Annotated in this window: 87 protein-coding genes and 1 pseudogene (1 of these 88 only partly in view); 41 read left to right on the top strand and 47 right to left on the bottom strand. The window is 59.8% G+C overall.

Annotated elements, in window-relative coordinates; translation table 11 throughout:
• Together ACZ5C7_RS01685 and ACZ5C7_RS01690 are read right to left on the bottom strand one after the other, a co-directional pair.
• Positions 1 to 657: the 5' portion of a hypothetical protein gene (locus tag ACZ5C7_RS01685; RefSeq protein ID WP_464374661.1), read on the bottom strand. It extends 1,233 nt beyond the left edge of the window; 657 of the gene's 1,890 nt are visible here — the first part of the coding sequence; its start codon is at positions 655 to 657; the stop codon falls past the left edge of the window.
• 1,049 nt (positions 658 to 1,706) lie between these two features.
• Positions 1,707 to 2,357, bottom strand: a complete 651-nt coding sequence (locus tag ACZ5C7_RS01690; RefSeq protein ID WP_464374662.1) for a hypothetical protein — start codon at positions 2,355 to 2,357, stop codon at positions 1,707 to 1,709.
• Between the two features lie 324 nt (positions 2,358 to 2,681).
• Here ACZ5C7_RS01690 and ACZ5C7_RS01695 point away from each other — a divergent pair, with 324 nt between their 5' ends.
• Positions 2,682 to 3,809: a DUF4352 domain-containing protein gene (locus ACZ5C7_RS01695; protein ID WP_464374663.1), complete on the top strand. Its 1,128-nt coding sequence runs from the start codon at positions 2,682 to 2,684 to the stop codon at positions 3,807 to 3,809.
• 15 nt (positions 3,810 to 3,824) lie between these two features.
• Here ACZ5C7_RS01695 and ACZ5C7_RS01700 read toward each other — a convergent pair whose 3' ends face one another.
• Together ACZ5C7_RS01700 and ACZ5C7_RS01705 are read right to left on the bottom strand one after the other, a co-directional pair.
• Positions 3,825 to 3,944, bottom strand: coding sequence for a DUF7563 family protein (locus tag ACZ5C7_RS01700; RefSeq protein ID WP_464374664.1), 120 nt, complete (start codon positions 3,942 to 3,944; stop codon positions 3,825 to 3,827).
• The gene (locus tag ACZ5C7_RS01705; RefSeq protein WP_464374665.1) at positions 3,931 to 4,179 is read right to left on the bottom strand and encodes a hypothetical protein; all 249 of its coding nucleotides are present in this window, start codon (positions 4,177 to 4,179) and stop codon (positions 3,931 to 3,933) included. The genes ACZ5C7_RS01700 and ACZ5C7_RS01705 overlap by 14 nt, the downstream gene beginning before the upstream one ends.
• A 647-nt stretch (positions 4,180 to 4,826) precedes the next feature.
• Here ACZ5C7_RS01705 and ACZ5C7_RS01710 point away from each other — a divergent pair.
• Positions 4,827 to 5,528 (top strand): phosphoadenosine phosphosulfate reductase family protein, encoded by a 702-nt coding sequence (locus tag ACZ5C7_RS01710; protein WP_464374666.1) that lies wholly within the window; start codon positions 4,827 to 4,829, stop codon positions 5,526 to 5,528.
• A 69-nt stretch (positions 5,529 to 5,597) separates the two neighbouring features.
• Complete coding sequence (locus ACZ5C7_RS01715) at positions 5,598 to 5,999, top strand: hypothetical protein (RefSeq protein ID WP_464374667.1); 402 nt, start codon at positions 5,598 to 5,600, stop codon at positions 5,997 to 5,999.
• A gap of 129 nt (positions 6,000 to 6,128) precedes the next feature.
• Here ACZ5C7_RS01715 and ACZ5C7_RS01720 read toward each other — a convergent pair whose 3' ends face one another.
• The 4 genes from ACZ5C7_RS01720 to ACZ5C7_RS01735 all read right to left on the bottom strand — a co-directional run bounded on the left by ACZ5C7_RS01720 (position 6,129) and on the right by ACZ5C7_RS01735 (position 12,130).
• A complete protein-coding gene (locus ACZ5C7_RS01720; RefSeq protein ID WP_464374668.1) occupies positions 6,129 to 7,625 on the bottom strand; it encodes a tripartite tricarboxylate transporter permease in 1,497 nt (498 codons plus the stop codon).
• The gene (locus ACZ5C7_RS01725; protein ID WP_464374669.1) at positions 7,622 to 8,161 is read right to left on the bottom strand and encodes a tripartite tricarboxylate transporter TctB family protein; all 540 of its coding nucleotides are present in this window, start codon (positions 8,159 to 8,161) and stop codon (positions 7,622 to 7,624) included. Before ACZ5C7_RS01725 ends, ACZ5C7_RS01720 begins: the two co-directional genes overlap by 4 nt.
• 2 nt (positions 8,162 to 8,163) lie before the next feature.
• On the bottom strand, positions 8,164 to 9,192 hold the full coding sequence (locus ACZ5C7_RS01730) for a tripartite tricarboxylate transporter substrate-binding protein (RefSeq protein WP_464374670.1): 1,029 nt from the start codon (positions 9,190 to 9,192) through the stop codon (positions 8,164 to 8,166).
• A 397-nt stretch (positions 9,193 to 9,589) separates the two neighbouring features.
• A complete protein-coding gene (locus ACZ5C7_RS01735; RefSeq protein ID WP_464374671.1) occupies positions 9,590 to 12,130 on the bottom strand; it encodes a bacterio-opsin activator domain-containing protein in 2,541 nt (846 codons plus the stop codon).
• A gap of 657 nt (positions 12,131 to 12,787) precedes the next feature.
• Between ACZ5C7_RS01735 and ACZ5C7_RS01740 the strand changes: the two genes are divergently transcribed.
• Positions 12,788 to 15,298, top strand: a complete 2,511-nt coding sequence (locus tag ACZ5C7_RS01740; RefSeq protein ID WP_464374672.1) for a S8 family peptidase — start codon at positions 12,788 to 12,790, stop codon at positions 15,296 to 15,298.
• A gap of 191 nt (positions 15,299 to 15,489) precedes the next feature.
• On the opposite strand, the gene ACZ5C7_RS01745 is transcribed toward ACZ5C7_RS01740, so the two are convergent.
• The 4 genes from ACZ5C7_RS01745 to ACZ5C7_RS01760 form a co-directional block, all read right to left on the bottom strand.
• On the bottom strand, positions 15,490 to 15,657 hold the full coding sequence (locus ACZ5C7_RS01745; protein ID WP_464374673.1) for a hypothetical protein: 168 nt from the start codon (positions 15,655 to 15,657) through the stop codon (positions 15,490 to 15,492).
• Between the two features lie 394 nt (positions 15,658 to 16,051).
• The gene (locus ACZ5C7_RS01750; protein ID WP_464374674.1) at positions 16,052 to 16,231 is read right to left on the bottom strand and encodes a DUF7331 family protein; all 180 of its coding nucleotides are present in this window, start codon (positions 16,229 to 16,231) and stop codon (positions 16,052 to 16,054) included.
• 201 nt (positions 16,232 to 16,432) lie between these two features.
• Positions 16,433 to 19,336: a bacterio-opsin activator domain-containing protein gene (locus ACZ5C7_RS01755; RefSeq protein ID WP_464374675.1), complete on the bottom strand. Its 2,904-nt coding sequence runs from the start codon at positions 19,334 to 19,336 to the stop codon at positions 16,433 to 16,435.
• Positions 19,337 to 19,540: 204 nt separating this feature from the next.
• Positions 19,541 to 20,638, bottom strand: a complete 1,098-nt coding sequence (locus ACZ5C7_RS01760; RefSeq protein WP_464374676.1) for a glutamate-cysteine ligase family protein — start codon at positions 20,636 to 20,638, stop codon at positions 19,541 to 19,543.
• A 384-nt stretch (positions 20,639 to 21,022) separates the two neighbouring features.
• On the opposite strand from ACZ5C7_RS01760, the gene ACZ5C7_RS01765 reads away from it, so the two are divergent.
• Together ACZ5C7_RS01765 and ACZ5C7_RS01770 are read left to right on the top strand one after the other, a co-directional pair.
• Positions 21,023 to 21,379, top strand: a complete 357-nt coding sequence (locus tag ACZ5C7_RS01765; protein ID WP_464374677.1) for a hypothetical protein — start codon at positions 21,023 to 21,025, stop codon at positions 21,377 to 21,379.
• Between the two features lie 184 nt (positions 21,380 to 21,563).
• Positions 21,564 to 22,988, top strand: a complete 1,425-nt coding sequence (locus tag ACZ5C7_RS01770; RefSeq protein WP_464374678.1) for an FAD-binding oxidoreductase — start codon at positions 21,564 to 21,566, stop codon at positions 22,986 to 22,988.
• 99 nt (positions 22,989 to 23,087) lie between these two features.
• On the opposite strand, the gene ACZ5C7_RS01775 is transcribed toward ACZ5C7_RS01770, so the two are convergent.
• The 5 genes from ACZ5C7_RS01775 to ACZ5C7_RS01795 form a co-directional block, all read right to left on the bottom strand.
• Positions 23,088 to 24,212 carry a succinylglutamate desuccinylase/aspartoacylase family protein gene (locus ACZ5C7_RS01775; protein WP_464374783.1) on the bottom strand — a complete coding sequence of 375 codons (1,125 nt, stop codon included), beginning with the start codon at positions 24,210 to 24,212 and terminating at the stop codon, positions 23,088 to 23,090.
• Between the two features lie 261 nt (positions 24,213 to 24,473).
• Positions 24,474 to 25,748 (bottom strand): IS4 family transposase, encoded by a 1,275-nt coding sequence (locus tag ACZ5C7_RS01780; RefSeq protein WP_464374780.1) that lies wholly within the window; start codon positions 25,746 to 25,748, stop codon positions 24,474 to 24,476.
• A 98-nt stretch (positions 25,749 to 25,846) separates the two neighbouring features.
• Positions 25,847 to 26,542, bottom strand: coding sequence for a sulfite exporter TauE/SafE family protein (locus ACZ5C7_RS01785; protein ID WP_464374679.1), 696 nt, complete (start codon positions 26,540 to 26,542; stop codon positions 25,847 to 25,849).
• 117 nt (positions 26,543 to 26,659) lie between these two features.
• Positions 26,660 to 27,922 (bottom strand): NRAMP family divalent metal transporter, encoded by a 1,263-nt coding sequence (locus ACZ5C7_RS01790; RefSeq protein ID WP_464374680.1) that lies wholly within the window; start codon positions 27,920 to 27,922, stop codon positions 26,660 to 26,662.
• A 186-nt stretch (positions 27,923 to 28,108) separates the two neighbouring features.
• Positions 28,109 to 29,587 carry a sodium:solute symporter family protein gene (locus ACZ5C7_RS01795; RefSeq protein ID WP_464374681.1) on the bottom strand — a complete coding sequence of 493 codons (1,479 nt, stop codon included), beginning with the start codon at positions 29,585 to 29,587 and terminating at the stop codon, positions 28,109 to 28,111.
• Between the two features lie 289 nt (positions 29,588 to 29,876).
• Here ACZ5C7_RS01795 and ACZ5C7_RS01800 point away from each other — a divergent pair, with 289 nt between their 5' ends.
• The 7 genes from ACZ5C7_RS01800 (at position 29,877) to ACZ5C7_RS01830 (ending at position 40,322) form a co-directional block, all read left to right on the top strand.
• Positions 29,877 to 31,388, top strand: coding sequence for an amidase (locus tag ACZ5C7_RS01800; protein ID WP_464374682.1), 1,512 nt, complete (start codon positions 29,877 to 29,879; stop codon positions 31,386 to 31,388).
• 113 nt (positions 31,389 to 31,501) lie between these two features.
• Positions 31,502 to 32,401, top strand: a complete 900-nt coding sequence (locus ACZ5C7_RS01805; RefSeq protein WP_464374683.1) for a bile acid:sodium symporter — start codon at positions 31,502 to 31,504, stop codon at positions 32,399 to 32,401.
• A gap of 121 nt (positions 32,402 to 32,522) precedes the next feature.
• The gene (locus ACZ5C7_RS01810) at positions 32,523 to 34,019 is read left to right on the top strand and encodes an amidase (RefSeq protein WP_464374684.1); all 1,497 of its coding nucleotides are present in this window, start codon (positions 32,523 to 32,525) and stop codon (positions 34,017 to 34,019) included.
• 235 nt (positions 34,020 to 34,254) lie between these two features.
• Positions 34,255 to 36,168 carry a glycoside hydrolase family 15 protein gene (locus ACZ5C7_RS01815; RefSeq protein WP_464374685.1) on the top strand — a complete coding sequence of 638 codons (1,914 nt, stop codon included), beginning with the start codon at positions 34,255 to 34,257 and terminating at the stop codon, positions 36,166 to 36,168.
• A gap of 270 nt (positions 36,169 to 36,438) precedes the next feature.
• Positions 36,439 to 37,671 carry a hydroxyacid-oxoacid transhydrogenase gene (locus ACZ5C7_RS01820; protein WP_464374686.1) on the top strand — a complete coding sequence of 411 codons (1,233 nt, stop codon included), beginning with the start codon at positions 36,439 to 36,441 and terminating at the stop codon, positions 37,669 to 37,671.
• An 859-nt stretch (positions 37,672 to 38,530) separates the two neighbouring features.
• Positions 38,531 to 39,340: an aldo/keto reductase gene (locus tag ACZ5C7_RS01825; RefSeq protein WP_464374687.1), complete on the top strand. Its 810-nt coding sequence runs from the start codon at positions 38,531 to 38,533 to the stop codon at positions 39,338 to 39,340.
• 181 nt (positions 39,341 to 39,521) lie between these two features.
• Positions 39,522 to 40,322, top strand: a complete 801-nt coding sequence (locus tag ACZ5C7_RS01830) for a sugar phosphate isomerase/epimerase family protein (protein ID WP_464374688.1) — start codon at positions 39,522 to 39,524, stop codon at positions 40,320 to 40,322.
• A gap of 219 nt (positions 40,323 to 40,541) precedes the next feature.
• On the opposite strand, the gene ACZ5C7_RS01835 is transcribed toward ACZ5C7_RS01830, so the two are convergent.
• The 11 genes and pseudogenes from ACZ5C7_RS01835 to ACZ5C7_RS01885 all read right to left on the bottom strand — a co-directional run bounded on the left by ACZ5C7_RS01835 (position 40,542) and on the right by ACZ5C7_RS01885 (position 52,629).
• Positions 40,542 to 41,684, bottom strand: a complete 1,143-nt coding sequence (locus ACZ5C7_RS01835) for an ABC transporter ATP-binding protein (RefSeq protein ID WP_464374689.1) — start codon at positions 41,682 to 41,684, stop codon at positions 40,542 to 40,544.
• A gap of 79 nt (positions 41,685 to 41,763) precedes the next feature.
• The gene (locus ACZ5C7_RS01840; RefSeq protein WP_464374690.1) at positions 41,764 to 42,672 is read right to left on the bottom strand and encodes a carbohydrate ABC transporter permease; all 909 of its coding nucleotides are present in this window, start codon (positions 42,670 to 42,672) and stop codon (positions 41,764 to 41,766) included.
• 2 nt (positions 42,673 to 42,674) lie between these two features.
• Positions 42,675 to 43,607: a carbohydrate ABC transporter permease gene (locus tag ACZ5C7_RS01845; RefSeq protein WP_464374691.1), complete on the bottom strand. Its 933-nt coding sequence runs from the start codon at positions 43,605 to 43,607 to the stop codon at positions 42,675 to 42,677.
• A gap of 79 nt (positions 43,608 to 43,686) precedes the next feature.
• Positions 43,687 to 45,024 (bottom strand): extracellular solute-binding protein, encoded by a 1,338-nt coding sequence (locus ACZ5C7_RS01850; RefSeq protein WP_464374692.1) that lies wholly within the window; start codon positions 45,022 to 45,024, stop codon positions 43,687 to 43,689.
• A gap of 265 nt (positions 45,025 to 45,289) precedes the next feature.
• A complete protein-coding gene (locus tag ACZ5C7_RS01855) occupies positions 45,290 to 46,381 on the bottom strand; it encodes a Gfo/Idh/MocA family protein (protein ID WP_464374693.1) in 1,092 nt (363 codons plus the stop codon).
• A gap of 108 nt (positions 46,382 to 46,489) precedes the next feature.
• Positions 46,490 to 47,644: a scyllo-inosose 3-dehydrogenase gene (iolM, locus tag ACZ5C7_RS01860; RefSeq protein WP_464374694.1), complete on the bottom strand. Its 1,155-nt coding sequence runs from the start codon at positions 47,642 to 47,644 to the stop codon at positions 46,490 to 46,492.
• A 111-nt stretch (positions 47,645 to 47,755) separates the two neighbouring features.
• Entirely contained in the window at positions 47,756 to 49,498 is a 1,743-nt protein-coding gene (locus ACZ5C7_RS01865) for a thiamine pyrophosphate-binding protein (RefSeq protein WP_464374695.1), read from the bottom strand.
• A gap of 151 nt (positions 49,499 to 49,649) precedes the next feature.
• Positions 49,650 to 49,931: pseudogene (locus tag ACZ5C7_RS01870) on the bottom strand (universal stress protein); the annotation flags it as partial.
• 33 nt (positions 49,932 to 49,964) lie between these two features.
• The gene (locus ACZ5C7_RS01875) at positions 49,965 to 50,150 is read right to left on the bottom strand and encodes a hypothetical protein (RefSeq protein ID WP_464374696.1); all 186 of its coding nucleotides are present in this window, start codon (positions 50,148 to 50,150) and stop codon (positions 49,965 to 49,967) included.
• A gap of 59 nt (positions 50,151 to 50,209) precedes the next feature.
• A complete protein-coding gene (locus ACZ5C7_RS01880) occupies positions 50,210 to 51,229 on the bottom strand; it encodes an LLM class flavin-dependent oxidoreductase (protein WP_464374697.1) in 1,020 nt (339 codons plus the stop codon).
• 170 nt (positions 51,230 to 51,399) lie between these two features.
• Positions 51,400 to 52,629 carry a mandelate racemase/muconate lactonizing enzyme family protein gene (locus ACZ5C7_RS01885; RefSeq protein WP_464374698.1) on the bottom strand — a complete coding sequence of 410 codons (1,230 nt, stop codon included), beginning with the start codon at positions 52,627 to 52,629 and terminating at the stop codon, positions 51,400 to 51,402.
• A 540-nt stretch (positions 52,630 to 53,169) separates the two neighbouring features.
• On the opposite strand from ACZ5C7_RS01885, the gene ACZ5C7_RS01890 reads away from it, so the two are divergent.
• Positions 53,170 to 53,970 carry an HpcH/HpaI aldolase family protein gene (locus ACZ5C7_RS01890; protein WP_464374699.1) on the top strand — a complete coding sequence of 267 codons (801 nt, stop codon included), beginning with the start codon at positions 53,170 to 53,172 and terminating at the stop codon, positions 53,968 to 53,970.
• Between the two features lie 87 nt (positions 53,971 to 54,057).
• Here ACZ5C7_RS01890 and ACZ5C7_RS01895 read toward each other — a convergent pair whose 3' ends face one another.
• Entirely contained in the window at positions 54,058 to 55,560 is a 1,503-nt protein-coding gene (locus tag ACZ5C7_RS01895) for a CoA-acylating methylmalonate-semialdehyde dehydrogenase (RefSeq protein ID WP_464374700.1), read from the bottom strand.
• A 209-nt stretch (positions 55,561 to 55,769) separates the two neighbouring features.
• Here ACZ5C7_RS01895 and ACZ5C7_RS01900 point away from each other — a divergent pair, with 209 nt between their 5' ends.
• The 3 genes from ACZ5C7_RS01900 (at position 55,770) to ACZ5C7_RS01910 (ending at position 59,811) form a co-directional block, all read left to right on the top strand.
• Positions 55,770 to 56,537, top strand: a complete 768-nt coding sequence (locus ACZ5C7_RS01900; protein WP_464374701.1) for an IclR family transcriptional regulator — start codon at positions 55,770 to 55,772, stop codon at positions 56,535 to 56,537.
• A gap of 559 nt (positions 56,538 to 57,096) precedes the next feature.
• Positions 57,097 to 57,735, top strand: coding sequence for a rod-determining factor RdfA (gene rdfA, locus ACZ5C7_RS01905; protein ID WP_464374702.1), 639 nt, complete (start codon positions 57,097 to 57,099; stop codon positions 57,733 to 57,735).
• Between the two features lie 102 nt (positions 57,736 to 57,837).
• Positions 57,838 to 59,811, top strand: a complete 1,974-nt coding sequence (locus tag ACZ5C7_RS01910; RefSeq protein WP_464374703.1) for an archaea-specific SMC-related protein — start codon at positions 57,838 to 57,840, stop codon at positions 59,809 to 59,811.
• Between the two features lie 254 nt (positions 59,812 to 60,065).
• On the opposite strand, the gene ACZ5C7_RS01915 is transcribed toward ACZ5C7_RS01910, so the two are convergent.
• Positions 60,066 to 60,830 (bottom strand): IclR family transcriptional regulator, encoded by a 765-nt coding sequence (locus ACZ5C7_RS01915; RefSeq protein ID WP_464374704.1) that lies wholly within the window; start codon positions 60,828 to 60,830, stop codon positions 60,066 to 60,068.
• A 374-nt stretch (positions 60,831 to 61,204) separates the two neighbouring features.
• Here ACZ5C7_RS01915 and ACZ5C7_RS01920 point away from each other — a divergent pair, with 374 nt between their 5' ends.
• The 5 genes from ACZ5C7_RS01920 to ACZ5C7_RS01940 all read left to right on the top strand — a co-directional run bounded on the left by ACZ5C7_RS01920 (position 61,205) and on the right by ACZ5C7_RS01940 (position 65,973).
• On the top strand, positions 61,205 to 62,656 hold the full coding sequence (locus tag ACZ5C7_RS01920; protein ID WP_464374705.1) for an extracellular solute-binding protein: 1,452 nt from the start codon (positions 61,205 to 61,207) through the stop codon (positions 62,654 to 62,656).
• Positions 62,657 to 62,725: 69 nt separating this feature from the next.
• Positions 62,726 to 63,685 carry a carbohydrate ABC transporter permease gene (locus ACZ5C7_RS01925; RefSeq protein ID WP_464374706.1) on the top strand — a complete coding sequence of 320 codons (960 nt, stop codon included), beginning with the start codon at positions 62,726 to 62,728 and terminating at the stop codon, positions 63,683 to 63,685.
• Positions 63,678 to 64,595, top strand: coding sequence for a carbohydrate ABC transporter permease (locus ACZ5C7_RS01930; protein WP_464374707.1), 918 nt, complete (start codon positions 63,678 to 63,680; stop codon positions 64,593 to 64,595). Before ACZ5C7_RS01925 ends, ACZ5C7_RS01930 begins: the two co-directional genes overlap by 8 nt.
• Positions 64,596 to 64,599: 4 nt before the next feature.
• Positions 64,600 to 65,784 carry an ABC transporter ATP-binding protein gene (locus ACZ5C7_RS01935; RefSeq protein WP_464374708.1) on the top strand — a complete coding sequence of 395 codons (1,185 nt, stop codon included), beginning with the start codon at positions 64,600 to 64,602 and terminating at the stop codon, positions 65,782 to 65,784.
• A gap of 3 nt (positions 65,785 to 65,787) precedes the next feature.
• Positions 65,788 to 65,973, top strand: a complete 186-nt coding sequence (locus tag ACZ5C7_RS01940) for a hypothetical protein (RefSeq protein WP_464374709.1) — start codon at positions 65,788 to 65,790, stop codon at positions 65,971 to 65,973.
• Between the two features lie 265 nt (positions 65,974 to 66,238).
• Here ACZ5C7_RS01940 and ACZ5C7_RS01945 read toward each other — a convergent pair whose 3' ends face one another.
• Positions 66,239 to 68,317 (bottom strand): RICIN domain-containing protein, encoded by a 2,079-nt coding sequence (locus ACZ5C7_RS01945; protein WP_464374710.1) that lies wholly within the window; start codon positions 68,315 to 68,317, stop codon positions 66,239 to 66,241.
• 228 nt (positions 68,318 to 68,545) lie between these two features.
• Here ACZ5C7_RS01945 and xacF point away from each other — a divergent pair, with 228 nt between their 5' ends.
• The 5 genes from xacF to ACZ5C7_RS01970 all read left to right on the top strand — a co-directional run bounded on the left by xacF (position 68,546) and on the right by ACZ5C7_RS01970 (position 75,735).
• Positions 68,546 to 69,985: a 2,5-dioxovalerate dehydrogenase gene (xacF, locus tag ACZ5C7_RS01950; RefSeq protein ID WP_464374711.1), complete on the top strand. Its 1,440-nt coding sequence runs from the start codon at positions 68,546 to 68,548 to the stop codon at positions 69,983 to 69,985.
• Positions 69,986 to 70,114: 129 nt separating this feature from the next.
• Entirely contained in the window at positions 70,115 to 70,618 is a 504-nt protein-coding gene (locus ACZ5C7_RS01955; RefSeq protein ID WP_464374712.1) for a LutC/YkgG family protein, read from the top strand.
• Positions 70,618 to 72,834 (top strand): LUD domain-containing protein, encoded by a 2,217-nt coding sequence (locus ACZ5C7_RS01960; protein ID WP_464374713.1) that lies wholly within the window; start codon positions 70,618 to 70,620, stop codon positions 72,832 to 72,834. The genes ACZ5C7_RS01955 and ACZ5C7_RS01960 overlap by 1 nt, the downstream gene beginning before the upstream one ends.
• A gap of 141 nt (positions 72,835 to 72,975) precedes the next feature.
• Entirely contained in the window at positions 72,976 to 74,688 is a 1,713-nt protein-coding gene (locus tag ACZ5C7_RS01965; RefSeq protein ID WP_464374714.1) for a right-handed parallel beta-helix repeat-containing protein, read from the top strand.
• 210 nt (positions 74,689 to 74,898) lie between these two features.
• The gene (locus ACZ5C7_RS01970) at positions 74,899 to 75,735 is read left to right on the top strand and encodes a fumarylacetoacetate hydrolase family protein (RefSeq protein ID WP_464374715.1); all 837 of its coding nucleotides are present in this window, start codon (positions 74,899 to 74,901) and stop codon (positions 75,733 to 75,735) included.
• A 20-nt stretch (positions 75,736 to 75,755) separates the two neighbouring features.
• On the opposite strand, the gene ACZ5C7_RS01975 is transcribed toward ACZ5C7_RS01970, so the two are convergent.
• The 3 genes from ACZ5C7_RS01975 to ACZ5C7_RS01985 form a co-directional block, all read right to left on the bottom strand.
• The gene (locus ACZ5C7_RS01975) at positions 75,756 to 76,628 is read right to left on the bottom strand and encodes an amidohydrolase family protein (protein WP_464374784.1); all 873 of its coding nucleotides are present in this window, start codon (positions 76,626 to 76,628) and stop codon (positions 75,756 to 75,758) included.
• A 171-nt stretch (positions 76,629 to 76,799) separates the two neighbouring features.
• Positions 76,800 to 77,834 (bottom strand): zinc-dependent alcohol dehydrogenase, encoded by a 1,035-nt coding sequence (locus ACZ5C7_RS01980; RefSeq protein ID WP_464374716.1) that lies wholly within the window; start codon positions 77,832 to 77,834, stop codon positions 76,800 to 76,802.
• Positions 77,835 to 77,985: 151 nt separating this feature from the next.
• Complete coding sequence (locus ACZ5C7_RS01985) at positions 77,986 to 79,239, bottom strand: right-handed parallel beta-helix repeat-containing protein (protein WP_464374717.1); 1,254 nt, start codon at positions 79,237 to 79,239, stop codon at positions 77,986 to 77,988.
• A gap of 392 nt (positions 79,240 to 79,631) precedes the next feature.
• Between ACZ5C7_RS01985 and ACZ5C7_RS01990 the strand changes: the two genes are divergently transcribed.
• The 3 genes from ACZ5C7_RS01990 (at position 79,632) to ACZ5C7_RS02000 (ending at position 82,284) form a co-directional block, all read left to right on the top strand.
• Complete coding sequence (locus ACZ5C7_RS01990) at positions 79,632 to 80,837, top strand: enolase C-terminal domain-like protein (RefSeq protein ID WP_464374718.1); 1,206 nt, start codon at positions 79,632 to 79,634, stop codon at positions 80,835 to 80,837.
• Between the two features lies 1 nt (position 80,838).
• Positions 80,839 to 81,876, top strand: a complete 1,038-nt coding sequence (locus tag ACZ5C7_RS01995) for an LLM class flavin-dependent oxidoreductase (protein ID WP_464374719.1) — start codon at positions 80,839 to 80,841, stop codon at positions 81,874 to 81,876.
• A 102-nt stretch (positions 81,877 to 81,978) separates the two neighbouring features.
• Positions 81,979 to 82,284 carry an L-rhamnose mutarotase gene (locus ACZ5C7_RS02000; protein WP_464374720.1) on the top strand — a complete coding sequence of 102 codons (306 nt, stop codon included), beginning with the start codon at positions 81,979 to 81,981 and terminating at the stop codon, positions 82,282 to 82,284.
• Between the two features lie 564 nt (positions 82,285 to 82,848).
• Here the strand turns inward: ACZ5C7_RS02000 and ACZ5C7_RS02005 are convergent.
• A complete protein-coding gene (locus ACZ5C7_RS02005; RefSeq protein WP_464374721.1) occupies positions 82,849 to 83,778 on the bottom strand; it encodes a dihydrodipicolinate synthase family protein in 930 nt (309 codons plus the stop codon).
• 167 nt (positions 83,779 to 83,945) lie between these two features.
• Here ACZ5C7_RS02005 and ACZ5C7_RS02010 point away from each other — a divergent pair, with 167 nt between their 5' ends.
• The 3 genes from ACZ5C7_RS02010 to ACZ5C7_RS02020 all read left to right on the top strand — a co-directional run bounded on the left by ACZ5C7_RS02010 (position 83,946) and on the right by ACZ5C7_RS02020 (position 86,601).
• Positions 83,946 to 85,010, top strand: a complete 1,065-nt coding sequence (locus ACZ5C7_RS02010; protein WP_464374722.1) for a glycoside hydrolase family 88/105 protein — start codon at positions 83,946 to 83,948, stop codon at positions 85,008 to 85,010.
• 406 nt (positions 85,011 to 85,416) lie between these two features.
• On the top strand, positions 85,417 to 86,259 hold the full coding sequence (locus ACZ5C7_RS02015; RefSeq protein ID WP_464374723.1) for an NAD-dependent epimerase/dehydratase family protein: 843 nt from the start codon (positions 85,417 to 85,419) through the stop codon (positions 86,257 to 86,259).
• 60 nt (positions 86,260 to 86,319) lie between these two features.
• A complete protein-coding gene (locus tag ACZ5C7_RS02020) occupies positions 86,320 to 86,601 on the top strand; it encodes a ubiquitin-like small modifier protein 1 (RefSeq protein WP_464374724.1) in 282 nt (93 codons plus the stop codon).
• A gap of 63 nt (positions 86,602 to 86,664) precedes the next feature.
• On the opposite strand, the gene ACZ5C7_RS02025 is transcribed toward ACZ5C7_RS02020, so the two are convergent.
• The 4 genes from ACZ5C7_RS02025 to ACZ5C7_RS02040 form a co-directional block, all read right to left on the bottom strand.
• Complete coding sequence (locus ACZ5C7_RS02025; RefSeq protein ID WP_464374725.1) at positions 86,665 to 88,335, bottom strand: aldehyde ferredoxin oxidoreductase C-terminal domain-containing protein; 1,671 nt, start codon at positions 88,333 to 88,335, stop codon at positions 86,665 to 86,667.
• Between the two features lie 117 nt (positions 88,336 to 88,452).
• On the bottom strand, positions 88,453 to 89,343 hold the full coding sequence (locus tag ACZ5C7_RS02030; RefSeq protein ID WP_464374726.1) for a carbohydrate ABC transporter permease: 891 nt from the start codon (positions 89,341 to 89,343) through the stop codon (positions 88,453 to 88,455).
• Between the two features lies 1 nt (position 89,344).
• Positions 89,345 to 90,274: a carbohydrate ABC transporter permease gene (locus tag ACZ5C7_RS02035; protein WP_464374727.1), complete on the bottom strand. Its 930-nt coding sequence runs from the start codon at positions 90,272 to 90,274 to the stop codon at positions 89,345 to 89,347.
• A 22-nt stretch (positions 90,275 to 90,296) separates the two neighbouring features.
• Positions 90,297 to 91,823 carry an extracellular solute-binding protein gene (locus ACZ5C7_RS02040; protein WP_464374728.1) on the bottom strand — a complete coding sequence of 509 codons (1,527 nt, stop codon included), beginning with the start codon at positions 91,821 to 91,823 and terminating at the stop codon, positions 90,297 to 90,299.
• A gap of 239 nt (positions 91,824 to 92,062) precedes the next feature.
• Between ACZ5C7_RS02040 and ACZ5C7_RS02045 the strand changes: the two genes are divergently transcribed.
• On the top strand, positions 92,063 to 93,268 hold the full coding sequence (locus ACZ5C7_RS02045) for an ABC transporter ATP-binding protein (protein WP_464374729.1): 1,206 nt from the start codon (positions 92,063 to 92,065) through the stop codon (positions 93,266 to 93,268).
• Positions 93,269 to 93,335: 67 nt separating this feature from the next.
• Entirely contained in the window at positions 93,336 to 94,007 is a 672-nt protein-coding gene (locus tag ACZ5C7_RS02050; RefSeq protein WP_464374730.1) for a hypothetical protein, read from the top strand.
• A gap of 128 nt (positions 94,008 to 94,135) precedes the next feature.
• Here the strand turns inward: ACZ5C7_RS02050 and ACZ5C7_RS02055 are convergent, their stop codons facing one another.
• Positions 94,136 to 95,764 (bottom strand): TCP-1/cpn60 chaperonin family protein, encoded by a 1,629-nt coding sequence (locus tag ACZ5C7_RS02055; RefSeq protein ID WP_464374731.1) that lies wholly within the window; start codon positions 95,762 to 95,764, stop codon positions 94,136 to 94,138.
• A 128-nt stretch (positions 95,765 to 95,892) separates the two neighbouring features.
• Positions 95,893 to 96,084, bottom strand: coding sequence for a hypothetical protein (locus ACZ5C7_RS02060; RefSeq protein ID WP_464374732.1), 192 nt, complete (start codon positions 96,082 to 96,084; stop codon positions 95,893 to 95,895).
• Between the two features lie 108 nt (positions 96,085 to 96,192).
• Between ACZ5C7_RS02060 and ACZ5C7_RS02065 the strand changes: the two genes are divergently transcribed.
• Both ACZ5C7_RS02065 and ACZ5C7_RS02070 read left to right on the top strand, forming a co-directional pair.
• Entirely contained in the window at positions 96,193 to 98,193 is a 2,001-nt protein-coding gene (locus ACZ5C7_RS02065; protein WP_464374733.1) for a beta-galactosidase, read from the top strand.
• A gap of 626 nt (positions 98,194 to 98,819) precedes the next feature.
• The gene (locus tag ACZ5C7_RS02070; RefSeq protein ID WP_464374734.1) at positions 98,820 to 99,242 is read left to right on the top strand and encodes a GlcG/HbpS family heme-binding protein; all 423 of its coding nucleotides are present in this window, start codon (positions 98,820 to 98,822) and stop codon (positions 99,240 to 99,242) included.
• Between the two features lie 547 nt (positions 99,243 to 99,789).
• Here ACZ5C7_RS02070 and ACZ5C7_RS02075 read toward each other — a convergent pair.
• Together ACZ5C7_RS02075 and ACZ5C7_RS02080 are read right to left on the bottom strand one after the other, a co-directional pair.
• Positions 99,790 to 100,065 (bottom strand): DUF7513 family protein, encoded by a 276-nt coding sequence (locus ACZ5C7_RS02075; protein ID WP_464374735.1) that lies wholly within the window; start codon positions 100,063 to 100,065, stop codon positions 99,790 to 99,792.
• Positions 100,062 to 101,633, bottom strand: coding sequence for a Na+/H+ antiporter NhaC family protein (locus ACZ5C7_RS02080; protein ID WP_464374736.1), 1,572 nt, complete (start codon positions 101,631 to 101,633; stop codon positions 100,062 to 100,064). The genes ACZ5C7_RS02075 and ACZ5C7_RS02080 overlap by 4 nt, the downstream gene beginning before the upstream one ends.
• A 170-nt stretch (positions 101,634 to 101,803) precedes the next feature.
• On the opposite strand from ACZ5C7_RS02080, the gene ACZ5C7_RS02085 reads away from it, so the two are divergent.
• From ACZ5C7_RS02085 to ACZ5C7_RS02095, 3 genes are all read left to right on the top strand, one after another.
• Positions 101,804 to 102,868: a pyridoxal-phosphate-dependent aminotransferase family protein gene (locus ACZ5C7_RS02085; protein ID WP_464374737.1), complete on the top strand. Its 1,065-nt coding sequence runs from the start codon at positions 101,804 to 101,806 to the stop codon at positions 102,866 to 102,868.
• 591 nt (positions 102,869 to 103,459) lie between these two features.
• A complete protein-coding gene (locus ACZ5C7_RS02090) occupies positions 103,460 to 103,729 on the top strand; it encodes a hypothetical protein (protein ID WP_464374738.1) in 270 nt (89 codons plus the stop codon).
• Positions 103,730 to 104,171: 442 nt separating this feature from the next.
• Positions 104,172 to 105,383 (top strand): glycoside hydrolase family 88 protein, encoded by a 1,212-nt coding sequence (locus tag ACZ5C7_RS02095; RefSeq protein WP_464374739.1) that lies wholly within the window; start codon positions 104,172 to 104,174, stop codon positions 105,381 to 105,383.
• Positions 105,384 to 105,544: 161 nt separating this feature from the next.
• On the opposite strand, the gene ACZ5C7_RS02100 is transcribed toward ACZ5C7_RS02095, so the two are convergent.
• Together ACZ5C7_RS02100 and ACZ5C7_RS02105 are read right to left on the bottom strand one after the other, a co-directional pair.
• Positions 105,545 to 107,371 carry a DUF2264 domain-containing protein gene (locus tag ACZ5C7_RS02100; RefSeq protein WP_464374740.1) on the bottom strand — a complete coding sequence of 609 codons (1,827 nt, stop codon included), beginning with the start codon at positions 107,369 to 107,371 and terminating at the stop codon, positions 105,545 to 105,547.
• A gap of 100 nt (positions 107,372 to 107,471) precedes the next feature.
• Positions 107,472 to 110,222, bottom strand: a complete 2,751-nt coding sequence (locus ACZ5C7_RS02105) for a family 78 glycoside hydrolase catalytic domain (RefSeq protein ID WP_464374741.1) — start codon at positions 110,220 to 110,222, stop codon at positions 107,472 to 107,474.
• A gap of 334 nt (positions 110,223 to 110,556) precedes the next feature.
• On the opposite strand from ACZ5C7_RS02105, the gene ACZ5C7_RS02110 reads away from it, so the two are divergent.
• A complete protein-coding gene (locus tag ACZ5C7_RS02110) occupies positions 110,557 to 112,728 on the top strand; it encodes an RICIN domain-containing protein (protein WP_464374742.1) in 2,172 nt (723 codons plus the stop codon).
• A gap of 63 nt (positions 112,729 to 112,791) precedes the next feature.
• On the opposite strand, the gene ACZ5C7_RS02115 is transcribed toward ACZ5C7_RS02110, so the two are convergent.
• On the bottom strand, positions 112,792 to 113,769 hold the full coding sequence (locus ACZ5C7_RS02115) for a family 43 glycosylhydrolase (RefSeq protein ID WP_464374743.1): 978 nt from the start codon (positions 113,767 to 113,769) through the stop codon (positions 112,792 to 112,794).
• Between the two features lie 206 nt (positions 113,770 to 113,975).
• Positions 113,976 to 114,758: an SDR family NAD(P)-dependent oxidoreductase gene (locus ACZ5C7_RS02120; protein ID WP_464374744.1), complete on the bottom strand. Its 783-nt coding sequence runs from the start codon at positions 114,756 to 114,758 to the stop codon at positions 113,976 to 113,978.
• Positions 114,759 to 115,343 lie beyond the last annotated feature (585 nt).

Below are 115,343 nucleotides of genomic sequence, written 5' to 3' on the forward strand. Positions count from 1 at the left end.
CTCGTCGCGCTCGTCGGTCTCGAGGTCGCTCTCGCTCGCGTCCTGTTCGCTTTCCTCGGAGGCGCGTTCGCTGGCACCAGAATCGCTCTCGCTGTGGGTGCTGTCGGCGCTCGAGTCGGTCGCGTCGCTCTCGCTGACGTCGTGATCGCTCTCGCTCTCAGCTTCGTCGATCTCGACGTCGGTGTCGTCGACCTCGCTCTCGCTGACGTCGCGTTCGCTTTCGTCGAGATCGCTGACGTCGCGCTCGCTGCTGGCGTCACGGTGTTCGTCGCGGTCGTTCACTTCGGACTCGCTTTCGTCGCGGTCGTACTCGCCGTCGTGACTGCTGTCGCGCTCGGAAACGTCGCGTTCGCTTTCGTCGAGATCGCTCGAGCTGTCACGCTCGTTCGCACTTTCGCTCAGCTCTCGTTCGTGTTCGTTCTCCCTGTGATCGTTGTTCGACCGATCGCGGTCGCTTTCACTCTCACTCTCGCTCTCGTCGATCTCGCTCGTGGTATCGACGGCTTCGTCCAGGTGTTCGCTCACGTCACATCGCTCGTCGTCCATGGTGTAGACGACAGTCTGGTCGTCACCTGTCGGGACGGCACCGCTTGCGGCGATGACGCCACCGACGACCAGAAGGGCGGCTAACGCGAGGACACCAAGTTGATCTATCATGTTCCGGTTCTCCCATCTAGCCGACCCGTCGGTTACGATTCGGATAGGTCTCTAGACAACGGGCTCTTCGCCACAGTTACCCAAAAGGAGACGACGAAGGGTGTGGAAGAATCGCGGGGAACGCCGCCGGTTGGGGTCGTCTCCGCGGAGTATCGGACAGTCGCACTGATCGTCGGCCAGCCGGTGGCCTCGGCCCACTCCGCTACCCGTCGCACTCGATTTTCCAAGACCGAGCTGTTCGTCCCGGCCCCTACCCTTTTTTGGGTCCGAGGTGAAGAGCCCGTGTGAGACCGTCGACGATAGCGATCGTAATTGGACTCCTCCTGATCGTGATTCCGATCCCCGTTCTGCCGCCCTTGGTCGGCACGGTTAGCGGTGTATTCTTCCTCCTCGGCGGCGTGCTCCTCAGACTTCTCGGCGTCTAGGGGCCGCGGAAGCCGAGGAGACGTTGCGACCTCGAGCGGGTGTGAAGTTCCTTGCAGGCGTCCCCGAGCGTCGGTCCCCGCTCCAGTCGGAAACTCGGTGTCGAGCGTGAGTTGTCGTTCTCAGCACCAGTCGTCGCTCGTCTCGAGAACGGTGTCAGTCGGACCATCCGCGGACGAACCGTTCGATCTGCGGCCGCACGAACCGTTTAATCGGCGGCCCGGGTTTAGTCGCCAGTTCGGGGTTCGATCGACAGCCCTACACGCATCACGCGTGATCGATTTCGGTATCGGTCCGCACCTAACTGCGCTGTTCGCCGCGCTCGAGGCGGCAGTCGCCACAGTAATACCCGTGGTACGAATCGTCTAACTCGAAGATACTGCCACAGCCGATACACGTCGGATCCGGTATTCGAATCATTTTGTCCACCCCGAGCAAGCGTTGCTAGTGCTAAGGGTCTATTCGTCGTCGAGGACGGGCGGCTTCGTATAAGGACGGTGAAAAACCGCGTCGATCCGGGGTCGCCTTCGGAAGGAGGGGGTTACGCTCGCCTCGTGCTTGTTCGAGTCACGTCGGTTAGTGATTGCTCGAGCCGCGACGGTCTCTTGATCGAACTCGAGAAGCCGTCAGTCACCCGACTCAGCGACGATTTCGACGCGGTCACCGGCTCCGTCTTTCGCGTCGTCGACGGGTCCGACGCCCTCAAGCACGTACGTTTGCGGATCGACTTCCTCGCCGTTGACGGTGACGGAGACGCTGTCTCCGTCGTCTTCGGCGAACGTCTCGCCGCCGACGGCGAAGCGGTCCGCCGTCACGTCCATTCCGAGCGTCTCGAGGGCGTACTCGATCGTCACGTCCTCGCAGTGGGCGTGCCAAACCTCGGCGTCGTCGGAGCCGTGGAAGTGGAAACAGCCGTCGCGCTCGAGGTGCTCCGGATCGTCGAACGCGACGGCGGTGTCATCGTACACGACGGAGATCGTGCCGTGTTCGTGGATTTCGCTCGAGGCGTCCGGTTGTACCGCGGCCGAACTCACGGCCGATCCGGAGTTGAAAAACACCGTCATGTACCCCAGGACGAACAGGACGAGGACGGCGGTCACACCCGCGTAAAGAGCCAGCCTTCTCCGGCTCGTTTTTCTCCCACCCGAATCCGCGGATGAGACGTTCAAACGACGGCTGTCGATGTTCGTCAGTTCGTCGGCGTGCGCTCGTCTGAGGTGGCCGTCGTACTCCTCGTCCGGAAGCGATTCGCCGCAGTAGGTGCAGTTGGCTGTCATCGGCGTGGATACCACGAACAGGCTTCGGCGGGCTATGAAGGGTGGTCGAAGAAACGGGTCGTTTCCGTCCGCCGGTCGGAGCGCTCGCGTGAGTTATACTGTCGGACAGAAGTCAATACGAAGTCGGTCGCGAATTCGCGGCCGTCTCTACCGGCGACGGCCGCAACGGAGCGACCGATCTTCACGTAGTTCTGTCTGATAGTATTAGAGGAAGGTTGAATGTTCCGCGCGTGGCGTGGGTTGGCCGACACCTGCAGCCGTTTCTTCCCGGTTCGGCGGTAGTTTTCACCCACCGTACTTGCTGGCCCGTCACCGGGTTCGATTATGGAACGGATCGATCGGCGAACATATCTCTCCGTAGTTGCCGGTGGAACCCTCGTCCTCGCCGGCTGTGCCGGTGACGAGAACGACGAATCCGACGAACCGGACGTCGAGCCCACGGACCTGGAGGAAGGCGATGCCACGGCTTCTGCGGATGAATCCGAGCCGACCGACGAGACGGACGAAACGGACGAGTCCGGCGACTCGGAGGTGCCGACCACCGTCGAGGTCGGCGAACGCCTCGAGGTGGACGACCTCCACCTCATCGTTTCGGCTTTCGATCGCGCGGATGACGTGGTGATTGGACAGAGCGGTAATGCGATGGACGCGAACGGTGGGATGGCGAAAGCGAGCGGGGCTGTCGCGGGGCCGAATACCGAAGTGCGCGAGGCGGACGAGGGATCGGCGTTTGCGGTCGTCGATCTCGCCCTGCAGTACGCCGGAGACGAACCCGTTGCAACGATCGACGATCACCTCGCGATTTCACTCGCCGACGACGGGGAGGAACCGACCGGCAACGTCGAAGCTCCGTCCGAAAACGACGACGAGGCGGCCGGTGTCGCCGAGGTGCGACTCGCGCCCGGCGAAGTCGCTCGAGGGGATCTCGTCTACGAAATCGACGACGACGCCGAGGAGTTGGTACTCCTCCTCGAGTTCGGCGAGGCGGACGAGGAGTACGCCGTCGACCTCGAGTCGGAAGCCGAACCGGCCGAGACGATCGAACAAGACCTATCCACCGACGCGCTCGAGTTTTCCCAGGGAGTCGAAACGGGTGGATTCGAAGTGACGGTAACGGGTCTCGAGCACGGAAACAACCTGGGCGGGTTCATGCAATCCGACGAGGGGTACGAAATCGTCGCGGTGGGGGTTCGGTTCGAGAACGCAAGCGGGCGCGAACACACCCTCTCGGCGGGCCAGGCCCAGCTTAAGGACGAGTTCGGCCGCAGTTACGAGGAAGCGGCTGGCGCCGTCGGGGCGCTCGAGGATTTCGACGGAGACGTTCTGGAAGACGGCGAGGAGTCCGACCGAAAGATCGCCTACCAGCTCGAAGAGGGAGTTTCCGAACTGTACTGGGTCTTCGACTTCGAAGATGGAGGCGAGGATCGCCGAGTGTTCTGGAAACTTCGCTGAGCGGCGTCAGTATCGCTATTCCCATCGCCTCGATCGCAGACAGTGAAGGCATTCGTACACGCCGTTTCGGTTGTCTCCCATCACGCGAACGTACGCTCGAGAGAGGGGGCTCCCGCAGGTCTCACAGGAGTGCATTGTCGACCTGAAGCGCGTTGTTCTCCTCGGTTTCGTACGCGGCCATGATGAGCCCGACGACTTCGGGGTTCGACGGCTCGTAACCGAGTTGTTGTTCCATACTCGTTTTGATCTCTTCGAACCGGTTGCTTTTGGATCCGTACAGTTTGATGTGTGAGGTCATTGGTGGTGTTGTAATTGTGTCCGTTGCTGTCGTGTAGCGTTCGTTGCTGTCGTGTAGCGTTCGTTGTGGCATGCGGCGTCCATCGCAGCATACCCCATCTACTGCAAGCGCGTAGTCATCTTCGATCCATGGCGAACGAAAACCGCGTTCGCCGGTGACCGGTCGATGTCGTTGCTCGAGCCCCCTTGTCCGTTGAATCCCATGTGGGCGACGAGGTCGGCAGTATTCCAGAGACGAGTCGGTATCATCCGGGAGGTGAGTCCGTATCACCAGGGGGCGAAGGCACGGAGTCGTCCGTCACCGGTATAGTACCGATCGAGCGTCATCGAATTCGCTTCCGGGTGCGAGTGGGCAAACGACGCTGAATGGGTACTATGCGTTTACAAACGACACGCATTGTCGAGAGTTGTCTGCCTATGTGGTTGGATGCGGTGCAGCCTATGTCCGTTGGCCGACCCGTAGTCGTCGCCGAACGGCGGTTTCAGTGATCGACCGATCCGGATCACCTGCGGAAAAATCGAGCCGAGATAGTCGTCTCGAGAGAAACGGCGGTGAGCTTATCACGCGGTCGATTTCGATCGCTCTCGAGACCCGAATACGCAGGCAGAAGAGCCATCCCTCTCTTGCTGACTACCCTATACTGTCCGGGCGTGGCTGAGATCCGAAAATTCGACCGCTGTGGTGCACTAATCAGCCACGAACCCGCCCACTACACAACAATGTCAACCGATATCCCTATCGAATCAACCCCTCTCGACGAAACGGTCGAAAAATCCCTCGACGTACTCGAAGAAACGTGGGATCGATTCGATTCGCCGGTGTTCACCTGTAGTTTCGGAAAGGACTCGAACGCCGTCCTCGACCTCATCGACAGGACGAGCGCCGACCTCGAGGAACGAACGGCGCTCTCCTTTCTCGACCACGGTAATCACTTCGAGGCGACCTGGGAGATGAAAGACGAGCTCGAGGACTACTACGGCGTTACGTTCGAGACCTACGAGCCCGACTCGAGTTACGAAGAACTCGTCGCAGAGCACGGGCCGCGGGTGAACCAACGGAAGCCAGACCTGTGCTGTACGACGCTCAAGTCGAATCCGATGGAGGAGATGATCGACGGACACGACAGCTGGATCACGGGATACCGGATCGACGAGGGTCTCGGCGACGGCGATAAAAGCTACGAATGGCGGAAGAATCTCGACTTCTTCGAAGAGAAGTCCGAGGTCGTCCGAGTCAACCCGATCGTCCACTGGACGACGGAGGACGTCTGGGAGTACCACGAGCGCCGAGACATACCGTACAATAACCTCTACGACGAGGGTTTCGAGTGTCTCGGATGCAAGCAGTGTACGCTCGACGGTGACGAGCTCTTCGCGTACGACAGCATTCGACGAGTCGGCGACGGAGAAGCCGACGATTGAAAACCGCTTCGTCGGCAACTCGCTCGTCGCAACCGATGCGGAACTACCGACGGCACCATCTCGAACACAATGACAACGGATAAACAAGATCCGAACGAGATCGCAGAACAGTTGCTCACCAAGACCGACGGCGAAGAACTCGTCCTGTACGTCGACGAAGACACGAAGTTACCCACCTCGATTATCAGGCCGCTTCACCTCCCGAGGTCGGCGGACGACGACGTTGACGGCGGCAGTCTTCGGTACGCCGTACGGGCCAGCGAGCGAACGGTCGAGGAGTTCGATCTTCCCGGCCGAGAAGGGCTCGTCGCTGCGGAGGAAGTCGAATCGGGGTCGTGGAACCGGTCACGGGTCGAATTTTACGAAGAAATGGTCAAAACGGACGACGACGGGAACGAATACACGGATTTCGGTGACTTGGTCAGATCCGACGAAATCGTCGCGGTCGACGATGGATCCGCTAGCAACTAACTACGATAGCCCGTTCCGTTGCTGGCGAGTCGAGTCCTGGTCGCCTCGTATCACGTTTCCGGCGAGTCAAGTCCGGGTCGCTTCGTACGACGTCGAGATCAGTAGTGTCAGTTCCTGATCGATAGTCACTCAGTTTTTGAGGACGGTGACGATCAACGAGAGGAGGGTGAGGACCAGTAATCCGACGGCGATGTAACTGTTAAAGAGGAAGGCCGTGACGCTCTCGCCGGTCAACAGCCAGCCGGTAACGAAGCCAGATTCGGCGATATCGCCGAGAATAACCCCTAACACGAGACTGACCAGCGGATAGTCGTACTTGACGAACAGTAACCCGATCAGTCCGAACAGTAACACGATGTACAGATCCACGGTGGCGTTCCGGACCGCGAACGCGCCGACGATCGCAAGTACCGTCACCGTCGGGATAATGTATCGAACCGGAATGTACGCGAGTTTCCCGAAATATTGCGATCCCGAGATTCCGTAGATCAGAATGAGAACGTTTCCGATGAACAACGAGAGGATCATCGCGTAGACGATGTCGCCGGAGGATTCGAACAGCCCGGGGCCGGGATTAAGGCCGTGGAGAGCGATCGCGCCCAACAGCGCCGCCGTCGCGCCGCTGCCCGGGATCCCGAGTGTGAGCGTCGGGATTAACGCGCCGCCCTGGGTTGCGTTGTTACTCGAGTCGGCGGCGATGACTCCCTCGATGGCCCCGCCCCCGAACCGTTCGGCGAGTTCTTCGTTGGCCCATCGCTTGGCCTCGTTGTACGAGACGAAGTTCGCCACGTCCGCGCCCGCACCCGGCAACGATCCGATGAAGGCACCGATGAACATTCCTCGAGCGGACCCGATCGGACGCGAAGCTACCGCTCGGGCTGCTTCGTACACCTCAGCCGACCCGCCTCTGGTGTGCTCGTCGTCGGTGACGACGGTTCCGCGAAAGGCCAACCGAAACAGCTCCGTGAGGACGAACAGCCCGATTAGCACGACGATGAAGTCGACGCCGGCGAGGAGCGTCGTCTGGTCGAACGTCGCTCGCGATTGGGAGAGTTGTGGGTCGTTTCCGACCGTTCCGATTAGCAGCCCGAACGCGCCGGCCAGAAGCGCCTTCGAGAGTGAGGATCCCTTTGCGGCGGGGATAATCGAGAGCGCGAACACCGCGAGCAGGAACATCTCCGGCGCTCCGAAGTTGAGCGCGAACGAGGAAATCGGCGGCGCGAAAACGAGGAGAACGACTGCCGCGAACAGCCCCGCGATTCCCGACACGATCGCCGAGACGGCGAGCGCGTAGACGGCCCGTCCCTGTTTCGTGAGTTCGTACCCGTCCCAACAGGTGACGACAGAACCCGGTGCGCCGGGCGTGTTGATGAGGATCGCCGGGATCGATCCCCCGTACACCGCGCCGCCGTAGGCCGCTACCAGGAAGATTAACGCGGTTGTCGGCTCGAACGCGATCGTGACCGGTGTAAAGAGGACGATGGTCATCGTCGCGGAAAAGCCGGGGACTGCGCCGAAGATGACGCCGATTGCGGTCCCGACGAGGATTGCGAGGAGGATGTACGGATCCGTGAGTATGCCGATTCCACCCTCTATCGTCGCGGGGGTAAACAGCGGGTCGATCATAGTGGGACCATCAGCCACTGGATAAACACTAGCCAGACGACGAACGCTACTCCGACCGAATAAAGCGCGATTTTGGCCGGATCGCGCTCGCCGAACAGGAACAGCGTGAGCGCGAGGAAGACGACGGTCGTCACGAGGAATCCGACCGGATCGAGGGCGACGATGTAGGCGGCCGTCAACCCGACCAATAGCACCGCATTACGGACGGTGAAAAACGGATCGTCCGCTGGCGTCTCGGTGCTCGTTTCGGCGGACGCTAACTCGGGCGGGGGCCCGTCCGAAGGCCGTTCGCGACCGTCTACGTGACCGTCGATCGAGACGGCCTGCCCGACGATGGTAACGACGGCGAGGGCGGCGGTCGCGTACAAAAGCGGACCCGCGTACAGCATCGAGAGGTCCGGTAAGTTGCGCGTGTCCCAGTAGTAAAATAGACAAAACGCTAATACTATCCCCGGAAACAGCAGTTCACCGGTGTCGACGCGGGCGGTTCGTGATCCGATTGAGACGGTGACGACCGGCGGCGTGATCCGTGTCATGACTACTCTCGATCGTAGATGAAGTCTTCGATCACGTCGGCGTACTCCTCCATGAACCGAGCGTTTTCCGCGACTTCTTCCTCCGTCTCTTCGGGGCCCTGATAGTCCGTGATCTCGTCTAACCCGCCCTGTTCTTCGATCCGGGTTTGAAACTCCTCGTCTTCGAACACCGCGGCGTAGCTTTCCGCCAACTCTTCGAAGCGGTCGGGATGGCGCTCGCGAACGCCGCCGGGCGCGACGATCAGTTTCCACTGGCCGAGACCTTCTTCGACCAACGGCACCTCGTCCAATCCAAGTTCGCCGAACGACGGGGCGGTCGGCCACACCTCCTGTTGCTCTGCGGTGTGGGTTCCGAGTGCAGTCACGTCGTCGACGTGATCGGGATTGAACGACCAGGGTTGGTTGACACCCGCGTCGATGTCCCCGGCGAGGATGCCCTGTCGGAGCCCCGACCCGCCCTCCATATTGACGATCGTCAGATCGAGGTCGTAAGCGTCATCGACGAGTAGCGCCGAAAGCGCTGTGTTTCCGATCGACGCAGTGATTCCGACGGTCGCCCCTTCTTCGCGGGCGTACTCGACGAACTCCTCGAGATCACCGTACGGTCGATCGGGCGGTGCGAACCACATGGTCGGGTCCCAGTGGTGAGTCCCGAGGTAATCGAAGTCGTTCTTCCTGTACGGCGCATCCTGGAACAACCACGTCGCCTGCATTTGCGGCATGTTCCACATCGCGATCGTAAACCCGTCCGGGTCTGCGTTGTACACCTGCTCGCCACCGATCTGCGTGGATCCGCCGGGATAGTTTTCGACGACGAACTCCACGTCTAGAAGTTCGGACCACGTTGGTGTGGTAACGCGCATCGCCCGGTCGGTGCCGCCGCCCTGCGACCACGGAACGATCGTCGTGATTTGCGTTTGGTCGAACGCCGTCGTCACACCGAGCGTGGTGGCACCGTACGCTGCCGTTGCCGAAATCCCGGCGACTCCTGCCGCGATGAATTCCCGTCGACCGATGTTTTCGAGGGTCATTGTTGGTATCGTGTGATCGATTTGCCGAGTGCCGACTTGGGGCGCCGGTGGGGGCCACCGACGAGAGTTCCCAGGCGGGTTGTCGTTCGGCGATTATCGCCGTACATATATTTCTCTGACATCATTAACGATGATTACTGACTCAAGATTTCCCAACCACCGAACCAACCGTTCCATCACCCGTATAGGGATCGAAGTGTGTATTTAATTACGTGTATCACTAAGGATCTATCCGCGGTTTCGTATTTTGCTTGCCCATGCCAGCACTCGTTTCGACACGTACCGATAGATCGGATTCAAATAATCTCCTATTCCTGAGCAATTGCTAACACAGTACGCTCGTCCGACGGCTGTACGGCGCGTGTACGAATTCGATTCTCGACGACACGTCGATCCGTTATCGTTCGTCTGAGCCGTTTTCTCGCTCGGACAATATCATCGAGAGCAGCTTTCGCTGGGCGGCGCGAAGATGATGATTGAACGTCGGTTGGCTAATGCCGATTCCCTCCGCGACCGCCGCTCCGGTCGCGGCTCGAGGGACGTCGAAGTAGCCGTCGACGAACGCCACCTCGAGCGCCTCGAACTGCTTTTCGGTCAACTCGTCTTCGAGATCGGCGAGAAAACCGTCCTTCGTTCGCGCGACGTACTCGTGATCCTGCCGGCGGACCAGCGTCGAATCCGGGTACATGCGGTCGAACACGTCGTTAAACTCGCGAACGTCTGCGTGCTCGGGGAGGACGACGACTAGACGACCAATCCCGTCTGCCGCGGTGATCGTTTTCGGGACGGCTCCGTACTCGAGCAGGCGCGCGACGAGACTTGCTTCGGTAAGCGTACACTCGAACACGTGGTCGTCGCCCCGTTCGGTGACGAGTCGAGTCGCCGTGACTGCCGGCGACCGACTCGCCAGCTCGAGAATCGTCTCGACGGAACCACCGCCGACGGTGAATAAGCCACGAATCGAGCCGTCGGACCGCGGCGTGACCGACTCGAACTCGTACGTCGACTCCGCCGTTCGCGTCCACTCGAGGAACTCGATCTCGCGGTCGCGAACGCGAAATTCGAGTTCGACGCCGTCCCGACCGACGAGGGCGGTTTTCAGCTCGATCGTGTGGAGGGCGTGGCCGAGCCACCGTCCGATCTCCTCGAACTGCTCGCGTTCCACTCGATCGAACGCGTTGGGGCGCTCGCTGTACACCGCCAGAGCGCCGTAGGACCGCTCTTTGAAGACGAGCGGAACGCTGAGAACGGATCGAAACCCACTCGCGATCGCACCCTGTCGCCACCGCTCGCCGACAGCGTCCGTCACGAGATGACGCTCGACCTGCGCCTCGAGGGTGTGGATCGCGCGTGCCGTCGGTTCGCTCTCTTCGAGGAGTATTTCGCCGTCGCGTTCGACTCCTTCGAGGTATCGACTTTCGGGGCCGGCGGACGCTCGATCGCGTATCTCCTCGCTCACCCTGTCACGGTCGGCAATTATGGCGAACGCGTACCGATCTCTCGCGACGATCCGCTCACAGACCCGTGCCTCGAGTTCGTCTCGCGTCCACGCCGTCCGAATCGCTCGGCCGGTTCGCTGGAGGAGTTCGTGCGTTTCGACGAGTCGGTCGGCCGTCTTCGTCGTCGCCTCGAGTTGCTGATTACACATTTTCAGCCGGCGTTCGTCGTCGATGCGGTCCAACGCGGTCCCTGCGATAGCTCCCGCGAGGCGTGCGAGAGAGTGGTCGTTCGACGTCAGTCGAGCACCCTCGATAGCGCCGGCGCAGAGAATTCCTCGAGTACCGACCGGAACGACGATACCTCGCGCTTGGTCGGGATCGTACACCGGGTTCGCCGGTCTGGGTAGCAATGTCGTGACGAACACGGACTCGTGATCGATTAGCGCGCTCCATTCGGGTGTAGACTCGTCTTCGAGCGGGATTTCGGTGGCACCGTCCTCGAAGCGCCGGCTCGCAGCCTGTCGACGGAGCGCGTCTTCGCCCTCGTCGTACAGGTAGACGCTTGCGAATGCGCCGTTTCGAAGCGCTTCTATCGCTTCGACGACGGCGGTGCAGACGTCTTCCTGACGGACCGGGTCTCGCACACCGCTCGATCTAACGAGCGGTCCGAGGACGGCGAGGTGGTGCGCGACGCGGTCGCTGGTACGCTCCTCGATATCGGCGATCGAACCGCCGCGCTCGGAGAGGGCGGTCGCTGTACACACGTACTTGTCTCCCTCGCCCCGACCGATCGACACTCGAACCGGGAACCGCCGTCCGTCGGCGCGAATAGCGGTCGGCTCGTCCGTCGCCCCTCCGTACGATCGGACGCGTTTCGCGATGTGTTCGAAGCGGTCTCGCTCGTCGGTCGGAAAGACCGTCGACCACGACTTGCCGAGCAATTCCTCGGGAGCGTATCCGTGTAAATCGGCGTAGCTCTCGCCGATGCTTTCGAACGCCAACGACTCGTCTAGCAGGCAGCTTCCTTCGACGACCGCGCCGGGGCTGACGGAACCGACGGATTTCGAACGAACGCCGTCGGTCGCGCGTCGTCGTGCGACGGCGTCGGCTACTCTCGAGGCCAGCCATCGGAACCCGCGGTCGCTGGATCCCTTCCACAGGTAGTCCGTCGCCCCTTCCGAGAGGGCCTTCTCGACGAGGTTGTCAGCACGGGCCTCCGCGAAGAAAATGTACGGCAGGTCCGGGTCGATTCGGCGCACCGATCGAAGGAGATCCAGACCGCTCGTCTCCCGCAAACGAACCTCGCTGACGACGCAGTCGACCGACTCGAGCGAGCGAGAGACGTCCGCGTCGGTCGAGGCGACGGTCACGCTGATACCGAACTCGTCTTCGAACACGGCCGTCGCGGCTCCGATGGAGTCCTCGTTCGTATCGACGAAGAGAACCCGTATCGGGTCGCCGACGTCTCGGCCGTCGCGCGTTGGTGTAGTGCTGCTCATCGGTGTTCACGGACCGTCGTATTTGCGTCCGAAGGCGATGAGGGCGTTTCGACCGACGCGACAGGTACGTCGTCGACCACCCATCGGATCGCCGGATACAGTCTGCTTTGAGTTCCCGAGGCGGTGGAAGTCTCGAGGAGAGTGCGTATCGCTAGCGCTTAAAGGCGACACGAACGAGAAAAGCGAGCGCCTATGTCGTGAACGTCCGCCAACCGATGTACGTTGAAGGCCAGGTGTTCGCCGCGTACCCCCACTGTCGACAATCGAGCGGACCGTCGCCGGTTCCGCGATCGGGCGCTTCCCCGTCTCGTCACCGGCCGACTCGAGCAGCGGAACCGTCTTCGAAAGCTGAACGAATCGAATTGCGTCGCTACTGCGACCTCGCGAGACGGCCGATCACGTCCGACCTTCCTCTCGTCGAGTGATTCACCGAAGGTGGATGTCACGCGTATATGAATCCGACCGCTATTCGAATCGACTCGAGGATCGGTGGAGGCTATCCACGTAGCGCGTGCGGCTTAGTCGATAGCCGAGTGAAGCATCGTGAAGAAGAATATGACCGAACGGGGAAACACCCACTCGAACGGCGGCGAATCTCCGCGGACGAATCAACGAAATCGCGATATTTTAGACTGGATTTCACTTTGGAGCAGATCGATGAAACGGAGTCTCGTGCTTTCGGTCGCTCCATCTCTCGTGTGTCTCGTCTCGATAGCCCGGTTAGGAGTCTCGCGACGAAACGCACTCGGGATGATTGGTGGCGGTCTCGCGGTCGCTCTCGGAATCGCTCCTGCAACGGGCGAGGAGACGGAGAACGGGGACGACCTCGACCGGTACGTCGTCGGTCTCGAGGAGGGGACCTCGAGCGCCAGCGTCTCGCGGCAGGCGACACGAGTGCACCGATCGCTGGATCTCGCTTCGACCGGCGGCGTCGTCGTCGCCAGCATCGACGACCAAGCACGGGAAGAGTTCGAGGCGAGATCGGACGTCAGGTACGTCGAACGAGATCACGTCCGTCGACCCTTGGTTCGCAACGACATCGAACCGGCCGACGCCGTCGACCTGGGAGCGGAGCAAAAACTGCCCTGGGGCGTCGAACGTATCGGCGCGATCGACTTCCACGACAGTACGGAGGGCAGCGACGGCGGGTCCGTCGCCGTCCTCGACTCCGGAATCGACCCCGAACACGAGACCCTCGAGGTGGCCGGTGGCGAGGCGTTCACCGAGTGTGACGGTTCCGCTTGCGAGTCCGAGTGGGACGACGAAAGCGGGCACGGGACCCACTGTGCGGGCACTATCGGGGCGCTCGACAACGGAGCCGGCGTCGTCGGCGTCGTTCCCGGTGCGGACATCTACGCGCTCAAAGTCCTTGCGGGCGACGGCTCCGGATACGATTCGGATATCGCCGCCGCCATCGAGTGGTGTGCGGACAACGACATCGACGTCATCAACCTGAGCCTCGGGGGAAGCGAGGAGGCGCAGGTGCTCGAGGACGCCCTGGGATACGCCTACGAACGCGGGGTACTCGTCGTCGCTGCGGCGGGCAACGACGGCTCTTTGGGCGGGATCGACTACCCGGCGGCGTACGACGAGTGCATCGCCGTCGGCGCGACGGACGACCACGACGAGGTGCCGGACTGGTCGGCCCGCGGCGAGACCATCGAACTCGTCGCTCCGGGAGCGGACGTGCTATCGACCCAACCCGGGGACGAGTACGTCTACCTGAGCGGGACGTCCATGTCGACGCCGCACATCGCCGGTATCGGCGCCCAACTGATGGGACAGGGACTTCCGCACGCCGAAGACGCGAAAGACTTCGACGATCCCGGCGGCGTCCGCGGAATACTGCGAGAGACCGCCGAGGACGTCGGTTTCGACGACGACGAGCAGGGATACGGCCTGCTCAACGCGTTCGACGCCCTCGACGAACTCGAGCCCGTCACTACCGAAGACGTCACCGACGTGCGGACGACCTCAGCGACGTTCAACGCGTCGATCAGATCGCTCGAGAACGCCGACACCGACGCCGATGCTGTCGAGATCTCCTTCCAGTGGCGCGAGTACGACGGCTCCGAGTGGAACGAGACCGAATCGGAACCGCTCGAGGAAGACGACGAGTTCGACACGGCGGTCGACGACCTCGAGCCGGATACCGAGTACGACGTTCGTGCAATTCTCGACGACGGCGACGAGACGACGACCGGAAACGTCGTGACGTTCGCGACCGGACTCGACGACCTCGCCGTCGAAACGGATGACGTCGACGTCACCGATCACCGAACGGTACGGGTCGCCGGGGAGATAACGGGCCTGGGTGATAACGGAACCGTCGATGCGGCTTTCAGAACTCGTCCGGTCGGCGACGACGAGTGGGAACCCACCGAGTCCGACTCGCTCGAGGCGATCGGCGCCTTCGAGGACGATATTTCGGGCCTCGAGCCCGAAACGGAGTACGAAGTCGAAGCGACTCTCGAGGGGGACGGGGAGCAAACGACCGGCGAGACCGTGACGGTCGAGACCGATCCGGAACCGGGGCTGCCGACGATCGAGCGGTTCGAACTCACCGACGACAGCACGGACCAGTTCGTTCGGTGTAACGTCCACTGGGACGTTTCGGATCAGGACGACGCACTCGAGTTCGTCGCAACCGAACTCCGCTACGCCGACGACGAGGACGTTATCCACCGAACCGAATCCGAGATCGACGGTGGCGAGGAGAGCGGCATCCACACGGTCCGAAACAGCGACCGACTCGAAGGGGCCGGCGAGGAGTACGACGTGACGCTTTCGGTCACCGACGGCGAGGGCAACGTGACCGAGGAGACGGAACGACTCTCGCTCGACGAACGGTCTCCCGCCCCCAGCATCGATCGATTCGAGATCACCGCCGACGACTTCCTCGGCTCGCCCGAGGCCGTCGTCGAGTGGAAAATCTCTGACGAGGGAGCAGACCTCGACGGCGTTGAACTCGAGATGCGTCTCGCCGATGACTCCGCGGTCGTCGATTCCTCGAGTTCGATGGCGCGCGACGACGAAGCGTCTGGTACCGATTCGCTCGCGGATCGAGACAGTAACGGCGACGAGGCCGAGTACGACGTCACGATCCTGGCGACCGATTACTTCGAACAGACGACCGAAGAAACTACGCGGGTTACGCTTGGCGAGTGAGCGCGGAACCACCCTCTTTCGAATCACGATAGCGAGACTAGATGCTCGAACGACGTGTTGTATCGTGTGGCCTGTAGCGTGTGGCTTCTAGCGTACGGGCTCTGCAGCGTGCGGCCTGCAGCGTATTGCTTCCAGTGCGCGATTGAAACCGTGCGTCAACACCGAACGAGCGGAGTCGTCGCGAACCCGATTCAGTGTCGGAACTCCCCGATCTTTGGATCGTCCGAATCGAGCCCTGCCATCAGGAGTCCGAGCACTTCCGGATTGCTGAGTTCGTAACCCATTCGGTTACTCAACTCGAGTTTTACCTCTTCGAATCGTTCCGCCTTCGTTCCGTGGAGTTTGATGTGTGTCGTCATGCGGGTATGTTTCGCAAGTGTTCTCGCGCGGTCGTCACAGCGGGGAACCCGGAACCGGTATCGCTAGACGCTCTCTGCTTCCCTCGAACCCCGTGGGGGTCTCGGTGACGGTTGTTCCCGTTCCGTTCGAGCGACGGTTCGATCCGTTCGGCCGAAGATGAACGCAGGTCGGTTGGTCCGACCGTCGCACCAGGATTGTGCTGGTCCAACAGAGAAAGCGAACAGGACGCTCGTAAACCCCGGTCGAAGCCGCGGTGCGTGTCGGGGCGATTGGCAAACAGTTGGCCCTACCCGATACCCGAACGCACTTCTCGTCGTTCAATGGCCCCTCGATTTCTCGCTCGAGAGTCCGTCGAGGACGACCGTCGCGGAGAACGGCACTAGTTCGTCCGGTTCACATCGCGTTCTGGAGCGGAACCGCGCACGTCGAACTGATCCAGCCCGCTCGATGTCGTTTGTCGTAGATGATGACGCGACCGTCACTGACGCCGTAGGCGACGACGGTCGGCGGAACGGCCGAACGGTCGGGCTCGAGATCGATGTGTGGGCTGTCGTAGCTGTCGTATGATGGCATAGTTTTTGGTTCGATGTGCGCTGGTGATTCTCGAAACGAGTCGGTTTGTCCCCGCGTTGTACCCACTGTTACGACAGCCGTCAGCAACGCTTTCGCGCCGAACTACGTTAGTGCAGACGACCGACACACGTTAGCAACCCCGTCTCACTGTTCCGAGTTTCCTCGTGGTCAATGGCTTCCAGCGCTTTCACAAAAACAGCTTCACTCGCGTTGTTCCTCGAGAAACGCCGATAAGAGGTTCCACAACCCCTTCCGTAGGTGCTGGTGAAGCGTCGACGAGGAGACGTCCATCGAGTCAGCGAGTTCCTCCGCGGTGATGGCCCGCGGCCAGTCGTAGTATCCCGATGCGTACGCGGATTCGATCGCGGACCGTTGTTTTTCCGTCAGCGCGCTATCGACTGTCTGGCGAAATTCGTCAGCCGTCTCGATCGATCGATTGTGCTCTCGCTTTGCCTTCAGGTCGACGTGAGCGAACGTCTCCTCGATCAGCGCGACTATTTCGCGGACGTTAGTCGTCACGGGTACCTCGAGAACGATCCGTGCCTCGCCGTCGATCGCGGTCGCGGATTGGAGCGTTGCGCCGCCCTGAAGTGCGACGTGGGAGACCGACTCCGAGGTGAGCGTCTGGAGAACGAAGCTATCGTCCCGTTCGGTGAGCACCTGCGCGTCTTCGATCTGCTCGGCATCGGCCGCGAACTCGAGAACCGATTCCGGATCGGTGCCCGCCACCGTGTGGTAGTCGAGGATCCGCTTCGATTCGATCGGTACCGATCGCTCGAGCGTACACTCACAGCCGAGCCCGGCGGTCAGATCGAGGAAGAACGGTTGCGTATCGGACACCACGAACTCGAGTTCGATCACCGAGTCCGACAGCAACAGCGTTCGGTGCCTGATCGCGTTGATCGCGAATCCGATCACTTCGCCGAGCGATTCGAACCCGCTCACCGCTTCCTCGCCGAAGATTTCCGTCCCCACTCCGTTCACCACCAACACGCCCAACAGCCTATCACCGTACGTGAGGGGGATCGCCCCCGTGGAGTGCACTTCCTCGGCGGAATCGCGTTCCGAAGGCTGCCCGTCGATCTGGTAGTGTCTGACGACCTCCACAGAGTCCGTTTCGATCATTCGTTTGACGGACCCGTTTCCGATGCTCGAGAGAGACATTTCGTTGATCGCCTCGAGATCGCCGTCCGCGATTCCCGATCCGGTCCGGGTCGTGACGTGATCGGTGCTCGCCTCGATGTCGCCGATCCACGCGCTGTGATAGAGATCGGAGTTCACCAGATGGTCACAGACCGTTCGCTCGATCTCTTCGCGCGTCGTCGCTTCGATGAGTCGTCGGCCGATCTCTTGAACAAGCGTGTTGATTCGGTACAACGTCTCGAGTTGATCGCGCTGGTTGCGGGCCTCGCGCTCGGTGGTTTTGAGCAACTGAGATCGCTCCGCCCGTTCGATCGCCGTCCGGACGTTGACCGACAGCATCTCCACCAGATGGACGTCACGGTCGTCGATATCGATATCGTTTTGCAAAATGATGCTAATCACGCCGTATTGTCCTACCGGCACGTGGAAACTCGGGAATCCGGTTTCTAGCTGGTCGGCCGGGAAATCCGATGGTGGGGGGTTGACGATCGGCTGTTCGTTTCGGAAGGCGTGACCGGCGAGCGTCGCCTCGAGATCGTACGCCACGTGGGATTCGAGCAACGCTTCGGCCCCCGCCGTCATGACGGCACACTGGAGCCGGTTCGCGTCGGTATCGAACAGGCGAAGACAGGCGTTCTCGAAACCGAGAACGCTCTCGACGACCTCGATACCGATCTCTCCGATTTCCTCGACGTCGTCCGCCCGTATCAGGCTCTGGGCGACATCGTTGAGCGCCTCGAGTTGACGTTCCTGTCGCTTTTGCTCGGTGATGTCACGAATGATACACACGAGCCCGCCGTCGGCGAGGGTTGAGAGGGTTATTTCGAGAGGCACTCGAGTGCCGTCCGTTCGTCGTCCGGACGCCTCCCCTCGCCACGAACCCCGCTCATCCAAAGCGGGGATCACTTCGGCCTTGTAGCGGGCGACCTCGGTCGCGTCGAAGAGTTGTTCCCACGTCGTTCCGATGAGCGATTCGGGATCGTCGCGTCCGAACAATTTGGCGTGAACGTCGTTCATGTACGTGTAAACGCCGTCTTCGTCGGTGATCGCCATGCCATCGATCGCCGCGTCGATAGCCCCTGACCGCTGGTAGACAACTCGCTCGTTCTCGACCCGATCGAACGCCGCCCGGGTGTTCTTCGAGAGAATATCGATGAGTTCCCGCAAGGACCCGTTCAAATCGTCCCTTGTCGTCGATTCGACGGTGAGTAATCCGTGTTCACCGAGTGGAACGACGAGTCGCGCCTCGAGGCCCATCTCCGGATGGGCCACGTTCTCGATCGAATCGTATTCCTCAAGGAGGGTTACGTCGTTGTTCCTGTAACTCGCCATTTCGACCGTTCCGTCCGTGATCGGATCTATCCTCTCAGATGCGCTCGTGTTCGGGTCACTGGTCGGTTCGTCACTCGCGACGACCGCACGAAGTTCGTCGTTTCCGTCGTCACTAAGCCATAGGGTCGTCCGCTGCCGATCGAGAACCGTTTGGACGACATCGACGGTAATCCGCGCGATTTCTCGACGCGTTTGGGCGGCCATAAGCTCTCGACTCGCATCGTTGAGTGCCGCGAGTCGAAGTTCGTACTCGCTTCGTCCGTCAAGGTCCGGACGTTCGTGAAAAGCGGCGATAAACCGCTGCTGCTCGTCGGCGTTCGTTCCTTTGAGTGTTAGTCTAACAGGAACAGTTCGACCGTTCGCGTGACGGAGTAACAGGTCGCTCGTCACGGCCGCTTCTCCCGTTGTCCGTCGCTGCAGTCGATCGAATGGTGTCGACTTCTCGTCCGGGAGCAGCCCGTCGACCGTTTGTCCGAGCAACTCACCGGGGCCGTATCCCAGCAACTCCGTTGCAGCTTGATTTGCGTAGACGATGTGACCGCTCTCCTCGAAGCTGATGACGCATTCGGTGATGACCGTCGTCACTTCCTCGAAGAACGTATCGTCGACTCGAGGTGAAGTAACTCCCATTAGTAGTATAGAGGGTTGCCTAGCTACATAAACATATCAAACACCAACCAAAAAGTACTGTCTTTAGAATCGCAGGGAATTCGAGTAATTACTTCGCTCGTCGCTCTTTGGAACTGACTGTCCGGATTGTTCACGACGTTACCGAACCGATGGAAGAAAGCCCACTTTTCGTGTCGAAGTCCGGATGCGGGCGGGGAACTGTCACTACCGTTCGTCGCCAGCGTTGCCGGCTTTCAGGGATTTGACGTCTCGTTTCAATCGCTCGGCGTTTCGGAGTCGTAACTCTCGAGCGGTTTCGAGGGAGACGTACTCCGTCGTCTCGAAACGGTTTGTGAGCGGATCGTACGCGTCGACGTCGAAGCCCATCCGCTCGAGGTAGTCGACCACATCGGGCGATTCGAGGCCGTCGACCATGGCCGTTCTGGCGTACCCGTCGACGCGTTCGAACTCGGGGAGGACGATTTCGTCGTCCGATCGCTTCCCGTTGTCACCGCTGTCGCCGATACGAACGTTAGTGTTGTGAACCGCTTCCAAGATCGAATCTAGCTCTTCGACGAGGCGAAGCAATTGGCTCGGGAGGGTCGCATCGGGAGACCGCCACTCGACCGTCGGCATCTCTTCGCGGAGCCTGATCGGGGTCCACACGGCGTCGTCGGACGAAAAGTGCGCGTCGACTTTCGCCTCGGAAATTCCTTGCTCGACGGCACTCGCTTTGAATCCCTCGAGCCGTCGATCGAGGCGTCGGTGCCATTCCGCGACAGTGTCGACGTAGTTCCAGAGTTGGCCGTGCTTCGGGAACTGCTCGTAGCACCCCTTTCGGTAGAGGGAGGCTCGAGCGCTGCTCGCAATCCGATCGCCCTGGTAGTACGGCGAGGAGTTACAGAGTGCGAGCGCAGGGTCGAGCGCGATGAGCGCGTTGAGTTGATCGACGACGTTTCGCTGTTCGAAGTGAACGTGCGTCCCGGCGCAGTACTTCGCGTACTCGAAGCCCGATCCGATAACTTGCTCCTGTATTTTCCCCCGTTCGTCGGACTTCATATCGATCGATTCGCAGTTGATCGGGGTGCCGAGCGGGACGAGCAATTTCTCGAGCTCCGACGCTCGCTCGAGAACGGTATCGAGTTGGTCGATAACCGTCGTTCGGAGTTCCTCGACCGTCTCGCAGGGCGGTGTTTTCAGTTCGAACAGGCAATCGACGAACTCCTCTTCCGCGTAGGCTGAAACGTCTGTGAGTTCGCCGGGCTCCGTGAGTGTCCCGTCCCTATCAACCACCCAGTACTCGACTTCGATGCTCTTTTGCATTGTATGTTGTTTCTAATCGGGAGACGTCGTCGAGTTATTCCGATGTGGACTTGCTCCGGTCAATCGGGGAGAGTACCCACATCGTGTGAAATCATCGTTCGCTGTTACGAAGACGAGTGATAGTTAGGATGGAGGTGCGGAAACCTCACTGCTTGACTATGCAACCTACCGGTACCCCCAGCACCACCAGTACCTCGGTCACCATTGGCGCGTGAGTCGGACGGCCGAACGCGTTAGATTGACTATCGCAGCAGCAGTGTCGAACCACTCGCGGAATTCCACCAAACGGTACGGCGAAACAGCTGGCCAGTTTCCCGGTCCCTTCTCGACGATGGGTGCCCCACCAACAGACTCTTAACTCAAACTCGAGTAAGTAATTATATGATGATGTGGCAAGATTTAATCTTTATGATCGGTAGCGCGCTCTCGGTGCTCTTTCTCGCACCGACGATTCGCGACGTGAGTGCTCGCGTGCCGCTAGGGACGAGTATCCCGAGTATGACCGTCGGCGGCGTCTACGCGTTCACGTTCAGCACGATGGGAATGACACTCTCTGCGGTCGGAGCGATGGCGACTGCGATAATGTGGACCGCGATCGCGACGCTGCGCTCGCCGAGGCGGGACTCGGCGATGCAGACCCGGCGGGATGAGATCATCCTGTTTTCGGACGACGTCAAGCGGTTCATGGACGGAATCCTCGGCGAGAAAGATCACGAGGCACAGTACGTATCGTCGAATTAAGATCCCTTCTTCGACGAGCGCTCCCTTTGTTGACGAGCGTTCAGCGCAAGTCGATATAGAAGCGATAGCTGTCGCGTCGATATGGGAGAGCCGATGACGACTCGACCGGCCGAACTCCTGTAAGTACTGACTGTCCTATAAAAATGCCTACAGGTATATCTCCGCCGAAAGCCTACCGAACGCTATGGCAACGAAACGTTTGACACCGGGAACGGAAGCTCTCGAACGTCTCCCAACCGAAGCGATTCGATTATTCACCCGGGACTTCCGCGGCACCGTATTGCTTCCCTCCGACGATGCCTACGAGGATAGTCGCCGAGTTTGGAACGGAATGATCGATCGATACCCGGCGCTCATCGCCCGCTGTAACGGTGTCGCCGACGTCGTTGCGTCGGTTACGTTTGCGGGAGATCACGATCTGGATATCGCGGTCCGAGGCGGCGGTCACAACGTGGCCGGGACGTCTGTCTGCGACGGCGGAATCGTCGTGGATCTCGCGGAGATGAACGGCGTTCACGTCGACCGCGAGGAACGGACGGTTCGCGCGGAAGGTGGTGCGACGCTGGGCGACATCGATAATGAAACGCAACTGTTCGGTCTCGCGACGGCACTCGGCGCCGTCTCGGACACGGGCGCCGCCGGGTTGACGCTCAACGGCGGCTACGGTCATCTGAGTCGCCAGTACGGGCTCGCACTGGACAATCTGGTCGGCGTGGATATCGTGACGGCGGACGGTCGGGTTCGTACCGCGAACGCCGAACGGAACGAGAACCTGTTCTGGGCGGTTCGGGGCGGCGGCGGCAATTTCGGGATCGTCACGTCGTTCGAGTACGCCCTTCACGAGGTCGATCCCGAAGTGTACACGCTCTTCACGTGGTTCCACGGCGACGACGCGGCCGCCGTGATGACCGGGATACGGGAGTGGACCGACGACGCCCCTCGAGACGCCAGCGTACTCACCTTCACCGCACACGTCCCCGAATTGGCGGAGTACCCGGAGGAAGCGTGGGGCGAGCCGGCGCTGGCGCTCCTCGGTTGCTACCGTGGCGACGTGAACGATGCGGACGAGGTTTTCGGACCGTTGCGCGAGCACGCAACTCCCATCGCCGATCTGAGTGGTCCGATGGAATTCGTCGAGCTGCAGTCGATGCTCGACGAGGATTACCCGAACGGATTGCGCTACTACTGGAAGTCGGTCTATCTCGCGGAACTCACCGACGAAGTCGTCGAGTTGATGGTTCGGTACAACGAATCTGCGCCGTCGTCGCTGTCGACGGTCGACCTCTGGCACCTCGGCGGTGCGGTCGGCGAGATCCCGCAGGACGAGACGGCGTTCTGGCATCGCGATAAGCCCTACATGCTCAACTTCGAAGCGAACTGGGAGGACGCGAGCGCCGACGACGCGAACGTCAACTGGGCTCGCGAGGGAATCGCCGAAACACAGGAATTGTCGGTTGCATCGGGTCGGTACGGGAACTTCCCAGGGCTGAACGAGGTCCCCGCGAAATCGCTCTACGGAGAGAACTACGAACGCCTCGTCGAGGTAAAAAAGGCGTACGATCCGACGAACCGCTTCCGCGGTAACCTGAACGTGAAACCCACCGAGTAAGTGGGTTCTCTCGCTATCGGAATCACCGCTTTTGTGACAAACACGCTACGCACGACTATAGGATACGACTATCGGGAACGTCTTTCTCCCGGAACTCTCTTACTCGAGCTCCCCCTGGTCCGCGTCTTCGGTGTCGTTGAGGGCCGTTTCGGTGATATCGTCACCCGTTTCTCCCATCCAGTGGAACGTTCGCTGGGCCTGAAACCCGATCTCCTCGAACGCCGATTCGGCCGCCTCGCGTTCGTCCTCGGATAGTTCGACGAGGTGGAACAATGGCCGACCGGGAAGGGCTCGAGGATTCGCCAGAATACCGATTAACAGGCCGGTGTAGGGCGCTTCGACGACGCGCTTTTCTTGCGTGAAGTGATCCGAGATGACACAGACTGTCTCTCCCTCGGAGACAATCGGGTGAGGGCCCCACTTCATATCCACCAATCCGCCGGTATCCGCGCGAAGCCACTGCTTTTCGCCGTCGCTCTCGAGAACCTTCACAAATTCGGAGGACTCCGGATCGCTATCCGGAAGGATCCCGTGGGCCGCCATGACGTTCTCGACACCGTTCACCGCTCTCTCGATCAGCACGGGCTGGAACCGATCCTCTTCGCCCATCTCGATCGTGGCCGTCGGGATTCCATCTTCGGTCGCTTCCCGCCGCAACGACCCTTCGGACCCTTCCCCGGAGAGTACCAGTTCGGAACCGAATGCGTCGACGAGATGAGCGACGCCGTCGTCGTCCATATCCGCTCGTGCGTGCATCAGTGCCAATTTGTTCCGCGTCGACGAGTGAAAGTCGAGGCCGATATCGCACGGAGCGACGAACTGGTCGTAGATCGTCTTCGCCATCCGCGACGCCTCAGAACCACTTGATAAGCCCGGAAACGCCCGGTTCAGGTCGCGATCGTAGATCGGAAGGTATCGCTCTTCGGCCTCGTAGCCCGGCACGTTGGCGACGTGGAGACAGACGAGCGTTCCGTGGATATCGGCAGGCTCGTACCGATTCGCCACCCGTTGGAGGACTTTCACTCCGTTTATCTCGTTGCCGTGAACGGCGGCGCTCAAGAAGAGCCGTGGGCCAGACTGTTCGCCGTTGACGATCGTCACCGGCATCTCGATTGACTGGCTCAGGTAATTCTCTCCGACGTCGTACTCGAGGTTACGTTTCTCCCCGGGTCCGATCTCCACGGACCCGTCCGTAGAATCCATCGAAAACGTCTCTTGGTCGATCTTATTCGGTGACACGGTTCGTTCAGTCTCTCGAGAGGGGCGATTGAAAAGCGGTTCTGCTTGCAGACCCAATACGCCGCTGTGAACACGCACACGGTCCGTTGCTCGCTCCGTGAGAATACCCCTCGAAACCGGACTTAAATAGCGAGAGAGATCCCCACGAAGATCAACACACCGCCGAGAGCGGTCTTCAGACGCTCGGGATCGATCCGGTGAGCGATCCGCCACCCGACGATGACGCCCACGAGTATTCGTCTTTAGCTAAGACTCACACCTCGGTTGCGTAGCGGTAGCGAGCGTCTCTTGTAACACTGGGCGTTGCTGGTGGATCTTCTGTGCGTCGTCGATCAGTCGGTCGAGCAGCGGTGGCGGCGAATAGCCGAGATATTCGCCAAGTTCGTGGAGGATGAGCTGGGCGTGCGACCGGAAGGTCGCCGCCCAGCGTTCCGGCGGAAACACGATCTCATCGTCCGCCTGTTCGGTGACCAGATCGAGCAATTCACGACTCACGAGCAGTGACAACAACGCTGCGTACAGCAGAATTTCGACAATATGCTTCTTTGTCGTGTCGAACTCGTCCAGTTCGTACTGCGTCTTCAACTCACGGAATAGCAACTCCACCTCCCACCGACACCGATAGACCGTCCCTAGATCCGACGGCAGGAACTCTTCTCTCGGGAGATTCGTGATGTACAGGTGGTAGTCGTCGGCGTCCTCTTTGCGGACGCCGACGACGCGAAACCGCTTCGTATCGCGTGACTGCGTTCCTCCGTACGGTCTTCGGTCGAACTCGGCTTCGACTTCCACGTCGATGTACTCGCGGTGCAGATCATCCACAACATCGTGGATCTGCTCACCTTCCAAGGGAATGGCGCGGCCGCGCCATTCCCGTAATTCCTCCGTTACGACCGGATTTGCGCTCTCTTTCAGCCGACTCACGAAGTAGCCGTCGTTCTCATCGATCAACGCGAAGCGGCGGTACTTGAAGTAGGCTCGGTCGAACAGAACGAGCCGATCTTCGAGCCACGATCCTGTGTTAAACAACGTGCTGTCGTGCGTTTTCTCGTCAGTCACGTCGAGACGTTCTATCGTCTGCTCAGTGGCATTGTGGAGCAGGTGGAGCTTCGCTCCAGCCTGCTCCTCCTTGCGAGCTTCGTACTCATCGGCAAGGAACTCGTGCAACCGCAGGACGGTTCCATCAGCGATCATCACGTCCCTGAATCGGTCGATATCGGCGTCAACAGTGTCAGGGACAGCGACCTCGTCGAGGCCACGCTCGACGAGGTCGCGGAAGTACTCTGCGAGAGACGGCGTCAACCGGTGATAGAAGCCGCCGGGAGAGATCGTCTCGTCGCCTGTCGAGTTGTAGCTGCGTCTGAAGCCAGCGAGTGTTCGGCTTTCGCCTGCGGCGAAGCCGAACACGAATGCCCAGACGAAGGCGGGAATCTGGAGCTTGCGGTCACGTTCGACCACGCCGAGTTCCTCGGCGTGCTCTTCGAGGAACTCGGAGGGAAACAATGTAGTGAGCCGACGCATAATCCGAGATGAGGAGGCTTCGTTGTGCACACTCGTCGCCTCCTCATTCCTCTCGAAAAGATGCCTCGATAAGCCGCCGCTGTCACGTGGTTTCTCGCTTAGCTAAAGACGGATACGCCCACGAGTTGCGGGACGCCAACGAGGACGACGAACGGCAGCGAGACGGCTCCGTAGGAGAGGTAGCCCGAGGTCGCGAACACGGCGATAAAGATCGACTGGACCTGCGCAACACCGACAGCCAGCAACATCGGCACCCCGATCACGACGAGCGCCGGAACGGCGAGAACCGGGCCGCCGACGCCGACGAGCCCGCTCGAGACGCCCAGTCCGACGCCGAGAACGCCCAACTCGAGTTGGCTCGTCGGCGTGTACTCCTCGATGGTCTCGGTCCGGCCGAGCGATCGACGCTGGCGGTAGAGCAGTACCGCCCCGACGAGCGCGGCGAACCCACCGAGGAGGAGCCCAAAGAGTTCTCGAGAGACGTACGCGTTCAGGTAGGCCCCGGCGAGGGCACCGACGACGCTCGTCACGCTCAGGACGGCGGCCATCCGCCGCCCGTCGTGGCCCACGAGTTCTCCGGACCGAACGTAGGCGAGCGAGCCGACGATTCCCGTCGCGATGAACGTCGCGTGGGCGGTGCCGGCGACGGTCGACGAGGGGAGCGGCGTGAGCACATAGAGGGCGATCGTGACGAAGATACCGCCCGGTCCGATCGTCGTGATTCCGACCCCGGCGAACAGGGCGATGACCACGAGCGCGACCAGTACCGTAACCGACAGCGATGTGAGTACCATGAGTAGGTGAGTTCGATCAACGAGGATTCGATCGATTCCTCGAGCGTCGCATGCCGCCGAACTGTTCGATTAGGTCCTCGGCTGGGTTGGGGATAATTCGTGTGATCGTCAACACGGTCAGAACCCCCCCGTTGTGATGAGTTCGACGAAATCCTGCACGGTGAAGACCGCCAGAACGATAGCCAGGATGACCAATAGCGCATTGATCGCGTTCAGTCGGCGCGTGTTGCGGTGTTCGCCCATGGTCTCGCGATCGTTGACGGCCCAGAAGAGGAGAACCGTCGCGAGCGGCAGCGCGAAGATCCCGTTGTACGTCGGGAAGAGAATGACCATGTCCACGACCGCCAGATCGAGTGCCGAACTGATCAGCGGCGAGAAGACGCCGACACCGGTCAACAGAATAAAGACCGCCTGAAACAGCCGATCATCTTTCGTTACGTCGTAGCCGGCCGCCTGCGGAATGAGGTACGCAGGCGTCCACATGATCGGCACGATACTGTTGAACGCCGCGGCGGTGACGCCGCCGACGAAAAGCACCATCGCCCAGGTCCCGACGACTTCGACCAGGGCTTCCCCGGGGGTGATGAACGACTCGAGTTCGGTGAATCCCATGGGGCGCAATACCGCAGCGGCCACGATCAGGATCGCGATCGTCGTGATTCCGCCGACAGCGTAGCCCATCGCGAGGTCCTGTCTGGCGTCAACGACGTCGCTCTCTTCGCTCCATCCTTTCTGGCGGACGAGGATCGACTCGAGGAAGAAGTTCGGCCAAAGTGCCGTCGTGCCGAGCACGCCCGCCGCCACCACGAGCGCGTCGACGGACGCCGTCGTCGGCACGAACCCGAGCGCGATGTCGGCAGGATCGGCACCGCTCGGAAGCGCGACGGCGACGTAAACCACGAGCAACGAAAGCATCATCGCGATCATGAGGTTCTCGACGATGTCGTAATCGAGGAGGCCGACCACGATCACGCACACCGTGGTGACGACCGCGATGGGCTGCCACGCAATCGCCCCGCCCGTGAGAAACGAGACGCCGGCACCGACGGCGGCGACAAGTCCGACGGTCCAGGCGAGACACCCGATCGACAGGAAGAGCGCGATCGCGGTCGCCGCCGGTCCGCCGAGTTTCCCTCTGACGAAAATCATCAGCGGCTTCCCGTGAATGCCGAGGCGAGCGCTCATGTCCTGTGCCATGAATCCAAGGAGGGCCGCGCCGACGACCGCCCACAACAACGTGTAGCCGTGCATCACCCCGGCCTGGCTGGCGATGAACACCGATCCCGAGCCGAAGTAACTCGCGACCATGACAAACGCGAGACCGTACTTCCGTGCGAACGCTGCCGGATCGTTTGCGTAAATTTCTCGAATATTTTTCATGAATGTCTGCGTGACTGACGGCTATTCGAGCGAGAATTCGCGACGATGCGATCACCCTACGAAGGGGGAGTCGAAGTAGTATATCGATTACATCTCGGGAGAAATGAAGCTTGGGCGTTCACAGGCAAGTCGCATTCCGGACGTCCGGGTCGTTTTTCGGTGGGTCGAAACGAGACAGTCGTTCGATCAATCGTCGTCCTCGGTCATCAGCTCCTCTCCGGTGAGTCTATCCATATCTTCGCTCGCTAGTTCGCGAACAGTGTCGGTGTCGAACCGTTCGCCGCCGTAGAAGACGCTGACGAGCCAGATCGTTACGATCGCGGCCAACGTTGCGGGGACTGCGGGCTCTACTTGCCCCTCTCCGAACAGTTCGGGGGAACCGAGGTAGAACTCCCAGATGGTGAACACGACTCCGCCGACGATGAAGGCCGGGAGACCGGCTTCGCGGACGGTCCCGTTCCAGAGCATCATCACCAGTCCGGCGAACAGCACCGACATGATTCCCATGCCGAGCGTGTTGATCACGATGATCTGGATGCCGCTGAGCGCGATCAATGCGGCACCGACTCCGAAGACGATGATCGTCAGGCGCATGACGAGCACGAGGTGAGCGTCTGACAGCCCTTCGCGCCCGCCGCGGAACGGGATGTAGAGGTCGTTGATGAAACTCGTCGAACCGGCGAGCAGGAACGAGTCCGCGCCCGTGATGACCGACGAGACAGCGGCTGCGAGCAGCAGACCGGCGAACACGTCCGGGAGCGTGTTCGTGATGGTCCACGCGAACGCCATCTCTGAGTCGATCTGTGCGCCCTGCGAGCTCGCGATCATGCCGGCCGCCGCGGTGAGGATGCCATAGCCCGTGATCACGGACCCGGCGAGAAAGGTCCCCATCATCGCGATCTTTCGGCTTCCCGCCGACCAGGTTCGCTGGAGCATCTGCTGTTGTGCGCCGGCGACGGTGATGTACATCAGGTACCACGTGCCGATCTGGACGAGCCCGACGCCGAACCAGTTCATGTGGCCCTCCGGAACGTCGGCTGCGATAGCGTCGACGCCTCCGACGTTCGAGACGGCGATTGGAATCGCGATGATCGTCCCCAAAATGATAACGACCCCGTGGAGCGTGTCGGTGTAGGCGACCGTGCTCATCCCGCCGTAGGCGGTGAGGCCGATGAATACGGCCACGCTGATCCAGAAGGCGACCGACAGGTCGACGCCGGTGACGACCGCCAGCACCGACCCCATCCCGATCGCCTGCCCGGCGGTCAGTGCGATCTGGCCCATGATGGTAAACGCCGCCGCGAAGTACTTCGTGTAGTCGCCGTACACTCGTCCTAGGAGTTCGGGGACGCTCACCACGTCGAACGTGTAAATGTAGCCGATGAACAGCGTCATCGTTATCCAGGCGAGCCCCTGCGTCATCGCGTACCACTGCGCGCTGATGCCCTGAAGGAACGCATCTTGAGCGATCCCCATCGTAAGCCCGCTGCCGGCGAAGGTCGCGAAGTACGTCATCATGTACACCGGAAGGCTCAGATCTCGTCCGGCCAGCGTAAATTCAACGTATCCTTCGCCGGCTCCGCGGCCGAACCAGATTCCGACGATGAGGGTTACCAGAAAGTACCCGACCATCGTCAGAAGCACCGGGTTCAAGAGGTCAACCATCGGCGATCATGCGTTCGTACCGTCTTCGTTCACCCAGGCTCCGGTTCTCCCCCGTTCCACACCACCGCATAAGCGCAGAGTCGTCTCCCATCGTAGATACCGCAATACCACCGCATCATCGAACAAAAAACTCAGTTGAATATTCAGTGAAAGTATACAAAAAGACAGTAATATGATTTCTTCACGGACGGTCGATAACTAAATAGTGTCCTGGTGGAGAACCCGCGATTAAGGGACTTACTACTGGCTCAAACCAAGGTTTTTATCGGGACCTAGTGAGGATGGGAACATGCCAGTCCACCCGCCGACGAAAGAGGATCTTCGAGAACTGGGATCGGAGCTGTTTCTCGACCTTCGCCCCGAAGAACTCGAGTTTTTCATGGAAATGATCGACGAGAAACTCGATTCCTACGAGTCTGTTCGTTCGTTCCAACCGAAATCGAGACTCGGCGGAGTCGAACCTCGCCTTCGCAGTTCGGGCAGCAGAGCGACCGACGACCCGCATAACGCGTGGGTCACCCGCTGTTTCGTCGAGGGCGACGAGAACGGGGATCTCGAGGAGTGGGACGTCGCCATTAAGGACAACGTCTGCGTCGCCGGCGTCGAGATGACCTGCGGATCCAACGTCGTCGAGGGCTACGTCCCGAATGTCGACGCGACGGTCGTCACCCGCCTGCTCGAGGCTGGGACGGACGTGGTCGGAAAAACGAACATGGACGATATGGCGGTCTCGAGAACCGGCCACAGCGCCTTCGGAACCATCACGAACCCGCACGACGACGATCACCTCGCGGGCGGCTCGAGCGGCGGGAGCGCGGTCGCAGTGGTGGAAGACGAAGTTGACGTCGCCATCGGGTCAGATCAGGGCGGCAGCGTTCGCATCCCTGCATCCCTTTGTGGTATCGTCGGGCACAAGCCGACCTACGGTCTCGTTCCGTACACGGGCTGTGTCGGACTCGAGCACACCATCGACCACCCGGGACCGATGGCCTCGGACGTCGAGACCGCCGCGCGAACCCTTTCGGCGATCGCCGGTAGCAACGAACGACACCTCCGTCGACCGTTCCCCGTTCCGACCGAACGGTACGAGGAATCACTCGAGGGCGATCCGTCGGAACTGTCCATCGGCGTTCTCGAGGAGGGATTCGGACCGTCCGACGGCGATCCGGCGGTCGACGAACGAGTGCGCGAGGCAATCGACCGACTCGAAAGTGAGGGTGCGACAGTCGACGACGTCTCGGTCCCGCTACACGTGAACGCATCCGATGTTCACTCAGTTTGTACGAACGAAGGGCTGGTCGGCGCGATAAGCGGGCAAGGAGTCGGACACGGCTGGAAAGCCTGGTACAACACGCCGTGGGTGGAGTCGTTCGGGAAATTTAGACAGGCCCAGAGCGACGACTTCTCGGCGATGTTCAAACTGTCGCTGCTCATCGGCGCGTACACGGCCGAGCGGTACCACTCGCGGTACTACGCGGCCGGGATGAACCTGCTGGTCGAATTGGCGATGCGGTACGACGAAGCCCTCGAGGACTACGACGTGCTCGCGATGCCGACGACGAGCGTGACCGCACCCGAACACGATCCGGACAGAGACGAGTTCGACCGACTCCGAGAGGTGACGATTCCCGCCAATACGGCGCCGTTTAACAGGACCGGTCACCCCGCCTTGTCCGTCCCGGCAGGAACGGTCGATGGGCTGCCGATCGGGCTCATGCTGGTCGGCTCGCGTTTCGACGACTCGACGGTCCTCGACGCGGGATACGCTCTCGAGCGGGTGCGGGCGGATGCCGATCAATAATCCGACCGAAACGCGCTTGAAAAGGCCTATAAGATTCGTTTCGATAATTCACCGATATCGTCCGACACACAGGCAGCATTCGAAACATCGCCCAATCGCAACGGTCACTTCTCGTGGTCGTTACCGCAACGCTCGCCGGGATAGCTTCCCCCGAGTTCGCAGGGCCTCTTCAACCGATAATTCCCGTTCTGGTGGCGGGTCTGGTCTTCACGGCGTTTTACGGGTTCCGTTTCGGCGACGTATCGGCTCGAGAAATTTCGACCCCGCTCGTGGTTTCGCTCGTCTGTCTCTACCTGGTCGTCCCGGCCTCGTTGTATCCGGTCGCCGCCGTCGTTCTGTCCGGCGATCTGCTTCTCGGCGTTCTCATCGCACTCTCCGCCCCGTTGGCCGCCGGCAGTTCGATCATCTGGACGCGTCTGGGCGGCGGAAATACGCTGTTGGCGACGGTTACCGTTCTCGTTTCCATGCTCCTCGCGCCTCTCGCGATGCCGGCTCTCATCACGGTCTTCGCCGGGTCGGCGGTCGACATCTCCGCGACAGAGATGGTCGTCGAACTCGCGGTTATCATCGCGGGCGGCGGAGTCCTCGCGTTTCTCGTTCCGGACGGGTCCGTTTCTGACGAGCAACTGGACGCGTTCTCGTTGGCGACGATCGGAGCGCTGATTTACGTCGGCGTCGGCGGCTCTCCCCTCTCGATCGATGCGCTCCAGATCGCCTTCGTCGGTGCGATCGCGGTTGCAACACTCGGGCTCAGTGCGGGATTCGCTTACGGGCTCTACGCTCGAGGAATGAGAAGCGACGATTGCGTCACCGTCCTTTTCGCCAGTTCGATGAAGAACCTGAGCGTGTCGGTGATGGTCGGTGCGGTGTTCGGTGGCGGAGTTGTCGTCGCCGGAATAACCGCGTTTCACGTCGCACAGCAACTCGTCTGTAGTTCTCTCGTTCAGCGTCTGAACTCGACCACCGCCACGAAGTCGTCGGAGGCGGTCCCACCGGGACAGTTCGGAGACTGATCGGATCGTTCTTCGAAGACTGATCGGATCGGTCACCCGGTGGTTCGACGACCCATTCTTGAGAGACGAATTACAAACGATCTGAATCAAAGCATTTAGCGCGCGGTAATGATCGGCCAGTATGCCGGTTCATCCGCCGACAGCGGACGACCTCCAAGAACTAGGAGAAGAGCTGTTTCTCGACCTTCGACCCGAAGAACTCGAGGTATTTCGGGAACTGATCCTCGAGCAACTCGATTCCTACGAGACGATACGGTCGTACGATCCCGAACCGCGGCCCGATCGATCGATGCCCCGTCTCCGAAATTCGGGGAGCAGGGCGACCGACGATCCGCATAACGCGTGGGTCACCCGCTGTTTCGTCGAGGGCGACGAGAACGGCGATCTCGAGGAGTGGGACGTCGCCATTAAGGACAACGTCTGCGTTGCCGGCGTCGAGATGACCTGCGGGTCGAACGTCGTCGAGGGCTACGTGCCGAACGTCGACGCGACGGTCGTTACCCGTTTGCTCGAGGCCGGTGCAGACATCGTTGGGAAGACGAACATGGACGACATGGCGATAACGGAAACGGGCCATAGCGCCTTCGGCACGATCACGAACCCGCACGACGACGACTACCTCGCCGGCGGTTCGAGCGGGGGGAGCGCCGTCACCGTTCTCGAGGGCGAGGTGGACGCCGCCATCGGAACCGATCAGGGTGGAAGCGTTCGGTTGCCGGCCGCGCTCTGTGGAATCGTCGGGCACAAGCCGACGTACGGACTCGTGCCCTACACCGGATGCGTCGGGCTCGAGCACACGATAGACCATCCGGGGCCGATGGCCGAGGACGTCGAAAAAGCTGCACGGATGCTTTCCGTGATCGCCGGCAGCAACGATGCGCACCTCCGGTGGCCGAGTACCGTCCCCGTCGAACAGTACGAGGAGGCGCTCGAGGGCGATCCGTCGGAGCTGTCCGTCGGCGTGCTCGAGGAAGGATTCGGGAAACCCGGAGGCGATTCGGCGGTCGACGAACAGGTTCGCGATGCGCTCGAAGAACTCGAGGACGCCGGTGCCACGGTCGAACCCGTTTCGGTTCCGCTGCACGAGCACGCGCCGAACATTCACTCCGTTTGTACGAACGAAGGACTCGTCGCCGCAATGCGGGGACAAGGGATGGGCCACGGCTGGAAAGCCTGGTACAACACGTCCTGGGTCGAGTCCTTTGGCAAGTTCCGGCAAGCACAGAGCGACGATTTCCCGGCGATGCTCAAGTTATCGCTGCTCATGGGCGCGTACACGGCCGAGCGGTACCACTCGAGGTTCTACGCGGCCGGAATGAACCTCATGGTGGAGCTAACCGAACGCTACGATGAGGTACTCGAGGGCCACGACGTGCTCGCGATGCCGACGGTGAACGTAACCGCTCCTGAGCACGACCCGGATATGGACGAATTCGAGCGGATTCGCGACCTCGAGATTCCCGGAAACACCTCGCCGTTCAACCGAACGGGACACCCGGCGGTGAGCGTTCCGGCGGGAACGGTCGACGGGCTTCCGGTCGGACTCATGCTGGTCGGCTCGCGCTTCGACGACTCGACGGTTCTGGACGCCGCACATGCGCTCGAGAAGGCGCGTTAATGGATAAGGCGCGGTAACCGACGACGGATACTGCAGGATTTCTCAACGCCATCGATCGCCTGGGTGAATCGATACGATCCCTGCTCGGTTGCGGTTTCCGGGCGTAGGCTTATCCCGCAGTCCGTGTGATCAACACACGACTGGACGATGATCGTTGTGTCTCGATGTCCATCAGTATCGTTGTACAGTAGTCAGTTCACTTCGCGGAATCAGCAACTCTCTTCACGAAGCTACCATGGGATATCGACCGATCAGTGAGTACGCTATTATCGGGAACGACGACCGCAACGCGCTCGTCAATCAGAACGGATCGATCGACTGGTGTTGCTTTCCACACGGTGCCGGCCCGAGCGTGTTCGCTCGGTTGCTCGACGACGAGGACGGCGGTCACTTTGCGATTCGGCCGACCGACAGCTACGACATCGAACGAAACTACCTCGAGCGAACGAACGTCCTCGAAACGACGTTCGAAACGCGGTCCGGTCGGGTGACCGTCACGGATTTCATGCCCGTCGACCGTAGCAAGCAAGCGCCCGACGAGAACGCAGCCGACGACCCGCATTCAGCCGGTGAACAGCTAAACCGCTGCCAACAGGCCATCTATCGGCGAGTGGAGTGCACCGAGGGTGCGGTTTCGATGGAGATGGAGTGGAAACCACGGTTCGACTACGCTCGCGCATCGACATCGGTCGAACGCTCCGACGATCACTTCGTCGCCGCAGGCGATGACGAGACGCTCCACCTCCAGATTCACGGAGCCTTCGAGGGTCGAATAGCGACGGACAGGGTTGTCGATACCACCACGATTTCGGCTGGCGAGACGGTCTGGCTCGGCCTTCAATACGAGCACTTTTCCCCCGTTGGGCCTGCCGACGGTCGATCGCTACTCGAGGAAACGACGCAGTACTGGCGGACGTGGACCGACGAGTTACTGGACTCGGCAACACCGATTCTCGAGGACGACTGGCAGGAGGCTATCTTGCGCTCGAGTCTGGTACTCAAACTGTTGATCAATGAAGAAACGGGGGCCACCTACGCGGCGGCGACGACTTCACTGCCGGAAAAGCACGGCACGTCTCGAAACTGGGACTACCGATACAACTGGATTCGCGACGCGAAATTCACCGTTCAGGCGTTGTACAATCTCGGGAAGGGATCGGAAGCGCAGAAATACTTCGAGTGGTTCCGGGATATCAGCCACGAAGAGCCCGAGGATATCCAACCGGTCTATGGCGTTCACGGAGAAACCGAACTCGTCGAACGCGAACTCGAGCACCTTTCGGGCTACCGGTACGCAAACCCGGTCCGGATCGGGAACGCGGCGTCCGACCAGCGCCAGCACGATATCTACGGATCGATCGTTCAGGGATACTACGAGACGCTTCGTCACGACGAACGCCTCACCGATGAAGACTGGGAGTCGATCCGCGCCATCGTCGATCACGTGTGCGAAATCTGGACAGAACCCGACAACGGTATCTGGGAGTTTCGCGACGAGTCGCGTCACTACGTTCACTCGAAGCTGTTGTGTTGGGTCGCTCTCGACCGCGGCATCGAACTCGCCACCCAGCACGACCGGGATGCGCCGATCGAGCGCTGGCGAGAGGAACGCGAAGCGCTCAGGGACGAAATTATCGAACGGGGCTACAGCGAGTCAGCCGGAAGTTTCGTTCAGCACTACGAGACCGACGAGGCTCTGGACGCGACTTGTCTGTTGATTCCGATCTACGAGTTTCTCCCGGCGGACGATCACCGCGTGCAGTCGACGATCGATACCGTCCTCGAGGAACTCATGACCGAAGAGTGCCTGCTCTATCGGACGAAATACAGCGAGGCCGTTCCCGAAGAACACAGTTCGTTCGTCTTCTGTACGTTCTGGCTCGTGGACGCGCTCGTGCTCGCTGATCGGGTAGACGAAGCGAGAGAATTGTTTACTGATATTCTCGAGTACACGACGCCGCTAGAACTGCTCTCCGAACGCATCGATCCGAAAACGGGCGAACTACTCGGAAACTTTCCACAGATGTTCAGCCACATCGGGTTGATAAACAGTGCTATTTACCTCTCGAGTGCGCGTGAAGGCGCTGAATCGTTAGAACACGACCCGCAGGAACACAAGGCGGACTTGCAGCCGTTGTTCAGGAAATAATCGCGACACGGCGGCCCCGATTTTCCATTGGCGAATCGACGCCGTTCTGTCGTTCGCGACTCTCGACAACCACGGCCCCTGCCTTTGTGGTACTCCATCCGCGAGTACCTGCCCGGATAACGGGTCGTGTCCGACCTCATCAGCCAATTAGAGGTGAGTAACTAATTATAACGTATCAAGCTCACCCATCCGATGCTGAAACAATGAGCGGCAAGTTTATCATGATTGTAGAAACATAATTACGTTCTGCGACCGCGCTGGTAATTACGAATGCACGACCCTGAAACGGTCTGGGACTTCGCGACCGCAGATCAGATCAAATTCGGCAACGGTGCGAGCGAGGAACTCGGCGACGAACTCGCCGACCGCGACATCGGGCGTGTCCTCGTCGTAACCGACGACCAGCTACGGGAAACGGGAACCGTGGAGACGGCTCTCGAATCCGTCCCTGATGGGATCGAGGTTTCGATATTCGACGGCGTCGAACCCGATCCCGATATCGGCGTCTACGAATCCGCAATCGCGACCGCTGGTGAGTACGACCCGGACGCAATCATCGGAATTGGGGGTGGTAGTTCCCTCGATGTTGCGAAAGTTACCGGAACGCTCGTCGGTTCGGATCGGGACGTCCTCGAGTACGTCGCACCGCCAGTCGGTGGCGGCGTGGCCGTTCCCGACTCCGACGTGCAAGTCGTAGGACTACCGACAACCGCAGGAACGGGCTCGGAGAGCTCCCCTGCAGCGGTCGTCTCGCTTCCGGAGCGAGAACTCAAAGTCGGCATCTCGAGTCGGCACCTGTTTCCCGACCTCGCAATCGTCGATCCGTTGCTCACGGTGACGCTTCCCCCGACGATCACCGCCTCGTCGGGAATGGACGCGCTGACCCACGCCATCGAGGCCTATACGACCCGACGCTTCGACACGAAGCCGGCTCCAGAGCAAGCTGACGCTCGCCCAGATTACGGCGGTCGAACGGCGGTAACCGATATGTACGCAGAACGCGCAATCGAACTCATCAGCGACAGCTTACGGCAGGCGGTCAACAACGGCACAGACGTGACCGCTAGACGTAATATGTCGCTCGGAAGCCTCCTCGCAGGAATCGCGTTTACCAACGCCGGACTGGGAGCGACCCACGCGATGGCGTATCCGGTCGCCGGCGAGAATCACACGCCACACGGCGTCACCGTCGCGGTGCTATTGCCCGAAGTGATTCGATACAACTCGTCGACCGCCGCCGATCGGTACGCCCGCATCGGGGAACTCCTCGGAGAGGATCTCACGGGAGTCGACGACCGGTATATGGGGGAACGAGCGGCGATCGCAGTCGAATCGCTTGCCGCCGATATCGGCATCCCGACCGGCCTCTCCGAACTCGGCGTCGACGGCGACGACGTTCCTCGACTGGCCGAAAAAACCGAAGAAATCCAGCGGTTGCTCGTCGGAAACCCCCGGCGGTTCGACCGCGAGGATCTCGAGGACGTTCTCGAGGCTGCTCGGTAATTGACGGGAATCACGCCAGCAGGCCGAACATTTCACCGTTATCTCCGGCGGACAAAGAAGCGCTATTCGAATCATAGTTAGAAGTAAATACTCATCAGTTCGGGCCGTTCGGCTACTCGATTTAAACTCGACAACTCCCGTTTGTACAAGGATCCGCCCGACGGGGATAAACTCGCCATATATACAGTCATACACGTGTAATAACAGCCAGTTTTTTACCGGGACCCGCTTTCCGAAGAGTGCCGTTCGATGACGGAGCACTGGATCAGTTTGCCTAGCGGGTTAGAACGCACAGTGACTCGATTCGGAAAGAAAATCGGCGAGTGCAAACGATTTCCGACTGTACTACCAGACGTCCTGGGCGTTTTCACTAATTTATTCCCAGGATGGTGTTGTTTTTCTCTCGCAAACAATCCTTCCCATTTGGGTACTGTTTCGGGAGGATACCGGTCTTATGCTGGAGTGATTCTCTCGGAATTAGACTCGATAAAACGGGTATGAAGACTGTCCCTTCTAATAACTCGTTCGAATAAATGGTCGGCAATCGCCAATCCCGTTCGTCCTTCACGAACTGATATCGCCCGTTCTTAGACCGAAAATGCCTCATTCAGGCCTTGTACAGCATATATCGAGGAAAGTACCCCGCTATCGAACTGATTGTGACGCCCGCGGCTCAGCAGTCACATTCGTCTCTCTCGAACTAACTGTGCGACATCGATTAGCTATCTGAAACTGTGTGATAGGCAAGTCCGTACGCAACTCTGTGGAACTGACGTTCCTAGCACTCGAGCGAGGTATCGCTACGCTTCGAAGGCACCTAACGGAAACGTATAAGGTGAGCTCGTCCGTTAGCGTAGCTGTGCTCGATCAAAAAGTGCACAAGCTCGGTTTCGGGACGTATAGACTCACTGAAGAAGACGGAATCGAAGCGCTCACGACGGCGATCGAAGCCGGATACCGCCATCTCGACACCGCTCGACTGTACGGAAATGAACGAGAAGTCGGTGAAGCCATCGCCCGTGCAGACGTTGAACGGGAGGACATATTCGTCGCGACGAAGGTGGCTCACTTCGAAGAACCGGAGAAGACGCCCGAATACGTTCGAACCGGTGTCGAGGAAAGCCTCGACCGGCTCGGGGTCGAAAAAATTGACCTCCTCTATCACCATTGGCCTCGAGGGCGTGACGAGATCAGAACGGTCCTTCCCGTTTTCGACGAACTCGTGGCCGAAGGGGTGGTAGAACGAGTCGGTGTGAGTAATTACACTCCATCCGATCTGAACCTCGTCGACGACCTGCTCGAGGCGCCGCTGTACGCCGAACAAGTGGAAATGCACCCGTTCTTACCACAGACCGAACTGTTGGGCGCGCTTCGTGAAAGGGAATCGTACCTCGTCGCGTATTCTCCTATCGCTCAAGGGGAGGTATTCAACGAGCCCGTGATTACCGAAATCGCCGACAAATACGCGGTTTCTGAAGCAGTTGTAAGTCTGGCCTGGCTCCTTTCGAAAGACGGTGTGATCCCGATTCCTCGATCGGAAACGCCCGCGCACATACGAAGCAATCGGACCGCACTCTCCCTCGAATTGGACCAAACGGATATCGATCGGATCGATGCTATCGATCGTCACCACCGCTGTGAGGACCCCCCGTGGATGGAATGGGAATAGTTCCCTCTCGAGCGTAGCCGAGATACGCAGCTTCACGTCTTGTCGATATGTGCCGACGCATCAAGTGAAACAGACCCGCCTGCACAACGGGTAGCATCTGTCAGTTTTCGAATACCGTCGGTGGATGACGGGTACGGCAGATACCCCAACCTATTTGATACCAAGACTCCATCTATTTCACATGGGTCACGGGTACACGGCGATGATGTACGATACGGAAACGCTCCAGACTGGCTTCAGTGATATTAGCGCGTGCCAATACGACGGGATCGAGATCGGACTCGAAAAGGCACGACACGCCGGTTCGGATGCACTCTCGGAATGGCTCATCGAATACGAACTCGAGCCCTACTGCATAATGGCCGAGTGGCCGGTCGACGAAGCGGCCGTCGACCGAATTTGTCAGGGCGCAGAGCTCGTCAGCGAGGTCGACGCGCCCTACTACGGGTTTCTCCCGCCCGAACGTCACCGCGAAACGGAGGAAACGATTTCTCGATGGCTCGAAGATATCGCTGAGGCCGCCGCTGACGCCGGAGTCACGCCGCTTATCCATCACCACGCGGCGACCGCAATAGAACAGCCCGACGAAATCGAATATTGGCTCGAGAATGGCCCAGAGAATTTCGAACTACTGTTCGATACAGCCCACTATTACCCGTACGGGACCGTAACCGAGGGTATCGAACGGTTCGCCGATGACATCGCGTACGTTCACTACAAAGATGTCGATCCACCGGCGGAGTTCGATGAACATGCGGCCGCACTCAGCTCTCAATCCCATCACCTGGATAACGTGATCAGCTATTTCCGCGCGTTTACCGACCTCGATAACGGTGTCCTCGAGTTCAACCGGATACAGGAGAAACTGAAAGCAGTCGGTTACGATGGCCACATTACGGTCGAGATCGAGAATCAGATCGAATTACCGCTTATTCATGCCAAGCAAAACTTCGACGTAATGGCTTCGCTGGTCGACCGATGATGTGGTCGACAAGAGTCCGTTTGTCCCTCGTTTGAACTGGAGACGTCGATCACTCACCTGTCGATCCGGGTCGAACGGTGACACTGTTTTTTATCGACGAACGTTCTCGAGATCGCATATTTAGTTACCGAAACTACTGTCTTCGGCTGTTACTGGTCGATATCGCGTTCCGACCGATCACTCAGAAAACCCGGAAAATTAACACGCCCTCATCGTTCACTAGTTTGGATCGACAACTCGTGTTTCCGACGCAGCGGGATGGTCGTTAGCGATGCGGTCACCGGTTGAAGCATCGAACGCGTGAAGGTGTTCCTGTTGGAATTCGAGCCAGACCGTTTCACCGCGGCTAACTGACAACGAACCGGGCGCAGTAACGGTGAACTGGAGATCTTCGGGACTCATATCGCCAAGGGTGATATCGATGTGCTGTTCGTCTCCAAGCGGTTCGGTAACTTCGACCGTCGCTGGGATCGTGTACTCGTTTTCAGATTCGTGGACCGTGATGTGCTCGGGACGAATGCCGAGCGTGAACTCGTCTGCGGTCCCGAACGAGGATTCGAGCTCGTTTTTGAGCGACAGTTCGAAATCGGTGTCATCAAACAGCGGATGAACGACGCCGTCTTTCTTCCTGACCTCGAGGAAGTTCATCGCCGGACTTCCGATGAAACCGGCAACGAATCGATTGACGGGTTCGTGGTAGATTTCGTCGCCGGTACCGACCTGCTGGACGTTCCCGCTGTCCATCACGATGAGTTTGTCGCCGAGAGACATCGCCTCCTCCTGATCGTGGGTGACGTACAACGTCGTTACGTTGAGTTCACGCTGGAGTCGTTTTATTCGCGTTCGCATCCCCATCTTCAGTTTGGCATCGAGGTTCGCGAGCGGTTCGTCCATAAGGAAAACGGCAGGCTCACGGACGATCGCGCGTCCAAGCGCGACTCGCTGTCGCTGTCCTCCACTGAGGTCACCGACGCTCCGATCGACGAGTTCGCTGATTTGGAGGATTTCAGCGGTCTCGTCGATACGCCGTTGTCGCTCTTCGTCCGGAGTCCCGTTGATTTTGAGGGGGTACCCGATATTTTCGCCGACGGTCATGTGCGGGTAGAGTGCGAAGTTTTGGAACACCATCGCGATATTCCGGTTCTTCGGATGAACGTCGGTGATATCCGTCCCGTCGACGAATATGTTTCCATCGGTTGGCTTCGTCAACCCGGCCAGACACCGAAGTGTCGTGGTTTTCCCGCATCCCGAGGGACCGAGGAGAACGGCGAACTCCCCATCTTCGACCGTCACTTCGACGTCTTCGACGGCGATCGTGTTTCCGTATCTCTTTTCAATCGAGTCGTATTCTACTGTAACCATAGGTACTCACGTTCCGTGCATTTTCGTTTACGGCTAGCGTTTGTAAAGCTATTCATGGAATCACCGAAGCTGCTCCCGATCATCCGTCGACACCCATACTAAACCCGCGGACGAGTTCGTCCCGAACGAGGAATGCGAAGATCAAGACGGGGATCATCGCTATCGTTCCTGCAACGCTGATCAGTTCCCACTCGATCGTATACTGCGTGATTAGCGACGAGAGTCCGACCGGTAGCGTCGCGGCGTCCGCACTGTGGGTGATAATCAGCGCGAATAGCAGTTCGTTCCAGGTGATGATCATGGCAAAGATTCCGGACGCGAAAAGCCCCGGTTTGGCGAGAGGCAGGACGATTTTGAAGAACGCACCCACGTGGGTGTGTCCGTCTATCATCGCGGATTCGACGAGACTATCGGGGATTTCGTCGAAGAACCCTTTCATCATCCAGACGACGAACGGGACGTTGAACATCACGTACAGCAAGATCAATCCCGGGATGGTGTTTACGAGCCCAATATCTCGGAAGATGACGTAAATCGGGATCGCCACGACGATCGGGGGCATAAACCGTGTTGAGAGGATGTAGAACGGAAGGTGAAAATCCAGGTCGTACGGCCAATCGAACGCGACGAACCCGTAGGCGGCACAGGCTCCGAGGAAGGTCGCGATGATCGTGGTTGCGATCGTCACGATCATACTATTCAGGATGAACCGCCAAAACTCCGGTCGCTGGGTGAACAGGATCGCGTAGTTCGAGAGTTCCATCTGGAGAGGGATCCACTGTGGTGGAAACGAGAGGAGTCCTTCTCGGGTCTTCAACGAACCACTAACCATCCAGTATACCGGAAACAGCGTCCAGAGTAAGTACATCGAAAGTCCTCCGTAAATGGCGACTCTCGACCACCTAGTTCCGGCGATGTTGTTGTACGCTCGTTCGAATCGTCCTGGCGTCTCGAAGACGACCGTATCGCTATCTGATTGTGTTGCCATGGTTAGAACTTGACCTCCGCTATTTTGACGAAGGTTATCGCGATCAACAGAACGATGAGGAGGAGGCTAATCGCCATCGAAGCGGCGACTCCCCAGTTCGTAAACTCGAACGCCGCGCGGTACATCTCCATGCTTACGACATTCGTCGATTCGCCGGGCCCGCCTCGAGTGAGGATGTACACCTTGTCGAAGACCCGAATGGAGTCTATCACCCTGATAATCAGAATCAGTACGACGAGTGATTTCATGTGCGGAAGCGTAATATCCCACAGGATTCGAACTCGCGATGCCCCGTCCATTACGGCAGCCTCCTTTAGGTGGTCGGGGACCGACTGCAATCCAGCGAGCATCACCAACACGACGAGTGGCGTCCATTGCCACACTTCGGTGAGGATCAGCGAGTAGAGCGCGATACTCGAGTCGCTGATCCAGCCGACGTTCCCGCCGACGATCGGATGGAAGATGTAGTCGAGCAAACCGCTCGGCGCGTACATTAACCGCCAAACTAACGCAATCACCGTCGGTGCGAGAATCATCGGAATGAGGATGATGGTCTGGATCAATCCCCTGAATCGAAGCTTTCGATTCAACAGCATCGCAATTGCGAACCCGACGACGAATTGAATCGTTACCGAAAGTGCCACGTACCAGGCCGTGACTACCAACGAATTTCGCCAGGTGCTGTCGGTTAGTAGATTAACGTAGTTATCCAACCCGACGAACCCGATCCGTTCACCCGCAGTATACTGGTACATTGACATTTCTATGGCCCTGATCATCGGGTAGAACGTCATCGTTATCAGGAGCGCCAGTGTCGGCACGACCAGGAGGACAGCGAGGTGGTCGTCCGCCCAAAGAGCCAACCGCTCTTTGAGCGACTCGTCCGTCTCTCCGATCGAATTGGTGGTTACTGCGCTCGACGCGTCTCCGCTCATTTGTGCCAGTCACCTCTCGATCGAACGCACTCAATTGGTGAATTGCGAATCATTGTGTGAGTTGTCGGTCTCGTAATCTTCACTCATAGTATCCCGCCCGTTCGAGGATCGATCCGATATCTTCCTCGGCCTGGTTGACGGCTTCTTCCGGCGTCATATCGTCAGTCAGTACGTTATTGAGGGCGACACCGTGGTCCTCTTCGATCTCGTTCCACTCGGTCGTTCGGGGTCGTGGTTGTGCTTCTTGAAGGCTCTCGTACAGCGCTTCCATCCAAGGTTCGCTATCGATATACTCCTCGAAGATATCGTGGCGGAACGGGATTCCACCGTCTTCGACGTACAACTCCTGTGCCTCTCGAGAAATAAACGCCTGTAAGACTTCGCCTGCGGCCCGTTTCTGCGGGTCGCCGGTGTACGTGTTGATGCTTGCGATCCAGTTACCCTGCGTCGGGGCCCGTTGGATTCCTTCCGGAATAACCATAAACTCGATGTTGTCACCCTCTTCGGTTCCGTCCAACATGTCGGATGCCGCACCAGGCCATACGAGCCCCTGCGCCGCTTCGCCGGAACCGATCGCCGTGACGACCTCGTCGCTGTCGTAGGCGGTGACTCCGTCGGGACTGATTTCGGCCAATTCGTTGGCGAACAAGTCGACCGCATCGATACCGTCCTGGCTCGACCAGTTGTACCCCCAGTCTTCGTCGAACATCGAACCGGCGACCGATCCGCCGACGGCGAAAAAGCTCGCGTTGATCGGATTACCGCGTTCGCCTCGTAACACGAATCCGGAGGCGTCGTCTATTTCGTCGTCGATGGCTTGTCCCGACTCCAGAACATCGTCCCACGTTTCAGGTGGATCTTCGCCGACTTCGTCGAAGTACCGTGTGTTGTAGGCAAACAACTGCGTATTTCCGACGGCGACCGTGCCACGAACTTCCTCTTCTAATTCGTCGGTGCCGGGCGGAACGGCTTCGTTCGGTGTCGGCCACGTTGCGATGTCGACCGTCGATTGAATGAGCTCTTCTGGGAGTTCCTCCGGAAGCCACGGCTCCAACGGTTCGAGGTGTCTCGCCAAGCGCGGAAACCACGGGTCGTCCATGAAGACGATATCGAACTCATCTCCCTGATTGTCAAGGACGCTGATACTCTGCTCGAACAACCCGTCGAACGGTAGTAGTTCGACGTCGATATCGATTCCCGTTTCGTCTTCGAGGTACTCATTAGCAAGCGTGTTAAACCAACTTCCCTCACCTTCAACCGCTGCGACGCTAATGCTATCTGCAGTACCCTCTTCAGAACCCCCACCCGTGCATCCGGCGAGGGATACGGCAGTTATGCTCGCACCTGCCGATGCGAGGACCGACCGTCGATCGATAAATTTAGTGTTCGTATCCGGCACTGTCGAATCTCGTGTCATACGGTATCACAAAGGTAACCCCACTGTATAAAATTATCGGGATATATAGTAGCCGACATATTGTTATACAATTGTCGTGATCTGGTACGAAGTCTGAGGGGTAATCACGATAGGCATCGAAGCGACTCTCCTCCTTTCACGATTTGAGCGGCGTCGTGACTTGCATACAGGCGCTGATTTGACGAGTTCTCGTCGGAAAGTGCCTCTCATCTCGAGTCGACAAACCACTGGACGGCTATCAGTCAATACGCTTTCTCTTGACACACTAAATCCCGTCGTAGGTCCCGACCGTCTCGAGATCCAGATAGCGTCGGAACAGATCCGCAATCAACCGAACGTCTTCTCTGCCGTCCTCGAACGTGGTCCGTACGGCGGCTTCTCCCTCGATGCACTGGACGAAATGCTCGAGCTCCCGTTTGAAACTCTCGTCGTACGATGGCGTATGAACCTCTTCAACCAACTCCTCTCGTCCGTGTTTGACCTGCAATTCTGTGGGCGTATTTTTGATGAACGGGTTCGAAAACTCGAGAGTCACCATCTTATCAGGTGCATCCACTCGAATGAACTCATCGAACCACTTGCGTTCGGAAAGTCCCGAGTCGAGGACACACCGACGGCCTCCTTCGTAGACCAGATGTGCCGTCGCGTAGCGGCCGTCGGCGAAGACGTCGACGTGATCGATTCGTTCAACGTCGCCGAACAACCCTCGAAGCGCGTTGATATCGTGACAGGCGTGTTCTAGATGCCAGTGATAATCCTGACCGATCGCCTGATCGTCCGTGCCGATTGCCGCTGTAATATCGGCGTTTCGTTGCCGATTGCTCCGTTCGATAAAGGTGTCTGAAACATCACCGTCGACGATGTCGTACACTTCATCGACGATTCGGCCGTGATCGGGATCGACATCGTAGGCGGTGATCAGGTCGATTTCGTCGACCTCCTCGAGGACCTCTTGTGCCTGTTCGTATGCCGGATCGTATCGTTTCATGTACGCGACCATCGCAGTCGCGTCGGTCTGCTGTGACGCCTCGACCATCCGATCAGCGTCCTCGACCGAAACCGCGATTGGCTTTTCGACCAACGTGTGGATATCCGCCTCCAGTGTTCGTGTCACGACATCCGCATGGGTGTGAGCCGGCGTCAAAACGATCACGGCATCGAGTTCGTCCCCGACGGATCCTAACAACTCTTCGGTCCCCTCGAACGTGTGGGGGACGTTGTACCGTTCGGCGAGTTCGTTCGCCCGACCGAGAGCCGGATCGACGAACGCGTGAAGCTCCGTTTCCGGTAACTCGGTTACGTACGGAATGTGCATCACCTGAGCAACTAATCCGCATCCGATAATGCCAATTCGCATTGTGCGTGTAATTACCAAGAACGGTATTATAACTTCCGATAGAGACGCAGTGGGCTGGCCGTTCGAACGAGATGCGAGGTCGACCCTCGTATCGGTCCGAACCGCGGCTCACAGTTCGATGAGAACCTTTCCGTCGACGCGCTCGGTCGCACGCTGGATCGCTTCCTCAGCCTCGGAGAGCGAAAACGTCGAGGTAATCACGGGAAGATTATCGAGTTGACCGCAGGCCATCATCCTGATTACGCGAGGAAATATCTGGTGTCCCGTGTGTCCCTCCGAACCGTATAGCTGGGCGCTTTTGCCCTGGTACTTTCGCAGCGCAATTTCCGGATCTGCGCCAGCGTTGCTGATATGGATCACGTTTGCTCCCTCCGCGAGCGTGTCTTCGATGACCGGGTACGTCTGCGTGACAGCACCGGCCGTTTCGACGTGGACATCCGCGCCTTCCCTATCGGTTATCGACATGACCGTCTCGACCGGATCGTCTTCGGTCGGATCGTAGACGTGCTCGAAGCCGAGTTCGCGGGCAATTTCGCGCCGTTCGTTCGAAATTTCGAAGGCGATGACTTTGCCTGCACCGGCGGCGCGGGAAACGTTCATCCCGGTGAGACCGATCGGGCCCGTACCGTGATAGACGTGATAATCTCCCGGCAGGATTCCCGCGGCTCTTCCGAACAAGCCGTAGTAGCTGATCGTACTCGGCTCGATTGTTGTAGCTGCTTTGAGCGTCTGCTCGTCGGTTTCGTACGCCCGCCGAAGCCCGGAGACGTCCCAACACAATTTTTCGGGAACAGTCACGTATTCTGCAAACGCGCCGGCCACCGTAAACCCGATTTGCTCGAAGTTCTCGCAGTGACCGTCGAACCCCTGACGGCACATGTTACACCGACCACAGTAATCGGTAACCTCTGCGGTCACCAGATCACCGTTCTCGAACAGGCGAACATCGCTACCCGTTTCGACGACTTCTCCGGAGAACTCGTGACCGATGACGTTCGGTAGTTGCAGGTACGCCGAATAGTGAACGTAGCCGTCGTCGTCCGTCTCGAGCATCGAAACGTCACTCCCACAGATGCCTGCGTAGCGAACTCGAACGAGGACCTCGTCGTCCCCCGGTGTCGGTCGTTCTCGTTCCGTTATCCGCAGTTTCGGGTCGCGCCACACCGCCGAAGCCTTCATCGCCTTTTTCGAGTTCGCTTCTTCCTCGGATACGGAGTACGTCGATTTGGGATCCCAGCGAGCGTCGACTTCGAGTGATTTCATACTTCGGCGTTGTCTCGCGAACGGTATAGTAATGCCGGAGCAAAGCCATCGAAACCGAAAACCACCCGTACGAAACACAGAATCCACGTAGATAGACGGTTGAACGAGCAGTTACTGCTCTTTCTCGAGGTCCGCGAGATCCCATTCACCGGTGATGATCGCGCCGGAGTCCGCGTTGTTCGGTTCGACGACGGCCTCGACGAAGGCGGGGCCGTCGTACTCGAGTGCGTCCTCGAGCGTTTCGGTAAGGTTCTCGGGTTTGACCACGCGTTCGGCGAATCCGATGCGAAAGGCCTCGGCCATTTTCACGAAGTCCACGTCGTTTTCCTCGTCGAACTCCGTGTTGAGGACTCGATCCCAGCCGTACTTATCGACCTGCAGGTTCCGAATCGACTTCCAGCCGTTGTTGTTGACGACGAGCCAGGTGACGTCGATATCGTGTTCGACCGCACAAGCGACCTCCTGGTTGCACATGAGGAAGCTTCCGTCACCTTCGATGTTGACGACCGGCCTGTCGGGTTCGGCGAGTTTCGCGCCGATGGCCGCCGAAACGCCGAATCCCATCGTCGAAAACCCGCCACAGGAGATGTTCGTCCGGGGGTCGTAGACGGGAAACTGCGGGTTCGTTATCTCCTGGGGTTGACCGGCGCTCGAGACGATCATCCCGTCCCGAGGCAGCGCTTTTCGAAGACTTGCGAGCGCACGCGAGATGCTCATCGGGACCTCGTCGGTGTGCTCCGCCTCGACGCGTTCTTGCCACTCGGCCCACAGCCGCTGGATCTCGTCGTAGTACTCGTTGTCCGTCGTCGAGACCTCCTCGAGACGGTCGGTAACCGCGTCGTGGAGTTGGTCCGTAACGACTTTCGCGTCGCCGTGGATGCCGACTTCGACGGGGTAGTTCTTGCCGATCTCCTCGTTGTCGATGTCGACGTGGATCAGCTTGCTCGGTGGGATTTCGAAGCTGACGCCCGGTTCGAACGACGACGTGTGCAGGTCGGAAAATCGACAGCCGATCGCAAGGACAACGTCCGCGTTACTCGCGAGTTCGTTGCCGGCGGTCGACCCGATCCAGCCCGCATAGCCGACGAAGAGCTCGTGATCTTCGGGTACGATTCCCTTCGCCTGAAACGTCGGGATGACGGGTGCTTTCAGGTGTTCGGCCAACGCCTGGACTTCGTCCCACGCTTCGCCGAGCATCGTTCCACCGCCGGGGACGATCACCGGTCGTTTCGCGTCGGCGAGTAACTCCGCCGCCTCGTCGACGGACTCCGCGTCACCGCTGGGTCGGCTACGGGTTCGCGTTTCGGTTGGCTCCGGGATCTCTACGTCCGCGGCGTTGCCCTGAACGTCCATCGGCACGTCGACGTGAACGGGCCCGGGACGGCCCGTCACGGCGACCTGAAACGCTCGCCGAAGGATCCGGGGCAGCTGTTCGACGTCCTGGACGACGAAGCTCTGTTTCGTCACCGGTTCCATTACGCTCGGAAAGTCCCCCGGTTTCTGTCGGTCGAGCTCCTGAAGGATTCCCTGACCGTACTCGTGGGTCTGGGGCGCCCCGGTGAAGATCACCATCGGGATCGAATCGACGTACGCCGTCGCCGCACCCGTAACGGTGTTCGTGGCCCCCGGCCCGATCGACGTAAAGACCGCGAGCGGGTCGCCGGACGCTCGCGCGTAGCCGTCCGCGAGGTGGGTCGCACCCTGCTCGTGGCGCGGCTGGATGACTTCCACGTCGGAATCGTTGAACGCGTCGAGGAGGTTCGTGCTTCCGTGTCCCGGGATTCCGACCAGATACTCTACGCCCTCTTTCTCGAGGTAGGTAGCGATAATCTCGCCACCGGTAAGCTGAGCCATATTTCGTTTGTGGGATTGCCACGCTGTGACATAAATATTCGCCCTCGTGGATGGCGTTCGGTCAGCGACCGGATCGGCCGTCGCGGTCGGCCTGCTGTCGCCGGTCGATTTCGGTCAGTCGTTTCCAGTCGGGTACACACGTTCGAGTTCGTCATCTCCGGACGAACGTCACCGGACAGGGCGCGTTCAACAGGACGGTCTGTGCCGTACTGCCGAACAGCGCCTTCCCGGTCGGCGAGCGCTTTTGACCCTGAATAACGATGGAATCGGCGTTGGTCTCTTCGGCGAGCGACAGAAACGTTTCGCCCGTTTGGCCGACGCCGCCACGCACCGAGTACGGAACCCGATCCTCCTCGAGAAGCGAGACGATGTCGCGAACGACGTGATTCCGTTCGGCCAGTTCGTCGGGTGAGCCCTGCCCCTCGAAATCGGCGAGGGCGGCCTCGTATAGCGCTTGCGTATGGGCTTACCCGACTACGACGGTAGCGCCCGTTGGCTGGGCAACGTCGGCGACGGTCGGTACGAGCGATTCGGGGTCGTCTTCCGGCGTCACTGCAAGGAGTATCTTCTCTACTGCCATGACGAATAGGTCGTCTTTCTCTGTGAATATATACCCCCCGATCGTCCACCCGGTATAGCCGTCGACGGCCACCAGAACTAGCCGATTCGAAGCGCTACCTGCGCCCCAACAGCGTCGAAACGGCGGAACAGTTACAACGACGGCACGACATCGTCGTTCATAACCTCGAATAACCGCTCGGGATCCGGACTCGTGTTCCCGACGGCGATCCGGTCGAACCCCATCTCGGCGTACTCCTCGAGTTGGGCCGCGATCGTGGACGGATCGTCGGCGATGAGGAACTTCTCCTCGATCTGTTCTCGGGTCGCCTTCTCGCCTTCCTCTTCGATGCGTTTGGGATTCGCCATCGCGCGATCGAACACGTTCTGTGTCGTCGCCCACCACGGACGGGTCGACTCGAGTGCGTTCTCGTAATCGGGATCGTACGAAGCGATCACCAGTAACGTCGTCTCGATGGCGTCCGGGTCGTTCCCTTCTTCCGCTGCGTAGCGACGAATCGCGGGGTAGAGCCGGTCAGTGTACTCCGCACCTTTTTTGACCGTAACGAACCCGTCGGCGTAGCGGGCGGCGAGTCGTGCGGTGCTGGGTCCGTTCGCCGCGATGTGGATCTCCGGCGACTCCGCAGGCTGCGTGTATAGCTTCGCTTCCTCGAGGTCGAAGCGCTCGCCGTCGTACGTGACGAAACCGTCGTCGTCGATTTGGTCGCAAAGGTCGTCGTCGAGCCACTCTTCATCCCCCCACAGCGCGCGAATAGCCTGAAGCGATTCCTCGAGTCGATCTCTGCGCTCCGGGTAGTCGGGCCAGTCGAAGCCGAGCGGCGTTTCGTTCATCGCCTCGCCGGTCGAGAGGCCGAGAATCACTCGCTCGTCGTGTAACTCCTGGAGGGTGGCGAACGCCTGAGCGATCTCGCCGGGGTGGTAGTGTCCGGTTGCCGGCGTCACGCAGGTCCCGATCGGTCCGTCGAGCCGTTCGGTCGCGGCACCGAGCCACGACCAGGCGTACCCCGATTCCGCGCCCGTGTGAAACCACGGGTGGAAATGATCCGACGTCCAGACGGTTTCGTATCCGGCGTCCATCGCCAGTTCGCCGTACGCTAACAGTTGGGACGGGTCGTACTGCTCCTGATGGGCCATGTAATCGATTGCAACCATCGGTACCGATCGCTACGAACGAGCGTGCATTAGGCTTTGTGTTCACCAGCGGTCGAATCGACCCGAGGAATCGAAGAACCGATCCTGTCGAAGCGAATCGGTGAACGTCCCACGAAAACGATCGGATCCGCGAGAACAGGTGGTCACAGAACGACTATTTTTCGCAAGCGCTATTTGCGGTGTGCTTTGACGACGTCCCAATCGAGTTCGATACCGAGGCCGGGTTCGTCCGGAACCTCGAGTCGGCCGTTCTGGATGAGCGGTTCGTCGGCGGCGACGAGGTCGTCCCACCACGGGACTTCCCGGGCGTGGTACTCGAGGGCCACGAAGTTCGGAACGGTCGCACCGACGTGGGCGGTCGCGACGGTTGCGATCGGACTCCCGATGTTGTGAGGCATGAGCGCCTGATAGTACGCCTCGGCCATGTCCGCGATTTTCTTCGTCTCGGCGATGCCGCCGGTCTTCGGAACGTCCGGTGCCAGAAAGTCGACCGCCTGCGTTTCGATCATGTCGCGAAACCCGTGGCGACCGTATCGATTCTCGCCGGTCAGGAGCGTCACGTCGACGGAACGTTTTAACTCTCTCATCGCATCGGTGTTTTCCGGCGGCAACGGATCTTCGACCCAGGCGAGGTCGTAGGGCTCGATAGCCCGACAGAGCTTTTCTGCGGTTTCGGGACTGAAGTTCCAGTGGAGGTCGACGGCGACCTCCGCTTCGGTACCGACCTCGTCGGTAACCGCTTCGACCACCGCGCGCTTGTGTTCGATTTCCTGGGGATCGAAGTGTCTCGAGAGCGTGTCAATATCCCGTCCGGACGGAACGTCGAGATCGAATTTAATGATGTCGAAGCCGTCCTCAACGGCAAGTCGCGCGCCCTGTGCGTACGCCTCGGGCTCGTACACCGCTTCGTCCTGCCCGTCCGCTGCCGAGGAGACCATCGCTTCCCCCGCGTGACAATCCGCGTACACTCGAACGTCCTCCCGAAGTTTGCCCCCGAGCAGTTGGTAGATCGGTTGGCCGAGGATTTTCCCCGCAGCGTCCCACAGCGCTATTTCGATGCCGCTGATCGCGATCGTTCCGACTCCCCACTGGGAACCGCGACCGGAGAGACTCTCCCGCATGAGATTGTAGAGTCGTTCGACGTCGAGCGGGTTTTCACCGACGAGGACCGGCCGAAGGTAGTCGGTGATGATCTCGTGAACGCCCGGCGACGGGTACGCTTCGCCGATTCCCATCACCCCCTGGTCCGTCTCGAGAGTAACGATCGTCCACGGGAAGTTCCCGTCGATGACGAACGAGTCGATGTCGGTTATTTCGGCCGTGGGGCCGTCTCGAGCGGGCGTGTCGTCGAAATCTGCCCACATCGTCGCTGCGAGCGTGGATGCGAAGTCTTCGTACATGATCTGTTAGCTGATGATTTGCGTTCTGATTATTCCGTTCTGTTTTGGCGATACGTCCTCGGTTGCAATCGGGGCGGTGCCACGATGACACGATGAGCAGTTGGACCATCGTCCGAGACGAGCAGTTTGATGAGTCGCTTTCCCGTCTCTCGAGGTGCTAAGCCGCTGGCACCGTTCCCCGACGAAACCGTACGACTCGAGTCCACCAAGATCGAAACGTCGTGGCGAGACGACCGGGAAGCGGTCATAGCCACGAATCTCGAGTCGCATTATCACACAGATTGGGGAGACGAGTGTTATACTTTCCGGTGAATTGGCAGGCTGGGCTACCAGGAAGCGTCTACCGGAGACCGACTGATCGAGTTGACCCTCAATTTTTATATATCTCGACCAAAGATAGTACGGTACGTTCCCATCTATGAAGACGAATGTATCGATGCTCGCCGGGAGACCGACGTATTTCGCTCGATTACCGACGCACCATCGCGGATTGCGTCGTGACCTGAACCCGCTTCAACCGACACCGACTATCGGATGCCCATGACGCGCCACCTCAAACAGGCCTTAGAGAAGGGTGACAACCCCGTCGGTAATTGGCTCTCGATCGGTCACCCCGCCGTCGGGGAAGTGAGTTCCGCTCTCGAGTTCGATTTCGTCCTTATCGACACCGAGCACACGACGATGAGCCTCGAGACGGTCGAAAACGTTTCGCGGGCAATCGACGCGAAAGACGCGCCGACGGAGTCGATCGTACGGGTGCCACGAAACGATCCAACTCGGATCAAACGCGTCCTCGATATCGGCGTCGCCGGTGTGATGGTGCCGATGATCGAATCCGCCGACGAAGCGCGACAACTCGTCGAGTCGGTCCACTACCCGCCGGAGGGCGTCCGCGGCATTGCAAGCGGCCGCGCCGCGGAGTACGGGATGGAGTTCGTCGACTACGTCACCGACGCGAACGGCTCCATCGTCACGATCGCCCAGATCGAGTCCAAAGCCGGACTCGAAAACGCGGAGGAAATCGCCGCCACCGAGGGGATCGACGCGTTGTTCGTCGGCCCGGCGGATCTCTCCGGGGCGCTCGGTATCTTCGCCCAATGGGACGCAAAAGAACTTCGCGAAGCGATGGATCAGGTCCTCCGGGCTGGAGCCGCCCACGAAACGCCAGTGGGCACGCTCACGGTCTCTCCCGGCCAGATCGGCGACCGAGTCGAGGCCGGGTTTGACTTCCTGATCGTCGGCAAAGACACGGCGTATCTGGCGAACTCGAGTCGCGATGCGAAAGAGCGCTACGAAGCGGCGCTTCAGCGCCACGAAGGATCGGTCGCACAGAACGAATAACGGGTATTTGAGCACCGGTCGATCGCGACGAGACTGCTGACGGTTCGGATGATCGCTCTCCGCTCTATACGACACCCGTCCGCCGAGTTAACTGTACCAGCGCTCGATCTGGATCGTTTTCTCCGTGTAGAAGTTGACCGCGTCTTCTCCCTGTGCGTGGAGGTCGCCGAAGAACGACGCCTTGCGCCCGCCGAAGTGGAAAAAGCCCATCGGCGCGCAGACGCCGACGTTGATCCCGATGTTTCCGGCGTCGACTTCGTACTTGTACTGGCGCGCCTCGCTTCCCGATTCGGTGTAGATCGAGGAGGCGTTGCCGTACTTCGTCGAGTTGACCATCCCGATTGCTTCGTCGAGGTCGTCGGCGGCGGCGAGACAGAGAACGGGGCCGAATATTTCCTCCTGGGCGATTTCCATGTCGGTCGTCACTCCCTCGAGTAGCGTCGGCCCGAGGAAGTTCCCTCCCGAGAGCGCCGCGTCCGAGTGTTCGAAGTCGCGGCCGTCGAGGACGAGTTCTGCACCCTCATCCAGCGCGTTTCCGATCAGATCGAGAACGCGTTCGAGAGAGTCGCCGGTGATTAGCGGTCCGACGTCGGTATCCTCGTCGACGCCGGCCCCGACGGTGAGATTCTCGGCCGCATCGATCAGTTGTTCGCGAAGGTCGTCGTACGCGTCGCCGACGCCGACGACGACATCGTTGGCGAGACAACGCTGACCGGCGTTGCCGTAGACGGAGCCGGTAATGTTCGGCACGCACTCCTCGACGGCTGCGTGTTCGGTAACGACCGCGTAGTTCTTCGCACCGCCTTGTGCCTGAACGCGCTTGCCGTGTTGGGCCGCCGTCTCGTAGACGTGTTTTGCGATCGGCGAACTGCCGACGAACGAAACGCCGGCGATATCAGGATGCTCGAGAAGCGCGTTGACGGTGTCCGGACCGCCGTTGACGAGGTTGACGACGCCGTCCGGAAAGCCGGCTGCATCGACGGCCTCGAAGATGAGTTGGGAACTCAGCGGCACCTTCTCGCTCGGTTTGAGAACGAACGTGTTACCGGTCGCGACCGCGTAGGGAAGGAACCAGAGCGGGATCATCGCCGGGAAATTAAACGGCGTGATGGCGGTGAACACGCCGAGGGGCTGGCGAACGGCGTACTCGTCCATCTCCGGGGCGACGTCCTCTACGTTACCGCTCCCCTGACGGATCATATCCGGCATCCCACAGGCGACGTCGACGTTTTCGATGCCGCGACGGATTTCTCCTCGAGCCTCCCCGACGGTCTTTCCGTGTTCGCGAGACAGCGCAACCGCGATATCGTCGATTCGGTCCTCGAGTTCCGTCTTCAGGTCGAACAGGTACTGGACTCGCTCGACGACGGGCGTCTCTCGCCACTCCTCGAAGGCCTCGTTCGCCGTCCGAACCGTTTCGTCGACCGATTTCTCGGTCGAAAATTCGACCGTCGTCAGCGGTTCGTTGGTTGCGGGATCGACGACCGGTTGGGATTGCTCGCTAGCCGGGCTCTCCCACTGACCACCGACGTAGTTATCGACGCGCGTACGGATTGCTGGTGATACGGCTTGCTCTCGTTGCTCGGACATACGTATTGTCCGTTGTGGTACGATCACAAATACGTTACGCTCACCAGACCGCTGTCCGATATCGGTCGCACCCGCGACGAACACTGTCGATGTCTCCACCTCGACGTCTTCAACGGGGACCGGAATCTCATATCCGTTTGCAGCTCTCAAACGCGAGAAACTGTTCGTAGCACACAAACAGTTTAGTGGGAGACGATACAGATACACGTATGGCCGAACCGACGGAACCACGGACGATTCAGGCGGTGGGGATCACGTTGGAGATTATCGACTACCTCCACGAGACGGACGGGGCGCGAGTCACCGAGATAGCGAAGGGGATCGGCCGATCCAAGGGAACGGTCCACTGCCATCTGGCGACCCTTCTCGAGCACGAACACGTCGTCAAATCCGGCGAACGGTACAAACTCGGCCTTCGGTACCTCGAACTCGGAGAGGGCGTCAAACAACATCTCGGCATCTACGACGTTGTCGCCGACGAACTGGACGACCTCGCGAGCGAGTGCGAGGAGTTGGTCCAGTTTGCGACGGAAGAACACGGACGCGCGGTCTACCTGTACAAAAAGGGCGGAGAACGCGCCGTCCAAACGGCTTCGACGGTCGGCAAGCGCGAGTACCTTCACTGTATTTCGCTGGGGAAGGCGATCCTCGCCCATTACCCGAGCGAGCGAGTCGAAGAAATCGTCGACCGACACGGACTGCCCGCGTACACGGAAGAAACCATTACTTCTCGTGAAGAACTGTTTGACACCCTCGAGACAATCCGAGAGCGGGGATACGCCTTCGACGACGAGGAGAAAATAAACGGGTTGCGATGCGTGGCAGCACCGGTAAACGGTGCGAACGACGAAGTTATCGGTGCGGTCAGCATCTCCGGTCCGTCGAGCCGAATGACGGGCGATCGATACGAAGAGGAACTCCCGAACAAAGTCATCCGATCCGCAAACGTCATCGAAATCAACGCGAAGTTTTCTTGACACAGTGGTCGGTATCCGTATCGACCGACTGGAGCGGGCTCCCCGGAACCCAACAATATCTGTTCACTCCCGAACAGAGAATACCACGACAACCCCTCTGTTTGAGACGTGCAAACAAACGTTCTCAATTCGTGCTAACAGTTCGAGAGATCGAGAATCGCCAATCAGTTGGTTCAATTCTAAGACAACAATTTACACACATACCTGTGTAATTAGAGTTCAGGACTTCCGTCGCGCCGAGATGAGTTGTTGCAGTACGGCCATACGGAAGTTCAATATGGTATTATAATAGACAGTAGTCTTTTGTGAATGCTATTGGTTCGAAATGTTTAACAAATCTCCATAACTGAAGAGAGAGTTTTAACGCGCTAAGAGGACATCTACTGTCGTTTTGTGTATTATACGAATCACACACATATGACTGTATTCACACATGTAATACAGCAAATGGAATCTGAGACTGCGAACTCAAATAGACGCGACGGGAGCGGTAAGAGATGCATCCGTCACAATTACGAGTCAGAACATTTTTTTGCAGTAAGCCCATAGTGGTATACCAGTGACTAAACAAAATACCGAATCGGAATCGAGCACGTCCTGTGGCTGTAAACTCGGCCGAGTTAGCGATCAGTACGGTCTCTTGGAACTCGACGATGACCTCGTCGCGCGCTGGACCGGAAAAGGGGAAGAACAGTACAGTACGCGGAAATTAGCAACCTACGTGAACGAACTCGTTCTCGAGCAGGCTCTCGAAGAAGCGAACGTGGCCGCGAAAGAAGGTGAAATCGAAAATACGTATCGCTTGCTCACCGACGATGACGTCAGTAGCGGGACGCAGGTCCAAACCCGAAACGAACTCGAACGAGACGGTGTTCCGGTCGACCAGGTCGAATCGGACTTCATCTCCCACCAGACCGTCTACAACCACCTGACGAAGTGTCTCGAGGCATCGCTCGAGGAACCGACCGACGAAGAACGGCTCGAACGGAGCAGAAACAAAGTCGGATCGCTCCAGAACCGAACCGAAGCGGTCACCGGGGATACCATCGCTCATCTCGAGCGAAACGATATCCTCGACATCGGTGAGTACAACGTGGCAGTTTCGATCACGGTAACGTGCGAGGACTGTTTCGAGGAATACACCGTCCGGGAACTGCTCGACGAACAGTCCTGTCGTTGCGGCGGGTTGGGTAGTTGATCTGGCTGACAAGAACCGTCTCAGACGCCGACATTGTTCACTTCGGTTACACGTCCGGGTGAAGTGGTAATACCTATGTGTGAGGAGGGAGAATAGGGGACCATGGAAAGCGAACTAGCAACGAAAAAAGAAGAAGTCCCGACAGCGGCGACGCTCTCCGTCGACAACATCGGTGGTATCGACAATTCGGAAGTGACCTTCCAACAGGGCGTAACCGTCCTTTCCGGCCGTAACGCAACGAACCGAACGTCGCTACTCCAGGCGATAATGGCAGCCCTGGGAAGCGATCAGGTCAGCCTCAAAGCCGACGCGGACGAGGGAAGCGCTGAACTCGAGTTCGGCGACGAACGGTACCGGCGCAAACTCGAGCGCAAGAACGGGACGATCATCACCGACGGCGACCCGTATCTGGACGACCCAGATATCGCGGATCTGTTCGCCTTCTTGCTCGAATCGAACGAAGCCCGGCGAGCGGTTGCGCGCGGTGATGATCTTCGGGAACTGATCATGCGACCGGTCGATACGGCCGCGATTCAGACCGAGATCGAACAGTACGAGCAGCGAAAGCGATCCATCGACGAGCAACTCGAGGAACTCGACAACCTCGAACAACGACTCCCCGACCTCGAGGCCAAGCGCAAGCGCGTTTCCGGCGAAATCGACGACCTCGAGGAAGAACTCGAGCAGGCCCAGGAGGAACTCGACGAAGCGAATGTCGACGTCGAGGAACGCCGCGAAGAGCAGTCCGAACTCGAGAACAAACTCAGCGAACTCCGGGAGACTCGATCGGATCTCGAACGAACCAGAAATCGCATCGAAACGGAGCGCGAAAGCATCGACGCGCTCGAGGACGAGCGAGAAGCGGTTCAGGACCAACTCGAGTCGCTCTCGACCGGCGACGAGACCGACATCGGTCGACTCGAAGCCGAAATCGAGACCCTGCAAGAAGAGAAGGCGGATCTATCGAAAGAGATTTCCCAGCTACAGAGCACCATTCAGTTCAACGAACAGCTCCTCGACGAACCGGATTCGGTTCTCGCGGACGCGAACCAACCGGTCGACGACGGCGACGACGACGGGGCGATCACCGACCAGTTGCTCGACGATTCCGAGACGGTGACCTGCTGGACCTGTGGCTCCTCGGTGGCTCGAGACCAGATCGAGACGACGATCGAACAGCTTCGAGACGCGCGCCAGGATCGGATTCAGGAACGAACCGAAATCAACAGCGACCTCGAAGATCGGCGAGAGACGGTCTCGAACATCAACGAGAGCCGGAGCGAGTACCAGCAGACCCAGCGCCGACTCGACTCGATCGACGACGAAATCGACAACCGAAACGATCGGATCGACGAGTTAACCGACGACCGCGAGGAACTCACCGACGAAATTGACGAACTGGAGGCCGAAATCGACGACCTCGAGACCGAAGAGTACGACGGCATCCTCGACCAGCACAAGGAAGTCAACCAGCTCGAGTTCAAGATCGAACGCAAAGAGCGCAAACGAGACGACATCGAGGACGAAATCAGTTCGATCGAAGATCAGCTCGGCAACCGCGAGGATCTCGAGGCGCGCCGCGAGGACGCGGTCGACGAACTGACCGATCTCCGAACCCGGATCGACCAGATCGAGGAGAACGCGGTCGATTCGTTCAACGAACACATGGAAAACCTGCTCGAGACGCTGGAGTACGGAAACCTCGACCGCGTCTGGATCGCGCGAACGACTCGGGAGGCTCGCGAAGGACGTCGGAAGGTGACGAAATCGTCGTTCGATCTGAAAATCGTCCGGAGCACCGACGACGGCGCGGCGTACGAAGACTCGATCGAACACTTGAGCGAGAGTGAGCGGGAGGTAACGGGACTCGTCTTCGCGCTCGCAGGGTACCTCGTCCACGACGTCTACGAGACCGTTCCGTTCATGCTTCTGGACTCTCTCGAGGCGATCGACTCGGATCGAATCGCCTCAGTCATCGAGTACTTCGAATCGTACGTGCCGTATCTCGTCGTCGCACTGCTGGACGAGGACGCGCAGGCGATCGAAACCGAGCACGAACTCGTTACCGAGATCTAACCATCTTAGACGCGGCGTGGGGCTGATTTTTTGCCGGTGCGAACGGATGTCTGCTTTCGACTTATTGTGCGAGGGCGAAGAATTGGATAATGACTTGGTAATTACTGTTTCGTTCGCGTTCTCTGCCATGTGTACACTCCCGTCAGTCTAGCTCAAGCGGTTCAGAGCAAAATGAGTGAATAGCAGATATGACCGTCTGTTGAGTGGTAGTGGCATGCCCGTTCTGTCTCCTGAATCCGGTGTGACCGGAAATATTACGAATAAGTCATGTTCACTTCGATGACATTAGCAGTACTCAGAACGCTTTTGGGTATCTCCTCGTTAAAGGTCGATTCATCGAATCGATTCGTTGGCCCAGAGACGCTGATTGCACCGATTGGGCGTTCGTTCTCGTCACAGATCGGTGCAGCCACACAGCGCATTCCGATAACCCGTTCTTCGTCGTCAATCGCATACCCCCGTTCGCGAATGGTGGCGAGTTGGTGTTTCAGTTCCTCGGTGTCTGTGATCGTCTTTTCGGTTACGGCGGGAAGACCGTGTCTGTCGACGATTTCGTTGACGACCTCTTCGGATTCTCTCGAGAGAACCGCCTTCCCAAGCGCCGTCGTATGGAGGTGAACGCGCTTGCCGATGTGCGTATCGAGATTGACGGCATCGGGCCCCTTCGACTTGTTGAGAAAGATTCCCTTTCCGTGTTCCTCGATCATCAGATTCGCATGTTCACCGGTTTCTTCTGCTAGTTTCTTGATCTCAGGGGATGCAACCTGATACAGTTTCATCTGGCTACGGGCAAACCCACCCAGTTCGAGAAATCGGGCTCCGACGTGATAGGTCCCGTTTTCGTTTACCAGATACTCCGCTTCGGTTAACGTCTGTAGGTGATCGTGAACTGTGCTCTTTGGCATCTCGAGCGCCTCCGAGAGTTCGGAAACGCCCGCGCCATTGAGTTGGTGGAGCGTCTCGATAACCCGGAACGTCGTCGCGGCCGCCTGAACTGGGTAGCGTGATTTGCTCGCCATGTACGGTATGTTAAAGCACATCCTATATAATAGTTGTCCGGCGTGGCCGGAAAAATTTGGTCGAGATCCCACCACTATGGAACCGTGGCGGTAGGTGAGAACCGACAATTCGTTTACAGTGAAAGATCGAAAGTGTCCGGTGATGCCGGACTCAGGGTTCTGGTGCGGGAGTACCATCGATATCAGCACATAGAGACAGCAAGGCGTACAATCGCCGCTGCATGCGTCAGAGAAACGGAAAGTACAGTTCGTCCGAGATAGTAAGGCTGGATCTCGATTTGTTGTTCCCAGCTACGCCGAGAGAGTAAGTTTATATAGTAGAACGCTAACTTGCTTGTATGGCAGACAGAGCCAACCGTGGGTTTAGGGGTAGTATGCGCGATGAGAACAGTATTTCTCGCCGAAACGTTCTCGCGGCGACCGGTGCCGCCGGGATTATCGGCGCGGCGGGATGTCTCAGTGACGATGGAGACGAGGAACTGGACATTCCGGAATACGACGGCGAAGAGGTGACGGTCGAATACAGTACCGCCCCGCTCTTCGGCGACGTCGAGGACCAGATTCAGGAAGCGCTACGCGATGCGGGTCTACACGAAAACATCGAGGTCGACGTCTCGACGGGCGTCTGGGGGGCGGACGATCAGGAGGATCAGTACAACCAGATCCTTCAAGCCGGTCAGTCCACCCCGGACATCATGTTGACCAATTTCGCGTACACGTCCTCGTTCGCACCTCGAGGGTGGTTGGTCGACCTGAACGAGGCACTCCCCGAGGAGAAACTCGACGAACTCGAGAACGAGTACCACCAGGAGATGGTGGACTCGATGCGCTATGACGATGGATTGTACGGAATCCCGCAGTTCGTGGACATTCCGGCGATCCTCTACCGCAAGGATTACGTCGAAAATGCGGGATTCGACCCCGAAGGAGAAAATTGGGCGACGGAGCCGATGTCGTGGGAAGAGTTCGCCGATATCGTCAGCGACTCGGTCGAAGCGAACGACGTCGATCACGGTTACACGACGACGCTGGATCAGCGGACCGTCGGTCACCAGACTGGATACGAAAAGGTCGTCACGATGGGTGGGAACTACTTCGGTGACATGGAGAATCAACACGGACCCGTTGGCGACCGGCCGGTAACGATCGACGAGGAGCCGGTGATCGACGCGCTTCGTTTGCTTCGGACGTTCATGCACGGCTCGGACGACGAGTACGCGATCGACGGCATGACGGGCGATATTTTGCCTTCCGAAGCGCTCGGCTGGGACACCCAACCCTCTCAAGAATCGTTCGCCGCGGGCGAGGCCGTCTTCCACCGAAACTGGTCGTACGCGATCGCCGACTTCGCAAGCGAGGACGCATTCGGCGAGGATATCGGCCTCATGCCGTTCCCGTACGGCGTCTCCGAGGACGAAGCCGAGTACGAGGGAACCGGCGGGACGAACGCGACCCTCGGCGGCTGGCACCTGTCGCTCAACCCGAACTCCGAAAAGCTCCCGGCCGCCGTCGAACTGCTGAAAGTTATGACCTCCGACGAGTTCTATCTCGATATTTTCGAAATTACCGGTTCCACGCCGCCGAAGCCAGAACTGTTTGAGTCCGAGCAGGCCGAAGATGTTCCGGTGATGAGTCGCTACCTCGATACACTCCAGTTCCAGTCGGAAAATCAGTGGGTCCACCCGATCAACGCGGTCTGGGATTCACAGTCGAGTTCCATCGCCGCCGAGTTCCACGCCTGTCTCAATCAGGAGAAGTCGCCCCAGGAAGCCGTGGAAGCGGCACAACGGGACGTCGAAGAGATCGAAGCCGCAGAGGCAGAGTAACCCGAGGCGACGCGCTCAAAACACAACGAAAGGTACAAGATTGTTCACAGACGCCATGATTAGTGTGCAATGATAGAGAAGCTATACCGAATCGTATCGCCCATCCTGTACAGGATTGAACGACTAGACGAGGACAAATATGGCTATCTCCTTATCGGGCCGATGATTCTCGTCCTCTCGGTTTTAGCGTTCTATCCGCTCATTCGAACGTTCTGGTTGTCGCTCCAGAGCGACGACCTGTACGGAGAACATCCGATCGGCGAGTTCAGGGGAATCGACGGCTACGTAGAAATATTGACCGGTGAACTGAACATCGTTCTCAACTATCCCTTTTTCAGCTTGAGCGATCCGCTCTCGAGCGCGCTGGTCGTCACGCTTCTCATTACTGGCGTCAGTGTAACGATCGGAACGGTTCTCGGACTGGGGATGGCGCTCATCCTTAACAAGGACTTTCGCGGCCGTTCGGTCGCCCGGATGATGGTGATTCTCCCGTGGTCGATCCCAATCGTCATCCAGGGAATGATGTTTTACTTGATGTTTCAGCCTAGCATCAGTCCCTTCGTCGAACCGCTCAACCAACTCGGGATACTCTCTTCGAGACCGCTCGGCAGCACTCGAGATTCCATCATTATCGTTATCCTGATCGATGTCTGGCGAAAGATCCCGTTCATCGCGCTCATCATCCTCGCTGGCTTAGCGAGCGTCGATCAGAGTTTGTACAACGTAGCGAAGGTCGCGGGAGCATCGAAATGGCAACAATTCAGGCTCATCACGCTTCCGTTGATCAAACCCGTCGTGCTGATCGGAATGATCTTCTACACGATCAGTTCGATGAAGGTTTACGGCGTCGTCGAAGCGTCTGCAGGCTGTAATACGGTTCCAACCCTTACGTGTCTCGTAGTGGATACGTTCCGCATGCAGCGATGGGCGACCGCGTCCGCGATCGCCTTCCTGACCGCACTCATCATCGCGGCGATCGTGATGGTGTACCTGGTCAAATTCCGTGACGAGGTCGATACCTATGAGTAATGCAGTGAAAGACGAATCGAAAGGCCGCGTCGGACAGCTCGTGGATCTGATGGTCAACAATCCGTACGACACCTACCGGATTCTGTTCTACGTCGGGCTCACGTCGTTCCTCATGATCACCCTGTTTCCGTTCTACTGGCTGCTCGTTCTGGCGGTCTCTGGCGGGGGTACGTACGGAATGGGCTTTCTCCCGGACAGCGTTAATATTGGAGTCTTCGCCGAGATATTCAGCCAACAACCGATCCATCTCTACATCTTCAACAGTATCGTCATCGCGATGATCACCGTGGTCATCTGTCTCGTCATCGGGAGTCTCGCGGGATACGCGTTCGGCCGCGTCGACTTCCGCGGCAAAGGGCCGCTAATGCTCTTGCTACTGATCGTCTCGTACTTCCCCGGAATCGCGTACCTGATTCCGCTGTACGAGATGCTAACGGGGTCGCTCACGGTTGGGCCGTTCATGACGCCGGACCTCTATAACACACCGTGGGCGATGGCCTTCCCGTTCACGATGCTGACCCTTCCGATTACGATCTTTATCCTGACGACGTTCTTCAGTCAGATCCCCGACGGCCTCGAGGATGCCGCCAGGGTTGAAGGGACCACGCGACTCGGGGCGTTGTTCCGGGTTATCCTCCCCCTCTCCGCACCGGGGGTCGTGACGGCCGCGATCATCGTCTTTATCAGCGTCTATCGAGAGTTCTTCTTCTCGTTCATGATGAGTCGCGGTAACCCCGACGACTGGGCCGTACTCGTCTACGGTATTCTCGCGTTCGAGCAACAATCCGGCAGCCAATACCACTTCATGGCAGCCGCAAGTATCGTCGGGGTCATCCCGGTCGCAGTACTAGTGATATTCGCACAGAAACACATCGTTAGAGGCTTAACGCAGGGCGGTCTAAAGGAGTGATATCATGGGACACGTTACACTTACGGACACGACGAAGCGCTACGAAGAGGTCGTCGCGGTCGACGAAATGAATCTCCAGATCGAGGACGGCGAGTTCCTCTGTCTCGTCGGTCCCTCGGGGTGTGGCAAGTCGACCACCCTCGAGATGATTTCGGGCTTGACGCTCCCGACGAGCGGAACGGTCGAAATCGCCGGCGAGGACGTTACGAACGAGCCGCCGAAGGATCGGAACATTTCGATGGTCTTCCAGAACATCGCGTTGTTCCCCCACATGGACGTTCGGGACAACATCAGCTTCGGACTCCGCCTTCGGGATTTCGAGGACGAAGAGATCGAACAACGGGTCCAGCAAGCGGCCAAAACCGTCCAACTCGAGGGAATGCTTGATCGGACGCCGAGCGAACTCTCCGGCGGTCAACAACAGCGCGTCGGAATCGCCCGAGCCATCGTTCGCGAACCAGCAGTGTTCCTGATGGACGAGCCGCTGGCCAACCTCGACGCGAAACTGCGCGTCCACATGCGAACCGAGATCCAGCGCCTCCAGAAGGAGTTAGACATCACGACGATCTACGTCACGCACGATCAGGAGGAGGCGATGACGATGGCGGATCGGATCGCCATCATCAACCAGGGGAACCTCCAGCAGTGTGCACCGCCGCTGGAGTGTTACGACCGACCGGCCAACAGGTTCGTCGCGAGCTTTATCGGAAGTCCGTCGATGAACCTGTACGACGGGAGTGCGAGCGGCGACGTCCTCGATCTGACTCACTTCCGGATCGATCACGCGCTCGATCTCGACGCCGATCACGACGACGTGACGGTCGGCGTCCGTCCCGAAGACGTCTACCTCGTTTCGAGCGAGGACGAACCCGCGACGCCGAGTACCGCGTTCGAAGCGGTCGTGGACGTCCTCGAGCCGGTGGGCGATCAGACGTACGCCTACTTGACGCCACAGGGCGCACAGAGCGACTCCGATTCGGTCATGGGCGAAGGTGGGCCAGAGTTACTCGTGAGTATCGATCCGGATACCGCAATCGAGGAAGAAGCGACGATCGAAGTCGTCTTCGACCGGGAGAAAACCCACGTGTTCGACGGACAGACGGGCGATGCGATCGCCCACGGAGTCATCGATGAAACGGTCTCCGAGCCGACGGCAGTCTCCGCCGAAAACGAGGCCAGGGGGGACTGATCGATGGTCCTAACCGCAGAAACGATGTTCGTCGGCGCGGCGTTAGTGCTGTTTTTCTTCTGGTTCTACGGCCTCGTCTCGTTTTACTTCGATCTGCGGTACCAGTTCGTCCCTGCACTACTGCAGTACTTCCGCGACGGGGATACCGACGAGACGAACAACCGTCCGGACCCCGAAGAGTACCTCTAAGAACGCCTCGTCCCAAAACTTCGGTTTCTGCTGTCGTAATTCACGTCGCCGTCGATACCCACATCTCGAGGTGAGGAGTGAGAGGTGAGGAGTGACAAGTGACGACCCATCGCACGTGTGAGTTCCCCCCTCGACAGTCGCGGCACGAATCGATCAACGCGTTCGACACCGTCTCGACGAGCGGAACGCGAGACGATGGCCAAAACGGTCGAAAGGGCCGTTCGTCGGTCGCATTCACGTAGGCGTCGATTTTCTCGCTTGCGGGCTACAGTCGTTCGAACGTCCAGATCTGGTGGGCCCCGCCTTCCCACTCGCCGGCACGTACCGTCGCCCCGGATTCGTCCGAGGCGTCGGCGACCTCGAGACGCCCGTCGGGAACGTCGATCTGGAAGCCGTTCTCGTAGCGTTCCATCCGGTATTCCTCCGCACTGCCCTGGACCGCATCGGAACCCGAGAACGTGATGCCCATCCCGCTGTGTTCGGCGGTGAGTGTGAAATGGCCCTGCCGGCCGTCCATCTCGCCCTCGACCGTCCAGCGCTGGTGTGGCTCGTCGTTCCACTCGCCTTGCTGGACCTGCGCTCCGGACGACGCGGAGCCATCGGCGACTTCGAGCACCTTGTCGCTGTGTTCGGCGACGACTCGATAGGTTCCGGGCTCGATCGACTGGACGCCGTCCTCCCAGAGCGCATCTCGGTCTACGTCGCGCCCGACGGTCGCTCCCGGCTGATCGACGACGTAATCGACCTCGAGAGCCGTGCCCGGATCGGTTCGCCACTCGAAGAGGAGGTCCCACGCTTCGGACTCGGCGTTCCACTCCGGATAGCTCTCCCACGCCGCCGACGTGCCCGCACCGTCGAACGGAGCCGTTCGAGCCTCGAGCGTCGAGTGATAGTGCTCCGAAACCCCTTCGACGCGCGCGGCGGGTGACACATCCGGCTCGAGCGTTGCGGTTCCCCGATCAACTCCGCCGCCGACGTTGCCGTGGACCACGGTCGTCTCGGAGGCGACGTGGATTCGGCCCGCTTCATCGTCGTTGCTCCCGCCGTCGGATCCGGGGACGCGAACGTCGTTATTGATGAACTGGTTGTACAGACACGCACCGCGTTCGTTGATCGCCCACGGCTGTTCGGGCTCGTCGCGGTCGTCCGTTATCCGGAGGTTCGCGAGCGTGACCCCTTCGTTTATCTCCGAGGATTCGCCCATGAGTCCGAGCGACCAGAAGTTCACGCCCGGACCGTCAGTGTTCTTGATGACGCCGCCGAGGACCTTGATATTCCGAACGTCAACGAGGAGGATACCGGCCTTCGACGCCCCCTGAACGTTAACCTCGCCGACGGTGACGTCCCGCGTTCCGGTGATGATCGAGAGGCCACGAACGCCGCCCCGACTGACGACGCGGCCGACCGAAACACCCCGACAACCGTTCGCGAGCCGGAACGTAGCGTAGTCGAACTGCGGATTCTTGCCGACGACCTGTCCGACCGTTGCGTCGAACGTCTCGTTTAGCAAGAGGACGCAGCTTCCGGGATCGACGCCGAGCACCTGTCCGATCTGGATTCGCTCGACGTCGTAGGTCTCGATTCCGTGGTGGCCCGTGTTCGTAACGTATGTGGTATCTAGCTGAACGTCGGTACAGCCCCCCTCGAGGCGAACGCCCTGGCTGGTGACGCCGTCGATCCACAGCTGTCCGAACGCGAGGTTCGAGGAATCGTCGGCGAACACGGCTCTGCTTGCTTCTCCATCGACGGTGAGACGCGGGACGTGAACGTTTTCGACACCGACCATCGAGAGGACGTCACCGGTCTCTCCGTCGATAGTCACCGTTCCCGCGATGTCGAGTCGGGTGTGGCTCGGAACGTCGACACCCTGTACGTCGTGGTCCTCGCTGACCCCGAGGTCGCTCGTCGCGCGAACGGTCGCCTTCGTCGTTCGGCCGTCCTCGAGCGAATTGAGAGCATCCTGCAGGACCGCCATCGGCTCCCCACCGCTCGAGATCGTTTCGGTCGCGGTGTCGGCGTGATAGGTGCCCTCATCGTCACACCAGACCGTTACGTCGGCGTCTCCGGACGGCGTATAGGTGTGATCGACCTCGAGCGACTCGAGATTGTATACTCCGTTTTCTCCCGCGTCGACGTCGGCCTCCCACTCGTACCACGGCTGGTCGCCGGTGTTCGGAGCGGAGGTTCCCCCTCGCCCCGTTGCGCTTCCCGAACCGCTGAACGCGGCACCGAGACCCGCGGCGCCGAGTACCGTCAGTGCGCCACGACGCCCCATCGAAATCGGAGTCGGCGCGGCTGAACGTGTCGATTCCCCTGTCTGGTGGTCGCCAGTCTCATCAGTCATGATATGCGCTGTCGCGTTATTGCGACACAGCCGCATATCGGAGCTGCTGACCTTAATTCTTTGCCGATAGATAATATAATTGACTCGAAAGGTGTTCGTAAAAACGACGGTCCGGTGGCCGAGGAACTCAGAGAGTCGACTGCAATCGGAGTAGTGTGCCTCGACCGGCACGTGTCCGGCGGTTCGACGACCGAAATCGTTATGCGTCAGTTGGGACACTATCCGACGATGGCTGTCGAGCAACGCAACTACATCGACGGAGAATGGATCGAATCCGAAACCGACGACACTGTCGCAGTCGAGAACCCCGCATCGCCGGGCGAAACCGTCGCCACCTACCAGTCCTCGAGCGCCGCGGACGCAAATCGGGCAATCGAAGCCGCAGCGGCCGCAGCCGACGACTGGGCGGACGTGCCCGCCCCCGAACGAGGGCAAATCCTCACCGAGACCAGTCGTATACTTGCCGACCGAAAAGAGGAACTGACCGAACTGCTGATCCGTGAAGAGGGCAAGACCACGGGCGAGGCGGGCGGCGAGGTTCAGCGAGCGATCGACATTTTCAGTTATTACGGCGCGAAGGCGAGCGACCTCGGCGGAACGGTCAAATCGGCCAGCGGCCCGCGGACGAACCTCTACACGGTCAACGAACCCCTCGGCGTCGTGGGGCTGATCACGCCGTGGAACTACCCGATCGCCATCCCAGCGTGGAAGCTCGCACCCGCACTCGTAACCGGCAACGCTGCCGTGCTCAAACCGGCGTCACTCGCGCCCGGCGTCGCACACGCGATATTCGAGGCGCTCGACGAAGCGGGTCTTCCCGACGGCGTCGCTAACTTCGTGACCGGCTCGGGAAGCGAAGTCGGGAACGAACTCGTCACGAGCGAGGCAGTCGACGCGATTTCGTTCACCGGGAGCACCGCAGTCGGGACCACCGTCTACGACCAGGCGACCGAGGACGGCAAACGCGTCCAGCTCGAGATGGGCGGAAAGAATCCGACGATCGTCGCCGACAGCGCCGACGTAGCCGAAGCCGCCGAGATCGTCGCCAGCGGCGCGTTCGGCGTCACTGGACAAGCCTGTACCGCTTGCTCCCGTGCGATCGTTCACACGGATGTCTACGACGAATTCGTCGACGCCGTCGCCGACCGCGCCGCCGCGATCGAGCCCGGTCCGGGAATCGACGGATCCGATATGGGCCCGCACGTCTCCGAAAGCGAACTCGAGGGAACGCTCGAGTACGTCGATATCGCTCAGGGCGAAGGGGCGAGCCTCGAAGCAGGCGGGAGCGAACTCGACAGGGACGGATATTACGTCGAGCCGACGGTCTTCGCCGACGTCGACCCGTCGATGCGTCTCGCACAGGAGGAAGTTTTCGGTCCGGTGCTCGCGGTAATCGAGGTCGAGGACTTCGAAGACGCACTCGCCGTTGCGAACGGCGTCGACTACGGCCTCTCCGCGAGTATCGTCACGGACGACCACACGGAGGCGAACCGCTTCATCGACGAGATCGAAGCGGGCGTCGCCAAGGTTAACGCGAAAACGACGGGGCTCGAACTCCACGTCCCCTTCGGCGGGATGAAAGGCTCCTCGAGTGAAACCTGGCGAGAGCAGGGCGACGAGGGCCTCGAGTTCTACACCATCGAAAAGACCGTTTACGACAACTACTGAGGCGAATCGGCTTCGGTGTCGCGAATTCGGCCGATTGGTTTTCGGTATCGCACCGGTACTCCTCTGCGCATCGCGTGCCGACCAATGACAAGACCCAAAACCGTGGCATCCGTTAGTCACACACAAATAATGGCAACTCAACTCGAAACGTTCGAAACAAGCCTCGAGGAGGTCCGGACGGACGTCACCCGGACGACGCCGGGCCGGTTCCGGGAAACGCTCGGCGAGATTATCACGGAGCCCGCAATCGGTGCCGAACTTCCCTTCGAAACCGTCTCGCTCGAGGGAACGAACGTCGTCCTCGAGCCCACGCCCGATCAGCTTCGCGAGGCCGCTTGCGGCGTCACGAGTGCTGCGCTGGGCGTCGCCGACTACGGAACTGTTGTCCTTGAGTCGACGCCGGAGGGGGCCGAACTCGCCGGTCTCTTCCCCGACCAGCACGTGGTCGTGGTCCGCGAGCAAGACCTCGTCGACGACATGGCGACCGCGTTCGAACGCATGGGAGAACGCTTTCGCAACGGCAACGACGATGCCGTCCTCGCTACCGGGCCAAGTGCGACCGCCGACATGGGCGAACTCGTCTACGGCGTCCACGGACCGAAAGAAACGCACGCGATCATCGTGGAGGCATAATGTCGAGCGAACGATCTCAAAAGGCCGAACGAATCCGCCACATCATGGAAACCGAGGGCGACAGCGTCGAGCGAAACGCTCGCGGATTCAACGAAGGCCGCTACGAATCGGTGGATCGACTCGAGGACTACGACGCGTACAAAGATCGAGCACGGGCGATCAAAGAGGACGCGATCGAAAACCTCCCCTCGCTGATCGAGCAGGTTCGCGAGACCGTCGAAGCCAACGGCGGGACGGTCTACCTCGCCGAGGACGCTGCCGACGCGAACCGGTACGTCCGCGAACTCGCCCGCGAGCGCGAGGCCGAAACCGTCGTCAAGTCAAAGTCCATGACGACGGAGGAGATCGACCTCAACGAACACCTCGAGACGGCGGGCTGTGACGTCTGGGAAACCGACCTTGGCGAGTTCGTTCTCCAGGTCGCCGATGAGGCACCCAGCCACCTCGTCGCGCCGGCTATCCACCAATCGCGCGAAGAGATCGCCACGCTGTTCAACGAACAGTTCGATCCGGAAGAAGAACTCGAGACCGCCGAGGAGCTGACCGAATTCGCTCGAGAGTACCTCGGAGATCGAATACAGGACGCGGATATGGGCATCACCGGCGCGAATTTCATCACCGCGGATACGGGGACGATGGCGCTCGTGACCAGCGAGGGGAACGCGAGAAAGTCGATCGCCGTTCCCGAAACGCACGTCGCCGTCGCGGGGGTCGAGAAAATCGTGCCGACGTTCGAGGACCTTCAGCCGTTCGTGGAACTGATCGCGCGCTCGGGAACCGGTCAGGATATCACCTCCTACGTCTCGTTGTTCTCGCCGCCCGTCTCGACGCCGACGGTCGACTTCGACAGCGACGAGCCGATCGGCTCGAATGCTTCGGACCGGGACTTTCACCTCGTGCTCCTCGACAACGGCCGGATGGACATGCGCGACGACGACCAACTTCGAGAAACGCTTTACTGCATTCGGTGCTCGGCCTGTGCGAACTCGTGTGCGAACTTCCAGTCCGTCGGCGGGCACGTCTTCGGGGGCGAAACCTACTCCGGCGGCATCGCGACCGGGTGGGAAGCCGGCGTCCACGGACAGGAGTCGGCCGACGAGTTCAACGACCTCTGTACGGGCTGTTCGCGCTGCGTCAATCAGTGTCCGGTCAAAATCGACATTCCGTGGATCAACACCGTCGTTCGCGACCGGCGGAATCGAGGAGCCGACGACGGGGAACTCGACTTCCTCGTCGAGGGACTCACGCCGGACGAAGAGCCCGCGGGGCTCGACCTGCAAAAACGCTTTTTCGGAAACTTCGATACGCTCGCGAAACTCGGCTCTACGACGGCACCCGTTTCGAACTGGTTCGCCGGAACGCCGCCCTCGAGGTACCTCATGGAGCGAGTGCTCGGAATCGACAGCCGCCGCGAACTCCCGACCTTCGAACGCGAGACGCTCGTCGAGTGGTTCCGGAACCGGGACGAACCCCGACCTGTCGACGCGGAGTACCACGCGGTCGTCTATCCCGACCTCTACACGAACCACGTCCGAACGGAGCGAGGAAAAGCAGCGGTTCGAACCCTCGAGGCCCTCGGCGTCGCCGTCGAAATCCCCGACGTGGCTTCCTCCGGTCGCGCGCCGCTTTCACAGGGGATGATCGCCACGGCCGAGGAACACGCCCGCGACGTTCGGTCTGACCTCGACGCGCACATCGAGGCCGGCTACGACGTTGTCGTCATCGAACCGAGCGATTTGGCGATGTTCCGCGGCGAGTACGAACGACTACTTGAGAACGAGCGCTACGAGTCACTCGCCGAACGGAGTTACGAACTCTTCGAGTACGTCTTCGGACTGCTCGAGAACGGCGCGTCCGGGGAGGCACTTTGCGACGCCGATAGCATCGGTGCTTCGACGGATGTCGCCTACCACTCCCACTGCCAACAGCGAACGCTTGAACTCGAGACGTACACGACGACCGTCCTCGAAGAGCAAGGGTTCGACGTCCTCACATCCGACGTCGAGTGTTGTGGCATGGCCGGCAGTTTCGGGTACAAAAGCGAGTACTACGACCTGAGCATGGATGTCGGCGAACGGCTACAAGCCCAGTTCGAGATGCCAGACGCGACGAACCGGACCGTCGTCGCGAGCGGCACGTCGTGTCTCGAGCAGCTCGACTCGCTGTTGACCCGTCAGCCACGACACCCGATTACGCTCGTGGACCCGAAACGCTGACCAACAACTTCGAACAGTTTCACGGGTTGGACGGGACATTCTGAAACGGTGCGCGTGTGTTTTGTTGTAATAGTAATGAAAACGTATATTACCGCTACTGATGATTGTCATCATGTGTCATAAGTAGTGGCACATCCTACCATGAGTGACAACACGCCACCACAGACGGAGCGAACGGAGCAGACGGAACGAACGGGTTCGTCGATTCCGCGACGGAGCGCCCTCGGATTGATCGGGGCCGCGGGACTCGGAGCCGCCTTTTCCGCGAGTGCGAGCGGATCGACCAGCGCCGGCCCGGAAACTGGTAACCAGCCGTGGTACGAATGGGACGCTGACGTCGATGCGTGCGATAACGGCCTCTACGACCTCGAGTCGCTTCAGGTTGATCACACCTATACGGACGCTCGAGAACCGGACGTCATCGTCTGGCGAGACGACGACGGGACCTACCACGCCGACGAGTCGGACGGACACGTTGCGAGCGGCGAGGATTATCTCGGGATTATCCAGGAAGCAGTCGACAGTCTGACCGAGGATAGAACGACGAAAGAACGGGTGCTCGTCACCGCCGACGGGACGGTCGAAGCGACGGACGAACTCGAGCAAGTCGTCCTACCGAGTTACACGGTCGTCGACGTTCCGGCGACGATCCGCGTCGAAGACGAGGGACAGTCACTGGTCATCCCGTTCCGAGGGATCGCCGAGGAGGAAATCGAAATACCCCGGTTGAACGTCACGGGAAATCCGCGGTTCGGTCTCGTCCTGCAGAACTGCGACAACGTTCGGCTCGGGCACATCAACGTCCAGTTCGACACCCTCGACGTGCTTGAGCCCTACGAGGATCACCCCGATTTCGATCCGGACGAAGACAGCTTCCCGCCCTCTCACGATCCGGACCAATCGCGGGAGGAACAGTTAGCGGATCCGGTCCACGTCGGTGAGATCAACGAGGGAATCCGCGTGTCCGGACGTTCACGCGAAGATGACGCGACCGATATTCAACTCGAGTCGGCCTACATCGAAAACGCGAACCATCACGCGGTCGAATTTTACGACATCGATCGGCTGCAGATCGGTCGCGTGTTGGGCAACGAGATGCAGGGATGCGGGTTGATACTCAACGGGACGACGGACGTCACAGTTGACAGCGTTATCGGCCGAAATCCGAGCTCGAGTACGGCCTACGCGACGTTCCGGTGTGCGAACGACTGCGAAAACGCGACGGTCGGAAACGTCCTCAGTCGCGACGCGCCGCGGGGAATCCACATCACGTCCGGCTCGGACGATATCACGGTCGGGAACGTAAACATCATCGGCGCGAGAAACAACGCCGGAATCGCGATAGACGGCGTCGAGAACATCACCATCGGCGGCGGCCTCATCAAGAACACCGACGGCGAGGGCGTCCGTGCCTGGGGTGATACCGTCACGATCACCAACCTCCGAATCGTCGACGAGCGAGACGAAGACGAACGCAACCAAACCCACGGGATCGAGTTCACCGGAACGAACGGTCGAATCATCAACAACGATGTCCGGGACGGCGGAACGGTTGCTGATCTCCACATCGACGTCGACGACAAGACGGTGGTCAGAGGGAACGTCGGCGGCGGACTCGCGGACGGGACGGCGACGCTCGAGTCCGATACCGAACCGGCGGCTCGCGTCGAAGACGTAAGCGACGACTGGGCCGGATCGCTCTCGGCTCGAACGCACGTAGCGGAGGAACCGCCCGGCGCGTTCGCGCTCGACCACCGGTTCGAATGGAACGGCGACGCGTGGGATCTGCTCTTCGAGTGGGAGACCGATCCCGGATCGGATCTGAATCTCGAGTACGTCGTCGATCGACTGTAGAATTCTTTCACCGCACCACGAAGTACCGCTCCGTTGACGTCCTCCTGACGCGTTTTTTCGCGAACCGTCACCAGTTGTGCGGGTCAACACCAGTTGTGCAGGTCAACTTCTTCTGAAGTCGGTTACCTCACTCGAGTTTCGCCCTAAACCGCGACGATCTCTCGAGCGGCGAAAGAAAGATTCAAGGGTCAGCGCTTGGATTTTGACACGATGCAATTCGTACGATTCGCGACGAGCGGCGGCGTCAGTTGGGGCGTTATCGTCGACGACCAACCCTACGCACTGGATCGATTCGGAGAACCGACGTTCGAAGTCCTTGCAACCCCTGGCTACCGCCGCCGGGTCAAACGCGCGGTCGAGACCGGGGAGCTTCCGGCCGTCGAGGAACCGACGGACTACCTCGCACCGATCCCGTCCGTCGAGCAGATCATCTGCGTCGGGCTCAACTACTACGACCACGCCGAAGAGCAGGATGAGGAGATCCCCGAAAAGCCGATGTTGTTTGCGAAGTCGCCCTCGAGCGTCACGGACCCCGAGGCACCGATCGTCCATCCGGACGACGTCGATCAGGTCGATTACGAGGTCGAACTCGGCGTTGTTATCGGACGAACCGCCTGCGAGGTCAGCGCCGAGGAGGCCGAGGAGTACGTCGCGGGCTATACGGTGGTCAACGACGTGAGCGCCCGAGACGCGCAGTTCGAGGACGAACAGTTCTTCCGCGGCAAGAGCTACGATACGTTCGCGCCGATGGGTCCAGCACTTACCGCCCCCGACGCGATCGATCCGAACGACGTCGAGGTCGAACTTCGACTCAACGGCGAGGTCAAACAGGAGTCGTCGACCGCCGAGTTCATCTTCGACGTCGGCGACGCGATCGAGTACTTAAGCCACGTCACGACCCTCCAACCGGGGACCGTCATCTCCACCGGAACGCCCGGCGGCGTCGGTATCTTCCGCGACCCGCCGGAACTGCTCGCACCGGGCGATACCGTCGAAGCTGAAATCGAAGGGATTGGAACACTCGAGAACCACGTGGTCGAGGAGTAACCTGACGAGACGACACGGACCTACTCTGAACTCAGCACGTTTTCGAACGACCGGCCGGTGAGCCACTGCCGATCTTTTTTCGAGAGGCAATCGACGTGCTCGAGCCAGCGCAGACTCTGCTCGTATGTGGCCTCGTCGCTCACGTTCGGGAAGTCGGATCCCCAGACGACCCGCTCGCGGCCGAAGGTCTCGAGCAACCAGCGGACGTGGTCGTGCATATCATCGTACGGAAACTCCTCCTCGGATCGGTGAACGACTTCGGAAATCTTCACCGCGACGTTGAATTCGTCGCCGGCGAGCGCCTCGAGCTTCGCGAACTCGCTTTCTTCCGGCGGGACGGTCGGATCGGCGTGACAGAAGTGATCGAGCGCGTACTGCAAGTCGGGATACGTCTCGATCAGTTCGATCACGGCCTCGAGCTGGTCGACGTCCGCGAGGATCTGAACCAGTGCGTCCGTGTCTCGAGCGACCTCCCAGAAGGCCGTCTCCTCGATCGCCTCGCGGACCCACGAGACCGTCGGATCGAACGTTTCCCACATTCGGTCGTACGGACAGGCCGCACCGAGTCTGAATCCGAGGACGCCGTCGACGGCCATCTGGGTGCGTAGCCGATCGGCCGCCCCATCAGCGAACTGATCGAGCATGACAATGGCGGAAAGCCGTTCGTTCGCTTCGACGCACTCGAGCGTGTAGTGGTTATCCGTCCACTCGCAGATCGGGTAGCCGACGACGACGGCCTCGTCGACGCCGACCGCGTCCATGTCTTCGAGGAGCTTCTCGGCGGTGTAGACGGTATCGACGCTGAACTCGTCGACGGTCTCGATGAGCGGACCGTTGACCCAGGGGTGGTCTCGAGTCGGGTGCGTCCAAGCGTGCGTGTGAGTATCCAGCACCATCGGTTACTGAACGGTCGTCTCGGGTGATACTAAACGTTTTGTTACGATCGCGATGACTTGACGAACTGAGCCACATGAAAAGCGGAGAGCGCGACGCGTGTGAGGAGCTGTTACTCGAAATCAAGATACCGCAAGACTGCAACTACGGGAATCTGTCGTGCCCGACGATCAGAGATCGGTGAACGAAAAGACCGGTTTGCACGTTTCTGACTCGAGAAACGCCTCGAACGCCGCTGTCGGTTCGTCCACGCTGAACGAGCGGTCGATGATCGCATCAGCGTCGATAGCGCCAGCGGAGAGGAGTCGAATTGCCTGTTCGAAATTTTCCCAGGTCGAACCGTAAGACGTGTTTAGATCGACTTCGCCGCGAACAACCGGCGTCATGAACACCTCGCTGGGTGCGCCGGGGAGACCGACGACGACGACCTGTCCACCCTTTCGGACGTGATCGATCGCAATCTCGACGCCGCTTTGGTGGCCCGTCGTGTCGAATATGACGTCGAACCCGATCCCGTCCGTTCGCGTATCGACGGTTTCGGACAATTCCGTCGTTTCGATATCGACCGTGTCGATGCCGAGTCGATCGACCAGCGGGAGTCGATACGCCGTGTCTTTGCCCAGTCCGGAAACGACGACATCGGCACCCATCGCGTCCGCAACGGCCGCCACGAGGACGCCGATCGGACCCGGCCCTTCGACGAGAACGGTGTCGCCGGGCGTGACGTCCGATTGATCGAAGACCGCCCGCGTCGCGATGCTGAGCGGTTCGGTTATACTCGCCTGGCCGAGTGGAACGTTGTCGGGGATTTTGTGCAGATCTCGAGGTTTCACCGTCGTGTACTCGGTGTAGGCACCGTCATTGTGCATCCCCGTGATCTCGAAGTTTTGGCAAACGTTGGGCTGGCCGTTCTTGCACTGAAAACACGAGCCGCAGTCGTGGATCGGTTCCTCGACGACGGAATCGCCGACGGCGAAGTCGGTCACGCCGTCGCCGACATCGACGACCTCGCCGGAGTACTCGTGGCCCATAATCCGCGGCATCGGGATCCATTGGTAGCCATCTTCGTACTTGTACGCATGTGCATCACTGCCACATAACCCGGCTGAATGGACGCGGACGAGCACTTCGCCATCGTCGGGAACTGCTTTCTCGCGCTGTCGAATTTCGATAGATCTAGGACCGGTATGGACTATAGCCTTCATTTAGGGTTACCTCTCGCTCTGGTCAAGCTATCAGTAGTTGGGGGGCTCTCCTACAAATATCTTTAGGTGTCAGAACCACCATCGCCCCTCCATCGGCATCGCTTAGCGGCACAATTAGGTAGTTCGTAGTGACAAGAACTCCAGTTCGACCTCAGTTCGTGATATTCCCCTCCACAACGGTACTATCCGCATAGACCTCGAGTTCGGCGATGGTTCCGCCGTCACGGACGTCGTTGTCGAGGATTTCGTTGTGCGATGTCCCTGGGCCGGTTTCCCGGATCCCGTAGGGCTGTTGGGGATCGTCTCGGTCGTCGACGACACGCAGGTTCTGAACGGTAACGTTCTCCGCTGGGGCATGGTCGCCGCCGTCGCGGGAATCGATCCGGACGCCCTCCGCGCCGTTGTTGCGAACCAATCCGCCGTCGACGGCTACGTTCTGGCAGTCCTGAATCAGTACGCCGTGTTGGTTTGACTCGTAGACATCGAGGTTCTCGACGGTAACACCGTGGCTCCCCGAAACGCCAAACACGCCGCGACCGCTTTCGACGCTGGTTACCTCGCCGACGTGGACGTTCGGTCCGGCGCCGTTTGCGAATCGGAAGGCCGCGTATCCGCCGCCTGCGTCCGCTCTGAAAGCATCGACGCTGTCGACGGTCGCGTCGGCCGTATCGTTCAGCAAAAGGCCACACCCGCCGGTATCGAACGTCTCGACGGTTCCGATATCGAGGCCGTCGACGCCGTACGTTTCGACGGCGTGGTGTGCGGAACCCGCGATAGTGGCCGACTCGAGGGTGACATTCGTCGAGCGACCGCCGTCTGCGTCGTCGATTCTGATGCCCAGCCCCAGATCGGTCGTCGCCGAGAGATCCATTCCGACCTGTCCGAGAAACACGTCGGTACAGCTCTGAATCCACACGCCGTAGCGCGGGTTCCCCTCTATCTGCAGTCCCGGAACGGCGATCGATTCAGCGCTCCGTGCTCGGATCGGAACGACGAGGTCCTCGCCCGTGTCTTCGACGTATATTGTCCCGCGCAAATCCAGTTCGGTGTAACTCGGGAGGTCGACGGCCTCGAGCGAGTCCGTCGGACCGAACGTCCCCGGATCCATGACGACGACGGTTTCCATGCTAGTGCGGCCGTCCGAGAGACTGTCGACGCCAGCTTGGATCGCGGCGCGCATACTGGGTCCGTCGTAAACCGGGTTGCCCGCGTTATCGGCGTACCATGTACCGCCATCCTCCCAGACGGTTGCCTCGTGATCGTCAGCGCGCGCACTCCCGGACGCTCCGACCGCCACGCCAGCGCCGACGCCGATCGCTGTGAGCAGTCGCCGCCGTGAAACGCTCGTGTCAGGGGTGAATTGGCGATGTGAGTCGTCTATTCGGTGGAAGCTATTTTCTGCCACAGTAATTGGTAACATACACCAGTTAATATAATTATCGGATATTTGTACTAGTTATTCAATGCCATCACTGCACAAATACAAGTCACGCGAAACCGATTGCTCCCGAATCGATGTGTGATACGGATTACTGCACCAATTTACCGGTGGTGAGTCGAACCGTGTGAGACGAGCCTCGGTGGAAGAGCGAAGCAAGTCAACCGTTGCAACCGCGTCCAGTCCTGCGGTTGCGCCGGAAATGACTTACAGTAAACCTATGAAAGCCGCTCGTTCTCACTCGAGCGAACACGGATAGATTTCGCCGAGAAAGGGCGACGGTGCGTTCTCTCACTATAAACACTTATGGGGCTGTTGAACGCATCTCAGCGTGAGTCTTCGAAACGTGATTTGAACCTATGGAAATAACAGATATCACCGTCACGAAGGTTAGTACCGATTCCTGGGGCGAGTTCGTCGAGTTCCCGCTCGTCACCGTCATGAGCAAGTTCGACGAGTACAACAACGCCGACGGGGACAATCCACAAGCCCGTCGAAAGTGGATGGGGCCGGTCGGCGACGTCGTCGTCGAAGTCGAAACTGACGCCGGCATCACCGGCGTCGGCGTCGGCAACTGGGCGACGGGTTCGATCGAAACTATCGTCGACGAGACGCTCTCGAAGCTAATCGTCGGCGAGGATCCACACGAGCGCGAGCGCCTGTGGGACATGATGTACCGCGCGACGATCCCGTTCGGTCGCAAAGGCGCGGCCATCGAAGCGATCAGCGCCGTCGACCTCGCGCTGTGGGACATCGCCGGCAAAGAGGCGGAAAAGCCGGTCTACGAACTGCTCGGCGGTCCCGTCACCGACGATATTCCGTGTTACGCGAGCAACCTCCACCCCGTCGACCACGAGAAACTCGAGCAGGAAGCCCTCGAGTACGCCGAGAAGGGATTCGAGACGATGAAGCTCCGTTTCCTGCACGGGCCCGAAGCGGGTCGCGAGGGAATGAAAGAAAACGAGGAGATCGTCAAGACGGTTCGAGACGCCGTCGGCGACGACATCGGTATTGCGGGCGACGCGTACATGGGATGGACCGTCAGGTACGCCAAGAAGATGCTCAAACGCCTCGAGCGCTACGACATGGAGTGGGTCGAAGAACCCGTCATCCCCGACGATATCGACGGCTACGCCGAGATTCGAGAGGCCTCGAACGTTCCCATCTCCGGCGGCGAACACGAGTTTACTCGCTGGGGCCACAAGGAACTGCTCGAGCGCGAGGCCGTCGACATCCTCCAGCCGGACGTCCACCGCTGCGGTGGCCTGACCGAATTACTGAAGATCGACTCGATGGCCAGCGCCCGCGACGTGCCGGTGATCCCTCACTCGGGAACGAACCCACACCTGCACTTCATCGCCGCTTCGACGAACGCGCCGATGGCGGAGTATTTCCCAATCCCCGAATGGTATCAAGAGCGCCAGGGCGAGCAGGAGTCGACCTACGCCGACGCGATCTACGCGAACCCGCCGAACGCCGAGAACGGGTCGATCGCGATCCCCGACACCGTCGGCCTGAGTTCGGAAGTCAACCGCGACGCACTGGAACACTACAGCGTCGAGTAACATGAGCGCGAAGGACATCACGTTCGAATACAACGTACCGGTGTTCGCCGGCGCGCCGGAATCGGGAACCGACCCCGTCCACCGCGACACGCCGTCGTACGAACGACTCGAGTGGGAGACCACCAGAGACAGCGTCCTGAACGCCGAGGAACTCGGGTTCGACGCCGCGTGGGCTCCCGATCACCTCATGCTCGGGCGGGACCACGCCGAGTACGAGTGCTGGACACTGCTTTCGGCACTCGCCGGTTGTACGGACGAGATCAACCTCGGCTCGCTGGTCCTCTGTAACGACTACCGGAATCCGGCGCTCGTCGCGAAGATGGCGGCCACGCTCGACGTGATTTCCGGCGGTCGCCTCGAGCTTGGTCTCGGCGCGGGCTGGCACGAACCCGAGTACGAGGCCTACGGCTGGGAGTACCGCGACGGGTTCGAACGGCTCATGCGCCTCGACGAGAGCATCCGACTGATGAAAGAGATGTGGAACGGTGATCCCGACGAAGGCGGCTCGTTTTCGGGCGACCACTACGAAATCGACGGGGCGTACTGCGAGCCCGGTCCGGTTCAGGATCCCCACCCGCCGATTCTCGTCGGCGGACAGGGCGAAGAGGTCACGCTCAAGCTCGTCGCGAAACACGCCGATATTTGGAACACCGACGTCTTCAACGGGACGCCGGAAACGCTGGCACACAAGATCGGCGTCATCGAAGACCACTGCGACACCGTCGGCCGTAATCCCGACGAAATCGAGTACTCCTGGGACGGCCACGTGATTTGTACGCGAGACGAGGAGAAAAAAGAGCGCCTGCTCGAGCTCATGCTCCCGATCCAGTTCGAAGACGAGTACGTCGATCAGGCTGACATCGAAACCGAAGCGGACGCCCGCGAGTACTTCCTCCTGGGAACGCCAGAGGAATGTGCCGAAGCCATCGAACGCAGGATCGACGCCGGTGTGACCAAGTTCCAGTGCTGGTTCGTCGACGTGCCGGACACTGACGGAATGGAACTGTTCGCCGACGAAGTTATCCCGCAGTTCCAGTAACTCCGCCTCGATTTTTGTCGTCGGGACTACCGGGGGACCGATCCGGTATTCGAAGCTTCCTAACAGAATACCTATGGGACTCCCGCTCGATGAACAGGACGCATGGCACGGATTGCATTTCATCTGAAGATCGCCGACGGACAGCGAGACGCCTACCGAGAAGCCCACGAAAACGTTCCCGAGTGGCTCGAGGAGACCTACCTCGACTCCGATGCCGGACTCGAGACCTACAGCGTCTTCGAGTCGGACGGACACGTGTTCGGCTTCATGGAACTCGAGGATCCGGAGGCGATCGACGAAGTTATGGAATCGAGCGACGCACAGGCGCGATGGGCGGAGCAGATGGAGGGCATCACCGTCGACGACGACTCTGATCAGTGGATGGACGAAGTCTATCGGATGATTTGAGCGTGTAGCCGAACGATCAGCGCAACGGGCCGGGCACTGCACTCGTTCTCGAACCGTTCGCCTTCCCCGGATAGTTACACCACTCTGTCCGTAGTAGTTCGGTATGTGAGGACCTATAACCGCGTTCGCTGGACCTTCGACTCGTTTTCAGCTTTTGGCGTTCGGTGATACCGGATTCATCTCTCGAAGAAGTTATGAAGACTTCTACGTTAGAAATTCACCAACTGTAGATTATCACTCATCGTTCGCTCACCAGTATTTACACACATACTTTCGTAATAACATAGTCTCGAATTACGCGATTGGTATCACCCCTATCCGGTCTGACCGGACGATATGGCGTTTGCGGCGAAACGCATCTCACGTCGCAGGTTCACTAGTACGTAATATCGGCCGTTACCAAATCCGGAGTGGTAACTATCGACTGGAGTCGCTACTCGAGTAACTATTCCCTCTCAAGCACGGGGATCTACTACCTGGTTCAACCACGAGGGCCGACTATCGGTTTCTAGAACGGTAGGATCAAAGAGGAACAGCAGCGGCCCCGGAAACAAAGGCTGTGGCTCAGAGGATTCGCTCGAGGTCGGACTGTAATCGGTCGTACAGCTCCTCCGCGTCGGCTTTCTCCGATTCGGAGAGCGGAACGATCGGTTCTCGAACCGAACCGCCGTTGTAGCCGGCCATCTCGAGTCCGTGCTTGACCGCAGGGACGCTAATCGCGTCGGCGAGGGTGTTGCCCTCGCCCGGTCGAGTCCGGAACTGCTGGTAGGGAACGGCAGCGTTCTGGAGCTCTCGAGCGCGTTCCCAGTTCTCCTCGCGCAGTGCCGAAAGCAACGCGGTTCCGAGTCGAGGTTCGAAGTTCGTTACTCCGGCGGTGAACCCTTCAGCACCCTGGGACCAGAACGACAGCGCGTAGGGTTCCGCCATCCCGTCGACCCAGATCACGTCGTCGTCACCCGCCGCGACCGCCTGACCGAGTTTGACCTCGTCCGGAATCGCGTACTTGATTCCTGCGACGTTATCGACCCGAGTGAGATCCGCCAGAAATTCGACTGATGGTTCGAACCCGCGAACGTACGGCACGATGGCACTCGCTGCCGTTTCGGCGAGCGCTTCGTAGTACTCGAGGAGCCCCCGTTCGTGAAGGTACGTGTGATCCGGCGGCATGATCATCATCGCATCGACGCCGATATCGTCGTAGGTCGTGATGAGGTCCCGTGCGGTCTTCGTGCTTCCCCCGACTCCCGCGAGCACGCAGTCGTCGTCCGACAACGCTTTCACGCTGGTCTCGGTGATGTCGATGCGTTCCTGGTGAGTCAACGAGTGATACTCGCTGATGTTCGCACACGCGAGAAAGGTCCCGAGCCCCTCGCTCGAGAGACTTTCGGTGTTTGCGGCCAACTTTTCGTGGTCGATTCGGCCGTCTTCGGCGAACGGTGTCAAGAGACCGACTGCAACGTCGCGCAGCCCGTCCTGTAGCTTTGTAGAGGCCATACTAGACAATCGAATAGCTCCCAAATAAAGATGTCGTCACTAATTCTCGGCGCCGCCGCCCCCGAACGCTTCGTCGAGCTCCCGATTGCTGGTCGGCGATAATCGATCCCGTCGCGCCGTCCAGCAAGACTTATCACGTGCCCGTGGGAGTATTAGCTATCGTTAGTATGACTGAGTCCCTCGAAGAGGCGGTCTCAAACGTCGCATCGTATACCATCGATCACGACATGGAAAACGAGGTCTGGCAGAAAGGCGTCGCGATAAACGGGCTTCTCGCGACGGAGCGCGAAGAGTGTCTCGACCGCGCCAGAGAGCTGGTCGACCGCGCGGTCGAAACGCAGGACAGCAACGGGCAGCTGTCGTACGGACCGAGTTATCCGATCGAAGTCTTCCAGCACGGAAAGGAGTACGACGCCCACTGGCACATCGACGAGCGGAAGGCGATGAACACCAACAACACGACCTCCATCGGTCACGGGGTCCTCGAGTTCTATCGACGAACCGGCGAGGAACGGTACCTCGAGGCCGCGCGGGGAGAGTACGAAAATTTGCAGTCGGTCGAACGAACGAAAGACGGCGGAATTCCACACCACGTCCCCGAACTCTCGGGCGTGAAAGGGCTCTGGATCGACTCGGTCTATATGATGTGTCCGTTTTTCGCCCGGTACGGAGCGGCCGCGGATGAACCCGACGCGTTCGACGAAGCCGCCAAACAGATCATCGTTCACGCAAAACACCTGCAAGACCCTCACACCGGTCTCTTTCGGCACATCTGGCACGAACAACCGAACAGTTACCCGCAAAGCACGTTCTGGGCTCGCGGAAACGGTTGGGTTCAGGCGGCGATCGTCGACGTCCTCGCGTTCCTGCCGGAGGACCACGAAGATCGCGAGCGACTGATCGAAATCTTCCGGGACGTCTCCTCGTCGATCATCGAACGCCAAGACGACAGCGGGATGTGGTACAACGTGGTCGACGACCCTCACACGCCCCTCGAGAGTTCGGGGACGCTCATGTACACCTACGCGTTCAAGCGCGCGCTCGAGTTAGGAATCGTCGACGACGACACGTACGAGGAGGCAGCCGCGGATGCGATGGACGTTTGCCGAGGGCTCGTCGACGACGACGGTGCGGTTCGTCGAGTGGCCGGTCCACCGGGCGGACCGGGTGCACCGTTGACGAGCACGTCGTACGGACAGGGCTTTTTCCTGCTGGCCGCGAACCAATTCTAGACGTTTCGTGGGATATCCACACGGCTCGTCTTCGGTTCAACAGCGAGAAAAAAGCCGACAACGACCTCGCACACAGCGGTACTACGTGCCCCCGGCGGGGTTACTGCGAGACAAATATGCACAATGGTAACACAACCCTTATAATTCTCACTCGAGTACCACCCGAACGTCAGGTCGACTGAGGAGCACACGCGTGTTCCCCCTCAGGAATTCTTTCAGCATCACCTGACAAGAGTCGTTCCATAGCACGTCTCGAGGCCAGATCGGCCGACCGTTTCGAGGTCGGAATCGGGTCTCCGAGACGACGCGAATCCGCGTCTTTCCGACACCACCCCAACATCGAGGAGACAGACAGGTCACGGTATAAATCGAACGATTATAGTGTTTCCCACCCTTGCTCACAGCTGTGAACGTTTTACTGACTGGCGCGTACGGCCGGTGTGGAACCGCCATCATCGATCACCTCCACGACGAGCCCACCTACGAATTTACGTATCTCGACCGGGACGATCCCGACGACGGCGAGGACTACGGGGAATACGAGACCGTGGCCGCAGACGTCGCCGACGCGGGGGCACTGCAAGATGCGGCAGCCGGACGGGATGCGATGATCCACCTCGCCGGGTATCCGTTCACCGACGGAACGTGGCAGGACGTCCACCAACCAAATATCATCGGAACGCTCAACGCGCTCGAGGCGGCACGCGAGGCCGAACTCGAGACGGTCGTTTTCGCCTCGTCGAATCACGTTATGGGGATGTACGAGTCCGAAAACGCGCCCGAACTGTACTTCGGAAGCGACGCTCCGTTCCGGCTCTCGCAAGACGACCCCGTTCGACCGGATTCGTACTACGGCGTCTCGAAGAGTTTCGGTGAAGACCTCTGTCGGTACTACGTCGAAAACTACGAGTACCCCAAGCGAGCGCACGCGATTCGAATCTGTAGCGTGCGAATGCCCGAGTACGATCACCCATTCGGCGATGCGGAGAACGACGTCGACAGTGGCGAGTACGAACGCGGAAGCGACGCGTACGAACAGCAGGTCGCACGAATGAAGGGAATGTGGCAGTCACGTCGAGATTTCGCTCACATGATCGAGTGCTGTCTGCAAACCGACGAGCCCGGTTTCGAAATTTTCAGCGGCGTTAGCGACAACGACCGACGCTGGTACGACATCGAAAACGCTCGAGAAACGATCGGCTACGAGCCACAGGACAACGGCGAAGAGTGGGACGCGCCGCCCGAGTAAAGCGGGTCGATCGATGGGACAGCGGCGGTTTCAAGTGAACTCGCGACAGAGTGGCTGTCGATGCAGGTAACCTGCGAACTCTACGGGCCCCTTCGGGAAGCGGTCGGCGGAAAGTCACATGAACGCGAGGTCGAGGCCGACGCGACCGTCGGTGATGTGTTCGAAGCGCTCGCCGCCGAGAACCCCGAACTCGAGGGCCTCCTGTTCGATGACGAGGAGGGGTTCAGCGACTCAGTTTCCGTAATGCTAAACGGGAGAAACGTCGTGTTCGAAGACGGGATCGAAACGCCCGTCGACGACGGAGATGTACTTCGCGCGTCGCCGCCGGCAGAAGGCGGGTAAGACGTACAACGAATCGCCTTCAACAGAACGAAACGAGACGAATCAGCACCGGAAGCCTCCTTCTTAATCGGCCTGTGCGTACTCCCCGACGGTTCCGGACGGTACCGTTCCGTCGTCGTTCCAACCGCGAAGTTCGTAGTACTCCTCGATCGAGGCCTCGAGGTCGGGTAGATCGTACGGTAGTCTATCCTCCGACTCGTCGTAACCGCGCTGGTTCCGGAAGTGGCGCTCGAGTTCAACAATTCGGGAGCCGATCTCGAGGATATCGTCGTAATCCGCGTCGAACAGGGCTTCGAAGCGATCTCCCTCGACGGCGCGACCGACGCCGAATTGGCAGATGACGCCGCTGTCGCGGAACGCGTTTCGGTTTTCGTTCTCGATGACGAGTTCTGCCTTCCCGGCAGTCCCGCGCGGATCGACGTCTCCGCCGTACTCGTCGGCGAGCGTCGTCGAGTACATGTGATCGCCGCCGCGGTTGGCGACGGCGTAGGAAAGGCCCTGACCGTTGATCGCCCGTCCGTCGTGTGCGGCGAATTCCATCCCCTTGACCGAAAAGTTCTCGACGCCGAGCTCGTCGTGAGACCGAGCGACGCCCTCCGCGAGGAGGTCTCCCTCGTCCTCGCGGAACGCGATTTTCTCGACGATATCGTGGACGAGTTCCGCGTTGCCGAACTCGTCTTCGCTCTCGAGATACGCCGCGACGACGTTTCCACAAGAGATCGTGTCCATCCCGTACTGGTCGCAGAGCTCGTTCGATTGCATCACGTCGACCAGTTCGCCGACGCCGCAGTTCGAGCCAAAGGAAAAGACCGTCTCGAGTTCGGGACCCTCCGTTTCGATCCCGGTTTCCTCGTCCCGAGTCGGGAGTTTGCAGGCGAAGGCACAGACCGAACAGGAGGCCTTCTCGTACTTTTTCTCCTCGACGGCGTCGCCGCCGATGTCCTCGGCGTGTTCGAACGACTGCTCGGAGAAGTACCGCGTCGGGAGCGAGAAGTTGTCGTTGACGAATTCGATGGAGTTCGTCGTCCCCTGTCGGCGCATGATGTGATCGCTGGTCGCGGCCTCTCGATGGACCGACGACTGCACGTCTTCGGCGGGTATCTCGACCTCGGGTGCGGAGTCGCCCTGGAAAGTGATGCACTTGATGTTCTTCGATCCCATCACCGCGCCGAGTCCGCCGCGCCCGAACGCCCGACTGTCGTAGGTCATCACGCAGGCGAATCGAACGCCGTTTTCTCCCGCGGGGCCGATCGTCGCCAGATTCTCGCTCTCGAGGCCGTGGCGTTCGTTCATCACTGCAGAAACTTCGGGGACAGTGGCCTCCTCGAGTTCCGGCACTTCCTCGAACTCGACGCCCTCGTCGGTGACGTGGACGGCGAGTAGTTCGTCGCTCGAGCCCGTGAGCTCGACGACGCTGTGACCGGTTCCGACGAAGTTCCGGGAGAGGTAGCCGCCCGCGTTCGCCGACGCGACGCCGTCGGTCAGCGGGGAGAGTGCGGTACAGTTCATTCGACCGGTGAAACTCATCTGGGACTGCTGGAGCGGTCCCGTCGAGAAGTATAGTCGATTTTCGTCACCGTACGGATCGGCATCGAACGGGATCCGGTCGTGAGCGAGCTTGGTTGCGACACCTCGTCCACCGACAAAGTCGGCCAGTTCGTCTTCGATCGAGTCCGTTCGAGCTATTCGGTCGTCGACGTCGATCGTGCAGAGTGTTCCTTTAGCGTGGAGCATGACGGACTCAACGAAGTTCGAGCTAAAAAAGCTAGGGATAACAGTCGTGTCACGGCGAGATAACGTTCGGCGGTTCGGTGAATCCAAATCGGCCACGAAATCGTCTTCGAGAGAAGATCAGGACTTGACTGCGCCTTCAGCGAGCCCCTTGACGATGTAACTCTGCAGGAAGAAGAAGATGATCAAAAGCGGGATCGAGGCGCCGACCGCACCCGCCATCATCAACTCCCAGTTCAGCGTGTGTTCGCCGATCCACTGGTTGAGCCCCGGCGGCAACGTCCGAAGGTTCGGATCGCTTATCAACACCAGCGCGAAGACGAACTCGTTCCAGGCGGTAATCCAGGCGAAGATGGCCGTCGTCGCGATCGCCGGCTTCGAGAGCGGGACGATAACTCGAATAACTGCACCCAGCCTGGTGCTCCCGTCGATCATCGCCGCCTCCTCGAGCGACTTCGGTAAGTTCTCGAAAAATCCCCGTAGCATCCAGATGGCAAAGGGAACCGTAAACGCGACGTAGGCGAGGATAAGCCCGGTCAGCGAGTTAGTCAGGTTGAGCCCTCTGAAGATGAGGAAGATTGGGATGACGATCAGAATCCCCGGGAACATCTGGGTGAGCAACAGGAACGTCGCGACCGTCTTTCGACCGCGGAACTCGAGGCGACCGATGCTGTAGGCTCCGAGCAAGCAGACGCCGATGCTGATAATTACGGCCGCAATGCTCACGATCACGCTGTTTCGGAACCAGACGAGAAAGTGCGTCTCAGAAACCATCTGCCGGTACGCGCTGAGATCGGCACCGGCGAGCCAGCCGGCTGGGTCGGCGACGAAGGTGTCGAAGCCCGTCTGGTTGAACGAGATGAGGAACATCCAGATGATCGGAAACATGACGACGCCGATCGAGGACCACAGTAACGCGTGGAAGCCAATCGTCGTCAACTGTTCGCGACGGTGGTCACTGAGATAGCCGTCGTTCGGTACGTTCGCACCCGTTTCTGTTCGTTGAGCCATGTTATTTCCCTCCGACGTTTTCGTTGTACAATCGTAGGTAGATCAGTCCGTAGACCATGCTGATGATCAACGTTATGACGGCCATCGCGCTCGCGAAGCCGATTTCGTTGAGGCTGAACGCGTACTGGTAGATGTATACGGGGAGTACCATCGACGACAGTCCGGGTCCACCGTCGGTCATCACGAACACGAGCGTGAAGTGGTTCAGCGTCCAGACGCTCATCAGGAGCGTCAACACGATCGTGATCGGCTGGATGAACGGAATCGTGATGTGTCTAAAGAGATCGAACCGCGTCGAGCCGTCGACGCGAGCCGCCTCGTAGAGGTCCGATGGGATCCCCTTCATCGCCGCGAGGAACGTGATCATGAAGAACGGGAAGTTCCGCCAGACCCAGGTTATCGTGATCGAGAACAGCGCGTACCGAGAGCTCCCGATCCAGGCGATGCCGTCGCTCAAACCGAGCAACCGGAGCATCCCGTTGAACGCCCCCAGATCGTAACTGTACAGCAGTCGCCAGTTGAGCGCGATCGCGATAAACGGGATCGCCCACGGCAACAACAAGAGCGTCGTCGCGATCGATCGGCCTCTGAACTCCCGATTGAGGAGTATCGCAAAGCCGAGTCCGATCACCGTCATCAGGACGACGGCGGCGAACGACCAGACGAACATGTTTCGCATGACGATCCAGAAGTGCGACCACGTGAGCGCCTCGACGTAGTGAGAGAGGCCAACCCACTCGGGATCAGCGACGCCGTCGTATTCGAAGAAGCTCAACCAGATACCACGACCGATCGGGTAGAGAGCGACGAGCGCGAGCGCGAGGATCGTTGGTATCAAGAAAAGCCATCCCCAGACGCTCTCTTTCGAAAGCCAATGTGCGTATTCGTCGGGGACCACTCGATCGATGATTGTCTCGTTGTTCTGTCGCATAGTAGCGTATTAGATCGTCTCGTTATTCGTAGGGGTTCCAGATCTGGGGCGTGTCGCCGTCGCCGTGGATCCAGGCCTGGCACTCTTCCGGTGCGTCGTCGAGATCGGGTTCGCTGTCGGTTTCCGCGAGGTCGTACTCTTCGTGGTCGGAAATCTGTTCCCGGTTCGCGTTCGCCTGATCGACGAGTGCTTCGGCCGGATCTGCGTTACCGTCGATGATCGAACTTATCGCCTCCGAGTTGCCCGTCGTTATCGTATCCATCTCGCCGAGGAACGGCGCGTTCTGATCGGCGCCGTAGACGCCGGGCAACACGCCGTCCCGTGACGCCTGCGTGAACGTGTCGATCCATTCGTCGGGAATATCGGTCGGATTGTCCGCAAACAGTTCCATCTCCTCCTGTGCGTCACGAACGGGCAGGAACTGCGGTGCCGCCTCGGGAAGGTACGTATCCATCACGTCCGTCTGCATCATGTACCGGATAAACTCGTCTTCGACACCATCGGCGACGTCGTGTTGAGTCATTTCGGACGAGAACGCAGTCATGACGCCACCGCCGAGGAACGAGCGCGAGTCTCCCATCGGGCCGGCCGGCATCGGCACGATTTCGGTCTTCTCGCGGAGTTCGTCGTCGTCGGAAATGTCGCGGGCGAGGTGACCGCCCTCTAACACCATCGCGGTGCTCTCGTCGTTGTACAGTTCCTGGGTTTCGATGCCGTCGACGCCGGCCCAGCCGCCGGGCGTGATATCCCACTCGCGTTCGAGACTCGCCTTCCAGAGGTGGGTGAAAAGTCCCGTTGCGTCGTCCATCTCGACGCTCCACTGCTCTTGGTCTTCGTCGTAATCGTAGTACTGACCGCCAGCCTGTGCGTTCATCAGGAACGTGTGCTGACCCGTTACGAGGTCGGTCGCCCCCGCCGTCGTGAAGCCGCTCGCATCGGTTTCGTCGACGACGTCCCGTCCAATGTTGACCAGCTCTGTCCAGTCTTCCGGCGGATCGGAATGACCGGCTTCCTCGAGCAATTCGGTGTTGGTAAACAGCGTCCGACTCTCCGAGAACCACGGAATCCCCCACGCTTCGTCCTCCCACTCGACCATCTGCTCGTTGATATCGTACATATCGTCGTACTCGTCGAGCAGTTCGGTGTGTGGATCGACGACGCCCAGGTCCGCGAATTCGACGCTGTGTCCGCCGCCCATTTCGCTCACGTTTGGCGTGCTTTGGCCCTGTATTGCGGTATTCCACTCGGTATTAACCTCGCCCCACGGAACGAAACTCGTCGTGACGTTGAACTCGTCGTCGTGTTGCTCGGCGAAGTCGTCGGCGGCGTCCTCGAGTGCGTCCCCGAGGCTGTCGCCGCGCATCGTCCACCACGTGAAATCGGCTTCGCCCGTGAGACCGAGAGCATCATCGAGACAACCTGCAAGTCCGGCCGTGGCCCCCGAAGCCCCGACTGCGCCAGCCGCTTGCATGAAATTTCGGCGGGAGTACTCCTCGGAGTCCGGCTCAGAGTTGTCTACACCGGCCGCTATTGTATCGCTAGTTGACATTGACCTGCGGATAGTTTTCTAACGGAAATTTATAAGTGTTCTGGAAACGATGACGGGAAAACTGTGACGTGGACGTCCAAAGTGTGGGCGAAGAGATCCGAACGTATCAGATTTATATAGTATGGGCGCATGTACATGTAGTGATTCTTTACGCACATCTGCTTGGAAAAACAGCGTCAACAGTCGAGCGGCTCGGTACCAAGGAAATAAATAGTGTGGCCGAACAACCCTACAGTCATATGGGAGAGTTAGCGTTCAATGCCGTCACGAAAGTGTACGGTGACGAGATTACTGCCGTCGACGAATTCGATCTCACGATCGAAGATGGAGAGTTTATTGCGCTCGTCGGACCGAGCGGTTCGGGAAAATCGACCTTGCTCCGCATGGTCGCCGGCCTCGAGGAGATCACCGGCGGCGAAATCGTTATCGGCGATACGACGGTCAACCGGCTACCACCTCGTCGTCGTGATATCGCGATGGTGTTCCAGAACTACGCGCTGTATCCGCATCTCGACGTCCGCGAAAACATGGCCTTCGGTCTGAAGCGGTCGACGGATTTGCCGCGGGATCGAATGGACGAGCGCGTCGAAGACGCCGCCGAGTTGATGGGGATCGAATCGTTGCTCGATCAGAAACCGAAACAGCTCTCCGGTGGACAGAAACAGCGCGTCGCGACGGGTCGGGCGATCGTTCGAGAGCCCGAAGTGTTCCTCTTCGACGAACCGCTCTCGAATCTCGACGCCAAACTCCGCAAGCACATGCGGATCGAACTCCAGCGCCTTCAGAAGACCCTGGATACGACGACGATCTACGTCACGCACGATCAGGAGGAAGCGATGACGATGTCCGACCGGATCGCGATCCTCAATTTCGGCGAACTCCAGCAGATCGGCGCGCCGCGGGAAGTGTACAACCAACCGGCGAACAAGTTCGTCGCCCAGTTCATCGGCAGTCCGTCGATGAACATCTTCGAGACGGAGTACGTGGACGACGGCGAGTACGGGTCGCTGGTCGGAGACATCGATATCGAACTCAACGACGAGCAAGCGAGTGCACTTCGCGAATCTGGGAAGCCATCCGGCGAATATGCAGTGGGTATCCGCCCCGAAGATATCGAGGTCCAGACGACTTCCAGCCCGGACGCTATCGAGGCCTACGTGGATATCGTCGAACCGCTCGGCAGTAACGACCTCCTGTACTTCAACTTCGACGAACCGCTCGAGCAAGCGGACGATCTCGGTCGCTCGAGTTCGGACGCCGAGGGCGACACCGAGGAGTTCAAGGTATTCATCGAACCGGGATCGGTTCCGGAGGAGACCTCAAGCGTGTACCTGACCGTCGATCCGTCGCAGATTCACATCTTCGACCCCGAAACCGGAACGAACGTCGGGTTCACCGCACCGGAGGCGGCCCAGGAGTCCGAAGCCGTCGCTCCGACCCAATGATTGACACGATGCCTGACTCCGAACGGCCAAGAACGATCGTTGTCGACCCAAAACAGTTACCCACCGTATGAGCCATCAAACGGGCGATCCCACCAGACAATCGTTCTTCGCGGCCGTATCGAACGTAACCGATATCGACGACGCGCTGGGAATCGTCCAGCGATACGGCTACGTTCCCGTCGCTATCGCGGTAGTGCTTCACGGACTCGTCAGAGGCGTTTTCGAGTTCGTGAGCGATCCCTACGTAATGGCGGACGGGTACGTCTTCTCCGGGTGGCCGGTAGCGCTGGGCATCAACGTCTTCTACGGCATCGCCCTGGTCCTGTTCTCCTGGTTTCTCTTCTTCGGACTCGTGGGCGTTATCGCGGGATACCTCTCCGAGGAGGTCGTCATGTCGACCGACCTCTTCCTCCTTGGGGGGTACCTGCTCCTGCCGTTCGTTCCCGTCTTCGCGGCGGGCTCGCTACTCATGCTAACGGTTTCGGCACCCGAAATTTCGGCGGAGGCGGCTCATCAGGGCGCAGAGACTATCGACGAGGTGCCGACCGAAATCTACGACCACGTCTATCACTCCTGGCAGATGGTGGTCGTGCGAGTACTCAGAGCCGCGGTCTGGCTGCTGGTCGGATTCTTGATGCTCCCGGGAGTCCAGAAGTTCTACGGACTGACCCAAAAACAGACGGTCGTCGCAGTTCTGCCGGTGACCCTGATCGCGATGATCGGATCGGCCCTAGTCTAACGACGGTATTCCACGAATTTCGGTTTCCTCGGCGCTTCAGTTTCCGCCGTATCGACATTCCGCCGAGTACCTCCTCGAGTCGCGAGATCCAACAACCAGATCACACCCAACCGGATACAACGGAGACGCTACCGCTCGAGACCGCGGGGCTGACGCTGGTCGACGAGGAGTTGATCGATGCGGACGAGTGCGTTCGCGAACTCCAGAGCTCGAACCAGTCCCGTCGTCCGGACGAGACTCGCATCGTAGCCGCCCCGATCGCCGACGGACTCGACGACCGAACCGTCCGCGGCGATCCCGGCCTCGGTGTGGCCCTCAGCGTGATGCCGGCGGAGCGTGGTCAGCGTGTCGAGCGAGTCGAGGCCGGCGTTCCGTGCCAGCGTTCGGGGGATTTCCTCGAGAGCATCCGCGTAGGCCTCGACGGCGAGTTGTTCTCGACCGTCGATCGACGGCGCGAGCGAGCGAACCGACTCGGCGGCGCTGATGTCGGGCGCACCACCCGCCGGAAGGACGGTCGGCTGCTTGATAGCCGCTCGAACCGCGTTCATTCCGCCCGTGAGCCGGCGCTTTGCTTCGTCGGCGGTTCGTTCCGTACCACCCCTCACGACGATCGTTCCAACGTCCGGTGAAATGTCGCCATCGGCACGGAGACGCATCCAGTCACGGTCGCCGATAGCCTCCATGCGAACGTCCGCCGTTCCGACGTTTTCCCGAGGGATAGCCATCGACGGGGAAACGGTACTGATCGGCGGCGCGTCGATTATCGACGAGACGAACTCTCGGTCCGACCGGGTGACGTTCTGTACGCACGCAACACCCTGACGAGCGAGCGCACGGGCCATTTCGTGGCTGATTTCCTCGCCGGCCACGACCAGTTCGACGCCGGCGGATGCGACGTGTCGAGCTAACCGGTCCGTTTCACCGCCGTTTCGACGCCGCAACTCCTGGACGACATCCTCGTCCGGATTCGAAATAGTCGCGTTCATCGAGAACGCTCGAGGGCTGAGCGATCCTTCGACGAGTAAGACGCCGCCGGACAGCGGAAGCAATCGCTCCGCCGTCACGGGCTCTTTGAGCAGGTACTTGGCGTCGATAATCTCGGAATCGGTCACGCTTCCGCCCGGAACGGTTCGCGTGTCGATCCTCCCGATATCGACGTGACCGGTTTCGCGATTCGAGACTCGCAAGACCGCTTCGACGAGGTCGTCCGCGACGTACTCGAGCGGCCACGACTCGTTTCGCCCGTTGGTCATCGCCGTTCGGGCGACCGTCGCGAGCGCCCGCCGATCGAGCGGCCCCCCCAGTTCACCCTCGCCGGTCGTTATCGATCGACGCCGATCGTTCCACACCTCGAGCGTTCGCTGGCCGCCGATCGAGAGCCCCTCGATGACCGTCGTGGGGTGAAGCCCGTCGTCGACCAACGAGAGCGCCTCCTCGAGAAACGCCGATGCTAACAGCACGGTTGCGGTCGTCCCGTCGCCGAACGTCGCCTCGTGGTCCTCCGCGAGGCCGATAAATCGCCGTGCGATCGGATGGCTCGTTTCACCTTCGAACTCCTCGATGATGGCGATCCCGTCGTTGCTGACGAACGTTCGAATCGAGTCGTCGTCCATCTGTCGAACGACCATCGTATCCAGCCCGTACGGGCCGAGCGTACTCCGAACGATGCTTCCCATCTGGCGCGAAGCGGCCCGGATTTCTTCGCGGAGTTGTCTATCATCGAACCGGCTCCAGCCTGCAGGAGTAGCGTGTGCCATACGAGCGTGTTCAACACACGCGTCGTGCGTCTCATAAGTGTTTACGTCCGGATCGACGCCGAAGATCCGCAAAGCAGGAGTCGACACTCATCGGACACCAATCTGACGGTTCGGCTGGCAGTGATCGATTATCGGAGGTGCGATCGATCGAGATATATCGCGAGCGCGCAGGCGAGCAACAGTACCCACGCCAGTTCGAAGACGAGTCCCCATCCTTGCAGGTAGATTCCGTAGACACCTGCCGCTGAGCCGACGATAAACGCCAGGATTGGGAGGACGAGCTTCGAATTCACTCCTGCTCGAATCGATTCGGTCGACATACAATCACGTTCCAACTTCACACATATATCCGTTTCGACAGACCGTCCGGTGAGGATCGGTGGCCGAAACCGGAGCGGCTAAGGACCTGCTGCGTGTCACTCCGATAGATGACTATAGGCGTTTGTTACTTTCCGGAACACTGGCCGGACGAACGATGGGAAACCGATATCGAGCAGATGGCCGATGCGGGAATCGAGTACGTGCGCATGGCGGAGTTCGCCTGGTCGAGGCTCGAGCCCGAACGCGGCGAGTTCGATTTCGAGTGGGTCGAGACGGCGCTCGAGTTGATCGGCGAGCACGACATGAAAGCGGTACTGTGTACGCCCACGGCGACACCGCCGCGGTGGCTCGTCGACGAACACCCCGAAATATTGCAGAAGGAATCGGACGGGACGACCCGTCACTTCGGCAGTCGCCGTCATTATTGCTTTAACTCTCCCGAATACGGTCAGGAGACCGACCGAATCGTCGAACGGTTGGCCGATCACTTCTCGGACCATCCGGTCGTTGCGGGCTGGCAGACCGACAACGAGTTCGGCTGCCACGGCACGGTTCGGTGTTACTGCGACGACTGCTCGAGGGCGTTCAGCGAGTGGCTTCGGAACCGGTACGACGGCATCGAGACGCTCAACGAGGAGTGGGGAACCACCTTCTGGAGCCAGCGCTACGACGAGTTCGAACAGATCGAACCGCCTCGTCATACGGTGACCGATCACCACCCGTCGCTATTGCTCGATTTCTATCGTTTCTCGAGTGACAGCGTCGTCGACTACAACGAACGACAGCTCGAAGCGCTGAAGGCCGAAAACGAGGACTGGTTCGTCACCCACAACTTCATGAGCCACTTCTCGGCGCTCGACAGCTACGACGTCAGCGAGCGCCTCGAGTTCGCCTCGTGGGATTCGTATCCGACGGGTCACGTTCAGCGACAGGACGACCCGTCGGTCGACGAGCTTCTCGCCGGCGACCCGGACGTCGTCGGGCTCGATCACGACCTCTACCGGTCGGCGGCCGACGCACCGTTCTGGGTGATGGAACAACAACCCGGGGACATCAACTGGCCGCCCTACTCGCCGCAGCCGGCCGAGGGAGCGATGCGACTGTGGGCCCACCACGCGGTCGCCCACGGTGCGGACGAAGTGGTCTACTTCCGATGGCGACGCTGTCGACAGGGCCAAGAACAGTACCACGCGGGGCTTCGAAACGCTGACGGCAGTCCCGCACGGGGCTACGACGATGCAACGACGGCCGCGTCCGAACTCGCGGAGCTACCGACGCTTTCGAACGTCGACGCCCCCGTCGCGATCGTCCACGAGTACGACAACCTGTGGGCGCTCGACGTTCAACCACTCGCTCCCGAGTTCGACTACTGGAGTCACCTCGAGACCTACTATCGGGCGCTCCGAGCGCGCGGCGTCTCGGTTGATATCGTACCACCAACTCGAGATCTGACGGCGTACGAAGCCGTCGTCGCGCCGACGCTACATCTCGTGGACGACGGTATCGCCGAGACGCTCCGAACGTACGCGGAAGACGGCGGCGAACTTCTGCTAACGATGCGCTCGGGCGTCAAAGACCGCGCGAACAAACTGCTGAACGAGCCGGTTCCCGGTCCGCTCGCGGATCTCGTCGGTGCGACGGTTACCGAACACGGAGCGCCGCACCCGAAAATGGAGCGAACACTCGAGTACGAGGGGGAAACGTTCGAGTACACGGTTTGGAACGAGCGCCTAGAGCTCGAGTCGGCGACTACTGAAGCGACGTATCGGGGTGGCACCATGGCCGGAATCCCGGCGATTACCCGAAACGAAATCGACAACGGGTGTGTCACCTACTGTGGCGTCTGGCCCGAGGCTGAACTCGCCGACGCGCTGGTTTCGACAGTCCTCGACCGGGCAGCGGTCCCGACCACCGACGAGGCGCTCCCGGCGAACGTTCGAGCGATCGAACGAGACGGGTACACGTGGGTTACGAACTTCTCGGGCGAGAAGATCACACTCGACCTGCCTGAACACGCATCGATACTTCAGGGCGATCGAACGGTTCCCGAATACGATCTTGCCGTCCTCGACGCGCCCGTACATAGTATTCGAGTCGAACGCCACTAGGACACCAACGAAGGGAGTCAACGGGAAGGTATTTTTCCGAGTCATCCCCGCTAGCTCCGTTGGCGACCACGTACTGGCGGTAGTTTCACCCCATCCGGAGCAACTCGGAGAGATGAATTAGTTGAAGGTTCGCACCGAGTTACTGGTTGGTTGATCCCGCCTGACGAACAGTTGTCCGGCGATACCGGATATCTCACGCCGTCAACCGATAGTTGTGGTGAGTGAAGTTACAGAACACCACAGGATGGTCGTATAGTTACATTCAGCACGAGTGTGATAACAGAGCACTTCCATTACAGGCGTATATCTGTAAGTCAAAGGAACAAGAATTGTCCGCCATCACCGGACAGAGAACTGTTTCGCCGATACTCGTTTTCGTGGACGAAACCGCGTCACAGAAGTCGAACACAGGACAGAAGAATGGGTCTAGAACGGAGACGGACGGAAAAACGAACACGAACGGGCCGATAGTGGGACGGACAGCTGTCTTCGATAATCCGACGAAGCCGGATAGAGATACTGTTTATCACCGCTGCGCCGGCCCCGGCTGAATCGGAAAAACGACCGACCCAGCGCTTTGCTATTCCAAAGACAGTTTATAGGAAGACGCTGTACTCGAGTGCGTAATGCAAAGCCAGCAGACGGTTTCACTAGACGAGTCGAAGGAAATCTTAGACGCCGCAGAATCGAAAGCACAGGAGCTCGGAGTTCCGATGAACCTCTCCGTGACGAACAACGAAGGCAACTTGATCGGATTTCGCCGAATGGACGGTGCGAAACTCGTCGCCGCGAGTATCGCCCGCGACAAAGCCTACACCGCGGCGGCCGTCAAAAAGCCGTCCGAAGCCCTCAAAGAGGGATCCGAACCGGGTGGTGACGTCTACGGGCTCCAGTCCACGGATGACAACCGCGTCGTCACGTTCGGCGGCGGAATTCCGCTCGAGGTCGACGGCGAGGTCGTCGGTGCTGTCGGTGCGAGCGGCGGCGACGTTTCGGAGGACATTGCAATCGCCGGAGCCGGCGTCGAGGCGTTCGAGGCCTCGAGGTAAGCGGGCGAGCGCTCGAGTTCGTCGATCGACCCTCGAAACGGTCGAAACTGGTTCTTCAGTTTCTCCACAATGGTCGATTGTAGAGATGCGGTTCAGAATCGACTTTTCGTAAACTTATCTCATACATCTACATCTAAATCTCTCGAGCTTTCCCTTTTATCGACGGTGAAAGTCGGTTGGTCCGACAGTCGTATCGAATACGATCGGTGCTTCGTTCATCGGGGAATGCTAGAGGAGAGAGTACTCGTTTCTCAGGATCTTCACGGAATTTTAGACGAAGTATCTCCGTTCCAACGATTTATCGTCAAGTGCTGTTTTCGGGGAACAAACGCCCAGTATCGGGGATATTTGATTGTACTGAGCAGTATCGAACCTGCGGTGCGATCGAACGGCATCTTGCTCAATAACTACTTGGTAGCCGATAGAAATACAGAGATATATTCTATATTATACGAGTTTGTTTGGTGTCTGGGTGTACACTCAATATATCGGTCGCGAAAACGACCGGCGTAGTCGGTCGTCCGAGAACGGGCGAGAGAGCTGTTCGTTACTTGGTGTAAGAACTCTCGCCGACGACGTCCAGAAACTCGCCGCGACCGGTCGCGGTCGCCTCGTCGAACTCGGTGACACGAACCAGAACGCGCTTCTCGACGGTGCCGAGACCGGCGCCTTCGACGGTGAATTCGGTGTCGCCGACGTACGCGTGGCCGTGTCCATCGCTGTTCGTTTCTGCGATAAAGACGGCTATTTCGTCGCCAACGTCGAACGACGGTGTAGTACTACGGAACGTCCATCCCTTGAGGTACTTCGCGAACAAACTCATACTCGTGCCACCTCCTCACTTTCGCGGTCGGTAACGTACTCTCTCCCGAACCCGGTGATCGCTGCGATAACGAAGACCGCCACCAATAGCCACCCCTGAAAGACGAACGGAACGACGTCGATGGGCGTGACGAGCATGTCCGCCTCGAGCCAGTCGTAGGCCTCGGGTAGATCCTGCATCGCCGTATAGCCGGCCAACACACCGCCGGACCACGGGAAGATGTACCCGAGTGCGGCGGTCTGTCCGTCCAGAATATTCGCCCGGCGGTAGCCGTTCAAGTTGAATCGCTCACCGATCTTCGAGATGTAGGGGCCGATTGCGACCTCTGCGGCCGTATTGATAGTGATGACGGCGTTGATCAGCGCCGCGGAACCGACCATCGTCAGTTCGGCGTTGCGAACGTTCGTCGCGAGGTTCTCGATCGACCACTCGAGGATCGCATCGAAGGCTCCGCCTCGTATCATGATCTGTGCCGCCGCGATGATCAACAACACGAGGATAGCGAGTTCGAAGAAACCCGACGCGCCGGCAATGAGACTTCCGCTCACGCCGACCGCGTCGGCGTCCTCGACGACCGTCAAAAACGGAAGCGCATCGAGCGGCTCGGCAAAGGGGGCGTCCGGCGGGGCATTGAACGAGACGATACCGCCGATCGTCATCAACTCGAGGACGAGATTGGCGACGATAGCGGTCACGATTCCCCAGGAAATAGCTTCGACGATGTGACGCCCTGCGACGGCGGTCCCGATGACGACACCCATCGAGACGAGGTGAACAAGGCCGATCGCCTGGGTTTCCTGGTCGAGAATCGCCTGTGCATCGACGCCGATATCGAGACCGGTCATCGCCGAACCGGCGACGAGGTAGCCGCCGAACGCGACGACCGCGGCGATGATTACGTACTTGAATCGAGAGGCGACGACGCCGCCGATATCGGAGTCCTGCGTGACGGCACTAACGATTGTCGTGTCGCTTACCGGTGCGAGGTTGTCGCCGAAGATCGCCCCCGATAGGATCGCACCGAACATGAGGACGGGATTCGCTCCGAGTAAGATGCCAGCGGGGAAAAACAGGACGACGAACGCAACTGCCGCTCCGTATCCGGTCCCGATGCCCGTCGTGAACAGCGCCGCCAGTACGAACGTCACCGCGGGGAACAGCGTTGCTCCGATCCCGGCGATATCGGCGAGCCAGATCAATCCGCCGACGAACCCTCCGTCCTGAAGCAGTTCGGCGAACATCCCTGCCCAGATCCAGGCGACGATGGCCGTCACCGCCACGGGTTGAGTCATCCCTTCGAAAATCGTGTTCGCGTACGACGCCCAGTCTCCGCGGACGAAGAACATTCCCGCGATGATCCCGATCAGAATGCCGACGATCAACCCGCTCTCAGACTGGATGCGCAACAGCGCCGTCTGGAAAATCGCCCAGACGATAAAAAACACGATCGGCAGTGCGCTCATTCCTCGGCCGCCGTAAAATGATATTCGTGGTCCGGTCTCGTCGTCACCCTGGACGAATGAATCAGTTGGATCGTCCGTCGACGAACTATCATCGATTCCGTTCATTGGAAATCACGGTTCGTACAACTAAATCAATCTTGTTAAATCTTACCAGAGGTACTGTTAGACAGCGATAGCGTTCGGAAATAGGCCTCTCGAGGATATCGGATCGAGCAGAAGACCGAGAGAGCTACCCGACCGCAAGCGGCTAATGATTGGAGGTTGCACGGATAGACATGCAATTCACACCCGGACCGACGGCGGTGCCGCCGGCAGTACGGGAGACGATGGCAGCCGAACAACCGAACCCGGATGTGGAAGCCGCGTTCGCTACCCGCTACGACGAAACGTGTACGAAACTGGCAGCGATATACGAAACGTCCCACGACGTCGTCGTCCTCGGCGGTGAAGGTATCCTCGGCCTCGAGACGGCGATCTCCTCGCTGGTTTCGCCCGGCGACCGCGTCCTCTGTATTTCTAACGGGCTCTACGGCGACGGGTTTGCGGATTTCGTCGACGCTTCCGACGGCGACGCGACCCTCGTTTCTGGGCCGTACGACGAGGGGTACGATATCGATACCGTCGAAGCGACGCTCGAGGCGGCGGCGTCCGCCGATGAACCGTTTTCAGTTGCGACGCTTGTACACTGCGAAACGCCGACGGGTGCGCTCAACGATTTAGGGCCCGTTCTGGACCTCCTCGAGGAGTTCGACGTCCTCAGCGTCGTCGACGCCGTCTCCTCGCTCGGCGGAACCTCGGTTCCAACCGATCGAATCGACGTCTGTCTCGGGGCCTCCCAGAAGTGTTTCAGCGCGCCGCCGGGGTTGACGACTGCGGCGATCAGTGACCGAGCCTGGGAGCGAATAGAAGAGCGAGAGCCATCCTCGTTGTACACTAACTTCCTCCCGTGGCGGGACGTCTCCGACGGGTTTCCCTACACCCACCTCAGCGCGAACGTCGCCGCGCTCGAGACGGCGCTCGACCTGCTCCTCGAGGAAGGACTCGAGAACGTCTTCGCTCGCCACGAGAACGCGGCGCTACGGTGTCGCGAACGCGGCTCCGAGCTGGGCCTCGAGAGTTACTGCACCCCCGAACTGCAGTCGCCGACCGTGACGGCGTTTCGTCTGCCGGGAGAAGCCAAACGAGTACAGCGACGAGTCGCAAAAGAGGAGAACGTCGTTTTGGCGACCGGACTCGGGGAGCTGGCCGACGACATCCTTCGGATCGGGCACATGGGATACAACGCGGACGTCGAGAAGGTTAATCACGTAATGGGTGCAGTCGAAGCCGTTCTCGAGTGAGTATTGAGCAGTGCCGAAGGAGTTGCGTTTTCGATTTTATGAATAAACTAGTTCATGTTATTTTTAAACCAATTTAATAGTGTGGTACTTGCACAATACTAATTACTGTAAATTCCCATATTAATCATATAATACCCAGTAACTTGAAGAGATAAAGACTCAATTCCCGAAACGCTGCTGAAATATATTAGAAAAGTCCCTTTTCAACAAGATTTTAAATTTCGGCGAGCGAAAGTCACCGGCGAACACGTGGAGAAATACCATAAGTATCAGCTAGAGGATGTGATAAGCGGCAATCGGTTAAACCGATCCAATGTGAACCATCGGTATTTGAAGAGAACCTACCGTGTATTAGTGTTCTAAATAATCAATATTACACAGAGACAGATATAGCAGTAATCCATCATAAATTGGCTGCTCGAGTTGCCTTCCAAAGGGATGCTACCGGCGGGCGAGGAAGCGATTGTGAGCTATTTGGAAGGGGTCGCGAGTGGGTTATTAGACAGTGTGTCGACAGGTCGAGACGAATTTGCTCTTGGAAATCGATCACCCTCCCGAAACAGATAACATCGTTCGGAACGATATCGAAGCATGTCCGTCGATGCCACTGACGAGCAGCGTTCGAACCAGTCTGACTCGACTAGCGCCGCGTCTTCGTTCGGCCTGGGGCTCGCCGAACCGCTTCGCGGATCGCGTTCGATACAGGTCGCCCTGATCGGATTGGTAGTGACCGTCGTCGCGGCCATCGTCAACACCGGTGTCTGGCCGGCGATCATCGGCGTCTGGGGAATCGGCCTCGTACTAATCGGCGCGATTTCCCACTTGGCAATCCGGTACTCGCGACGCAGTTCTCGAGGCTGAGAAACGATCGGTGCCGCTCTCGGACTATCAGCACTCGTCTGACACCGACGACGACTCGCCGCCGGATCGAGTCGACTCGTCGAACCGTCGACATTCGGACGAGCGACGAACTCCGTAGGCTCAACAACGCAACTCCCACAGCTTTCGGCGCTGGCTCCATGGACTCGAACACCGAATACAGGGAGCGAACGCGGCTCGAGGGAGCGCCCGTTTGGGCGGGGGCAGCCGCGGCGTTCGACCTGTACACACCCCGAGCACCAGTTCGTCGCGTTCGAGCCGAATCGCGACAGACCTCGCAACGAACATCCCCCGGAAACGATGTTGACCGTTCACGAATTCGAACTGGGAGACTGATGCTTCTCGGATCCGCCGTCGACGATCACGCTCGAGAGCAGTTGTGACCGTCGGTGCGTTTATTAAAAATAGTCGTGTGCTCTATCGTATGACGCGAAATTCCTCGACACTCGTAGCTGACGTTTCCGATCCGGGTGTCCCGAGCCGGTACGACAGGTGTCGATCGACCCCCGAATCAGCATTCCGTGGGGCGTTGATCGACGCGGTCGACGTGATCGATTCCAATTTGGCGTCGTTTCACGATCGGTTTCCGACGGCCTCGAGCGACGACCTCGTCTATCCGTCGACGGACAACTCGAAGGGGTGGACCAGCGGATTCTGGACCGGACAGTGTTGGCTCGCCTATGAGGTGACCGGAGACGAGCAGTATCGAAACGCGGCACAAACGCAACTCGAGACGTTCGCTCGACGGCTCGAGGACGGCGACGTGGAGACCCACGATTTGGGATTTCTCTACACGCTCTCGGCGGTCGCCAGCTATCGACTGACCGAGAAATTCGAGTCCCGGGAACTCGCGGTCGCCGCCGCGGAGTTGCTGGCAGATCGATACTGGGATGACCTGGGATTGATTCAGGCGTGGGGGCCGATCGACGCGTCAGCACCCGACGAATGGGTACAGGGTCGGCTGATCGCCGATACGATGATGAACCTCCCGTTGCTCTTCTGGGCCAGCGAGACGACCGGCGAGCAACGGTACGCGACGATAGCCGACGCCCACGCCCGAACGAACGTCCGACACATCGTCAGGGATGACGCTTCGACCGCTCACACGTTCAAATTCGATATCGAGTCGGGAGCACCGGTCGGCGTGGAAACCCACCAGGGATACGCCGACGACTCCTGCTGGGCGCGCGGCCAGGCGTGGCAGCTCTACGGGTACGCGATCGCGGCGACGTACACGGGCGAGTCCGCCGACGCCGAACTCGCGTCGAAACTGGCCAACTACTACCTCGAGCGCGTCGAAGCGGATCACGTTCCGCGGTGGGATTTCGACGCCCCGACCGACGACGGAGTACGTGACTCTTCCGCCGCCGCAATCGCCGCGTGTGGCCTCGACGAACTCTCGAGGATTCTCCCGAGCGCTGACGATCGAACACGCCAGTATCGCAACGCCGCCCTCGCGACGCTCGAGTCGCTCGCCGAGAACTACACCGCGGATCCCGACGGCTCGAACGGGCTTCTGAGGGAGGGTGCGTACCATCGGACCGACGGCGACTTCGACGAGTGTTGTCTCTGGGGCGATTACTTCTACGTCGAGGGGTTGGTTCGGGCGACCGAGCAGTGGGAGCGATACTGGTAGGGGCGAAATTACCGTCGTTCCCGCAGTGTCGGTTCGTTTGACCGCGGGTCCAAACCAGTTACAGACTCGGCGGTTGTGACGGTCTGTGCCGTCTGGACGGAAGCGTTCACTACTCGTGTTCGAGAGTAGTTCTCAGTATCCGTGTTCGATAGCCGTTCTCACTATTCGCGTTCACATCGAATCAGTTCCTCGCCGTCGGCGTCGGTCACGACGAGCGGGTCGGCGGACGCGAGTTGCGGTGACCGCTTCCATCGGTCCTCGCCGTCGGCGCGAGCCGCCGTGACTGCCCCGACTAGCCAGTGAGTTCCCGGTTCGTGCTCGCCGACGAGCGTCGGCACGACCGTTCGCGGGTGACAGACGTTCGTGTTCGGATCCTGCCCCGTGGTTTCGCCTTCGCGTCGTTCGCGGAGATCGCGAATGCCGCTCGTTCCCCCCGGCGACCGACACCGCGCGCTCCCGTCGCTCGTTTGGTGTCCGTTGGGCTCCGATCTATCGTCATCGCCCCGAGGCAACGCAAAGCCGCCCTCGGCGCTGTGGACCGGTCGGTCCGTCTCGAGCCGGTGGACGCGGACGTGCCACGGGGTGGCGGGAGCGAGCCACGTTTCGACGCGGACGTCGTCCCAGGGAGTCCATCGGGAGTAAAGCGTTTCGTCCCGGACGCCAGTTTCGTCGACGTCGAGTCGGATTCGATAGTTCCCGCCGTCTTCACTCAGCGCGAGCGCGCTGTCGTGACCCGCTCCCTCGAGGCCCGGACGGCGGCTTCGGACGCCGAATCCGAACGCGCTCGAGTAAGCGAATTTGGTGTACTTCTCGAGGTAAGGCGTCGACTGCCCCGCGGCGAGCGCGTAGTGATGATCTGCCGTCCGATCCCGACAGACGACCAATTTCGGTTCGGGTTGGACCACCTGCTCGGGTAACTCCGAGAGCGGCTTCGGCTCCGCCTGCCAGAAGGGATGATCCGACCCGAGCGCAAGCGGGAGAAATACCTTGAGCGCCCAGTAGGGCGAACTGGGCGAGTTGTACGGCTCGCTCACTTTCAGCGTCGGGTACCGATAGCCGACCGAGAGCACGCCGCCGTCGGTGAAGATTGGCTGATTGGCCCACCACCGAAGGTTTCGGAGCCACAACCCCTTGATCTCACCCCACGGGAGCGCTTCAACGTCCGCGAACGCGAGCGCGCCCCAGAACGCCGCCTGTGCGAAGCGGTAGGTCAGACTTCGACCGTAGGGAAGCGCGGCACCGTCCTGACGGAACCAGTGTCTGAACTGCGGCGCGAACTCGACGGCTCGCTCGCGGAAGCGATCGGCTCGGTCGGGATCGATCTCCTCGGCGACCGTCGCGTAGATGAGTCCGTACGTGTGCATCGCCCAGGGAATGTAGTAATCCACCGCGTTCTCCTCGGGCGGTCCGTCCGCGTACCAGCCGTCTCCGATCGCGAACGACTCGAGTTTGTCGAGCGTCTCCCGGGACAGTTCGCGGTCGTACTCCACCCCCACGCGCTCGAGCCCGAGGTGAATCAGCTCTCGGAAGAACAGCCAGTTGCAGTCGTAGAGCGAGGCGTCGTCCACCTGTCGGAGGTACGCCGCGAGGCGCTCTTTCGTCTCCGCCTCGAGGGGATCCCAGAGGATTTCGGGAACGAGCGCGAGTCCGAATCCGATGGCGGCGGTCTCGACGTGTTTCTGGGAGTTGTCACCCGCAGGCCCCCAGTACTCCGGATGGTCAGGGTCGGTGCCGTGTTTGATTCCCTCGCGGATCCGCGGCCAACCGTCGAAGTCACCGCCGCCGGCGGCGAGTGGCACGAGTCCCCACAGCGGACGGGCGAATCCCTCCAATTCCGCCGCCGTCTCGGGAAACCAGGCGCTCGCCGACCCGGGTTTCACGCGGGCAGAGCCCGGACTGCGGTGTGTCTCGAGCGGGTCGATCAACTGTCGAACAGCGCGTTGAACGTCAGTTCGTGACGCTAGCGGATTATCGGCGAAGCAGTTCATACGGAAGGCTCTCGAGCGAATCAGTTAATCCTTCCGCGCCAACCGTTTTGTCGCGTACTGCTGATCGACGGTTCATCGGGCGATTCGACTCGATCACGGATTACTCGAGTTCGAACCGGTACCGACCGGATTCGACGTCGATAGAAACCGCTTCGCCGAATCGAGTCACGGTGACGCCCTCGAGAGCCGGTCCCGACGACGGGTCCGGTTTCGATGACGAAGCGTCATCCGCCGTCAACGCCGTTCCGTTGACTCGCACGGCCTCGGCGTCGACGGGGACGGTCACTGAGGCGGTCGCGTTCCAGGGCACCGTCACCTCGAGTCCGAACGACTCGCCCTCCCGACTCCAAGAGACGTCCACCGTTCCCCGTTCGGTCGGGACCCGTCCGGACGCGGCCTCGAGGCCCGACGCCGGCGGACAAATCTCGAGATGACCCCCCTCGCGCTCGGCGACGCGGACGCCGAGCAGAGCGCGCTGAATACTCACGAGCACCGGCGCACCCATCGCGTGGGACTCGCTCCGATTTCGTCGCTCGCTCGTCGGCAGGGCTGGATCGCGACAACGCCAGGTTTCCCAGGTGAACGTCCCACCCTGCTCGAGGATGTTCGCCCAGCCGTCGTCATCGGGGTTCGTGACCAAGTCGACCAACGCGTCGATTCGATCCGCCGCCTCGAGCGCTTGACAGAGCCACGGGACCATCATCGGCCCTATCTGCATGCCCATCTCCGCGACGTGATCGGCGACCCGATCGACCGCGTCGTCTGGAACGAGTCCGAACGCGAGCGCGAAGGCGTTAGCGTGCTGAGACCGGCTATCGCTAGCATTGGTGGCGTCACAGCCGTCGACGTACAACTCGCCGTCGAAGAGGTGGGTCCGAATCGCGGCCTCGAGGCTCGCTCGTCGGTTCCGGTACGTCTCGAGTTCGTCGACGGGGCGCTCGAGTTCCTCTGCGATGATAGCGGCCTTGTCGAAGGCGTTTGCGCCGAGAATGTTGATCGTTGTTCGGGCGGGCCACTCGCGGTCGTAGCCGTAACGCATCTCCGGCGGCCAGTCGGCGATCCCCTCCTCGTAGGGACCGCCCTCGCCGCCCGAGAGGTTCATCACGAGACCGGTTTCCGCGTCGACGTGGTCGGCGATGTACTCACAGATCGCTTGCACGACGGGATAGGTTGCCTCGAGAATCGCCCGGTCGCCCGAGATCCGGTAGTACTGCCAGACCCATTCGGGGAAGGCCTCGGTGAAATCCGGAATGTCGCGCTTGCCGTCGCCGTTGGGATAGACGGCGTTCAGCCTCCCTTCCGCTTCCCAGTAGCGGTAGTGCGAGCGGACGAACTCGAGAATCGCCTGACGGGTCAGTGCGCGCTCTCCAAATGCGCGCGTCGACACCGCCGAGATGTTCAGCGCATCCAGAAGGAACTGCCCTTTCTCGCGAGTCGGCGTATCGATGAACTGCTCCTGGCACCCGTAGAGCGCCGAGTGACGTGCGAGTTCGAAGACCTCGTCGACGGTTTCGTTCGACGACTCGAAGGTCGCCGCGCGCTCGTCTGGAACCTCGTTGTGAAGCGCGCGCAGCGAGACCTGCTCGGGCTCGAGTTCCTCGCCCGGCGCGTCGATCTGCAGGTACCGAATTCCCAGGTAGTTAAACGGCCGGAACGTACACTCGCCGTCGCGCTGGACGTACCCGTACCGCATATCTGTCCACTGGGTTCCCGCTTGCTCGTGGACCGTTCCGTCCTCTTGGAGACGGTATCCGGCCCGCAGGTCGACGCGGTGTCCGGCGGTACCGTGTTCGAACGCGACGATCGGAAGGCCGGGGTAAATTCGACCGAAGTCGACGACGTACGTCTCCTCGTCGACTCTGGCTACGGACTCCGGTTCGACCCGCGACCCGACGACCTCGCGATCTTGTGCGATGAGTCGGTCCCACGGATTGGTCGGATGAGAGCCGATCGTGCCCGCGGGATCCCACCCTTCATCATCGAATCCGGGTTTCGACCATCCCCGGGGCGCGTCGCATCCGTCGACGAGCTCGACCGACTCGCCGATTTCCTCGTTCCGTAGCGGAGCCTTCTCGTCCCATTCGGCCTCCCGGAGTCGCCAGGCGTCGTCGGTGACGATCGTCCGTTCGCTCCCGCCGGCGAGTTCGACCTCGAGTTGGCAGAGAAGCCCGGGCTCGCCGGCCGGCCGTCCCTGCCCCTCCCCGTGCCAGGTAAAGAGCGCGCCGATCGCGTTTTCGCCCGCCTCAAGCGCATCGGCCAAATCGACCGTCTTGTAGTAGTGGGAGTCGGGATAGGAAAACGACTGCCCCCGGTCGACGCGCTCGCCGTTGACCGAGAGTTCGTACTGGTGGCAGGCGGCGACGTGTGCGCGGGCCCGTTCGACGGAAGTGTCGTCGGGGAGGGTTAGCTCGCGGCGAGCGTAGGTGAACTGTCCGCGTTCGAACTCGAGAGGGGAATTGACGCCGATCTCGGAGGGGCGGCGGATCCAGTTTGCGTCCCAGTCATCCGGATCCAGTAATCCTACACCCCACATCGCCGGATCGCTCCAGGCGCTTTCGTCGTCGCCGTCCCAGATTCGTACCTTCCAGTGGTAGTCCGTGCCGGACTCGAGGGGCGGCCCGTCGTAGATGACCGAGGACTGTGTACGTTCCCGCTTGCCGGTATCCCAGATATCACCCTCGTCGTCGGCCAGTCGTTCCCGACTCGAGGCGACGAGTAGACGATACGCGGTCTGACTCGCGCCGCGTCGCTCCGTGTCGACCCGCCAGCGGAGATCGGGTTCTCGCGCGTCGATGCCGAGCGGATTAGTAGCGAACTCGGTTTTGAGCGCCATCGGCTGCATTCGCGTCATCTGTGTCGATTTTTTCGGCGAGACAGTAATACGTATCGGGCCGTCTGAAAATAAGAGTCCAACCGATCCGTTCACACAGGTTGCAAGGTACGGGAAATGAAACGGCGTGAATGAGAACCGTTATTGGAATCGAAGCGCGGACCATTTACGCGAGTGAGTAGCAGCGTCCTGACTCGGTTCGCGGACGGACTGCTTGCTCCGGAGTCACCGCGACCGCACACCGTCCACCATCGGCTGTCACCATAGCCGCTCCTCGATTCGGACTAGTAGTATCACTGATAGCCTTCAGAGATATTCAGTAATTATAAATGTGGCTTCGAGAGAGAGAGCGACCATGGGAAGAGATGACTTAGCAGATAGTAGTCGATCGGACAGACAGGGAAACGACGGTCTATCACTCACGCGGCGGACCGCGCTGGGGATGCTCGGCGTCGGAACCGTCGGCGCTGCGATGGCCGGTTCGGGAGCAGCGGATACTGGAAATAGCGGCGGAACCAACGCACGCCCGTGGAACCAGGACATCGACGCGCAGGGACACGATCTGTTCGACCTGCACGGACTCGAGGTCGAACACGTCTACACGGCCGCACGCGACGCCGACGTGATCGTCTGGAAGGACGACGACGGAGTGTTCCACGCCGATAATCGCGAGGAGACCGTAGCAAGCGGCGAGGATGTACTCGAGGTGACGCAGGCGGCCGTCGACAGTCTGACCGAGGGGCGCGACTGGAAGGAGACGGTCGCGGTGGTTTCGCCGAGCACCGTCGGCCCCGTCGAAACGACCGAAGACGCGCCGGACCCGTACGAAGACTCGGACGTGATCGAGGGAATCGAACTGCCGAGTTACACGGTACTCGACGTGCCGGCACCGATGCGCGTCGAAGAGGAGGGCGACGAATCGCTCGTCGATCCGGTCAGGGTTTCCGATGCCGAACACGTCGAAATCCCCAACCTCCACGTCGTCGGTAACCCCCGCTTCGGGATGTTCCTCCAGAGCGTGCGAAACCTTCGGCTTGGGAACGTTCACATCGAAATGACCGACGAGAGCCCGCGCGGAAACATCGGCGTACGGATCGACGGCTTCGCTCACGGACGCGGCGACGATACCGTTCGCTGTGAGGATATTCAGATCGACAACGTCTACGTGGAGAACTCGGGCGGCCACGCTTTCGAAACGTACGCCGTCGATCGAATTCAGATCGGGAAGGTCATGGTAAACGGCACGGATGCCGGAGCCGGCGTCCTGCTCAACGACACGACGGACGCGACCGTCGGGTCGGTGGTCGGGACGGACATCGACCCCGGCGGCGGCTACGCCGGGTTCCGCGTCGCCAACGACACGCACGACGTGACTTGTGATCAGGTCATCGTCCGCGGCGGAGCCCGCGGTATCTTCGGCGTCTCGGGATCGCACAACATCACCATCGGCGAAGTCAATATCTCGGAGATGTTCGGCGGAATCTTCATCGAGGACAACCAGAACGTCACGATTCAGGGCGGCGTCGTAAAGAACTGCGACTGGGAGGCCGTCCGCATCCACTCGAGAAACGACTTCCAACACGACCCGTCAAACGGCGTCACGATCAGCAATCTCCGGACGTACGACGATCGCGACGAGGACGACAGATCACAGGAGTACGGGATCTACGTCTCCGGCGAACAGACCTCGAACGTTCGAATCATCGACTGCGACGTTCGCGGCGGCGGAACCGACCAGAACATCCGCGTCGACGCCGACGAGACGGTCCTCGTGAACAATCACGGCGGCGGGCTCGAAACGGGAACAGTCACGCTCGAGGGCGACGCGGCGCCCGCGGCGGTCGTCGAGGGCGTTAGTCCGTTCGGCTCTCAGCGGCCGTCGCTGCGCGCCGATCCCGTGGAAATCGGGAACGCGACGTTCGCCTACGATCACTACTTCGTGTGGAACGCCGACGACGAGGCCTGGGATCTCCACTTCGAGTGGAAACACGACCCGAACGAGGACGTCGAGGTCCAGTACGTCGTCGACAACCCGCGGGCGGATATCGGCGAGTGGGATCCGGACGAGGGCGACGGCGAACTCGAGGAACTTCCGGAGGGGACCTACCAGATCACCCCAGAGATCAACGCGGACGATATCGTCGTCAGCGCCGCGGAGCTAGCGGACGGTGCCGATGTCTACACCGAAACCGTGAGCGAAGTCGACGATCAGGAATGGCAAGTCACCGAACTCGAGGATGGAATCTACCGTATCGACGCCGCGGACGATTCCGACTTGGTGTTCGAGGCCGCAGATGGAAACGGCGACACCGGTACGCAACTGCAACTCGGGACGTGGGCGGACGAGGAGTACCAGCGGTTCGAAATCGTCCCGCGAACGCCCGACACCTATTCCATCGAACCGACCCATGCGAACCTCGCGGTCGACGTCTGGGAGGGAGACGCCGAGCCCGGTGCCGAACTGCGCCACTGGGATGCAGACGGCGGAAACAACCAACTGTTTTCCTTCGACGGCTCCGACTCGTAACGCGAGAACTGTCGCTTCCGGGCCCCGATTCACCCTATCGATCGGATTCGGGTGACACGCTGGTTACCGGCGACTTTCCTCGAGATACGCGTTCCGATCACACGTTATCCACCCGTCCTCGAAATCCAATTCAGCCACCTGAAGTGCCGTCTGCCGGGCTCGCTCGCCGTCGTCCGGTTGGGCGTTGCGTTCGTCCGCTGATTGGTGAACGTGATAGAGGACGTACGCGTCGCCGTCGACGACGAACGCGTCCGGATGCCCGCCGTGCCAATCGTCTCCGGGCCGCGATCCGGCCTCGTCGAGCAGTCGTCCCGGTCGTCTGGACCACTCGTCGCCGTCCGCGGATCGCCAAACGCTCAGCCCGTCCCAGGAATCGGCCAGGAGCCAGTAGAAGCCTTCCCACTCGAAGACGATCGGGGCTTCGTGGGGCGGCTCCTCGAGCGTCGGCCTCGAGGCGGGCTCCCACGATACGAGGTCCTCGCTGTCGGCGGTGATAGTGCAACTGTTGGGCTCTCGTTTGTACCACATTCGCCACGTGCCGTCCGCGAGCTGATGGACGTCTGGATCGATAACGCGATCGTCACCGAGGTCAAGCGCGCCCTCGAACGTCCATCCCGCGAGAGCGAGCGCGTCGTTCGTGAAGTGGACGATGTCGCGGGGGCGCTCCCAGGTCGTGGGGATTCCGGTGATATAGCTCACGAAGAGATGGTAGGTTCCGTTGTGGTGGAGTATCTCGGGTGCCCAGTACGTGTTGTGTCCGGGTTCGACCGAGAGCTCGAGAGTACCGCGGTAGAGCCACGACCGACCGTCGTCGTTCGAGGTGGCGATACCGACGTCGCTGCCGTGGATCCAGCCTTTATCGTTGATGGCGGCGTTCGCACGTCGCTGGGTATAGAGGATCCACCACTCCTCGCGCTCGCGATTCCACATGATCGACGGATCCGCCGCGCCGTCGAAAATCGGATCGCGAAACAGCGGTGCCGGTGCGTCTTCGATCGCAAACTCCGGTTCGCGCTCGTCGGGAAGCGGATTCCACGTCATGGATAGTGATTGTCTCACTCGAGACTATTTGCTAGTCCCTCATACGTGTAGCGGATGAACGGTCCTGTCGCTGCACTCCGTGTGAGAGGTACACGGATGGGTTCGGATTGCACCGGATATCAGGCGACGGGTTACGCCTGGGTACAAGAGAGAGTACTAAGAACCCAGCGAGAAGTCACACAGGAGAGTAGATGAACTTCGAGTCGTCAGTATATGGCGTGACCACCGTCCGCGTACAGCATGTGACCGGTGATGAACGATGCGTCGCCGCTCGCCAGAAAGAGGTACGGGCCGGCGATCTCGTCGGGCGTTGCGCGTCGTCCCATCGGATTGGGTTTCCGAAACCGACGACTATCCGGAACGTCCGAGGCGTCGTCCTCGTCGCCGATCGCAGTCGAAACGGGGCCGGGTGCGACGGCGTTGACGCGGATACTGCGGCTCGCTAACTCGAGCGCGGCCACTCGTGTGAGCATCGTGATGGCCGCCTTCGACGGATCGTACGCGGCGTGGCCGACCTGTGCGTACTCGGAACTGATCGAAGCGGTGTTGACGATCGAACCCGCGACGTCCCGATCGATCATATCGGCGGCGGCTGCACGACAGCCCGCGAAGACGCTGCGCGCGTTCGTTTCGTACACCTCGTCGAACGTCTCGATATCGAGCTCGAGCAGTGATCCGCCCCGAAAGATTCCGGCGTTGTTCACCATGATATCGACGCCACCGAACTCGCGCGCCGCCTCGACGACCGACTCGAGCGCTGTCGGATCGGAAACGTCCGTTTCGACGAACGTTGCTTCGCCGCCGTCGCGTTCTATTCGTTCGTGCGTTGGGACGGTCGCAGCTTCACTTTTCGGCGACTCGCGAAAATCGGCGACTACCACCGTCGCACCCGCGGCGGCAAAGCGTCGAGCAACGGCTCGGCCGATGCCGGAACTACCGCCCGTTACGATGACCGTTTTCGCGGAGAAGTCGTACCTAGTGGCGCACATACACCCTCGTCTGACGACGGGCGTCTTATGACTATCGACGCCATCGTCCGGCATCGATGGGGGCGAACATTCGACGTGAAGTCGGCCTGAGACGCAGGGAGAAATTCCGACGGAGGCGAGCAGATACCGAATAGGAGCGGGGGCGCACGATATCCGATACAACGACGAGAACCGCAGTAGAAGGAGCGTCCGGAAGCATCGGACAGAAGCCGTTCGAAGGAGAACTCGTCACTCGGGCGTATCCGTCGTAAAACGCCCGTAAGCTGGCTGAAACCCCTATAAAGAGAGTATTACCACATACGTTAGAAATCACCACATCCGTCATGAGCAGAGTTCTTTGAAGCCAGTATTACACAGGTACTCGTGTAATACTCGGCGTCAGGAACCACGATTATACCGATTCCCGACCGCTGAGATAACGTTCATATATTTTTAAGATGTTTTATTTGACAATGAGTGATCGTCGGGTAACAAGTAGTTATCCGGCAATACCGAATGTATCCCGAAAGATTGTGAAAGACAATAGCTGAATGCCGGTGATCTACCGACGAGGCGCTTCGTCCACCTAAAGTTATATGAGGGTAA

It is taken from the genome of Halostagnicola alkaliphila (genome assembly GCF_055379965.1).

Coding starts and splice junctions, on each gene's coding strand:
- ACZ5C7_RS01690 (WP_464374662.1), bottom strand. CDS start 2,357: ATGACAGCCAACTGCACCTACTGCGGCGAATCGCTTCCGGACGAGGAG.
- ACZ5C7_RS01695 (WP_464374663.1), top strand. CDS start 2,682: ATGGAACGGATCGATCGGCGAACATATCTCTCCGTAGTTGCCGGTGGA.
- ACZ5C7_RS01700 (WP_464374664.1), bottom strand. CDS start 3,944: ATGCACTCCTGTGAGACCTGCGGGAGCCCCCTCTCTCGAGCGTACGTT.
- ACZ5C7_RS01705 (WP_464374665.1), bottom strand. CDS start 4,179: ATGCCACAACGAACGCTACACGACAGCAACGAACGCTACACGACAGCA.
- ACZ5C7_RS01710 (WP_464374666.1), top strand. CDS start 4,827: ATGTCAACCGATATCCCTATCGAATCAACCCCTCTCGACGAAACGGTC.
- ACZ5C7_RS01715 (WP_464374667.1), top strand. CDS start 5,598: ATGACAACGGATAAACAAGATCCGAACGAGATCGCAGAACAGTTGCTC.
- ACZ5C7_RS01720 (WP_464374668.1), bottom strand. CDS start 7,625: ATGATCGACCCGCTGTTTACCCCCGCGACGATAGAGGGTGGAATCGGC.
- ACZ5C7_RS01725 (WP_464374669.1), bottom strand. CDS start 8,161: ATGACACGGATCACGCCGCCGGTCGTCACCGTCTCAATCGGATCACGA.
- ACZ5C7_RS01730 (WP_464374670.1), bottom strand. CDS start 9,192: ATGACCCTCGAAAACATCGGTCGACGGGAATTCATCGCGGCAGGAGTC.
- ACZ5C7_RS01735 (WP_464374671.1), bottom strand. CDS start 12,130: ATGAGCAGCACTACACCAACGCGCGACGGCCGAGACGTCGGCGACCCG.
- ACZ5C7_RS01740 (WP_464374672.1), top strand. CDS start 12,788: ATGAAACGGAGTCTCGTGCTTTCGGTCGCTCCATCTCTCGTGTGTCTC.
- ACZ5C7_RS01745 (WP_464374673.1), bottom strand. CDS start 15,657: ATGACGACACACATCAAACTCCACGGAACGAAGGCGGAACGATTCGAA.
- ACZ5C7_RS01750 (WP_464374674.1), bottom strand. CDS start 16,231: ATGCCATCATACGACAGCTACGACAGCCCACACATCGATCTCGAGCCC.
- ACZ5C7_RS01755 (WP_464374675.1), bottom strand. CDS start 19,336: ATGGGAGTTACTTCACCTCGAGTCGACGATACGTTCTTCGAGGAAGTG.
- ACZ5C7_RS01760 (WP_464374676.1), bottom strand. CDS start 20,638: ATGCAAAAGAGCATCGAAGTCGAGTACTGGGTGGTTGATAGGGACGGG.
- ACZ5C7_RS01765 (WP_464374677.1), top strand. CDS start 21,023: ATGATGTGGCAAGATTTAATCTTTATGATCGGTAGCGCGCTCTCGGTG.
- ACZ5C7_RS01770 (WP_464374678.1), top strand. CDS start 21,564: ATGGCAACGAAACGTTTGACACCGGGAACGGAAGCTCTCGAACGTCTC.
- ACZ5C7_RS01780 (WP_464374780.1), bottom strand. CDS start 25,748: ATGCGTCGGCTCACTACATTGTTTCCCTCCGAGTTCCTCGAAGAGCAC.
- ACZ5C7_RS01785 (WP_464374679.1), bottom strand. CDS start 26,542: ATGGTACTCACATCGCTGTCGGTTACGGTACTGGTCGCGCTCGTGGTC.
- ACZ5C7_RS01790 (WP_464374680.1), bottom strand. CDS start 27,922: ATGAAAAATATTCGAGAAATTTACGCAAACGATCCGGCAGCGTTCGCA.
- ACZ5C7_RS01795 (WP_464374681.1), bottom strand. CDS start 29,587: ATGGTTGACCTCTTGAACCCGGTGCTTCTGACGATGGTCGGGTACTTT.
- ACZ5C7_RS01800 (WP_464374682.1), top strand. CDS start 29,877: ATGCCAGTCCACCCGCCGACGAAAGAGGATCTTCGAGAACTGGGATCG.
- ACZ5C7_RS01810 (WP_464374684.1), top strand. CDS start 32,523: ATGCCGGTTCATCCGCCGACAGCGGACGACCTCCAAGAACTAGGAGAA.
- ACZ5C7_RS01815 (WP_464374685.1), top strand. CDS start 34,255: ATGGGATATCGACCGATCAGTGAGTACGCTATTATCGGGAACGACGAC.
- ACZ5C7_RS01820 (WP_464374686.1), top strand. CDS start 36,439: ATGCACGACCCTGAAACGGTCTGGGACTTCGCGACCGCAGATCAGATC.
- ACZ5C7_RS01830 (WP_464374688.1), top strand. CDS start 39,522: ATGGGTCACGGGTACACGGCGATGATGTACGATACGGAAACGCTCCAG.
- ACZ5C7_RS01835 (WP_464374689.1), bottom strand. CDS start 41,684: ATGGTTACAGTAGAATACGACTCGATTGAAAAGAGATACGGAAACACG.
- ACZ5C7_RS01840 (WP_464374690.1), bottom strand. CDS start 42,672: ATGGCAACACAATCAGATAGCGATACGGTCGTCTTCGAGACGCCAGGA.
- ACZ5C7_RS01845 (WP_464374691.1), bottom strand. CDS start 43,607: ATGAGCGGAGACGCGTCGAGCGCAGTAACCACCAATTCGATCGGAGAG.
- ACZ5C7_RS01850 (WP_464374692.1), bottom strand. CDS start 45,024: ATGACACGAGATTCGACAGTGCCGGATACGAACACTAAATTTATCGAT.
- ACZ5C7_RS01855 (WP_464374693.1), bottom strand. CDS start 46,381: ATGCGAATTGGCATTATCGGATGCGGATTAGTTGCTCAGGTGATGCAC.
- iolM (WP_464374694.1), bottom strand. CDS start 47,644: ATGAAATCACTCGAAGTCGACGCTCGCTGGGATCCCAAATCGACGTAC.
- ACZ5C7_RS01865 (WP_464374695.1), bottom strand. CDS start 49,498: ATGGCTCAGCTTACCGGTGGCGAGATTATCGCTACCTACCTCGAGAAA.
- ACZ5C7_RS01880 (WP_464374697.1), bottom strand. CDS start 51,229: ATGGTTGCAATCGATTACATGGCCCATCAGGAGCAGTACGACCCGTCC.
- ACZ5C7_RS01885 (WP_464374698.1), bottom strand. CDS start 52,629: ATGTACGAAGACTTCGCATCCACGCTCGCAGCGACGATGTGGGCAGAT.
- ACZ5C7_RS01890 (WP_464374699.1), top strand. CDS start 53,170: ATGACGCGCCACCTCAAACAGGCCTTAGAGAAGGGTGACAACCCCGTC.
- ACZ5C7_RS01895 (WP_464374700.1), bottom strand. CDS start 55,560: ATGTCCGAGCAACGAGAGCAAGCCGTATCACCAGCAATCCGTACGCGC.
- ACZ5C7_RS01900 (WP_464374701.1), top strand. CDS start 55,770: ATGGCCGAACCGACGGAACCACGGACGATTCAGGCGGTGGGGATCACG.
- ACZ5C7_RS01910 (WP_464374703.1), top strand. CDS start 57,838: ATGGAAAGCGAACTAGCAACGAAAAAAGAAGAAGTCCCGACAGCGGCG.
- ACZ5C7_RS01915 (WP_464374704.1), bottom strand. CDS start 60,830: ATGGCGAGCAAATCACGCTACCCAGTTCAGGCGGCCGCGACGACGTTC.
- ACZ5C7_RS01920 (WP_464374705.1), top strand. CDS start 61,205: ATGCGCGATGAGAACAGTATTTCTCGCCGAAACGTTCTCGCGGCGACC.
- ACZ5C7_RS01925 (WP_464374706.1), top strand. CDS start 62,726: ATGATAGAGAAGCTATACCGAATCGTATCGCCCATCCTGTACAGGATT.
- ACZ5C7_RS01930 (WP_464374707.1), top strand. CDS start 63,678: ATGAGTAATGCAGTGAAAGACGAATCGAAAGGCCGCGTCGGACAGCTC.
- ACZ5C7_RS01935 (WP_464374708.1), top strand. CDS start 64,600: ATGGGACACGTTACACTTACGGACACGACGAAGCGCTACGAAGAGGTC.
- ACZ5C7_RS01940 (WP_464374709.1), top strand. CDS start 65,788: ATGGTCCTAACCGCAGAAACGATGTTCGTCGGCGCGGCGTTAGTGCTG.
- ACZ5C7_RS01945 (WP_464374710.1), bottom strand. CDS start 68,317: ATGACTGATGAGACTGGCGACCACCAGACAGGGGAATCGACACGTTCA.
- xacF (WP_464374711.1), top strand. CDS start 68,546: ATGGCTGTCGAGCAACGCAACTACATCGACGGAGAATGGATCGAATCC.
- ACZ5C7_RS01955 (WP_464374712.1), top strand. CDS start 70,115: ATGGCAACTCAACTCGAAACGTTCGAAACAAGCCTCGAGGAGGTCCGG.
- ACZ5C7_RS01960 (WP_464374713.1), top strand. CDS start 70,618: ATGTCGAGCGAACGATCTCAAAAGGCCGAACGAATCCGCCACATCATG.
- ACZ5C7_RS01965 (WP_464374714.1), top strand. CDS start 72,976: ATGAGTGACAACACGCCACCACAGACGGAGCGAACGGAGCAGACGGAA.
- ACZ5C7_RS01970 (WP_464374715.1), top strand. CDS start 74,899: ATGCAATTCGTACGATTCGCGACGAGCGGCGGCGTCAGTTGGGGCGTT.
- ACZ5C7_RS01980 (WP_464374716.1), bottom strand. CDS start 77,834: ATGAAGGCTATAGTCCATACCGGTCCTAGATCTATCGAAATTCGACAG.
- ACZ5C7_RS01990 (WP_464374718.1), top strand. CDS start 79,632: ATGGAAATAACAGATATCACCGTCACGAAGGTTAGTACCGATTCCTGG.
- ACZ5C7_RS01995 (WP_464374719.1), top strand. CDS start 80,839: ATGAGCGCGAAGGACATCACGTTCGAATACAACGTACCGGTGTTCGCC.
- ACZ5C7_RS02000 (WP_464374720.1), top strand. CDS start 81,979: ATGGCACGGATTGCATTTCATCTGAAGATCGCCGACGGACAGCGAGAC.
- ACZ5C7_RS02005 (WP_464374721.1), bottom strand. CDS start 83,778: ATGGCCTCTACAAAGCTACAGGACGGGCTGCGCGACGTTGCAGTCGGT.
- ACZ5C7_RS02010 (WP_464374722.1), top strand. CDS start 83,946: ATGACTGAGTCCCTCGAAGAGGCGGTCTCAAACGTCGCATCGTATACC.
- ACZ5C7_RS02020 (WP_464374724.1), top strand. CDS start 86,320: ATGCAGGTAACCTGCGAACTCTACGGGCCCCTTCGGGAAGCGGTCGGC.
- ACZ5C7_RS02025 (WP_464374725.1), bottom strand. CDS start 88,335: ATGCTCCACGCTAAAGGAACACTCTGCACGATCGACGTCGACGACCGA.
- ACZ5C7_RS02030 (WP_464374726.1), bottom strand. CDS start 89,343: ATGGCTCAACGAACAGAAACGGGTGCGAACGTACCGAACGACGGCTAT.
- ACZ5C7_RS02035 (WP_464374727.1), bottom strand. CDS start 90,274: ATGCGACAGAACAACGAGACAATCATCGATCGAGTGGTCCCCGACGAA.
- ACZ5C7_RS02040 (WP_464374728.1), bottom strand. CDS start 91,823: ATGTCAACTAGCGATACAATAGCGGCCGGTGTAGACAACTCTGAGCCG.
- ACZ5C7_RS02045 (WP_464374729.1), top strand. CDS start 92,063: ATGGGAGAGTTAGCGTTCAATGCCGTCACGAAAGTGTACGGTGACGAG.
- ACZ5C7_RS02050 (WP_464374730.1), top strand. CDS start 93,336: ATGAGCCATCAAACGGGCGATCCCACCAGACAATCGTTCTTCGCGGCC.
- ACZ5C7_RS02055 (WP_464374731.1), bottom strand. CDS start 95,764: ATGGCACACGCTACTCCTGCAGGCTGGAGCCGGTTCGATGATAGACAA.
- ACZ5C7_RS02060 (WP_464374732.1), bottom strand. CDS start 96,084: ATGTCGACCGAATCGATTCGAGCAGGAGTGAATTCGAAGCTCGTCCTC.
- ACZ5C7_RS02065 (WP_464374733.1), top strand. CDS start 96,193: ATGACTATAGGCGTTTGTTACTTTCCGGAACACTGGCCGGACGAACGA.
- ACZ5C7_RS02070 (WP_464374734.1), top strand. CDS start 98,820: ATGCAAAGCCAGCAGACGGTTTCACTAGACGAGTCGAAGGAAATCTTA.
- ACZ5C7_RS02075 (WP_464374735.1), bottom strand. CDS start 100,065: ATGAGTTTGTTCGCGAAGTACCTCAAGGGATGGACGTTCCGTAGTACT.
- ACZ5C7_RS02080 (WP_464374736.1), bottom strand. CDS start 101,633: ATGAACGGAATCGATGATAGTTCGTCGACGGACGATCCAACTGATTCA.
- ACZ5C7_RS02085 (WP_464374737.1), top strand. CDS start 101,804: ATGCAATTCACACCCGGACCGACGGCGGTGCCGCCGGCAGTACGGGAG.
- ACZ5C7_RS02090 (WP_464374738.1), top strand. CDS start 103,460: ATGTCCGTCGATGCCACTGACGAGCAGCGTTCGAACCAGTCTGACTCG.
- ACZ5C7_RS02095 (WP_464374739.1), top strand. CDS start 104,172: ATGACGCGAAATTCCTCGACACTCGTAGCTGACGTTTCCGATCCGGGT.
- ACZ5C7_RS02100 (WP_464374740.1), bottom strand. CDS start 107,371: ATGAACTGCTTCGCCGATAATCCGCTAGCGTCACGAACTGACGTTCAA.
- ACZ5C7_RS02105 (WP_464374741.1), bottom strand. CDS start 110,222: ATGACGCGAATGCAGCCGATGGCGCTCAAAACCGAGTTCGCTACTAAT.
- ACZ5C7_RS02110 (WP_464374742.1), top strand. CDS start 110,557: ATGGGAAGAGATGACTTAGCAGATAGTAGTCGATCGGACAGACAGGGA.
- ACZ5C7_RS02115 (WP_464374743.1), bottom strand. CDS start 113,769: ATGACGTGGAATCCGCTTCCCGACGAGCGCGAACCGGAGTTTGCGATC.
- ACZ5C7_RS02120 (WP_464374744.1), bottom strand. CDS start 114,758: ATGTGCGCCACTAGGTACGACTTCTCCGCGAAAACGGTCATCGTAACG.